Below are 115,343 nucleotides of genomic sequence, written 5' to 3'. Positions count from 1 at the left end.
ACCATGCCGGACATCGGCGGTGGCGATCTTGATGGCCTGGACCTCGAAGCCGGCGACGACGAGGCCGAAGCCACCGGCATCGACGCCAACGCGAACGACGACGCGCCGGTGGTGAAATTCGTCAACAAGATTCTGGTGGACGCGATCCGCCGTGGTGCTTCGGACATCCATTTCGAGCCGTTCGAAACCCAATATCGCGTACGTCTGCGCATGGACGGCATGCTGAAGGCCGTGGCCAGCCCGCCGATGAAGATGGCCAACCGCATCTCCTCGCGTATCAAGGTGATGGCGCAGCTGGACATCGCCGAAAAGCGCGTGCCGCAGGATGGCCGCATCAAGCTCAATCTTTCCAAGACCCGCGCCATCGATTTCCGCGTGAGCACGCTGCCGACATTGTTCGGCGAGAAGATCGTGCTGCGTATTCTTGATGGCTCCTCGGCCAAGATCGGCATCGAAAAGCTGGGCTACGAGCCCGACCAGCAGGCGCTGTACATCGACGCCATCCACAAGCCCTACGGCATGGTGCTGGTCACGGGTCCGACCGGTTCCGGCAAGACGGTATCGCTGTATACCGGCCTGAACATGCTCAACACCGCCGAGCGCAACATCTCGACGGTGGAAGACCCGGTGGAAATCCGCGTCGAGGGCATCAACCAGGTACAGCAGAACGTGAAGCGCGGCATGACGTTCGCCAGCGCGCTGCGTTCGTTCCTGCGCCAGGATCCGGACGTGATCATGGTCGGCGAAATCCGCGACCTTGAAACCGCCGAGATCGCGATCAAGGCAGCGCAGACCGGCCACATGGTGTTGTCCACCCTGCATACCAATGACGCGGCGCAGACCATCGCGCGCCTGATGAACATGGGCATCGCGCCGTACAACATCACCTCGTCGGTGACGCTGATCATCGCGCAACGCCTGGCGCGGAGACTGCACGAATGCAAGAAGCCCATGGATGTGGCGCCGAAGATTCTGCTGGCTGCCGGCTTCACCCAGGCGGATATCGATGAAGGCCTGACGATTTACGAAGCGGTGGGCTGCGACGCCTGCAATGAAGGCTACAAGGGTCGCGTGGGCATCTATCAGGTGATGCCGATGCTGGAAGATATCCAGCGCATCATTCTTCAGGGCGGCAACGCATTGCAGATTTCCGACGTCGCCAAGGCTGCCGGCGTGAAGGACCTGCGGGCGTCCGCCTTGCTCAAGGTAAAAAACGGACTGACGAGCCTGGTCGAAATCGATCGCGTCACCAAGGACTAAGCGCCGGGCGTGGTTCGCAACTTGCGGAAATCGCCACGGTTTGCGCTTGCGAAATGACATAAGCTGTAGCAAATGTTTGATGGCCGCTTCAGGGCGGATCTTGGAATCATTGGGGGAAGATGCGCATGGCCACGGCTACCGCAACCGCAAACAAGGCACGTGAAGCGCGCGAGCGCGGGGCGAAGCGTGCGGAAATCAGCAAGACAGCCGTTTACGACTGGGTAGCGCTGGACAAGCGCGGCAAGCGCATGAAAGGTGACATGCCTGCGAAAAATGCTGCGCTGGTCAAGGCCGAGCTGCGTCGTCAGGGCATGAACCCCCAGACTGTCAGGGAGCGTTCGAAGCCGCTGTTTGGCGCTTCCGGAAAGAAAGTCACGCCCGGTGACGTGGCGATTTTCAGCCGTCAGATCGCCACCATGATGGCCTCCGGCGTGCCCATGGTGCAGTCGTTCGACATCATCGCCGACGGCCAGAAAAACGTCCGCTTCAAGAACATCCTCAACGACGTCAAGCAAAGCATCGAAGGCGGCGCCGCGCTGCATGAAGCACTGCGCCAGTACCCGGTGCAGTTCGACGAGCTCTATTGCAACCTGGTACATGCGGGCGAAACCTCGGGCGTGCTTGACACCGTGCTCGACACCGTGGCCACGTACAAGGAGCGCACCGAAGGCATCAAGAAGAAAATCAAGAAAGCGCTGTTCTATCCGATGATGGTGCTGGCGGTGGTCTTTCTCGTGTGCATGATCATGCTGCTGTACGTGGTTCCGGTATTTGCAAAGACGTTCAAGGATGCGGGCGCGGAATTGCCCGCGCCGACCCAGTTCCTGGTGTCGGCCTCGGAATTCATGCAGAGCTATTGGTGGCTGGTGATCGGTATCGTGGGCGGCAGCATTGCCGCCTTGATATTTGCAAAGAAGCGCTCGCTGAAATTTGCCCATTTCCTGGATCGCGTAGCCTTGAAGATGCCAGTGATGGGCAACATCGTGCGCAACTCCGCGATCGCGCGTTTTGCCCGCACGCTGGGCGTAACATTCCGCGCCGGCGTGCCGCTGGTGGAGGCACTGGATTCCGTGGCAGGTGCGACCGGCAGCGTGGTCTACGGCGATGCCGTGAAACAGATGCGCGACGACATCGCGGTCGGTCACCAGTTGCAACTGGCGATGAAGCAAACCGGCCTGTTTCCGAACATGGTCGTGCAGATGACCGCCATCGGCGAGGAATCCGGTTCGCTCGACAACATGCTGTTCAAGGTGGCGGAGTTCTACGAGGAAGAAGTGAACAACGCCGTCGATACGCTGTCGACGTTGCTCGAGCCGCTCATCATGGTGGTGCTCGGCACGCTGGTCGGTGGCATGGTGATCGCGCTGTATCTGCCGATCTTCAAGATCGCCGGTACGGTCTGAGTTTTCTCGTGCCATCTGACGCGCCTTTTCATGGAGACCGAGCGACTACGAGTTGCCCGGTCTTTGAAGAAAAATGCTGGTGAATATCCTGCAGTTCCTTTCAGGACGTTGGACCATGGCGACAAGTGGCGGCGTCCTGCGTTAGATCAGGCGTGAAACACACACGATCGCTGCAGCCAGCCAAGGCTCCGTTCACCAACTCCTGAAGTAACGACCCGACACGCGCAAGGTCCGACATGCTTGAACTTCCAACGGCGGCATGGGTAGCAATCGCCGGAATACTCGGCCTGCTGGTGGGTAGTTTTCTCAATGTGGTGATACTGCGGCTGCCCGAGCGCATGGCCGCTGCATGGCGGCAGGAAGCGCACGACGTTCTGGAAATGGAAGCAGACACCACGCCACTGCCTCCGGGCATCGTGCGCGAACCATCGCACTGCCCGCATTGCAAACACCCGCTGTCGGCACGCGACAACATTCCGCTGTTTGGCTGGCTTTTGTTGCGCGGACGGTGTCGCTATTGCGGGACAAAGATCTCCATCCAGTACCCGCTGGTGGAACTGTTGAGCGGCGTGCTGAGCGCCGTCATCGTGCTGCGGTTCGGCCCGTCGTGGTCCGCGCTGGCAGGACTGGCGCTGACGTGGACGTTGATTGCCTTGGCGGGTATCGACTTCCGCACACAGCTGCTGCCTGACCAGTTGACGTTGCCGCTGCTCTGGCTGGGTCTTTTGCTTTCGCTGCTGCCGATGTTCGTTGCTGCGCCTTCGTCGATCATCGGCGCCGCTATCGGTTATCTCAGCTTGTGGAGCGTGTACTGGATTTTCAAATTGCTCACCGGCAAGGAAGGCATGGGTCACGGCGATTTCAAATTGCTAGCGGCGCTCGGTGCGTGGATGGGGCCGATGGCCTTGCTGCCGATGATTCTTTTGTCCTCGTTGATCGGCGCGTTGATCGGTGGCGCACTGATCGCGATGCGTCGGCACGAACGCGAGATACCGATACCCTTCGGCCCGTTCATTGCCGCCGCCGGATGGGTATGGTTTGTCGCGGGTCCTGATCTATTGAACGGCTACATGCAGCTCACCGGCTTGCGATGAATGGTGCATCGAATGTGATGGTCGTTGCGCTCACCGGCGGCGTGGCCTCCGGCAAGAGCGCGGTCACGCGTCGCTTCGAGACACTGGGCGTGCCCGTACACGACGCTGACGTGGCCGCGCGGGAAGTGGTCGAACCGGGCACACCGGGGCTTGTGGAAATCATCCGTGACTTCGGCAGTGATGTACTTGGCGACGATGGTCGGCTGAATCGGCCGGCGATGCGACAACGCGTGTTCGCCGATCCCGCTGCTCGACTAAAGCTCGAAGCGATTGTCCATCCGCGCATACGTCAATGGCTGCGTGATCGCGCACTGGCAGAACGTGCGCGGTATTGCGTGCTGGCCATACCCCTGCTCGCAGAAAACGTGGCGCATTACGACTGGGTGGATCGCGTATTGCTGGTCGATGCGCCCGAAGCGCTGCAGATCGAACGGCTCGTGCGCCGTGATGGCATCGACGAATCGCTGGCTCGGCTCATGCTCGCGAATCAGGCGAGCCGTGCGAAGCGGCTGGCGCTTGCCGATGACGTGATCGAAAACCACGGCGACGAGGCCGATCTCGATCACGCCGTGTCCGAGCTTCATCGCCGATATCTTGCAATGGCAGCGACGCGATTGCGGCCTTAGATCATCCAGCGAACGCGTGGACCATGCCGGAAACGGACTAGGCTGAAATCCGCAACAATGCTTCGAGAATCGGCCGGTCGGCTGGTGCCAGATCAAGTGGATCGATCGTTGCCGGTTTGACCCAGCGGAGCGCCTGCCCTTCCATCGATTGCGGCTCGCCTTCCCACTGTTCGATCAGCCACGCATCCAGCAGAAGTTCGCGCTCGGCATATCGCCATGGCAAGTGGACAAGAGGACTGGCGTGCTTGACCGTCACGGCGAGTTCTTCATGCCATTCGCGTATCAACGCCGCCAGCGGTGCTTCGTCCGGTTCGCGCTTGCCACCGGGAAATTCCCATGCACCGGCCAGGTGCTTGCCTGGTGGGCGTTGGGCCAGCAGTACACGCCCAAGATCATCAATCAAAACGCCTGCCATCACATGCATGATGGCCGGCGTCGATCGGTTGCTCGAAGACATCAGTTGTTGCGCAGGTACTCGACCATGTCGAAGTCGTGCGCATGCTCGGCGTCCGCCGCGTGGTGCACACGCGATACCTCGGTCCAGTCGCTGAAATGCACGCCCGGAAAAAAGGTGTCGGCGCCATCGACAGCCGCACTCACCCAGGTGAGATACATGCGACGTGCACGCGGCAAGGCATCGGCAAAAACCTGGCCGCCACCGATGATCATGAGGCCGGTGTCGCCGCAGCGCGCTTGCGCTTCCTCGATCGAGCGCACGGTAATCTGGCCTTCGAACGGTGCTTCGTGCCGACGCGACAACACAAGATTGACGCGGTCAGGCAATGCGCGGCCGATCGAAACGGCGGTGTTGTAGCCCATGACCACGTTTTTGCCGGTGGTCAGTTGCTTGAACCAGCGCAAATCATCCGGCAGATGCCAGGGCAAATGGCCCTTGCGGCCAATGGCGGAGTTTTCATCAAGCGCAGCGATCAGCGAAATAGCCATTGGAATCCTGAAAAGAACTGAAAAATGCAGTCGACAATCGCCCTGCGGCATTGCCTATTGCATCGAATATTAGCAGGCCTCGGCGATGTCGCGGTGGTCGTGGCGTGACGGTGCGACCGGGTGTCCGCTGGCCATTCGTCGCGAAATCGCGAGGCAAGACAAACGCATCTAGACGGCTACAGGCGCCTTGATTGCCGGATGCGAATCGTATCCTTCGACCGCAATATCTTCATAGCGAAAATCGAAAATCGACTTCACGTCGGGGTTGAGCCGAAGCCGGGGCAAGGGCCTGGACTCCCGGGTCAGTTGCAGCTGCGCCTGCTCCACGTGGTTGTTGTAGAGATGCGCGTCGCCGAGCGTGTGGACGAAATCACCCACGTCCAGTCCGCACACCTGGGCCATCATGTGGGTGAGCAACGCGTAGCTGGCGATGTTGAAAGGCACGCCCAGAAAAATGTCGCCCGAGCGCTGGTACAACTGGCAACTGAGCTTGCCGTCGGCCACATAGAACTGGAACATCGTGTGGCACGGCATCAACGCCATCTTCGAAAGCTCGCCCACGTTCCATGTGTTGACGATCAGCCGACGCGAATCGGGGTTGCGCTTGATCTCTTCGATGACCCATGAAATCTGGTCGACCACGCCGCCATCGGCTTTCGGCCACGCGCGCCATTGCTGGCCATAGACGGGACCGAGATTGCCCTGCGCATCGGCCCACTCATCCCAGATGCGTACGCCGTTTTCCTTGAGGTACGCGATATTCGTGTCGCCGCTGAGAAACCAGATCAGCTCGTGCACGATCGATTTCAGATGCAGCTTCTTGGTAGTGACGAGTGGAAAACCTTCAGCCAGATCGAAGCGCATCTGCCAACCAAAAGTGCTGCGCGTGCCGGTGCCGGTTCGGTCGTTTTTCTCCACGCCTTTTTCCATGACGTGACGCAGTAAATCGAGATATGCGCGCATGCCCTACTCCTCGTCCGTGCCTTTATCCGGCAACGCGGCCGTATACAAGCGCAATGTCGGCGCGTTTCGCGACAGGGCCAGCAGCCACACGCCGATCACGATCAGCGGCAGCGACTGCATCTGCCCCATCGTTACCCAGTGCGTGCCGAACAGATAACCCAGCTGCGGATCCGGCACACGCACGAACTCCACCGCAAAACGGAAGACGCCGTACATCAGCGCGAACAAGCCACTGACGAGATACCGTGGCCGAGGCCTGGAGGAGACCAGCCAGATGACGATGAACATCGCCAGACCTTCCAGTGCAAGTTCGTAGAGTTCCGACGGATGCCGGATCAACCCGCCATAGCTCTGCAACTGCTGCAGCAGCGCCGGATCACTGCCGGCATAGGCAACATCATCGGCGTGCGCGCTCGGAAAAATCATGCCCCACGAAAGCGATGTCGGCTTACCCCACAGTTCGCCATTGATGAAGTTGCCGAGTCGTCCGAGTCCGAGGCCCAGCGGCACCAGCGGCGCAACGAAATCCATCGTGTCGAAAAAATGCAGCCGATGTCGCCGCGACCACCACAGCGCCGCCGCCAGCACGCCAAGCAGGCCACCATGGAAACTCATGCCGCCATCCCACACCTTGAACAACGCCAGCGGCTGGGTCCATATCCAGTGGATGCCGCCCTCGTAGTAAAAAAGCATGTACCAAAGACGCCCGCCGATGATCACGCCGAGCATGCCGTAGAAGAAAAGATCGCCGAGCGCTTCACGGCTGACCGGCAGACGCCCTTTCTGGCGCCGGTACTCGCCCAGCAAGGCCACGAAGAAAAATCCCAGCAAGTACATCAGCCCGTACCAGTGCACCTGGACGGGGCCGAGGCTGAAAGCCACCGGATTGATATGAACGACGAACGGTTGGGACATGGCGACTGCGCGAGCGGGAAAAGCCAAGTGTAGCCGGGCCGCTTGCAGGATGATCCGATGCCCTTCCGAGAAGCCGGCGACGCAAGCTAGAATCCTCGCCGGACGCTGCCTCTGCGAGTTGGCGGCAACTGTGAGCTGGTTGCAGGAAGCGTCCGAATCAGCCAGATCGTCGCGCTCCAGACGACCCCGGCTCACCACACGGAGCGTGACAGGGGAAAACTCAATGTCTCACCGTATCGCGCAGGCCGTGCTGTCTGCCGTTTGCCTGTTGGCGCCTGCCGTCTTGATGGCGACCGATCTCATTCCCGTGGAGGATTTCGCGCGGCGCGCACAGTTGTCGATGCCTCGGCTGTCCCCGGACGGTCAATACCTCGCACTGCGAATGGATGACGAGACTGGAAACTCTCATTCGCTGGTCGTCTACAAAGTCTCCGACATGAGCCATCCGGCAAGTGTCCTGCACATGCCCAAATATGAATTGCCTGGCGGCATCGTGTGGGTCAGTTCGACGCGTCTGCTGGTTGAATACGGCAAGCAGTTCGGCTCGGTCGACAAACCCGAGCTCACGGGGGAAATCCTGGCCACCGACGTCAATGGCAAACATCAGGATTACCTTTTCGGATATCAGGACCTCTACGGCAGCCGATCCGATACCAGAGCCGCGGACCGCGGATGGGGATTTGTGGCGGAGTTGCCCGAATCGCCCAACAACCACTTCTACATGAGCGCCGAGCTCTGGGAGAACAAGGACCACAGCTGGCTGTACGACGTCGATGCCGTCAAAAACACCCGCCATCTGGTGGGTGATCTTGATGTCGGCAACATGGAATTCATGGTGGGCTCTGACGGACAGGCGCACTACGCCTACGGGACAAATTCCAACTACAACTACGTGGTGTATCACCACGAGGCCAATGGTTGGGCGCCCATGTCTCCCAGCCAGGTGGGCCACAATTTCGTGCCGATTTACACCGCGCAGGATCATCAGCATATCTACGCCTACTACAGCGCCAAGGGCGGTCCGTATTCTCTGGTCGAGCAGGACGAAATGGGCGGCGATCGACGCGTGCTGGCCGCCGACGCTTTCGGTCGCGTCGGCGACATCATGTGGACGGCGCCGCCGCGCCAGCCATTCGCAACCAGCGTCGAAACAGGCGTGCCGAAGGCGATCTACACGGACCCCAACTTGCCGGCCGCCAAACTGCACCTGGCGATCAGCCAGAAATTTCCAGGCGAGTTCGTCAACTTCATCAACTACAGCGAGAACGGCGGCGAGCTTCTGTTCTCCGTCTCGAGCGATCGCGATCCCGGCACTTATTACCTGATCGATACCACGCATTACAAAGTGATCAAGCTGTTCTCGTCGGCCGACTGGATCGATCCGGATAAGATGGCCGAACGACGCCCAATGCGATTCACCGCGAGCGATGGCATGCCGCTCGAAGCCATTCTCACCATTCCTCGCGGCCAGGATCTGAAAAAACTGCCGATGATCCTGCTTCCTCACGGAGGGCCGCACGGCATCAGCGACGACTGGTACTTCGATGACGACGCGCAGTTCCTCGCCAGTCGTGGCTACCTCGTGCTGCAGGTCAACTATCGCGGCTCAGGTGGCCGTGGACATAATTTCGAGGAAGCCGGCTATCGCAACTGGGGCACGCGAATCCAGCAGGATCTGATCGACGGCGTGAAGTGGGCTGAAGGCGAGCACTACGCCGATCCCGAACGCGTGTGCGTCTACGGCGCCAGCTTCGGCGGCTATTCCGCCATGATGACCGCGATTCGCGCACCGGATCTGTTCAAGTGTGCGGTCGGCTACGCGGGCATCTACGACCTCAGGATGATGTACGACAAGGGCGACATCCAGGAGGACAAATCCGGACGCAGCTATTTGCAGACGGTGATCGGCAAGGACGATGCCGATCTGGATGCGAATTCTCCCGACAAGCTGGCCGACAAGATCAACGTGCCGGTGTTGCTGGTTCATGGCGAAAATGATCAACGCGCGCCGTTCGCTCAGGCAAAAGCGATGCGTGCGGCATTGGACGCGGCGCACAAGCCTTATGAATGGCTGAGCAAGTCCGGCGAAGGACATGGCTTCTACGAAGAAAAAAACAACATCGAGTTTTACACGTTACTTCAGACGTTCATCGCCAAGCACATCGGAGCTGGCAACGTCGCGCACTGAGTGAAGAAGCAAATGGGATGGCGCCGACGTGCCGTCCCTTTTTCTCGGTATCCGCACCCGCCACTCGCGAAACATTCCGCGAATGTCGGCCAGCGCAATTAGAGAAGCACGGGCCGATCCGGCAGTTCATCCCGACGATCCGTGCCATCGTCGGGAAAATGCCTCAGCAGCAATGCATGCGTGGCGGCGATGCCGTCGAGGCTGCCTTCGCGCCATTGCCCTCGCGCATAGCAGTCGAGCATGCGGCGGCTGATGGCGTTCCACTCGTCCGGTTGCACACGCGAGGCGATGCCTCTATCAGCAACGATCTCGATGCGGCGTTCGGCCATCAACACGTAAAACAGCACGCCGCTGTTGTGTTCGGTATTCCAAACGCGCAGTTGGGCAAAAACCTGATGCGCGCGTTTGCTTGCGTCGATGCCGTCAAGCACGGCCAGTGGCGCAAGCCTCGATTCGACGGCAAAACAGACTTCGCCCAGATGCGCGCGTTCGCCCGCGGCGATCGCCGCGGCCATGTCATCAAGCAGCGCGGGGGGGAAGCGTCGGCGCAACTGAAACCAGCCACCCAACAGATTCGCCAGCAGCCGTTGCATGCGTGCCATCACCAACTCCCCGACGAACCGCCGCCGCCGAAACTGCCACCGCCGCCGCTGAAGCCACCACCGCTTCCACCACCGCCGAAACCGCCGCCACCCCAGCCGCCACCGCCAAAACCGCCCCATCCTCCGCCGCCGATCGATCGCCCGCCACCGCCGGGCAACAGCATCAATACGCCACCGACGATCGCACCAAGAATGCCGGCGCCCATCGATATCAGCAGCCACAGCAAGCCACCGACGAAAATGGCGCCCAACGGTGCGCGGACAAACGCGCTGGCACGTCCGAGAAAGTTGCGCAGGAACAGCGCAACGAACACGCCGATCATCAAACCGTTCTGCAACCCGGGCCCATGGCGTTCTGTTTCGGGCGAACCCTGCACGGGTGGCGGCAGCGCTTCGCCGTTGATCAGCTGCGTCACTGCGCCGACCGCGTCGCTGATGCCGCCGAAATAGTCGTTGTTGCGGAATTTCGGTGCAATGTACTCACGGGTGATCCGCGCGGTGGCGGCATCGGGAACCGCACCTTCGAGGCCGTAACCCACCTCGAAGCGCACGTGCCGGTCGTTTTTCGCGATCAGCAGCAGCACGCCATCGTCGGTGCCCTTGCGACCGACCTTGTTGGCCTCGGCCACAGCCAGCGAATAGCTCTCGATGTCCTGATCGCCCGTGCTGCCGATCATCAACACGACGAGTTGTGCACCTTTGGCTTTTTCCAGCGCGACGAGTTGCGCATCCAGCTGATCGATTTGCTGCGCACTGAGCGTCCCTGTGAGATCGGTGACATGCCGCGCAAGCTTCGGCACGGCATCGGCCGCGTGCAGCATGGCTGGCGACAGCAACGCCATCGCCAGCCAGAGCCACAGGCGCGGAAAGCGCCGGGACATCATCAGTGCGTCGAAGCGGCGGGCGCGGGTGTGCCGGTACCGAAATCGACCGTCGGCGCAGTGGAAATGGCCTTCTCGTTATCCACGCTGAAATTCGGTTTCACCTTATAGCCGAACATCTTCGCCGTGAGGTTGTTCGGGAACGTGCGGATCATTTCGTTGTACTGCTGTACTGCCTGCACGTAACGATTGCGCGCGACCGTCACGCGATTCTCCGTGCCTTCCAGCTGTGCCTGCAGGTTCTGGAAAAGACCGTCCGCCTTGAGCTGCGGATAATTCTCGCTGACTACCATCAGCCTCGACAACGCGCTACCCAGCTCGCCCTGTGCCGCCTGAAACTGCTGCAGCTTCTGAGGATCGTTCAACGAATCGGAATTGACCTGCAGACTGCCCACCTTGGCCCGCGCATTGGTGACTTCGACGAAAACTTTTTCTTCGTGCTGCGCGTAACCCTTGACCGTATTGACCAGGTTCGGCACCAGATCGGCACGACGCTGGTACTGGTTGAGCACCTCGGACCAGGACGCCTTGACCGCTTCGTCCTGTCGTTGCATGGCGTTGTAGCCGCAGCCGGACAGAACACCCACGACCAGCAGCAGGATCAATGCGCGCAAAAGTTTCATGGGATGTCTCCGGTGTTTGTGCTTACGAGGTGTCCCATTGCAACACTCGTGGACGTCTGAATGCAATTGAACACGATTAAAATCTTTCGAGACCGCTCACGCACCACGTCATATCGTCCATACCTGTCAGAACAGCCCCGGGAGTAGCATGTCCTTTGACGACAGGAGAGCCTTGCCATGGCTCACGGATCGAAAGAAGCAGAGGTCGGTATGAATCAGCGGCTCCCCTTGTATGTGACGTGTTTTTTTCTGGCCAATTTCGTTTGCTCAGCCAGCGCGTATCAATCAGAAACCGAGGCGAAAGATCCCCAAAGAGTGTTGAGAGCGATGGACAACACTCCTGCCGAGGGGCATCCGGATGAGTACAACGAGTTTGCCGGCATGCGCGCATATTTCGCGGGCAGGTATCCGGAGGCGATGAAGTCGTTTCTTGAAGCGGCACGTTACGCCGACAAACTATCCCAATTGAGCATCGGCTTGATGTATCTCAATGGACAAGGTGTGCAGAAGGATCCGGTCACTGCATTCGCTTGGGTGGCCATCGCGGCCGAGCGCAAATATCCGCAATTTCTGGTCACCCGCAATGAAATCTGGTCTCGGCTAGACGCGCAACAGCGCGATAAGGCCAAGGCGTTGGTCGAAAAGCTGTACGCGGAATATGGTGACATGACGGCGAAGCCGCGCATGGCCATGGTGTTGCGGCGTGAACGCACGCACCAGACCGGTTCGTACCTTGGCTTCGGCTCGGATTCGGTAGCCAGCCTGACCCCGACGCAGTTCTTCGGCGTGGGTGGAGGAATTGGCGGATATCCCAAATGTGGCAGCGAAACTATCGACGGCGCCACCATGACGGGCTGCGGCAATATCTACACGTCGTGGCGATGGGATCCCAAGCAATATTTCGCTGTGCGCGACGGTGCCTGGACCGGAACGGTCACTGTGGGAACATTGCAAAATGGCCAAACGCCCTCACCGCCCGACAAGCGATCAGACAAGCAGAAAGATATCCAGTAGAACAGGTGGAAGCGCGATGAGTGGCCGCTTGGCTCACTCTGCAAACCTGTTGAACCGGGACTTGTCTAATTGATAAATCGTGGTCCCAGGATCAACGCCCAGCTCAGCCCCATCAGTACCAGCAGCACGAACACGGCGGCCGAGCCCATGTCCTTGGCGCGGCCGGCAAGTTCATGGAACTCGGGGCTCACCTTGTCGACCACCGCTTCGATGGCCGAGTTGAGAAGTTCGGCGGACAGCACCAGCATGGGCGCCAGGATCAAAGCGAGTTTCTCCAGACCGCCATGGCCTAGCCACAGACCGAGCGGCACCAGCACGATGGCGAGGCATGCTTCCAATCGGAATGAAGCCTCATGACGCCAGCCCGCGCGCAGGCCTTTCATCGACCACTGAAAGGCGCTCCAGAGTTGCTTGGGACCGCGAAAACCCTCCGCTGCCATATCGTGTGACCTCAGACCGTTGCCGGCGACGGCAGACGGCTGTTTGCCGTACGGGAACCGGCCAGGGAAATCGAAGAAGTCGGCGCGCACGCGGACTCGATGAAGGCGATTGTCGGCATGAAGCGCGGACCCGTGCAGTGGCGAAAACAGGCGGTCATGATGCCACAAGGGTCGCAGTGGGAAGCCGGGTGTTTGTTGGCAACCGGCGCATGACATACCCAGGCCGTGCAACCGGGACAGCGAGTCACACAGACCAGGCGAATCGGTTACGCTGCATCGGTTGTGGTTCATTTGGGACCCATGCATGGTCGACGCCAGGCGTCACCACGGTTTGACTCCAGCACGGAAAAGTTAGATGGCCATCCAGAACCCGCCTGTTTCGCAAACCCGCTCGTTCGTCACGGTGTTCGTCATCGAACTGTGGGAGCGCTTCGGCTTCTACGGCATGCAGGTGCTGATGGTGACGTTCCTGATGAAGAAGCTCGGGTTCATCGACACCAAGGCCAACCTCGTCTGGGGTGCGGCCGCCGCATTGATCTACGCCACGCCGGCCATCGGCGGCTGGATCGGCGACAAGCTGCTGGGTACGCGACGCACCATGCTGATCGGTGCGAGCGTGCTGGCGGTCGGCTACGGCATCCTGTGGATTCCACCGGAGGCGCTCGGGCTCGTCGATGGCCGCGCCGGCATCATGGCGCTGTTGACGCCGGCCAACCTCACCTATTTCGCACTCGGCGTGATCGTGATCGGCAACGGTTTCTTCAAGCCGAACGCCGGCAACCTGGTGCGCAAAATCTACGAAGGCGACGACGCCAAGATCGACAGCGCGTTCACCATCTACTACATGTCGGTGAACATCGGCTCGATGATCTCGATGACGCTGACGCCATGGATTCGCGATCACTTGACCGCACGCTACGGCGATTCAATCGGCTGGCATACCGCGTTCGGTTGCTGCGCGGTGGGCCTGGTCGTGGGCTTGATCATCTACTTTTTTATGCGGCGCGCCTTGCGGCATATCGGATCGCCCGCGGACGACCTCCCGATGAACATGCGCCGGGCGTTGCCGGTGTTCGGTGCAGCCTTTCTAATGGTGTTCGTGGTCGCCTTCATCCTGCAGAACGAACTGGTCGCGAAGATCTGCGTCTATGCCGCCGCCGTGGTGATTCTGGGTGTATTCACGCATCTGATCCGCAGTAGCCAGCCGAGCGAACGGGCTGGCCTGATCGCGGCGTTGGTGCTGACCGTGCAAACCATCTTCTTCTTCATCTTCTATTCGCAGATGGCGACGTCGCTGAACCTGTTCGCGCAGCGCAACGTGGACCTTTCCTTCAACTTGCTTGGCTGGCACCTGACCTGGATTCCGGAGCAGTACCAGAACCTCAATGCGATCTGGATCGTGATCCTGAGCCCCGTGCTTGTATTCATCTACAACACAATGGGGCGCAGCGGAAAAAATCCTTCGATCGCGCTGAAGTTCGCGTTCGGTTTTGCCGCGGTGGCCATCGGCTTCTTCATGTATGGCCTCGGCGCACACGCGGCGGTGAACGGCCAGGTGTCGTCGTGGACCATGGTGTGGGGCTACGGCTGGTACTCGCTGGGCGAAATGCTGGTCAGCGGCCTGGGCCTGGCGATGATCGCGCGCTACGTGCCCGAACGCATGGGCGGTTTCATGATGGGCGCGTACTACGTGGCCGTGGGCCTGTCGCAATACCTCGGCAGCATCGTCGCCAACATCGCGCACATTCCGGACAACATCACCGATCCGGTGCAGTCGTTGACGATCTATGTGAGTCTGTTCAACAAGCTCGGTTTCGTCGGCATCGCCTGCGTGGTGATCGCGTTGGTCATGCTGCCGCTGATGAACAAGCTGTCGGCCAGCCATTCCGATCAGGCCAATAACCACACCCCCCTGCCTGCTGTACGCAGCGAAGAATTCGACAGCTCGCCATGATCGCGTTACCGCCGCATTCGTGCAGCGGTTGACGTAGCGTCTGATGCAGCCATGAAAGCGATGTCGCCCCGAAGTGTCGCCCGCATCGGCCCGTTCGCACTCATGCGAACGCTGGCCTGGTTGCGGCTTTGCGCCATCGCCGGACAGAGCGTCGCGGTACTCGTTTGCGCATGGTGGATGCAGCTTCGGATTCCGTTGTTGCCGTTGCTGCTGGGCATCGGATTGCTCGCAGTTTTTTCTGTGTTCGCCGCTTGGCGATTGCGCCAGCCGTGGCCGGTGCGCGAGTGGGAAACCATCGGCCATATCGCCGCCGACACGCTGGTGCTCGGCTATCTCCTCTACTTCACCGGCGGCGCCAGCAATCCGTTCATCACGCTGCTGCTGGTGCCGATCGCGCTCTGCGCCGCGGCGCTGTCGGTGCGCGCAATCCTCGCGGTGGCGGCGCTCACCGGCGCGGCATATCTGATGTTGTTGCGCTGGCATGTCGCGTTGCCGGTTCCGATGCACGACGAGATGCACGGCGGTTTTACGCTGCATGTGGCCGGCATGGGCGTGAACTTCGTGATCAGCGCGGTGCTGCTGGGGTTCTTCATCAACCGGCTCGCCAACGAACTGCGCCTGCAGCAGATGGAAGTGCAGCGTGTGCGCGAACGCGCACTGCGCGACGAGGGCATCCTAGCCATCGCCACGCAGGCCGCCGGAGCCGCGCACGAACTCAACACGCCGCTGTCGACGATGCGCACGTTGCTGCCGGAACTGCGACGCGACCACGCGGATGATGCGATGCTCGCCGAAGATCTCTCGCTGCTCGAAGGCCAGGTCGATCGTTGCCGAACCATCCTGCGCGAGATGGTGGCATTCGGCAAAGCGCAGCTGTCGCAGGAACCCGAAAGGCTAAGCGTGGCGGCGTTCGTGCGCGGCTGCAGCGAGCGATTTCAGCTGCTTCGACCCGAAGCGGAACTGGCAGTTGAGCTGGACCAACAAACCTCACTCATCATCCTTCGCACGCCACCGGGGTTGCGCCACGCGCTACTCAACCTGCTCAACAATGCCGCAGACGCATCGGCGTTGCGCGGATCACAGGCAGTCGCGCTGCGAGTATCCAGTGATAGCCAATGGCTGCAACTCGGTGTCATCGATCACGGCCCCGGTTTCGACGCCGACAATGGCCCGGCATTGCTCGGCCAGTCGCGGAAACAGGGCGGCCTGGGTATCGGGCTGGCGCTGGCGGAAGCCACCGCCGAACGGCTGGATGGCGAGCTCGTTGTACGCAGCAGCGCAGCAGGTGCGGAGGTTCGCCTGCGCCTGCCGCTAGCGGTGATCGCGGCAGCATGATCCACGCATTCATACGCCACTGTCGGCGACAATAAGCAAGTCGCCAGACCCGGAAGAGCAAGCCATGACCGAATCGCCCGCCATCGCCACGCGCCCGCTGCTGCTGGTCGACGACGACGCCACCTTCGTCCGCGTGCTCGCTCGTGCGCTCGGCTCGCGTGGCTTCGAGGTCATCACGGCCACGCATTTCGATGAGGCACGCGCGCTCGCACGTCGGCATCATCCACGCTATTGCGTGCTCGATCTCAAGCTCGGTGAGGAAAACGGGTTGCGATTGATTCCGGAGCTGCATGCACTCGTGCCGGACATGCGTGTGCTGCTGCTGACCGGCTACGCGTCGATCGCCACCGCAGTGGAAGCGATCAAGCGCGGCGCTCACGATTATTTATCCAAGCCGGTCGACGCCGATGCCGTGGTTCGAGCTCTGCTCGATGGCGACGCGGACGCCGACGACAACGAGCCGCCGGACGCGCCGGACGCGCCACTTGCCTTGCGTCGGCTGGAGTGGGAACACATCCAGCGCGTGCTGACCGAATGCGATGGCAATATCTCGGAAACTGCGCGACGCCTCGGCATGCATCGCCGCACGTTGCAGCGCAAGCTGAGCAAGCATCCGGTGCGTGAACGGCCCGAACGGGACGACTGAGCCACGCGTCATGGGTAGGAGCGCACCCTGTGCGCGATGTTTTTCGTGACGTGGCGAAGAGCCATCGCGCACAGGGTGCGCTCCTACGGTTCAATGTGCGGCATCTTTCGCTGCGACAACATGCCCAGCGGTGGCAGGTGGCATTGCACTCTATCCTTACGACCCTAGACCCACATCCAGAGTCGCTCCTTGAAAGCCTTCGTCATCGGCCTCTGTGCGCTCCTCATCCTGCTGCCCATCGGGCGGACGATGGCGACCGACCCCGCGCCGGCCACCACCACGCTCGCCCCGGTATCGGTGCACGCCAGCGATACGATGGTGACCGAGACGCCCGCCGTGCGAGTGCAGGTGACGCGTGCACAGTTGCATCGGCAGAATGTGACCGAGAGTGCCGACGCGCTGAAATACGCGCCGAACATGATGGTGCGCAAGCGCTACATCGGCGATCCCAACGCGGTGATTAGCGGTCGCAACGCGGGCACGCTGCAGAGCGCGCGCAGTCTCGTCTACGCCGACGGCCTGCTGCTCTCCAACCTGATGACCAACGGGTACGACGGCGCACCGCGCTGGGGCATGGTGGCGCCGGAGGAAATCGGCGCCGTCGATATTCTTTATGGTCCCTATTCCGCGCTGTATCCCGGCAATTCACTGGGCACCACGGTGCTGATCCACACCACGCTTCCGCAGCGCCTGACGGCCAGCGTGAGTTCGCAATTCTTCAGTCAGGATTTCCACGATGCGTACGGCAGCAGCGGTCATTACAACGGCAGGCAAATCGCTGCGACGCTGGGCGACAAACAAGGTCGCTGGAGCTGGCTGCTCGAAGTCAATCGCCTCGACAACGATGGTCAGCCGTTGCAATACGCGACCGCGCAAGCGGGAGGCAACGCAGCCACGGCCGTGCCCGTTACCGGCGCCACGCTCGATCGCAATCCCAACGGTTCGCCGCGGCTGGTTTATGGCGCCAACAGCATCGAGCACACCGTGCAGACGCAGGCCAAGTTCAAGCTCGGCGTGGACATCACCGACAACATCGCCGCGCTTTTCACCCTCGGCTGGTGGCACGACCGCGCGCAGGACCGCACGCGCAGTTTGATCCGCAATGCCGATGGCCAACTTGTAAGCAGCGGCGTAATCGATGCGGCGGGCACGACCTGGACGCTGCCGGCGAGCGGCCTCGCGCCATCGTCCGGCGTGGACACACACATGCTCTACGGCGCCGAGTTGAACGGCCATTTCGACAACGGCTGGCGCTGGACCAGTGTCGTCAGCCACTACGATTTCCTGCATTCAAAAGCGGCCACCGCGAACCTTGCCGAACCCGGCGTGCCGATCGGCGGCCCGGGCACCGTCGCCGACAAAGGTGGTTCCGGCTGGGACACGTTCGACCTTCGCAGCTCCGGCCCGCTGGGCGATCAGCACATGCTTTACGCAGGCATCCATGGCGATCGCTACGTGCTCGACACGCGCGTGCGCAACGCCAGCGACTGGCTCGGCGATGCCGATGGCACGCAGGTCAGCGCGTTCGCAGGACGCACGCAGACGCGCGCCGCATATCTGCAGGATGTCTGGAGTTTCGCGCCGGCCTGGGCACTGACCATCGGCGGACGACTGGAACAATGGCGCGCTTACGGCGGACTCCTGGCGAACGCCAGCAGCAGCCTGCGCTACACCGATCGCCAGCGTACCGACTTCTCGCCCAAGGCCGCCTTGAGCTGGGATTTCTCCGACGACTGGCAGCTACGACTCGCACACGGAAAAGCCGTGCGCTACCCGACCGTGGCCGAACTTTTCCAGGGCACGATTTCGGCCAACGCCATTGTCAACAACAATCCAGACCTGCAGCCCGAGATCGACGAGTCCACCGACCTCACCTTGAATCGCTCGCTGACGAACGGCCACTGGCGCGTCTCGCTGTTCCAGGATCGCATCGCCCATTCGCTCTATTCGCAAACCGACATCACCGTCACGCCGACCGTCACCAGTGTGCAGAACATCGATCGATCGCGCGTGCGCGGCATCGAAGGCGAGTTCGGCCTTACGGACGTCTGGACGTCCGGACTCGACCTGCAGGCCAGCGTCGCTTTCACTCATTCGAGGACGCTGGAAGATCGTCAATACCCACTCGCCGATGGCAAATGGTTCCCGCGCATTCCGAAGATGCGCGCCAGCGTATTCGCTGACTACCGTTTCGCCGCGCAGTGGGACATGTCACTCGGTCTTCGTCATTCCGGTCGTCAGTACGGCAGCCTCGACAACAGCGATTTCGTCGACAGCTACGGCGCCGTCACCGCGTTCACCGTCGCCGACGCCAAATTGCGCTGGCACCTCGCGCGTGGCTGGACCGCATCGCTCGGCGTCGACAACCTCACCAACGAACACTACTGGGTCTACCATCCCTACGCCGGCCGCACCTGGTTCGGCGAATTGCGCTGGGATCTTTGAACGGGAACCACGATGCGCCGACTGCTGATCGCCCTGCTCTGCCTGTGTTCGCCTGCGCTGTTCGCGTACGACGACATGCACATGGACATGCCGAAGGAGCCGCCGCTGGGCGCCAGTGCCGCCTTCGACAGTCACGGTCGCCTGTGGATCGTCGACGCTGCGGATGGCCACGTGCGCCTGCGTCACTCCGACGATGATGGCCGCACGCTGAGTGCTCCCGCGATCGTGAATTCCATCGCCGAACCGATTTATGCCGAAGGCGAAAACCGACCCAAGCTCGTGCTCGGCCTCCACGACGACATCGACATCAGCTGGTCGCAACCGAGGGCCAAACCGTGGACCGGTTTCGTGCGCTTCGCGCGCTCGCGCGATCACGGCGCCACGTTCAGCGCACCACTGAGCGTGCATCGCGACCGGGCCGAAATCACCCATCGCTTCGACGCGCTGGCCGTCGACGGAAAAGGCCGTGTCGTGATCGCATGGATCGACAAGCGCGATCAGGAAGCTGCCAGCCAGCAGAAAAAACCATACCTGGGTGCGGCCGTCTACTTCAGCTGGTCCAACAACGGCGGTGCGAGTTTCGTGCCGGAGAGAAAGCTGATCGATCAAAGCTGCGAGTGCTGCAGGATTGCGCTGTCGCTGACGCCGAACGGTGAAGTCGCCGCGTTCTTCCGCAGCATCTACGGCGACAACATCCGCGACCACGCCTATGCCGTACTGCACGTCGATGGCCGCGCCAGCCACGCTGATCGCGCCACGTTTACCAACTGGAAGATCGAAGGCTGCCCGCATCATGGTCCGGGACTCGCCATTGGCAGCGATGGCACGCGCCACGCAGTGTGGTACGAGGCCAAAGACAAACCAACCATCTGGTACGGGCAGCTCCAACCCGGTCATGCGCCGACGCACCTGCTCACCGTTGCGAACGCCGGCGCCAGCCACGCCGACATTGCGGTGCATGGACGCACGGTGTGGATCGTGTGGAATCAGGTCAGCGCGAGCGGATATGCACTGATGCTGCGCAGCTCGACCGATGGTGGCGTGCATTTCAGCGCTGCGCGTGAAATCGCGCACAGCACCGATGCCGTCGCTTCGCCACAACTGCTGCAGAAAAGGAATCAGCCCTTTGTGGCATGGAACACGGCGGGCGGCTTTCAACTGGTTCCGATTCGAGCTGCGCGATGAAACGAGCACTTTTCGCGCTGGTCAGTCTGCTTCCCTGCGCGGCTTTGGCCGCATCGTTGCAGCCGTTGTCCGCAGGCGATGTTGCCGCGCTGGTAAAGCCACCGACGCATGGCGAACGCATCATCGCGCTATGGGCACTGGACTGCGCCTATTGCGAAGGCAATCTCTCAGCGCTGGCAACGTTGCAGCGGGCGCATCCGAACGATATCGAACTGATCACTGTCGCCACGGACAGCTACGAGCAGCACGACATGCTGCAGATGCATCTGAAGATGGCGCAGGTAGATAACTATCCTGCCCGCGCCTACACCGAGGCATCACCCGATCGGCTGAACTTTCTCATTGATCCGAGTTGGGGTGGCGAAACGCCGCGGGTGCTGGTGATCCGTGCGAATGGAAGCCGGATGGGGATCAGTGGCGAATTGGGTCCGGCGCAACTGCAGCGCCTTCACTAGTTCAGGGCTTGTGTCCTCAGCTATGTGTCGCATCTTCAACGACCGCAGCCACTCGGGCCGGACATCCCGCGAGCGGCGTCACTTCCATCACATAGCGCGATTTGCCGTCCGCGCTCTTACCGTCAACATGCACGATCTGTTTCATCGAGCCGTGCAGACTGGCCTGTGCGAGGTCTTGATGGTTGGCATCCAAAACCACCAGATCGATATGCAGACGATTGGCAGCATCGGATATTGCGGTGGCGCGCAGCAGCCAGCCGTGAACTTTGAACGTCGTCGTCTTGCCATTCGCCGTACACAGCGAGAGTGTTGCGCGTCGCACATTTTCTCTGCAGGCGGATGCCATCGCCCGCTCGATCGATGTAGTGAGCTGATGTTCGACGATCGCTGATGCAGGACACGAAGGGTCGAGCATGGGTCACTTTGTCGAATTCACGCCGGGCGCGGTCGATGAATCCTGACACCCTGGCGATGGTGTCATCGCGATCTTGATCGTGTTGTCCTCAAGTTTTTCCAGATGCTTGCCGTCAACTATTTGACCGAACACGACCGTCGCCTCCTGCCCGGGCATGGTACGAACGACCGGATTTGCCCTCTGTTCCCGCACCCGGCCAGCACCACGGTCGAAGCGTGTGTAGACCTGCGAACGTATCTCGATCTGGCCTGCGGCCACGGGAGTGACTGAGAATTTTCCCTTCCACGAAAGCTTGTCGCCCTCGCCTCCGTCGACGTCCACGTATTCATTGGGGCTCACGCAATAACTGGAGGTCCTCGAACCAAACCTTCCGCCCATCGCGACGTTGATCTTCAACGTGTAGTGATCAGCCACGATGGATGCAGCCCTTGGCTGGGTTGATGGTGTCGCCGCGTACACCGCACAGGTAAACCCCAAGGCGGACATAGTCATCAGTACGCCGCCGATACGCCGGCGCTTGAGGTCGGGTTGCTTTAATTTCAGCATGGCAATGCGCTCCGTAATGGGGTGACGTGACCAAGGACAACCCACCGGCAGCGCCAACGCTGCGCACTGGGTTTTCAACATCGCGTTGGCGTAACGGCGTGGGCTTATTCCAAGCTCGCGCAATACCACCGCGTCGCATGCCAGTTCCTGGTCACGACGCAGGGCCAACATGGCCAGCCATGCCAGCGGGTGAAACCAGAGAACCGCAGAAATGATTCTCGCAACGAGGCACCACCAGCCATCGCGACGACGCGCATGCACCGCTTCGTGAGCAAGAATCAGTGATTGCTCGTTGATGTCGTAGCGGGATTCGAAATCGATCGGCAGCACGATGTGGGCGCGCCAGGCACCCATCAGTGCGGGTCCGATGTCGGGGCTCGCTGCCCGCAGAACCGGCCAACGCAGCTGCGCTCCCTTCACTAGCGTTGCGCCACGCAAATGGCGTCGGTAGCGCCACTGTCCGAGCATGGCCAGTACAAGACTGACCAGACTGCCCGAGATCCAAAGCCAAGCGGCCCACACACGCCACTCCGTAACGCCTGATTCCGTAGCCCGTGCCGGCAGCGCAGCAACGATTGAAGTCATCTTGAGGACAGTGGGAAAAAATGTGATAGCCGATACATTCGCGGCATGCGTCCACTGGCTAGCAAGCATGGCCAGCGGCGGCAACCACCACAGCTGGAAGGCCAGCTCGGTACCGAACAGATGTCGGAAGGGCTTGCGCAGAACGAATACCAGCGCGGCTGCCACAGTAAAAGCCAGTATCAGCAGCCAGCCGCGGCCGATCCATTCGAGGCTCATCAGCTCAGCGTTCATCGTCGAGTTCCTGCAGTAGTTTGCGCAGCTCGGCAATATCCTTCTTCGACAGTTTGCGATGTTCGGAAAAGTGCGCGACCAGCGGTGCGACGCGTCCACCGAACAGGCGATCGAGCAATCCTTTGCTTTCCTGAAGCACGTACTGTTGGCGCGTCAACAGAGGGGTATAGAGATAACGGCGGCCGTCGCGTTCGGCGCGTACGGCGTTCTTTCGCAGCAGGCGATTGAGCAGGGACTTGACCGTACCTTCCTGCCAGTTCTGCGCAGGCCCTACCTCCGAGAGTATGTCCTCAGCGCTACGCGGCGCTTCGCGCCAGAGAACATCCATTACTACCGATTCCGCTTCACTGATTGCCATGGCGTCACCGATTACATGTGTAATTGAATTTATGTTTACACGTGTAATTTCTCTCGTCAATAGCTCGTCATATCGTCCGCATCACGGCGCTGCGGTCGGCCGCAATGATTCCGTCGTATCCTTGGCAGCTGATTCTCCACGCATGAAGGCATGGCAATGGACAAGGTGTATCCCGGTGCGGCGCAGGCGCTCGATGGTTTGCTGTTCGACGACATGACCATCGCTGCGGGTGGTTTCGGGCTGTGCGGCATTCCCGAGAACCTGATCGGCGCACTGCTCGACGCGGGCACCAAGGGCCTGACCATCGTGGGCAACAACGCCGGCGTGGATGACTTCGGCATGGGTCCGCTGCTGAAGACGCATCAGGTCAAACGCGTCATCGCGTCGTATGTCGGCGAGAACAAGGAATTCGAGCGGCAGGTGCTCGCCGGCGAACTCGAGCTGCAGTTGACGCCGCAAGGCACACTCGCCGAAAAACTGCGCGCGGGCGGCGCCGGCATTCCCGGTTTCTACACACGCACGGCGTTCGGCACATTGCTGGCGGAAGGCAAGGAAACCAAGGTGTTCGATGGCAAGGAATACGTGCTGGAAGATGCGATCCACGCGGACGTGTCGATCGTCAAGGCATGGAAGGGCGACGCGCACGGCAACCTCGTGTTCCGCGAGACGGCGCGCAATTTCAATCCGATGATCGCGACCTGCGGCAAGATCTGCGTGGCGGAAGTCGAACAACTGGTGGACGTTGGCGAACTCGATCCGGACAACGTCCATGTGCCGGGCATTTACATTGATCGCATCATCCAGGGCGCGAACTACGAAAAGCGTATCGAATTCCGCACCACCGCTGGCGCAACCGGCGCAAAGGAAAGCCCGATGCGCGTGGCGATGGCCAAACGCGCCGCGAAAGAATTGCAGGACGGCTTCTACGTGAACCTCGGCATCGGCATTCCGACCATGGTTGCCAACTACATTCCTGAAGGCATCAACGTCACGCTGCAATCGGAGAACGGCCTGCTCGGCATCGGCCCGTTCCCGACCGAAGAGCAGATCGATCCTGACCTGATCAATGCCGGCAAACAGACCATCACCACCCTGCCCGGCTCCAGTTTCTTCTCCAGCGCGGATTCGTTCGCGATGATCCGCGGCGGTCACATCGACCTGTCGATTCTGGGCGGTCTCGAGGTATCCGCGCAGGGCGATCTGGCCAACTGGATGGTGCCGGGCAAGATGGTCAAGGGTCCGGGCGGTGCGATGGATCTGGTCAGCGGCGTCAAGCGCGTGGTGGTGCTGATGGAGCACAACGCGAAAGACGGCTCGCCGAAGATCCGTACCGAGTGCGAATTGCCGCTGACCGGCAAGCAGGTCGTCGATCTGATCATCACCGACCTGTGCGTGTTCGAAGTGCGCAAGGGCGAGGGGCTCGTGCTGATCGAACTCAACGAAGGCGTCGGCGTCGACGACGTGAAAGCCCGAACCGGTTGCGAGTTCGCCGTATCGCCTGCACTGAAAAGCTGAAGCCGTGCGTCCCGCCGGGTCCCCGCCTAGGCGGGAAGCGGATGCGGAAAGTGGATGCGCGCGATGTTTTCGTAGCCTGGTCGAGTCTGCAGTTCCAGCGGCCAGGCGAAACGATCGCTGATGCGTTGCGCGATCGCCAGTTCAAAGCCGTGACGGTCAGCACCATGAAGCATCAGCGGCCCACCGTTGTCGGCTGCCTGCGGCGATGCGTGGTTGCTCACACTCACCACGCCGGGTAGCACGGTGATCAGTACGCGTCCCTGGTCGGTCTGCTGGCACGCATTGCGGATCACCTGCCAGCACAACACCGAAAACGCGCGTGACGAACCCTCAAGGGCGAAGCGTGCGGGTTCTTCCAGTTGGAGTTCAATCGGCCGTCCACTCAAAAGTTCACGCGCGGCCGCCAGTTCGCGCACCAGCACATCATTGACGACAAACCGTTCGGTGTCGGCACCGGGATCGGATTCACGCGCAAGAATCAGCAAGGCTTCGACCAGCGCTTCCATCTCCAGGCTTGCGCGCTTGATCCGGCGTACCGAGCGCGCGCCGAATTCGCTGATGTCACGCTCCTCGCTCAGCATGTCGACCGACATCTTGATCACGGTCAGCGGGCTGCGCAATTCATGGCTGGCGTCGCGCGTGAAATTGCGCTCGCGCTGATTGAACACGGCAATGCGCGAAGCAAATCCATGCAGCCCGCGCGCAAGCGAAGCAAGATCGGCATCGGTGCGTGGCGAAAGGTTCGACGTGCTCAACGCATACAGGTCGGGCTTTTCGTCCCAGCCATTGATGAGCTTTGCCAATGTGCTGACCGGCAACCATTCGCGACGCGTCGCCATCCACGCGAGCGTGCTGGTGATGACGATCACCGCGATCACCGCAGCCCATGGCGCCACGTCATAAATGCCCATCGTGCACACGATGACCATGGCGACCAATTGCAGCCCGAACACCCACGCAATGCGCTGGTGGAACGCACCTGCGTGAAATGTCTCCTGTGACTTTTTGCTGCTTTCCATCGCCTCGCCGTGCTACGCGTTCATGCAGTCTGGGCTGTGGTTGGCACTTCCGACTCGAGATCTGCGAGGCGATACCCCGCCGAGTGAATCGTGTGTAGCAGAGGTCGCGCGAAGGGTTTGTCGATGACGCGCCGAAGGTTGTACAGATGCGAGCGCAAGGTGTCGGAGTCCGGCAGGGTATCGCCCCAGATTTCGCGCTCGATGTCGCGGCGACTCACCACGCGCGGCGATTCGCGCATCAGGATCGCGAGCAGCTTCAGGCCGATCGGCGAGACCGTGAGTTCCTGGCCTTCGCGGGTGAGGCGCAGCGTCGCCGTGTCGAGCGTCATGTCGCCCACATTGAGCACCTCGGTCGACACTTGGCGACGATCGCGGCGGATCAGTGCACGCAGGCGCGCCTCGAGTTCGCGCACTTCGAATGGCTTCACGAGGTAGTCGTCGGCACCGGCTTCGAGGCCGATGAGCTTGTCCTCCAGCGTGTCGCGCGCGGTCAGCATCAGCACTGGCGTGGATTTCTTGGCTTCCTTTCTCAGCTTGCGGCACAGCTCAAGTCCATCCAGACCCGGCAACATCAGATCCAGCACGATCACGTCGTAACTGTTCGATACCGCCAGATGCAGGCCGCTCACGCCGTCGGCGGCATAGTCAACCGAATAGCCGCGGCGTTCGAGAAACTCACCCACCATCTCGGCGATCTGGCGGTTGTCCTCGACCAGGAGAATCAGGCCTGCTTGCTCGTCATGTACGGTCATATCGTCCTCGCTCGATGCGGTTTCACATATGTGAAGACGATAACCGGCGGCGGGGTGATGGGGTCGTGAAAAGGATGCAACTGATCCGTCAAATGTTCAGCTGTCAATGAAGCAAGGGCTGCAGCTGTTTCCATACCGTATCGAGCACTTTCGGCTCACCCGCCGCGAGCGGATGCAGACCGTCCTCCTGCATCAATGAAGGATCAAGCGCCACGCCATCCAGCAGAAATGGAACCAGTGCCGTATGCCTGGACCGGGACAAGTCCGTGTAGACCGCGCGCAAACCATCGCGATACTGCGGGCCATAATTCACCGGCATCTCGATGCCGAGCAACAGCACACGCGCCTTGGCGTGTTGTGCGAGATCGATCATCGCTGCAAGGTTGTCGCGCAACGAGGGAAGCGACAAACCCTGCAGCCCATCGTTCGCTCCCAGTTCGATCACGACGACGGCCGGATGATATGTCTGCAGCAGCGCGGGCAGACGGTTGCGTCCGCTCAACGACGTTTCGCCGCTGATGCTGGCATTGACCGCGGTCCACTTCGGCACCATGTTTCCCAGACGCAAGTCCAGCAGGTATACCCACCCGGACTCCACCGATATGTTGTGCGCCGCCGAAAGCGAATCGCCCAGCACCAGCACGGTTTTCGGCGCCGCCGCCTGGGCCGTGCCGATGCCGCATAGAAATACCAACAACCAAAGGCATCGACGCATGAGCGATTCGTCCCATCCCATTCTTGAAGCCCGCGATGTTAGCAAGTCGGTCAGCGGTCCCGAGGGAAAGCTGGACATCCTGTGCGATGTGAGCCTGCGCATCATGCCGGGCGAAAGCTTTGCCATCGTCGGCGCTTCGGGTTCGGGCAAGACCACCCTGCTCGGCCTGCTCGCCGGGCTGGACACGCCCGACTCTGGCGACATACAGCTCGATGGTCACCGCTTGCAGCAACTGGACGAGGAAGCGCGTGCCGATGTGCGGCGGCGACTGGTCGGCTTCGTGTTCCAGTCGTTCCACTTGCTGCCCGCACTGACCGCCGAGGAAAACGTGATGCTGCCGCTGGAACTGGAAGGCAGCCCATCGGCGCGCGTGCGTGCGCGCGAAGCGCTCGAAGCAGTCGGTTTGACTGCGCGCCGCCGACACTATCCGGCGCAACTTTCTGGCGGCGAGCAGCAACGCGTGGCGATCGCGCGCGCGTTCGTGCATGCGCCGCGGGTCCTGTTCGCCGACGAGCCCACCGGCAATCTCGACCAGCGCACCGGCCACCATGTCTGCGATTTGCTGTTCGGCCTCAACCGCGATCACCACACCACACTGGTGCTGGTGACACACGATGCAACGCTCGCCGCGCGCTGTGACCGCGGCATCGAATTGCATGAAGGTCGCGTGCTTACGCCCGTGCAGGGAAACAACGCATGAGGCTGATGTTGCTGGCGCTGCGCAGCCTGCGTCGTGAATGGCATTTGCCGGAGCTGCGCACGCTGGCTGCGTCGCTGGTGCTGGCGGTGGTGGCGCTCGGTGTGGTCGCGACCCTGGCGACGCGGATCGAACGCGGCATGCTGGCGAGCGCAGCCGAATTGATCGGCGGAGACATCGGCATCTCTTCGCCGCAGGCATTGCCGCCCCCATTCGTCGATCAAGGTCGGCGACGCGGATTGAGCAGCACCGCCACCGCGAGTTTCCCCAGCGTCGCGTTCGCCCATCAGCAGAGCCAGCTGCTCGACGTGCAGGCGACCGACGCGAACTACCCGTTGCGTGGCACGCTGGAACTCGCCGATGCAGCCGGTCATTCCGTTGCTGCGCGCGCACCCGGCGTGGGCCACGTGTATCTCGATCACCGCGCGCTGGTCGCGTTGAATCTCAAAGTAGGCCAGCCGCTGCAACTGGGTGGACGTCCGCTGATCATCGCCGCCGAACTCGTGCGCGAACCCGATGGCGGCGAGCTGTTTGCACTCGCGCCGCGCGCGTTGATGAGCCTGGCCGATGCCGAACAGGCCGGCCTGCTCGGCACCGGCAGCCGCGCGCGTCATCGCCTGTTGCTGGCAGGCGAACCCACCGCTGTGCAGGGCTGGCGCAATTGGGCGCAAGCCACCACGTTGCCGCAAGGCGCAGAACTGATCACGCCGGAACAGACGCAGGAGCGCATGCGCACGGCGTTCGATCGCGCGAGCGCCTTTCTCCGACTCACTGCGTTGTTGTCGGCACTGCTCGCCGGTGTCGCGATTGCGCTCGCGGCGCAACGCTATGCGCGGCGCAAGACATCCGAAGTGGCCTTGCTGCGCGCGCTCGGTACATCGCGTCGCCGCGTGCTCGGTTTGTTGCTCGGCACGCTGGCTGCGCTCGCGATTCCTGCGGCTGGGCTTGGGCTGCTGATCGCGCTTGGCCTGTCGCAACTCGCGTGGATGTTCGCCAGCCAGTTGTTCGGCGGCGTGCCGACGGTGTTGCCGCTGGGTCCGTCGTTCGCGGCTGCGGCGATGGGCATTGCGGTGCTGGTCGGTTTCGCCCTGCCGCCGCTGGCGCGCCTTGCCGAGGTGCCGCCGGTCGCGGTGTTTCGCCAGAGCGTAACGCGCCGCGCGCGACGTTTCGATGTGCTGTACCTGATTCCGCTGCTGGTTGCGCTGGCGCTGATCTGGAGCCAGAGCAGTTCGCTCACGCTGGCCGGTATTCTTGCCGCGAGTCTTTTCGGCGTCGCGGTCATCGCCGCACTGCTCGCGGCATTGCTGCTGTGGTTGGCGCGTCGCGTCGCACCCGGCGCACACCCCGCATTGCGTCTTGGCCTTGCTGCGCTCGCGCGTCGGCGCACGTTGAGTTTGGTGCAGGCCACGGCGTTGAGCCTCGGCCTGTGCGCGCTGTTGCTTCTGGCGGTGGTCGCGCCATCGCTGTTGCAGGGTTGGCGACAGGAGTTGCCGGCAGATACGCCGAACTGGTTTGCGCTGAATCTGCAGGACGATCAACGCGCCGGCTTCGAGCACACGCTCGCGGCCATCGGCGGCAGCAAGCTCAACATGCTGCCGCTCGCGGTGGGCAAGCTCACTGCGATCAATGGGCAATCGATCGATCGCATGAAGTTCCAGGATGAGCGCGGCAAGGAATGGGCGGATCGTCAGTTGCGATTGTCGTGGGCCAGCGAACTGCCGCCGAGCAACCAGATCGTCGGCGGTCAATGGCAAGCTGCGCATCCGGCGCGCGCGGAAGTTTCGATCGACACGATGTGGCGCGACATCTTCGGCTTGAAGATCGGCGACACACTGCGTTTCGATGTCGGTGAAGGCAGCATCGATGCGCGCGTCGCCAGCATCCGCAAAGTCGACTGGAGTTCGTTCCGCGTCAACTTTTTCCTGCTGCTCGATCCCGATCACGCAAACGGTTTGCCGCACACCTGGCTGGCCAGTTTCTACGTGCCGCGCGGACATGCCGAACAGCTGGCGCAGTTGTCGCGTGGCTACAGCAACCTGAGTCTGGTCGACGTGGATTCGTTGCTCGATCGCGTGCGCGAAATCGTCGATCGCGTCGGCAATGCGGTGCGCTGGATTCTCGGTTTCAGTTTGCTCGCGGGTGCGCTGGTGCTTGCCGCCGCGCTGGCGGCCAGCGCCGCCGAACGACGACACGAAGCGGCGTTGCTGCGCACGCTGGGTGCGCGTCGATCACAGCTACGCGTGGCTGCCGCGTGCGAGTTCGCGCTGCTCGGACTGGTCGCCGGCCTGACCGCTGCAATCGGTGCGGCCGGCGCAGGTCTGTGGCTCGGCCACGCGGTGTTTCACATCGAAGGTTTCGTGCCGCCGCTGTTGCCGCTCGGGTTGGGCGCGCTGATCGCGGCAGCCGTCGTGATGTTGCTCGGCCTGGCGGGCACGCGCAGAATCATCCGCACACCGCCGATGCGCCTGCTGCGGGAAGAATGACGATGCCGCAACGCCACGGACTTGCTGCCCCGACGATGCACGATGCCATGGCGCCTGCCGATGCATAGCTTGTGGCCTCGCCTGAAGGCGGAATGGCTGCTCGTTCTGTTCGCGTTGCTCGCCATCGCGCTTGCGTTGTTCGACCCGCGACCGCTCACCGATTACCAGCGCTGGCTGCAACTGCCGACGCTCGCCGGCCTGACCGGATTGCTCATCGCAATCCAGGGCATTCGCGACAGCGGCATGGTGCAACATGCGGCGGCAGTCGTCGTTGCACGCGCGCATTCCGTGCGCAGCCTTGGACTTCTGTTGGTGGCGGCGACCGCGCTGCTGTCGATGGTGCTGACCAATGACGTGAGCCTGTTCCTGATCGTGCCGCTGACGCTGGCGATCGGTGCGATGTCGAACCTGCCAATCCTGCGCATGGTCGTGCTCGAACCGCTCGCGGTGAACGCCGGTTCCACGCTGAGTCCGATCGGCAATCCGCAAAACCTGCTGCTCTGGCAACACTCGGGACTGCCGCTGTTGCGTTTTGCGCTGGCCATGTTGCCAACGTCCGCGATCATGCTGGCGATGCTGGTGGTATTCACCTGGTGCTGGCTGCCGCGCGAGCGGATCACGCTGAGCCCGGAGGGCATCGACGGCAACGTGCATTCGCATCGGCTCGGCGTGGGCTCGATGCTCGCGCTGGTGGCGATGGTGCTGCTGATGGAATACGGCCACGCTGCGCTGGGCGCCATCGTCTTGCTCGCGTTCTTTGCGCTGCTCGCGCGCCAGAGTCTGATGCGAATCGACTGGCTGCTGTTGCTGACCTTCGCCGCGATCTTCCTCGGGCTCGGCCACTTCGCGGATCTGTCGCAGGTGCGACACGCGCTCGATCATTTCGATTTCAACCGGCCGCTGACGCTCTACCTTGCCGGCATCTTCGCCTCGCAAGTGATCAGCAATGTTCCGGCTACCGTGCTGTTGCTCGATCGTGCGCCCGATGCCGTTGCGCTGGCGATCGCGGTGAACGTCGGCGGTTTCGGCGTGGCGATCGGTTCACTCGCGAACCTGATCGCCTTGCGCCTGGCCGGGCAACCGCGCGGCATGCGATTGCTGCATCTGGTGTCGATACCGTTCCTGCTGATCTGCGCGCCACTGGTGTATCTGGTTTCCTGCTTTTTGTAGGAGCGCGCCATGCGCGCGATGGACTTCCAAAAGCATCGCGCACAAGGTGCGCTCCTACAAAGCGCGATCAGTCGTCGTCTTTGGGCAGGTTCACCTTGCCCTTGATGTTGGAGTGGTCGACGTCGCCGCTGCCCTTGGCGCCGAGGCTGAGATCGCCACCGACATCGCTCACGTTGAGATCGCCCGAGCCCAGCGTTTCGGCATGCACGCTGCCGCCCACCTGGCGCAACGTAACGTCACCCGAGCCGATGCTGCCAATGCGCGCGTCGCCGCGAACGCCGTTGCCCTTGAAGTCGCCCGAACCCACCGAGCCGACATTCAGGCTGCCGATATCGTTTGCGTCGATGTCGCCGGAACCCACGCTCACGTCGACCTTGCCCGGTATTTGCCGAACATGCAGATCGCCCGAGCCGACTGTGCCGGTCAATTGCTGCACGCCGCTGGCTTCCGCGTCACCGGAACCCACGTCCAGCGTCACCGGAAGATTCGCGGGAATCTGCATGTTGATGTCGAGATATGCGTACGAGTCACCACCGAAAAGGTGCCACGAGAAATGATTGTCGCCACCGATATCGATCAGCAGTTGATCGCCTTCACGACGCTGCGTGACCTGCAGGCTGTCCAACGCGGACTGATCGGAGGCGCACGCCTTGCCATTCAACGTGGCGCTGCTCGCGCTGCCGCCGATGAGATGAAGGTTGTGGCTGTGGACATCGACCTGCACGGCGCGCACGCCCGACAAATTGAGTTGCAGGTTGCGTGGCGCCTCGAATTTGCAGTGGTCGGCGGCAAAGGCAGCAGCGGGAGCGCACAGCAGTGCGGCGATGAGAAGACGGCGCATGGCGCATTTCCTGAAAGGTCGGTGCATCTAGGATGCCACCCGCGCCAAAAAGGTTGCATGGCCGCAGGAGCGGCGTCGCTCAGGGTTTGCGTTCGAGCGCCTTGACCCGCTGCCACAGCGCTTCCTGCTCGGCCAGCGTGTGTGCGGCAAACGGCTTGCCGTCATCGGCTGCCAGATTTTCCATCGCGCGAAAACGCCGCTCGAATTTGCGGTTCGCATGACGCAGGGACTGCGAAAAATCCACACCGGCATGCCGCGTGAGATTGACCAGCACGAACAGCATGTCGCCTATCTCGTCTTCCAGTCGTGCCGCATCGACGCCATCAGCGAACTCTGCCCGCACCTCGTCGAGTTCTTCGGCGAGCTTGGCCAGCACTGGCTGCGGATCAGTCCAGTCGAAACCGGTGACGGCCGCGCGCTGCTGCAATTTCAGTGCACGCTTCCACTCCGGCAAGCCTGTCGATACGCCAGCCAGCGCACTGTGATCGGGCACATGGCCTTTGGCATCGCGTTCGACGCGCTTGATGTCTTCCCACGCCTGCTTCTGCGCCGCCGCGTCGGCATAGCGAACGTCGGCGAAGACATGCGGATGGCGTCGGCGCATCTTGTCACCGATGCCTTGTGCCACATCGGCGAAGTCGAACAACCCTGCCTCTTTCGCCATCTGCGCATGAAACACGACCTGCAGCAGCAGATCGCCGAGTTCGTCCTGCAGATCGGTCCAGTCCTGGCGATCGATGGCGTCGGCCACCTCGTACGCTTCCTCGATGGTGTACGGCGCGATGGATGCGAAGTTCTGCTGCGCATCCCACGGGCATCCGCCATCGCGGTCGCGCAGTCGCGCCATGATCGCAAGCAGTTCGTCGAGTGGATGGCGAGCCGGGTCTGTCATGTTTCGTCGCGTTGCCGCGCTCAGAAACCGGCGGCTTTCAAACGCGATTTCCAGTCGATCGCGCGATCGCCAATGGCGATGAATTCCGGATTGAGCAACGATTCACCACGGTTGTAGCGAAACGGTTGTCCCTGCAAATCGAGCACGGCGCCGCCGGCTTCTTCCAACACGCACTGCGCGGCGGCAGTGTCCCATTCGCTGGTCGGGCCCAGCCGCAAGTAGACGTCCGCGCCACCACGCGCGATCAGGCAGAACTTCAGCGACGAACCCAATGGGACGCGTTCGTAACCTGTGCCGAGCAACGCTTCCAATGCGGTTTCCTGCGCAGTGCCGTGCGACCTGCTGCCGGCCAGCACTGGCGGCTGCGCGATCGATCGCGTGCGAACGGTTTGCCAGTCGGCGCCCGCTTCGCTTTGCAACCACGTGCCCTCGCCGAGCGCGGCCACATACAACTCGCCGGTGACCGGCGCCAGCACCACGCCGAGCACCGAACGCTGGGTGTCGATCAGCGCGATGTTCACGGTGAACTCGCCGTTGCGCTTGACGAACTCGCGCGTGCCGTCGAGTGGATCGACCAGCCAGTAACGCGACCATTGCCTGCGCTCGGACCACGCCAGCGCCTTGGCTTCTTCCGAGACGATCGGCAGCAGTGGATCGAGCTCGGAGAGGCCGGCCATGATCACGCGCTGCGCCGCAAGATCGGCCGCGGTCAAAGGCGAGGCGTCTTCCTTGGTCTGCACCGCGAAGTCGCCGCGATAGATGTCGAGGATCGCTTCGCCGGCCAAGCGCGCGATGTCACCGATGCGCTGCACGAATTTCGAAGGTGCACTCATGCGTTGAAACGTCCGGCGAGATATTCGCGCGCCATGAACAACGCCGCGATCGAGCGGCCTTCGGTCACGTCGTCGCGGCCGAGCAGCGTATGCAGTTCGGACATTTTCCACGGCACCACTTCGAGTTCTTCCGGCTCGTCGCCTTGCAGTCGTTCGGGATAGAGATCCCGCGCGATCACCACGTGTGCCATGTGCGTCATGTACGACGGCGACAGCGAAAGGTGATGCAGGATTTTCAATCGATGCGCGCCGTAGCCGATCTCTTCTTTCAGCTCGCGCTCGGCGCCCTGCTCCACCGTTTCGTCCTGATCGAGCCGACCTTTCGGCAGGCCCAGTTCGTAGCGGCCGACGCCGGCGCCGTATTCGCGGATCAGCAGCACGGTGTCGTCATCCAGCATCGGCACGATGATCACCGCGCCGAGCCCGCTGCCTTTCAGTCGCTCGTACGTGCGGCGTTCGCCGTTGGAAAATTCGAGATCGAGCTGCTCGACTTTCAGGAATCCGCTGTCGTGAACGTCGCGCGTCGCATGGATGATCGGAAGCTTTGGCATCCGTCGATTGTAGCTCAGCCTCGCGACACGACCGGCGCCGACCCCAGTTGCACACCCCGACCGGTCGCGATTGCCCAGATCAGCAGGCCGTAGACAATCGCGTGCAGGAACCCAAGCACGAGTCCCGATATGGCCACCATGTGCGCCATGTCGATGGCCCCTTCGTGATGCGGCAGGAAGGCCACGTAGAACCAGCTCGCGATGATCATCAGTACCAACTGCAGGATGGAGGCGATCAACAGAAGCATCGCCGCGCGCGACGCACGCGACCACAGCACGCACGCCACTACGATGCCGGCGATGGAAGCCAGAATGCCGAAAACATTGTTGGCCAGCCAGATCAGTGCTTGCGGGAAATCGCTCATGTCACGGTTGCTCCGGATTTTTGGAAAGGCGCAAACGCGAGAGCGCCTGCGCGTGGATGGATGGTGAACCGGCAAGCACGCTGCGCGTGTCGAGCGTCAGTGGCGCACCTTCGATATCGGTGAACACGCCGCCGGCTTCGCGCACGATCACCGCGAGCGCTGCGATGTCAAGGATGTTCACGTCCGACTCGATCACCAGATCGAGCGAGCCGCGCGCGAGCAGGTGGTAGTGGCAGAAATCGCCGTAGCCGCGAATGCGATTGCTGTCGCGGATCAGCGCGCCCAGCGCATCCCAGCGCGCATCGCCGGTCAGCGTCTTGATGTTGCCGGTGGAGATCGACGCGTCGCTCATCGCGGTGATGTCCGCGACCTGCACGCGCTCGCCGTCCATCCACGCACCTTCGCCGGCGCTTGCCCACATCGTCTCGCCGTAGATCGGCGCACTGGAAACGCCGAGCACGAGTTCGTCGCCATCCATCAATGCGATCTGGGTGGAGAAGAACGGCGTGCGCCGCACGAAACTCTTGGTGCCATCGAGCGGATCGACCAGCCACATCAACCCGCCACGTTCGCCTTCGAGGCCGAACTCCTCGCCGTAGATCGACGCCTGTGGCAAGGCCGTGCGCAGGATGTCGCGGATCGCCTGTTCGGCTTCGCGATCGGCCACGGTCACCGGCGTCGCGTCGGGTTTCAATTCGGTCACTACGCCGCGTTGCCAGTAATGGCGAATGATATCGGCCGCGGCCGAAGCGGCGTCGCGTGCGGCAGCGAGTGCACGTGATGAAATATCGGGTGTCATGGTTGTCCTTTGACGCGACGGCCGCTGGAAGTTGAAGCGCCATCGGCAAGACCACCGTTGCGCTGAATGTGGATGCGGCCTTCGCTGTCTGGATGGCCGAACTGCGCCAGCCATCGATGCAACGCTGCATCGGGCCGTCGCTCGCGTAGTGTGGCGTCCAGTCGCCAGCCGAGTGGAATCACCTGCAGATTACCTTTCGCTTCCAGCGGACCGGTTCCGTCGTCATGCAATTGCACCTGAACGATGCCGCCTTGCGCGGTGGCTTGACCGTCAAGCACACCCAGCGGCACGAGCCCATCGCTGGTCAGCAACGCTGCATCATGCCAGTGCATCGCGGCCTGCAATTCCAGCGGCCAGCCGCCTTGCAGCAAGGCATGATCGAGCGTGATTTGCATCGCGCCACGCGGTTCGCCAAAGCTCGACGGCTTGCGCTGATCCGCGTTGTCGAGCGTGGCATGCAGGCTCGCCGCATCGAGTTGGATCTGGTCCGCCGAAACCCGCTGCATCGTCGCGGAAAAACCCAAGCGCGGTCCTTCGAGTTTCATCTGTCCGCGCACTTTCCCAAGCAAAGCGAGCCGCGAGAGTTGCCAATCCAGCCGGCCCATGGATCGGCCGTCCGCCTGCACCACGTTCGCCACGCTGCCGTTCCACACCGAACCCTGCACCTGTTCGAGACGCACGCCTTGCAGACGCGACTCGATGCTCGGCACCAGCCATCGCGCCGGCAAAAACCATACGAGCAGCAAGGCGGCCAGCACGAGCACGCCGAATCCGATCAGGGCTTTTCGAAAGTAGCTCAATCGCGTATCTCTTTCCGGTGATCGACGGGCTTGAGCGCCCATCGCGCAACGCCGATGATAGCCGGATGACTCACACCGCAAGCGGCAACGCCGCACTCGCCGCGCGCGACCTGAAACATCTCTGGCATCCGTGCACGCAGATGCACGATCACGATCCCGCTGGCGCAATGCAGGTGCCGATGGTGCCGATCGTACGCGGCGAGGGCGTCTGGCTGATCGATGCGGATGGAAAGCGCTATCTCGACGGCATCAGTTCGTGGTGGACCAATCTGTTCGGGCACGCCAACCCGCGCATTGCCGCCGCGCTTGCCGATCAGGCGCAGCAACTTGAGCACGTCATCTTTGCCGGCTTCACGCACGAACCCGCCGTCGCGCTGGCCGAGGAACTCGTGCGTGTCACGCCTGCCGGGCTCGATCGCGTGTTCTATGCGGACAACGGATCTGCGGCGATCGAAGTCGCGCTGAAAATGAGCTTCCATTACTGGCTCAACCAGGGCCACGGCGAAAAAACACGCTTCATCGCCTTGACCGGCAGCTATCACGGCGAAACGCTCGGCGCGCTGTCAGTCAGCGACGTGGCGCTGTATCGCAAGACGTATGCGCCGCTGCTGCTCACGCCCTTCCTCGCGCCATCGCCGGATGCCTACGAAGGCGAATCCGGCGAGTCGCCCGAACAGACGGCCAAACGCCGGCTCGTCGACATGCGGCGATTGCTCGAGAAACACGCGCACGAAACCTGCGCGGTGATCGTCGAGCCGCTGGTGCAATGCGCCGGCGGCATGCGCATGTACGACCCGATCTATCTGCGCGGACTGCGTGCGCTGTGCGACGAATTCGCGGTGCATTTCATCGCCGACGAAATAGCGGTCGGGTTCGGTCGCACCGGTACGTTGTTTGGCTGCCAACAGGCTGACGTGTCGCCTGATTTCATGTGCCTTTCGAAAGGCCTCACCGGCGGTTTTCTGCCGTTGTCCGCGGTGCTCACCACGCAGGCCATCTACGAAGCGTTCTATGCCGAATACAGCGCGGGCAAGGCGTTCCTGCATTCACACAGCTACACCGGCAATCCACTCGCCTGCCGCGTGGCGCTGGAAACGCTGGCGATCTTCCGCGACGAGCCGGTGCTCGAACGCAACCGCGAATTGAGCGCATATCTCGCGCGAAGGCTGGCACCACTGCGCGATCATCCGAACGTTGCCGATGTGCGGCAAACCGGCATGATTGCCGCCGTCGAACTGGTGGCGGACAAGGCAAGCCGGCGCAACTTTCCGCCATCGGACCGGCGTGGCATGCGCGTCTATCTGCATGGCCTGAAACTCGGTGTGCTGCTTCGCCCGCTGGGCGACGTGATTTATTTTATGCCGCCGTATGTCGTGACCGCGCGGGAAATCGACTTGCTGGTCGAGACCGCCATCGCAGGCATCGAACTCGCAGTCGCTGGATGAAACTCACTGAGTGCCTCGAGTGAAGTCACTCGGTTATGCTGACTTTTTGATTGACGAAAACTCATGCGACAGATACGTATCCACGTCGAATCCGCGCTCGAGCCAGGCACCGAATGTGCGCTGCCGACGCAGGCCGCGGAACACGTCGGCCGCGTATTGCGGCTGGTTGCCGGCGATCCGCTTACGCTGTTCAACGGCGATGGTCATGATTACGCAGCGACCATCCTCACGATCGATAAACGCAAGGTCGTCGTGCAGGTACAATCGAAACAGCGAATCGAAAACGAATCGCCGTTGCGGCTCACGCTGGTGCAGGGCATCGCTCGCGGCGAGAAGATGGACCTGATTGTGCAGAAGGCGACCGAACTCGGCGTAACGCGCATCGTGCCGCTGCTGACCGAACGCTCCGAGGTAAGGCTGGATGCTGCGCGCGCCGAGAAACGTCTGGCTCACTGGCGTGCCGTGGCAGCCAGCGCATGCGAACAAAGCGGCCGCGCGCGAATGCCCGAGATTCTTGCGACGCAGACGTTGTCGAACTGGGTGGCGGGGCTCGCAGAAGACGGCGCATTACGCCTGGCGTTGCTGCCGGATGCCGCGCACTCGTCGCGCGACCTGCGATTCACGCAAGCGGGTGGGCTGCTGGTGGTGGGGCCCGAAGGCGGGCTCGGCGAACGCGATATCGAGTTGCTGGAAAATGCGGGCTTCGAAGGCTTGCGCCTGGGTCCGCGCATTCTGCGCACGGAAACCGCGGGGCTCGCCGCGCTCGCATCGTTGCAGGCGTTGCACGGCGACGGCTAGATATCGAATGCGACTGATGCCGCTGAATCGACCGCAGCGCGACATGCACCGATCGCAAACGATCAGTCCGAACTGTCGGTCGGCTCCGATGACTCATCGGTCTCTGCGGTTTCCTTCTCCGCATCCGCATCGCCGAGTAAATCGAGCAACTCGGTTTCAATCCATTCCAGATCCGGAATCATCGCCACGTCGTCGCGCACCAGCACCTGCGCGCGCACACCTGCAGGCAACGGCGTGCCGTCGTGGGTCGGAATGATCAGCTCGGCATTCAATGTCGCCAGGCGCGGAAAGCCCTGCGTGAGCACGGCAATGAAAGGCATCGCAGGATTGCCGCCCAGCGCCTTGAGCACGGCAACGCGCACGCTCAGGTCAGTATCGCCGGCTTCGGTGCCGGCCAGCTGCGTGAATGACACGAGCGGCACGCGCCAGCCACGCCAGGAGATGCGGCCGAGCAACCAGTCGGGTGCATTCGCAACAGGTTCGGGCGTGCTTTGCGTGACGACTTCGGCGATGGTCGCGTTGGGTAGCAGCAGACGCAGGTTGCCGACGGGCACGAGCACGCAACGGATTTCACGCGGCAGCGGATGGTCACTCATGGAAACACCTCGAGCAGGTGCGCCGCGAGTTCGCGCGGCGTACCGGAATAACTGACAAGTCGTTCGGCGAAAATGCCACTGACCATATCGGCGAAATGCTCGCCGGACGACGACTCCACCCAGACCTGTCCACCACGGTCGTGAATGGCTTGCGACCCGGCCACTGCGTCGTTGGCGCGACCGGCAAACACAATGGCCAGAGCGTCGCGACCGAACGCGTTTGCCGCCATCGAAAAACTCGCATCGATGGACGGCCCGGCATCGCCGGCCTGCACTTCGATGCTGCCATCACGGCGCAACAGCACCTGACCGGAGTCGGGCGCCAACAGCACTTCACCGGCGCGAGCGCGGCCGGCGTGTTCTGCCACGCGAACCGGCAAGGCGCTGCGCGCGGAAAGTTTGGCCATCTGTTCGAACAACGGTTCTGTCGACAGACGTTGCGTGTGCAGGAATGTCAGCCGGCTGTTATTCGGCACGGCAGCCAGGAACTCGCACACCGAATCGATGCCATCGACCGTGGCGCCCAGCACGACGATCCGAGTCAGCGCACTGCTGCCGCTGTCGTCCAGATGCATCTCGCTGACGTGCTCGTATGCCTTTGGCGCAATGGCTTCTTCCATGGAGACGAGCTCGAAGCTCATCAACGGCTCGAAGCCTTTCGCCATCGGCTCGCTTTCGGGCGCAAGGAAATCGGCCGCGCTCACCTTTTCGATGCCGAACGTCGCTGCGTTGGAATTTTCAGTCGTGGCGGCCGGTTGGGCAGCGTCATCGAAAAGTGCCCAGCTGTCCGGTGCCTTGACCGGAGCAGCAGCTGCGGCATCGGCGACCAAAGGAGCTGCAACGGTCGTCGGCTGCGTGGCCTGACCTTCGTCGATCGGCGCGAGGTGCAGATGATCGAGTTCGAAGACCGGCGGCGTCACGCTGGCCTGCACGGCTGTCGGCTCGATGGTTGTCGAGTGGCTGAAATCATCGGATGCATCCAGCGGCAACGCATCGAGCGCAGTCGCGGGCGCGCCAAAATTTCCGTCGTGCAGCGGCGGCGGCGCTTCGTCTTCGCTGAAACGCAAACCGGAGCCCGTGGTTTCTTCGTCTGCGTCGGCGAGATCGCCCGACGCGAGCAGCGCTTCCAGTTCCGCCGCCAGATTTTCGGATTCGGCCGCGGCTTGTTGTTCGTGTAGTTCGTCGGTTGGGTGCGGTGAAAGATCGGCCTCGAATGCCGGCGGCACGGATTCCGGATTCACGTGCACAACCGTTACGTCCGCTGGATACGCAGCATCGACGACTTTTTCGGTTGGCTCCGACACGTCGAGCATCGGCGCGTTTTCCGGTCGCGGTGGATCGACATCGCCAGCCTCCAGCACCTTGACCGCAAGATGTCGTGCCCAGCGCGCGTGATCCCAGCCGATCAATTTGCGGCTGGCCTGCGCATCGTTGAAAACGACACGCGGACGATCGCCGTCGATCACGTCGTAGAGTTGGTCGAGCGCGTCGTCCGCGGCATCGTCCAGGTTCACTACCAACACATCCGCGCCGCACTGCTGCAACAGCTCGCGGCTCAGACTGGAGACGCCGCCTTCGTGCACGATGCGTGCGCCGCGCTCAAGCAGCGCTTCGCGAAGTTGCCCGGCCAGCTCGGTATCGTCGAACAACAGCGCGACCGCCGGTGCCGCGTGGGTCATGGTTCGGCTCCGACGCGCTGCTCGAGCACCTCGCTGATCTGCACCAGCAGTTCCGCTTCCTGATAGGGCTTGCCGAGATAACGATCGACACCGATGTTGAACGCGCGCTGGCGATGTTTGTCGCCGCTGCGAGAGGTGATCATGATGATCGGCACATCGCGCAATCGCGGATCGGCTTTCATGTGCGTCGCCAGTTCGTAGCCGTCCATGCGCGGCATCTCGATATCCAGCAGCATCAGATCCGGCACGCGCTCATGCAATTTCTCGATCGCGTCGATACCGTCTTTCGCCGTGCTGACTTCGTACTCGTGACGTTCCAGCACGCGGCTGGTGACCTTGCGCATGGTGATCGAATCATCCACCACCATGACCAGCGGCCGGATGCGGACTTCCTCGATGATCGGCGCCTGCACTGCGCTGAGTCCGTCGACCAGACGCTGCTGGCGACGCGTGATGCCGTGGCGAACCAGCGGCGCGAGGTCGAGAATGATCAGCACCGAACCGTCGCCCATGATCGTCGCGCCGAGCAGGCCGGGCACCGAGCTGATCTGCGGGCCCACCGACTTGACCACGATTTCGCGCGAGCCGAGCACCGCGTCGATGCGGATCGCCGCACGAAGATCACCGGCGCGCGTCAGCAACAGCGGCTGCTGTTCGCCTTCCGCCGGAAGCCCGGGCGGCAGACCCAGCAACTCGGCCAGATCGTGGATGCCGAAGTCCTCGCTGCCGTAGACAAACGACGGTTCGTCCTCGGCCATCATCGTGGCGAGGTCATCCGGATTGACGCGGGCGACGCCCTGCACCGAGGTCATCGGAATCGCGAAGGTCGCTTCGCCGATACGCACCAGGATGGCTTGCGTCACGGCGAGGGTGAATGGCAGGCGCAACACGAACGTGCTGCCCTTGCCTTCGTCCGATTCGATCGACAGCGAACCGCCGAGCTGCTTGATCTCGTTGGCGACCACGTCCATGCCGACGCCACGGCCGGCCAGCTGGGTAATCTTGCCGGCGGTGGAGAAGCCCGGCTGGGTGATCAGCGACAGCAGCTGGTTGTCGGTCGGCTTGATGTCGGCGCGCAGCAGGCCGCGTTCGATGCCGCGCTTGCGAATCGCCGCGCGATCAAGACCGCGACCATCGTCGCTGACCCGGATCACCACCTCGGTGGCTTCGCGGGCCACGCGGATGTGCACCGAACCTTCCGCCGGCTTGCCCGCCTTGCGGCGTTCCGCCGGGCTTTCGATGCCGTGCGCGATCGCATTGCGCAGCATGTGTTCGAACGGCGCCTTGATGCGGTCGAGCAGGTTGCGATCCATTTCGCCGTGCGCACCGTCCACGTACAACTGCGCGCTCTTGCCTTGCTCCTGCGCTGCCTGACGCAAGGTGCGGCGAAGGTTCGGCACCATCGTGTCGAACGGCAGCATGCGCGTTCGCAGCAGGCCGTCCTGCAGTTCGGTACTGACCCGCGACTGCTGGATCAGCAGCGTTTCCGCCTGACGGGTGAGTTCGTCGAGCATGTTCTGGATCGACACCAGATCGGATACCGACTCGGCCAGCGCGCGCGAATACTGTTGCAGCTGCGAGTAACGATCGAGCTCGAGCGGATCGAACGTGGTGAGGCCCGCTTCGCGATGCTCGCGCTGGAAGCGCGCGATGATCTGCGCCTCGGTTTCGATTTCCAGCATGCGCAACTGGCTGCGCAGACGGGCGACGGTCTGTTCGAGTTCGACCAGGTTGAAACGATAGCCGGCCACCTGTTGTTCGAGGCGCGAACGGTAGATCGCCACTTCGCCGGCGTGGTTGACCAGGCTGTCGAGCAGGTCGGCGCGAACGCGGATCTGTTCCTGCGACGAGCGGACTTCTTCTTCCGCTTCGGGCAGCAATTCGGGCAACTCGAGTCCCGCAGTCGATGCCGGTGCGGCCGGGATCGGCGCCGGCTTGGAGGCCTTGAGCTCGGGCATGGCGACGGCCGCCAGCATCGCATCGTCGGCCAGGTTTTTTTCGCCCGCGAGCGCGAGCAGGTGATCGATCGTGGCCTGCGGATATTCCGTGGCCTGGCCTTGCGACACCTTCAGCACCAGCGAATGCAGTTGATCGAAGCTGCCTTCCAGCGCGGTGATCAGAGCGCCCGCCCTGCCTTCGTCGCGTATGGGTTTTTCGAGCAGGGTTTCGATCGCGTGGGTGAGATCGCCCACCGGCGCCAGGCCGGCAATGCGTGCGCCACCCTTGAGCGTATGCAGGTCGCGCTGCAGCTCGGCCACATAGGCGAGATGCATCGGTTCGGCATGCCACTGCGCCACCACGCCATCGGCGTGATCGAGGATTTCGCGTGCCTCGTCGATGAAGACTTCCAGCAGATCGGCATCGATGTGGCCCGCGCCGGCGAATGCACCGGCGTGTTCTTCCACAACTTCCGTCTCGGTGTTGGTATCGGCGTCATCGTTGTTGTCGACATCGCGCGAGTCGGACTGGGCGACGGCGTCCGCAGCTTCTTTTTCGGCGGCCGCCTGTGCCAAGGCGATCTTTTCGGCGGCGTCCTGCTCTGCCGCAGCTCGTTCCGCTTCGACCTGCTGCTGCGCTGCATGTTCTGCTGCAACACGTTCTGCTTCTGCCTGTTCCTCGGCTGCACGCTCGACCGCGGCTTTCTCCGCCGCAGCTTTTTCAGCGGCTGCCTGTTCCGCGGCGAGTTGCTCCGCGGCCTCTTTCTCGGCAGCCGCTTGTGCGGCTTGCGCCGCGGACTGTTCGGCAGCGAGGCGTTCGGCGGCAGCGAGTTCTTCGGATTCCTTGAGCGCAGCGGCCTCGACAAGTGCCGCGCGTTCCGCAGCCTGCTCGACGGCGAGCTTTTCGGCGGCTGCCTTTTCGGTTGCTTCTCTTTCGGCGGCTGCCACGCCGGGTTCGAATGCGTCCAGCGCCGCCACGAGTTCGGCAGCGACGGCATCGTGACGCGCTTCGTCGGGATGCGCGGGCTTTGAGGGTTGCTGATCTTCGGCGTGCGTGGAAGCGTGTGCATCCGCGTCGTCCGAATGCGCGACACCCGCTTCGGCGATGCTGGCATCCAGCAACGCGCCGATGTCGGCATCATGCGTTTCTGCATGATCCGCAGCGGCGTCGGATTCCGGCATTTCGTCGTCCGCGTGCGGTTCGAATACCACGTGCGCGACCTGCGATTCGGGGTAACGATCGCGCATCTCGACGATGTGAGCGGTCAGTTCGTCCGCGTTCGGTAGTTGCGGCGTAGCGACATCGAACTGGCCCATCACGTGATCGACCATGTCCGCCGCCTGACCCAGCAGGCGAACACCCTCGGACGGCAACGCCAGGTTCGACGCACGCAGGCGCTTGAACAAACCTTCGAGCGGCGAGAGCAGTTGCGTGAGCAGCGGGATGTCGACCATCGCGATGGCGCCATGCAAGGTGTGCACCGCGCGCAGCAGGTCTTCTCCGATCGGCAGCTCCGCATCGCTGCGCTGGATGGCAGCGCGGATGGTCTGCAGATACTGCGCCACTTCGCTGCGCAGGATTTCCAGCAACACCGGATCGACCGACGGCATGACCGCAATCATCTCGTGTGCAGCGGCCGGCTCGTGTTCGGCGGATACCGCGCTGGCGTCGGTGAGTGTGGCTTCCGGCACCGCTTCTGCCAGTGGATTCGTGCGCGGAATGCGGCGACGCACGACACGACGCACCATTTCGGTAGCGGACGACATGTGTTCTTCCACACGCGCCGGCTGGCCGGCGCTGACCTGTTCGGCCGTGCGCATGATCGCGCTGAGCGGCGCGGTCGGCGCGCCCTCGCCCTTGAGCGCGGCGAGCAATTGCGGCAACACATCGATGGCGTGACGCACAACGGCCTGGACGTTTTCGTCCGGCTGGATCGAATTGTCCAGCACACGGTTGAGCATGTCCTCGACTTTCCAAGCGAATTCGCCGAGCACGCCGGCGCCAACCAGACGGCCGGAACCTTTCAGCGTGTGGAACGAGCGGCGGATGCTGATCAGCGACGAATGCTGCGCAGGGTCGGCCAGCCAGATGCCTTCGGCATTGCGCAGGTTATCGATTTCTTCCTGCATTTCTTCCAGGAAGATTTCGCGGATGTCGTCATCGATGCCTTCGGCGTCGGCGTTGAAACCGGTGTTGCCCGACAGCGCATCGCGCGCCGGCATTTCCTCGAAGACTTCTTCCTCGATCTCGATCCAGTCGTCCTGATCGTTGGACGCGCTGCCTTCGAACATCGACGGCGCGATGGTTTCGGTCTGCGCGAGGCGCATGCCGTCCAGGTTGTGCACGTGTTCCGCAGGCGACTTTGCTTCGCCGATGAACAAGCTGCCGAGGTCGTCGCCGGGCAACATGCTGACCGACTCGGAGAGTTCGGGATGCTGCTCGTGTTCCAGATCGCCGGGCACCGACACGGCTTCCGTCACCGGCGCTTCCGGCAGTACGCGTTCCGGCGGCAGCGGCCAGTAACCGAGCAGACCGAGGCTGTGTTCGGCCACGTCGAGAATGTGTTCGAGTCCGCCGCGATGTTCACGCGCGGCTTCGAGGTAATACTCCAGCGCCGCAAGTGCGTCGGCCAGATGATCCATCTGCACGCCGGTCGGCACGCGGTGGTCGCCAAGCAATTCGTTGTTGATGAAGCGACCGACGCCTTCGGCCAGTTCGGCCGGGCGCGGCGAAGACATCATGCGCAGCGCGCCAGATACTTCGTTCATCAGAGTTGGCGCACCGGCGAGACGCCGATGCTCCCAGCCCGATTCCATGAACGCCACGATGGCGTCCTTGACCTTGCCGGTGTTGCCGATCGCTTCGTGCATCAGCGTGGTGACCACACCGAGCGCTTCGCTGCGCGGCAGGCCGTGCATCGAATCGTCCGCGACCTGATCGCCTTCGGATCCGAGGCTTTCGATGTGATCGTCCAGCGATGCTTCGACGTAGAGCAGCGCGCCGGCGACATCCAGCAGCGTGTCCTCATCGGCCGGACGCATGCGGCTGGCAATTTCATCGAGCACGCGACGCTGTTCGTTGACCACGCGGCGCGGCACGTTGAGCGCCAGCATACCGAGCGTATCTCCGACGCGTTCGAGCACTTCACCTTGCGTGGCGAGTTGCGCGGGGTTGCCGTCCTGCTGACGCAGGAACAGATCGAGTGCTTCCTTGACGCGCAACAGGTCGTCTTTCAACGCGCGCGATACCGAATCCAGCAGCGCACGGTTGTGGCCGGCCATCGAGCCGCGGGCGTGTTCCAGCTCGCCGGCGTCGGGAAGAAGCGTGTCCAGAAGATAGGTTGTGCGCAGCAGTTCCATCTGCGGGCTGCGCTGTTTGGCTTCGGCCACGATATAGAGAAGTTTGGAAGCCACTTCACTGGCTTCGCCGCCTCGCAGGCTGTCTTCGCCCTGCTCGATCAACAGGCGGATATGCCGATCGACCTTGCCGACGAGCTGACGCACTTCACCGGCCTGGCCTTTGAGCATGCCCTGCTCGAGACCTTCAAGCACACCGGCGGTGATCCACCACAGGCGACGACCGTGCACGTGATAGCAGCGCGCGCAGATGGCGAGCAACGTCTTGCGCATGCCGACGAGTTGCTGCGAAGGATTCTGGCCACGGAACCACGCCAGCAACTGTTGCTGGAAATGCAGGCGCAGGTCGAGCAACTCACCGCGATGCGCTTCGGCATACGCTTCGCTCATCGCCGCAGGCGCCTGCTCGGGCAGGAAGGCGTCGAGGTTGGGATGGAACATTGCCGATTCGGGCAGCGGCGGCTGCTCGCGACTCGCGCGCAGATCGTTGAGCAATGGCAGCAATACCACCGGCACGTCGCGATGGCCGCTGGACAGACGCTCGAGGTAATCGGGCAGTTGCATAAGCCCGCGCATCAAGGCCGCGTAGGCCTCTTCGCGGTAAGTGATCTGCTCGTCGAGCAATGCCGTGGAAAGTGTCTCCATCTCGGCGGTGACCATGGCTGCGCCATACAGCTCGACCATCCGCAAGGTGCCATGCACTTGATGCAGGCGCGTCGCGCACTCCTTCATGGCCGTGCGGTTGCCGGGATTTTCGACGTAGGACTCCAACGCCTCGCGGGCAATCGACAGTGTTTCGTCGAGCTCCGGCTTGACCCATTGCAGCGTGGTGAAATCGATGTGGTCTTGAAGTCTCATGCGCCTCTCTCAGTGGCTGCCCAACGTTCCATTACGCAACCAGCGAGACTGCCCCCCGTCAAAAATGCCTATGCCAGCCGGACTGATGTCAGCCCGGCAGCTTGAAGTGCGCCACCGAACGCCGCAGGTCGCTCGCCAATTGCGCCAGCGTACCGATCGAGTCGGCCGTCTGGCTCGCGCCCTGCGAGGTCTGCGAAGTGATTTCCTGAATCGCGTTCATCGAATGCGAAACATCCGTTGCCGCGGCGGACTGCTCGCGTGCGGCGGTGGAGATGTTCTGAATCAATGCGGACAGATCGTGCGAAACGCGCTCGATATCGCCCAGTGCGCTGCCGGCGTCTTCCGCCAAGCGTGCGCCGGCCACCACTTCGGCGGTGGTCTGCTCCATCGAGTTCACCGCTTCGTTGGTATCGGACTGAATCGTCTGCACCAGTGTTTCGATACGTTTCGTGGCGCTGGTCGAGCGTTCGGCCAGTCGCTGCACTTCGTCCGCGACGACCGCGAAACCGCGACCCGCTTCACCGGCCGAGGCCGCCTGGATCGCCGCGTTCAACGCGAGGATGTTGGTCTGTTCGGCAATGTCGTTGATCAGTTCCACGATCGAGCCGATCTCCTGCGAGGATTCACCGAGACGCTTGATGCGTTTCGACGTCTCTTGGATCTGATCACGGATCGAGTCCATGCCCGAGATGGTTTCACGCACCACTTCGGCGCCATGCGAGGCGATTTTCACCGAGCGCTCGGCCACGTCGGCCGACTCGGCCGAATCCTTCGAAACGATGTCCATCGAGCTCACGATCTGGTTGATCGCGGAGGTGGCCGAACTGATCTGCTGCGCCTGCTGCTCCGCCGCGTTCGCCAGATGGCGTGCGGTGGTCTGCGTTTCCTGCGCCGACGACGACACCTGCTCGGAGGTTTCGTTGATGGTGGTCACCAGAGAGCGAAGCTCGTCGATGGCGTAGTTCACCGAGTCGGCGATCGCGCCGGTGATGTCTTCGGACACCGTGGTTTTTACAGTCAGGTCGCCTTCGGCGAGCGAGCCCATTTCATCCAGCAGGCGCATGATCGCCTCCTGGTTGCGCTGGTTGAGCTCGGTACTGCTGGCGAACCGGCGGCGCTGATCGCCGACCAGGGTGATAACCAGCACCAGCGCGAAGAACACCGCGCCAATTGCGCCAAGCAGGCCCCACCACACGTTCGGAAACAACCGGCGCAGCGGCAGCTTGCCGATCTGCTCGGACAAATCATTTGCGCGCAACAGAACCGTTTGCGAATCCAGCGAGGCCTGATTGCCGGCGTGCTTCACATCGGCGATGTTGCCAGCGGCAGATACCAGTTTTGCGACTGGATCGGCCAGCGTGGCCCAGCTGGCGTCCATGTCCGTGAGGATCTTGTGCGCGTTGGCGTCGCTGATCGGCTTGACGCCGCTATCGGCGTTGCCGGTCAGGAGACCCTTCAGCACGTTGCCGTAAAGCTGCGCGTCGCGCGCCAGACCGTCGGCTGCGGACTGCGCGGAATCCCCACCCTGCAGCACCTCCTGCACCCGGCGGATGATTCGGTCAGCGGACAGCATCTGGCGGGACGTGCCGAGCATCTGTTCGGAACTGCCGCTGCGCTGCTGCAGGATGTTGACCACTTGCTCCATGCTCGAGTTGAGCAAGGGCATCTGCTGCGACAAGGTGTTCGCGCGTTGCCCGGAGTCGAGCACCACGGCCTTGTTGGAAAGGATCTTGCCGATGTCCGCGTCCAGTTGTTTCCACGATGCGTCCAGCGCGCTCACCGCGCGGCCCGCCGGCGTGGCTTTGCCGTCCGCGTACGGCTGCATGCCGCTGCTGACGTCGCCGCGATTGAGCTTTTGCACGGCGGCATCGATGGAGTTGCGTGTGCCTTCGAGTTCCTTGAAGGAATCCGTGTTGCCATCCGACGATTCCAGCGCGAACTTCGCGGTCTGCTGAGACAGCACCTGGATCTGCGTGGTCAGCGCGATCGCCTGGCGATCCTCACCGTTCTTCTGGTTGAGCAGGAAGAAATCCACCGCCGCAAAGCCGATCGCAATCAGCAGCAGGACAATGAGTACGGTGTAACCCCGTTCCCTGCTGACGCCCCCTGTAGTGCTCATGTTCACCTCACCCTTTCCAGATCTTGCCGATGCCGCGTCGTTGCGCGGGTAGCGGCGTGAAACGTGTCGCCCCAAGTTTCCGGCCCCGATGGGCGCCGGCCCTTCGATATCAAAACTGTGTCGCTATCAGGCAGCCGCCAGGCGGAAATCCGGCGCACGAACCAGTCGGCTCATGCTGAACACTGCCAACTGCTGCTCACCCACCCGACTGTCGACGAAACGCATCAGGCGCGGATCGTCTTCGTGCCCGGCTTCGCGTCGCTGTCCTTCGTCCACCGTGCGCTGTCCGAATACTTCATCCACCAGCAGCGCGACGTTGCCGCCGCCCTGACGCACGATCAGCAACCGCGTGCGATCCGAATGCTGTGTGCGCTCGCCGAACAGGAAGCGCGCGAAATCGATCACGGGCACCAGGTTGCCACGCACGTTGGCCACGCCGAGCAGCCATGGCTGCGTGCCGGGCACCGGCGTGAGCAGCGGCACTGCCAGCAGCTCGTTGATTTCGTCGATGCCGCTGACCAGCAGGCGCGAGCCGACGCGGAAACCGATGCCGCGCCACAGCCCCGGCGCCTCCAGCTTGTCCTGCGTATCGGAGGCGTGCGCCAGCGACAGGCGCTCGTAGCGGGCCAGGATTTCGAAGGGCGTGCGGTTGACGGACTGGTTCATGTGGCGCTCGGCAACAAATCGTTGATGCAAGCCAGCAACTCTTTCTCGTTCACCGGCTTGGTGATGAAGGCGCGCGCACCCTGGCGCAGTCCCCAGACGCGATCGGTTTCCATCGACTTCGTGGTGATCATCACGATCGGCACCGCGGAAGTCACCGGGTCGCGAGTCAGCGTGCGGGTTGCCTGAAAACCGTTCATGCCGGGCATGATCACGTCCATGATCACCAGCCCCGGCAGGTCGGCGCGTACGCGCTCGATCCCTTCCTCGGCGGTGCTGACAGCGACGACCTGATGACCGGCACGCTCCAGCAGCGTGGTGAACACGCGCACGTCGGTTGGCGAATCGTCGATGATTAAAATGTTGGCCACAGGTTCCCCCAAGAATCTGCAGTCAGCGGTTGACTACCGCAGTGACGTGGCGATGGATGGCACCCAGCAGCTCGTCGCGCGTGAATGGCTTGGTCAGATACTGCTCGGCGCCCACGATGCGTCCCCTCGCCTTGTCGAACAAACCATCCTTCGAACTGAGCATGATCACCGGCGTGGCGCGAAACTGCGGGTTGTTCTTGATCAGTGCGCAGGTCTGATATCCATCGAGTCGCGGCATCATGATGTCGACAAAAATGATCGCCGGCTTCTGGTCGGAGATCTTTGCCAGCGCCTCGAAACCATCGACCGCTGTCAGGACTTCGCATCCCTCCTTCTTCAGCAGCGTTTCCGCCGTCCGCCGGATGGTCTTCGAGTCATCGATCACCATGACCTTCAGGCCCGCCAAGTCATTTGCACTTACGTTCAAATTCACTACTCCCCCCTGTTGCCCGCCCGAGCTCAGGATAGCCACCAGATCATGCAACAGGCATGCCGACCGGTGTTGATGGAAAAAATGATGGCAGCAAAAAAGTCGGCAACCGCGTCGTGGCGGCGTCTCCGAAGCATTGTTGTTTACCGCCTGCCCGCCAAAACTGTCAAGCAATAATGACCCGCACGCCATGTGCAACTGTCGAACAGCGCACAAGGTGACCCATATTGGCACCATCACGCCACACGCGACAGCGAACGCACATGTCGCTTGTGGCAAGGCGATCGACTCGGCCACCATCCACCATTGATATGTCCGCCTGATGATGTGGAATACCCACGCCAAGGCTTCAACGGAGAATCACCATGACCCTCTCGGTCGCCGTGCTGATGGATCCCATCGGCGCCATCAAGATTGCCAAGGACAGCAGCTTCGCCATGCTGCTCGAAGCGCAACGTCGCGGCCATTCGCTGCACTACTTCGAACAGGGCGACCTCGCCTTGCGCGATGGGGCGCCGTGGGCGCGCATCGCCACGCTGGAAGTGCGCGAGGATGCGCAGCGCTGGTTCACGCTGAACACGCCTCGGTGGCGCGATCTGCGCGAGCTCGACGTGGTGCTGATGCGCAAGGATCCACCGGTCGACGCGCAGTTCATCTACGACACCATGGTGCTGGAAGTCGCGCAGCACGAAGGCGTGACGGTGGTGAACGACCCACGGTCGTTGCGCGACTGCAACGAAAAACTTTTCGCGCTGGCGTTTCCCCAGTGCATCGCGCCCACCATGGTGGCGCGCGATGCCGGCGAACTGCGTCGCTTCGCCGCGGAACACGGTGAGGTCGTGTTGAAGCCGCTCGACGGCATGGGCGGCCGCGGAATCTTTCGGGTCAAGGCGGGCGACAGCAATCTCAATTCGATGCTGGAAACCTTGCTCGCCGGCGACTCGCACGGACAAGGCCGCCAGCTGGCGATCGCGCAGAAATACATTCCGGAAATCACCGCCGGCGACAAACGCATCCTGGTGATCGATGGCGAGCCCGTGCCGTACGCGCTCGCGCGCATCCCGCAAGGCAACGAATTCCGCGGCAACCTGGCTGCCGGCGGACGTGGTGAAGGCGTGCCGCTGTCCGATCGCGACCGCTGGATCGTGGCTCAGGTTGCGCCCGAACTTCGCCGCCGCGGATTGCTCTTCGTCGGGCTCGACGTGATCGGCGACTACCTGACCGAGATCAACGTCACATCCCCGACATGCATCCGCGAACTCGATGCGCAGTTCGGGCTTAACATTGCCGGCCAGTTGTTCGACGTCATCGAACACGCCATCGGAAAACGCAACGCGTGAGCGCCACCGCTACTGCTCCACCCACGCCGGAACCGATCGGCGCGACGTTGCTGTTTTCGCTGTTGCTGCACGGCGTGTTGCTGCTCGGCATCACCTTCCATTTCGTGAAGCCCCGGCCCAGCCTGCCGACACTGGACGTGACGCTGGTGAACGTGGCCAACCAGGAAGCACCGGACAAGGCGGATTTCCTCGCGCAAGCCAACAACACCGGCGGCGGCCAGAGCGACCAGGTCGCGCGGCCATCGCAGGTGTTCTCCGGCGCGTTGCCACGGCCGGATCCAGGCACCGCGCCGCAGGTGGTGGAGGCGTCGACGCCTCAACCGCGCGACGCCACGCCCGCGCGCATGGTCACGACGAGCGGCAGCAGCAACCTCACGGTGGCCAGCGACACCGCACAAAGCCAGGTCGATCCGCAGGAGCAGCTGGCTACCGCCGAAGAACTGCACCAGCAGCAGGCCATCGCGCAACTGGCGGCGGAATTGCGCAATAAGAAAGAGAGCTACGCCAAGCGCCCGAAGGTGAAGTACCTCACCGCAAGTACGAAGGAATACGCCTTCGCCGCATACATGCGCGGCTGGACCGATCGCATCGAACGCGTGGGCAACCTCAACTATCCCGAGGAAGCACGCAGCCGCGGATTGCATGGCGACGTGCTGCTCACCGTCGTGCTCCGGCTGGATGGCAGCATCAAGAGCATCGAGGTGATCCAGAGTTCCGGCCAGCATGTGCTGGATGCCGCCGCCGAGCGCATCGTCCGCCTGGCCGCGCCTTTCCCCCCGGCGCCGCAAAGCGGCGAGCACGTGGACGAACTCAACATCACGCGCACCTGGCAGTTTCAACCCGACAACGTGTTGCAGACGCGCTGAACGACGCGGCTCGCACGCAGCGCTTACAATGCCCGCATGACTGTGATGCAACCATCGACGCTCACCGGGTATTTCCTGATCGCGATGCCGAATCAGGCGCAGCCGCCGTTTTCCCGCGGCGTCGCCCTGCTCTGCCAGCACGACGAAGACGGCGCGGTCGGCCTGCTGGTCAACCAGCTTTCCGAATATCGGTTTGGCGACGTGCTGGCGCAGATGAAGCTCGACTGCACCGACATCGAACTGGCCGATGCGCCCGTGCTGATTGGCGGCCCGGTGCAACAAGAACGCGGATTTGTGTTGCATCGCGAACCCGGTGCATGGGAATCGAGCTACCGGATAAACAGCGAGTGGTCGGTCACCACTTCGCGCGACATCCTCGTTGCCCTCGCCGCCGGCGACGGGCCAAGCCAATCCATCATGGTGCTTGGCTATGCCGGCTGGGATGCCGGGCAGCTGGAGCAGGAACTAATGAACAACGCCTGGCTGACCACCGAGGCATCCAGCCGGGTCGTTTTCGACACGCCGCTGGAAGATCGCTGGAGTGCCGCCGCGGGGCTGGTCGGCGTCGACCCGCGCCAATTGTCCGGCTACGCAGGTCACGCATGAGTTGCGTGCTGGGTTTCGATGTCGGCAGTCGCCTGACCGGCGTGGCCGTCGGCAATTCGTTCACCGCGAGTGCGCGCGGCCTCACGACGGTGACGGTGCGCGATGGCGAACCGGACTGGCAACGGCTGGATGGTTTGCGCAAGGAATGGTTGCCCGAAACCCTCGTGGTCGGCCTTCCGCTTGCGCTCGATGGCGGCGAGCAGCCCGCGAGCCGCCACGCGCGTCGCTTCGCCGAGCAACTGCGCCAACGCTACGATCTGCCGGTCGTGCTGGTCGACGAAAGGCATAGCTCGCAGGAAGCCGCGCAACGATTCGCGGCCGCGCGCGCAGCCGGACTCAAACGTCGCAGTGACGCCATCGCCATCGACGCGGAAGCTGCGGCCGTCATCGTCGAGCGATGGTTGAACGGCAAGGCGCCTGCCCCCGCCGACCTCTGAAATATTTCTTCCGGACTTGTCGCCATGAGCCCACGCCTGCGCCACCTCACGACTTTGGAAAATCTTCCGCGCGCCACTATCGAGCGACTGCTCGACCGCGCGGAATCGCTGCGCGACGCCTGCGCCCACGGCACCCGCAAACTCGACGTGCTTGCCGGGCGCACCGTGCTCAACCTGTTTTTCGAACCATCCACGCGAACGCGCACCTCGTTCGAGCTGGCCGCGCGACGCCTCGGTGCGGACGTGGTCAATTTCGACATTGGGTTTTCCTCCACCAGCAAGGGTGAGGAATTGTTCGACACGCTGCACACGCTCGAAGCCATGCACCTAGACGCGATCGTCGTGCGGCACAAGCAGTCCGGCACGCCGGACGAACTGGTGCGGCACGCGATGAGTGGCGTGTCGGTCATCAATGCTGGCGACGGCAATCGCGCGCATCCCACGCAAGGTCTGCTGGATGTGCTGACAATCCGCCAGCATCGGCCGGACTTCGAAAACCTCAGCGTGGTGATCTGCGGCGACATCAGGCATTCGCGCGTGGCGCGCTCGGACATCCAGGCGCTGACCGCGCTCGGCGCAGGGCAGATTCGCCTGTGCGGACCGGCCGCGTTGATGCCCGCATCCGACGAATTCCCTCACTGCGTCCGTTACGACGACTTCGACAAAGCGATCGCCGGCGTCGATGCCGTGATCACGCTGCGCCTTCAGAAAGAGCGCATGGCGTCGACCGACCTGCCTGACGAAGCGGCGTATTTCACCCATTTCGGCCTGGACCCGCGCCGCCTCGGTCTCGCGGCCAAAGGCTGCCTGGTGATGCACCCGGGGCCGATCAACCGCGGCATCGAGATCGCTTCGGCCGTGGCCGATGGCGCGCAATCGCGCATCCTCGAACAGGTAGGCAATGGCGTGTTCGTGCGCATGGCTGTGCTGAACGAGGTGCTGGCCCGCTGAAATGCGCGCTCGCTACTGGTTATAGAACTTCTGGCGCAATGCAGCACAGGCCAAAACGGGCATAATGCGCCGGTAACACTCACATTTATCGGGGATCATCATGCGATCGACAACGCGGTATTTCGCGCTGGGCTTCGCCGGCGTCATGCTGGTGGCTTGCGGGCACAAGGACAAGGATGCACCACTGGCTTTCGTACCGGCCGACACGCCGTACGTCATCGCCAATCTCGACATACTGGACGACGACACCCGCAAGGCCATGCTGGATCAGGCCAATTCGCAGTTGCCCTCCGAAGTCGCGCAGATCAATGCAGCGGCCGATCAGCTGGCCAAGAAAGATGCCGATGGCGCACGCCTGCTGCATGCCCTGGCCGCCGAATTCAACGGCAAGACGGTCGAAGCTTTCGCACAGAATGCCGGACTCGATCTCAAGGGTTATTCCGCGTTCTACGGTATGGGCCTGTCGCCGGTGGTCCGTTTCCAGCTGAGCGATCCGACAGCCTTCGAAGGCTTCATTGGTCGCCTCGAAACCGCCTACGGCAAGAAGCTCGACATCGCAAAGGTCGGCGATCAGAGCTACCGCAAATTTGTTTCCGCCGCGTCCGGTACGCAGGTGATTCTTGCCACGGTCGGCAAGCAGGCTGTTGCCACGCTGCTCCCTGCCGATGCGTCCGAGTCGCTGCTTCGTCAGGCGCTGGGACTGGATCGTCCCGAGAAGAATCTCCAGGACGATGGTCGTCTGGCAACGCTGGCCACGGCCAAGGGTTATCAGAAATGGGTGGTTGGCGATGTCGAGTTGAATCGCATTCTTCCACTCGCACTGAGCGGCAATGATCCGTTGCTGAGCGCCTTGCACAAGGCTCGCGCACAGGCCGAATCGGCAAAGACCGGCGAGCCGGTGGCTAACCAGTTGCAGACCTCGCCCAGCTGCGCCGCCGAAGCCGCGCGCATTGCGGCACGCGTGCCCTCGATGAGCTTTGGCTACACCAAGCTGGACGCGAAACATCAGGACGGGCGCTTCGATATCGCGCTTGCCGATGACATCGCCAAGGCGTTCTCGGGCCTGAAAGTCGATCTGCCCGGACTCGGCAGCACAAACTCGTCGCCGTTCGATCTGAGCATCGCGTTGCCGGTAGCCCAGCTGCGCACGTTCTGGTCTGCGCAGGCCGATGCGGTGGCTGCCAAGCCATTCACCTGCCCCGCGCTGACCGATCTCAACGACGGCTTCGCCAAGCTGGGTCCGGCGACGCAAAAAGCGGCCATTCCTCCGTTCGGCGATCTGCTGGGCGTACGCATTGCACTGGATACATTGGCTTCTGCGCCCGGCAGCACGTTGCCGACATTCAGCGGTCGCATCGTGCTCGCCACCAACAACCCGACCGGCCTGCTGGCGATGGGTCAGATGATGGTGCCGGCGCTGGCACAACTGAAAATCTCCAACGATGGCAAGCCGCTCGCACTGCCACAGGACATGACCGCGATGCTCGGCCAGCCGGCTTGGGTAGCGATGGGTGCCAAGGCCCTCGCGTTGGGCGTGGGCGCGGGCGAAGACGCGAAAATCGGCGACACGCTCAAGGAGGCCGGTGGTGATGCTGGTCACATGACCCGCATGCATCTCAGCGGCGCCATGTATCTCAACTGGCTGCAATTGATGGAGCAGAAAGTCGACAGTCTCGCCGCCGCCAGCGCAGCGATGAGCAAGAGCGACGAGCCTTCCATCGATGGCGACAGCACGGACGACGCCGGCCAGACCGCAGCCGCCAATGCCGCGCGCTCCAAGGCGCAATTCGCAGCCATGAAAACGCAGGCCGAACGCGTCGACAGCATCGATGTTGAAATGCATGTGGGCGACGATGGCATGGTCGTTACCAGCCAGACCGTTCTGAAATAAGTCGTGATGAAAACGAAGCCGGGGTGCCCACGGCGCCCCGGCTTTTTCATGGCCTCAGAAAAGTCATTCAACGCCTTACCAACATTGCAATGACGGCTTCTTCGCATGCGTGATCGGTGTCTGAATCGAAGTCGCAATCGCCACGCCATATTCACGGAGCGACTGGTGCTATGGCGCCACGGAAACCGGCAACCACGGTAACCGGCTGCCTTCTGGGGCAGACCTTTATCCATGAGGAGAATGCTATGCGTAACCATTCGATGATCCGCAACAGTTTGTTCGCCGCCGGCCTAATGGTCGCCTTTGCTGCAGCGCCGATCGCCCAGGTCGCCGCACAGGATGCCGGCGGCTCCATGCAGAAGTCGTCGGATAATAAAACGGTGCCGGACAAGGCTGCCGATGCCTGGATCACCACCAAGGTGAAATCCGAATTCACCACCACCAAAGGCATCAAGGCCACCGACATTTCGGTGACTACCGATGGTGGCGTCGTGTCGTTGTCAGGCACAGTGGCGACGGGCAAGGAAAAGATGCGTGCGGAACGCGTTGCCAAGCGCGTGAAGGGCGTGACGAGTGTCGACGCCAGCGGCCTGACGGTCAGCCCCGCTCAGTAAGCTTTCGAAAACGCCGTAACGAAAAAGGAGCCCGTCGGGCTCCTTTTTCTTGATGTCCGACGGGTACTCAACGGTGGAGCATGTTGCCGCCGAAGTGGCTCGCGTCGCGGGTTTCTTCCAGCTCCACGCCATCCAGTCCCTGCGACAAGGTGTGTGCATCGCCGCCTTGCGCGAGCTTGATGCGCAGGCGCACTTCGTTGGAACTGTCGGCGTGGCGCAGCGCGTCCTCGTAGCTTATTTCACCGGCGTGATACAGCTCGACCAACGCCTGATCGAAGGTCTTCATGCCGAGCAGCGTCGACTCCTTCATCACTTCCTTGAGCTTGTGGATTTCACCCTGACGGATGTAGTCCTGCACCAGCGGCGTACCCAGCAGCACTTCCACCGCCACCCGACGCGCCTTGCCGTCCGGTGTCGGGATGAGCATCTGCGCCACGATGCCTTTCAGGTTCAGGGAAAGATCCATCAGCAGTTGCATGCGACGGTCTTCCGGGAAGAAATGCAGGATGCGGTCCATCGCCTGGTTGGCGTTGTTCGCGTGCAGCGTACACAGCACAAGATGGCCGGTTTCGGCGAACGCGATGGCGTGATCCATCCCTTCGCGCGTACGCACTTCGCCGATCATGATCACATCCGGCGCCTGGCGCAGCGTGTTCTTCAGCGCGTTATCCCAGCTGTCGGTGTCGATGCCAACTTCGCGCTGCGTGATGATGCAGCCTTCGTGCTTGTGCACGTACTCGATCGGATCCTCGATCGTGATGATGTGCCCGGTCGAGTTCATGTTGCGGTAGCCGATCATGGCCGCCAGCGACGTGGATTTGCCCGAACCGGTCGCGCCCACGAACACGATAATGCCGCGCTTGGTCATCGCCAGTTGCTTGAGCACCGGCGGCAGGCTCAGTTCTTCCACCGTGGGAATCTTTGATTCGATCCGGCGCAGCACCATGCCGACGCAGTTGCGCTGGTAGAAGCACGACACGCGGAAACGGCCGACACCTTGCGCGGAAATCGCGAACTGGCACTCGTGGGTTTTTTCAAACTCCTCGCGCTGGCCCGGTGTCATCACGTTGAGCACCATGTCGCGCGCCTGCTGCACGCTGAGCGGACTCTGCGTGATCGGCACAATGCGCCCCTGCACTTTCATCGACGGCGCGACGCCGGCGGTGATGAAAAGGTCAGATGCCTTCTTGTGCACCATCAACTTGAGGAACGAGGTGAAGTCGAAATCGCTCATGGCGAATCTCTCCGGAAGACAGGAAACGGGAGTCGTGGAATGAGATGAGAGAAACGATGCGCCACATAGGTTGCGTCATCGTTTCCGCACGCCTCGTTCCTTACTTGAAGACATCCTTGTTCTTGGCATACGTCGACGCTTCCTGCCGCGTCACCAGTCCGCGCTTGACCAGATCCTGCAGGCACTGATCCAGTGTCTGCATGCCGAACTGCTGGCCGGTCTGGATCGACGAGTACATCTGCGCGACCTTGTCTTCGCGGATCAGGTTACGGATAGCCGGAATGCCGACCATGATCTCGTGTGCCGCCACGCGGCCGCCGCCCACTTTCTTGAGCAGCGACTGTGAAATGACCGCGCGCAGCGATTCGGAAAGCATCGAGCGCACCATCGGTTTTTCGCCGGCGGGGAACACGTCGATGATGCGATCGATCGTCTTCGCCGCCGAACTCGTGTGCACGGTGGCGAAAACAAGGTGGCCGGTTTCCGCCGCGGTCAGCGCCAGGCGAATCGTTTCGAGATCGCGCAACTCGCCGACCAGGATGTAGTCGGGATCCTCGCGCAGGGCCGATCGCAATGCTTCGTTGAAGCCGTGGGTGTCGCGATGGATTTCGCGCTGGTTGACCAGGCACTTCTGCGAGGTATGCACGAATTCGATCGGGTCCTCGATCGTGAGCATGTGCCCGTATTCGTTCTTGTTGATGTGGTCGACCATCGCCGCCAGCGTGGTGGATTTGCCCGAACCGGTCGGGCCGGTCACCAGGATCAAACCCTGCGGCTGCTCGATCAGCTCCTTGAAGATGCGCGGACAGGCCAGGTCTTCCAGCGTCAGCACTTCGGACGGAATGGTACGAAACACCGCGCCGGCACCGCGGTTCTGGTTGAACGCATTGACGCGGAAACGAGCCAGGCCGGGAATCTCGAACGAGAAGTCGGTTTCGTAGAATTCTTCGTAATCGCGGCGCTGCTTGTCCGACATGATGTCGTAGATCAGCGAGTGCACCTGCTTGTGTTCCAGCGCCGGGATGTTGATGCGACGTACGTCGCCATCGACGCGGATCATCGGCGGCAGGCCTGCGGACAGGTGCAAGTCCGACGCCTTGTTCTTTACCGAGAAGGCAAGCAGTTCGGCAATATCCATCTGTGGTTCCCCTAACCGATCGTCCGGATGACTTTTGTGGAAGACACGGCAGGCGGATGGTCTTCGCCCCGGCTCGTCGCTCCGCGCATGGCGCGATGGCGATGAAACCCGTGAAACGAATGACCCGAATCCCCCTGCGACCGGGTCGATACTACTCGCGCAACAGGCTGTGCGGCCAGTATTTTTCGCCCGCCTCGCGCAAACTCTCGCGCCGGTTTGCGAGGATGTGCGCCAAATCGTGAATCGGGCATCGTTCGCCGCTGGGCGCATGCCGATCTTGCCAACGTCTTCGCTCCCGCGGCGTCCACTCCAGTAAGGTATCGACCTGGATTGGCCGAGGAACTCTGCATGACACGACTTGCCTTCATCGGCGGCGGCAACATGGCACGAAGTCTGATCGGCGGCCTGCTCAAAACCGGTGTCGCTGCCGCCACCATCAGTGTCGCCGAACCACTGGCCGAAGCGCGCCACGCGCTCGGCCGCGAATTCGGCGTGGCCTGCTATGCCGAAAACCGGCTCGCCGTGGCCGAGGCGGAAATCCTGCTGCTGGCGGTGAAACCGCAGATCATGCCGGCGATCCACGCCGAGCTACGCGACATCCTGCAGCGCAACCGGCCGTTGCTTATCTCGATTGCCGCCGGCGTGCGCCTGGATCAACTCGAACGCTGGTTCGGCCCGCTGCCGATCGTGCGCTGCATGCCCAATACACCAGCGCTGATCGGCGAAGGCGCCACCGGGCTGTGTGCCAACAGCCGCGTCAGTCCTGCGCAGAAGGCGCAGGCGCAGCACATGCTCGACGCCGTCGGCATCACGCGCTGGGTCGATGACGAAAACCTGATGGACACGGTCACCGCGTTGTCCGGCTCCGGCCCCGCGTATTTCTTCGCGATGGTGGAAGCGCTCGAAGCTGCCGCCGTCGCACAAGGCCTGCCGCGCGATATCGCGCGCGCGCTTGCTGCGCAAACCTGCCTTGGTGCGGGTCGCATGCTGGTGGATAGCGGCGAAGATCCATCGATCCTTCGCCAGCGCGTTACTTCTCCCAACGGCACCACGCAGGCAGCGCTGGAAAGTTTCTCCGTCGACGCCCTGCCCCGCATCGTCGCCCGCGCGGTTGCTGCGGCCACCCAACGCGGTACCGAACTTGCCGCCAGCCTGGATGCTTTCTCGTGAGTTACCTGATCAACGCACTGTCGATGCTGATTGAACTGGCATTCGATGCCGTCGTCACACTGCTGCTCGTGCGTCTGCTCGCCGAAGCGTGCCGCGCGGATTTCAACAATCCGCTGAGCCAGTTCGTCTATCGCTATACCAACCCCGTGCTTGCGCCGATTCGTCGCGTGCTGCCGAACTGGCGACGCATCAACCTCACGGCGTTGCTGCTGGCGTGGCTGGCGGTGTTGCTCAAGCGGTTGCTGCTTTTTGCGTTGATCGGGATCATGCCGCACGTGCTCGGACTACTGGTGCTGTCGCTGGCCGAATTGCTCGACTTCATCCTGCTGTTTTACCTGGTGCTGATTTTCGGATGGTCGCTGCTGAGCATGCTGCAGACCGACTCGCGACAGCCGTTGCTTCGTCTTGCGAATGCGCTGGTTGCGCCTTTGATGCGGCCGTTGCGCGGTCGACTGGTGGCCGGACAGATCGACTTTGCGCCAATGGCCGTCATGATCGTCTTGCTGCTCGCGCGCCTGCTCATCGCCGCGCCGCTGCTCGACCTCGGCACACGGCTCGCCGTTCAAGGCTGAACCTGTCGGAAGTCACCGGTCAACGCTGACTTCGCGCCACTGTCTATCGATTAGCATGCTCGGGGTCTCCTTCGGAAAACCGACCATGAAACCCACGCCACGCCGCGTTCCGATTTGCCTCTTTGTCGCCGCGATCATCGCCGTCCTGGCCGGATGCGATCGCGGCACACCCGCGACTTCATCGACATCGACCGCCGCGCCCACCACGAGCGTTGCACCGGCTAGCGTGGCGAAGGCGACGACGCCCGACGTGGTCGCGGCAAACATCGACACCTCGGTAAAGCCCGGCGACGATTTCTTCAGCTACGCCAACGGCGCCTGGCTCAAGACACATCCCATCCCGGCCTCCGAAGCTTCATGGAGCATCGGCAAGCTGGTGCAGGACGATCTCTACGGCAAACTGCGCAAGATCAGCGAAGACGCCACCACGGCCACGAACGCGAGCGGCAGCGATGAGCAGAAGATCGGCGATTTCTGGAGCACAGCCATGGACAGCGCCTTGGCCGAACGCCAGGGATTGGCCCCGCTGAAATCCGAAATGGCGCGCATCGACGCGGTGACCGATGCGAAAAGTGCGCTCGATGCGGCCTTTGCGCTGCAACCGATCGGTGTCGATGTCTTCTTCGGTTTGGGCGTGCAACAGGACGAAAAACACAGCGACGTGATGGCCGTCTATCTCGAACAAGATGGCTTGGGTCTTCCCGATCGCGATTACTACTTCAACAACGAAGCCGGCGTCTCCAAGGCTCGCACCGCGTACGTCGTGCATCTGCATAAGATGTTTGCCCTGCTCGGCGAGGACGATGCCGCGGCCGGCGCAAGCGCCGACAAGGTCATGGCTTTCGAGACTGCGCTGGCGAAAGTATCGCGACCACTCGCCGAACTGCGCGACCCGCAGAAGAACTACAACAGGATGACGCCGGCTGAATTGACCGGCAACTACACCCCGGACATCGCATGGAACCAGCGACTGCAGGCATGGAAGCTGGATGCTCCCTACGTCATCGTCGGTCAGCCGGAATTTTTCGCCGGCCTGCAAAAACTTTTACGCGCGACGCCGGTTCCGGTGCTACGCGACTACTTGCGCGTGCATCTGGTCGACGCGTATGCGCCGACACTCGGCAAGGCGATCGACGATGAGCACTTCGATTTCTATGGTCGCGTGTTGACCGGCCAGAAGGAACAGCGTCCGCGCTGGAAGCGCGCGCTCGATGCGGAGAATCAGGCGATCGGCATGATCCTTGGCCGTATCTTCGTACAGGAGTATTTCCCGGCGCAGACCAAGCAGCGTTACAACAACCTGGTGGAAGCGATCCGCACTGCGTACGGCGAGCGCATCGACAAGCTGGACTGGATGAGCGCGACCACCAAGGCCAAGGCGCACGAGAAACTTGCAGCAGTCACCAAGAAGGTCGGCTACCCCGACAAGTGGAAGGATTACTCCGCCCTGAAGATCGGCCGCGACTCGTATGCGCAGAACGAAATGAATGCCGCTCGCTGGGCATTTCAGGATCAGGTGTCGAAATTCGGCAAGCCGGTCGACCGCAGCGAATGGGGCATGACGCCGCAGACATACAACGCCTACTACAACCCGTCGAACAACGAGATCGTGTTGCCCGCAGCGCAATTCGCCATCCCGGGCTTCAAGGATGACCAGGTGGACGACGCCGTCATCTACGGCTACGCCGCCGCTTCAACCATCGGTCATGAAATCACTCACGGCTTCGACGACGAAGGTCGCCAGTTCGATGCGAAGGGCAACCTCGCCGACTGGTGGACGAAGGACGATGCGAAAAAATTCGGCGAACGCGCAAACGTGCTGGTGAAGCAGTTCGATGCGTACGAGCCGTTGCCCGGCCTGCACATCAACGGACGCGCGAGCCTCGGCGAAAACATGGCCGATTTTGGCGGCGTGCTGATCGGCCTGGATGCGTTCAAGAAAACCGAGCAATACAAAAAGGGCGAGAAAATCGCGGGCTATACGCCGCTACAACGCTTCTTTCTCGGTTACGCGTTGTCGTGGATTTTCCAGGAGCAGGATGCACTGCTGCGCCGCGGCCTGTTGAGCGATGTGCACGCGCCCGCCAAGTGGCGCGTCAACGGACCGCTGTCCAACATTCCGGATTTCTACCAGGCGTTCGACATCAAGCCGGGCCAACCGATGTGGCGCGACGAAAAGAATCGCGCGCATATCTGGTAATCCATCTCGACGCGCTGATCGTTCACGCCTTGAACGATCAGCGCTGACGCGTCGACCATGCCATGACAATGCGATGGATCGCGTCGAGCCCGTCGAACAGCGCCGCAGGGCCGGGCTGCAGGATGATCGGCGACTTGATCTCGTGCAGCTCGCCGTGGCGTACCGCGGGGATCGCATGCCAACCGGGGCGTGCCGCGACTTTCTCGGGGCGGAATCGCTTGCCGCACCATGAGCCGAGGATGATGTCCGGCGCGCGCCGGATCACCTCGTCGCCATCGGCAAGGATGCGTCGCTTCGCCAGCGGCTCGCACGACAATTCGGGAAAACAATCGTCGCCGCCGGCGATGCCGACGATCTCGGCGACCCATCGGATGCCGGTGATGATCGGCTCGTCCCATTCCTCGAAATACACTTTAGGGCGTCGCGGCAACTTCGCCGCGGCTGCGCGAATATCCGCGATGTGCTGTTCCGCGCGCCTGGCAAATGCTTCGGCTTTTTCGTGCGCGCCGACCATGGCGCCGAGTCGGCGAATGTACGCGAGGATGCCGTCGACGCTGCGGTGATTGCTGATCCACACTTCGACGCCACACTTGATCAACTCGCGTGCGATATCGGCCTGGATGTCCGAAAAACCGATCGCCAGATCCGGTTCGAGCTTGAGGATCTCGCCGATCTTCGCGCTGGTGAAAGCGGAAACTTTCGGCTTCTCCTTGCGCGCACGCGGTGGCCGAACCGTGAACCCGGAGATGCCGACGATGCGACGCTCTTCACCGAGCGCGTACAGCACTTCGGTCGGCTCTTCGGTCAGGCAGACGATCCGTTGCGGATAATGATCCGGCACGTCTTCAGCGGTCACGCTCTCAATGTCCCACAACCGTCACCGTGACTTTGCGCTGGTGCGGATCGATGCGGTGTTCCCACAGATAAATGCCCTGCCAGGTTCCCAGCAACAACCTGCCACCTTGCACCGGCACGGCAAGGCTGACGCCGGTGAGAATCGAGCGGATATGCGCCGGCATGTCGTCCGGACCTTCCGCGTCGTGCTCGAATATTTTGTCTCCATCCGGCACGGCGCGGGCAAACCAGCGTTCCAGATCGTCGCGCACGGCGGGGTCGGCATTCTCGCTGATCAGCAGCGAGCAACTGGTGTGCGCCGTAAAGATGTTCGCAAGGCCCGTCTGCACGTGACTGACTGCGACCGCGTCGGCCACTTGTAACGTGATGTCGCTGAACCCGCGTCCGCGCGTGTGCACGGCGAAACCGTCCTGCGCGACATGCGTCACGGGCGCGGCGCGTGTCACGGATAAAGCAGCCGGCTGGTCCAGGTCTGGCCGTGTCGATTCCAGCGCACCCGCTCGTGCCAGCGGAATTCCGCGCCGTACCAGAATTCCAGCGTATCCGGCTCGACCACGTACCCGCCCCAGTGGGGCGGGCGCGTCACGTCGCGACCTTCGAATTCATGCTCGTAGCGCACGAGCCGCTGCTCGAACGTTTCGCGGTCGGGCAGTGTTTGCGATTGCAGCGATGCCCATGCACCAATCTGGCTGCCGCGGGCACGCGTGGCGAAATAGGCGTCCGATTCCTCGGCCTGCAGTTTGCGTGCCGCGCCTTCCGCGCGCACTTGCACGCCATCGCGCAACTGCTTCCAGTGCAGGCACAACGCCACCTGTGGATGGACGTCCAGCTGGCTGCCCTTGTCGCTTTGGTAATTGGTAAAGAAACGCAGCCCGCGCTCGTCCACGCCCTTGAGCAGCACGATGCGCGAAGCCACGCGGCCAGAACCATCGACCGTCGCCAGGTTCATTGCGGTGGGTTCGCGATCGCCGCTGGCCTTGGCCTCATCCAGCAACTTGCGAAACGTATCCAGGATTTCGGAACTGAGCATGGCGTCTGAAACTTTCCTTTTGCATCGTGGCCGAGTCGCGCCATCATGGCGCAGATGAATCCACGCGATGATAGTGCAATGGCCCATTCAACCCGAAGCGACCGTTCGCGCGGCACGCGCTTGCGTACAGCGCTTTCATGCTGCGCTCCTTCGCGTGAAGGGAACATGCGCCACTTGCCCATCTTTGCCAGCGAACGAGGCGTAGAAATGGAGGTCTGTGGTTGATGACAGCTCAGGCCAACATGCATAACGAAGCGCTCGCCGGCCATCTGCTGGATCAGTATGCCGGTCGCATCGCGCGGTCGCGTCGTCCTTACATCCTCGGCGTATCGGGTCTGCAGGGCAGTGGCAAGAGCACGCTCGCACGGGTGATGAAAGCGCAGGCCGAAGCGCGCGGCTGGCCGACCGAAATATTGTCGCTGGACGACTTCTACTACTCGCGCAGCGATCGCGAAGCGCTGGCGCATCAGGTGCACCCGCTGTTGCGCAGCCGCGGCGTACCCGGCACGCATGAAATCGAGCTGATGATGTCCGTTCTGGCCGCGCTGCCGCACGCGTCGGACAAATTGCCTGTCACACATCCGCGCTTCGACAAGGGACGCGACACGCGCATTCCGCCCTCGCGCTGGCCGCGCATCATCCATCCGCCAAAGCTGGTCATCGTCGAAGGCTGGGCACTTGGCATCCGTCCGCAGTCGCAAGCGGCGCTCGCGACGCCGGTCAACGAACTGGAACGCACCGAGGATGCCGATGGCAGCTGGCGTCACTGGGTCAACAAGCAACTGCGCAGTTATCAGCCGCTATGGCGCAAGTTCGACGCGCTCATCGTGCTGCAGGCGCCAAGCTGGAACATCGTGCAGCGCTGGCGCAGCGAGCAGGAAGAAGAACTGTTCGCGCGCCATGCGCCGCTCGCGATGGATGCGAAAGGCATGGAACGTTTTCTTGCGCATTTCGAGCGATTGAGCCGACATGCGCTCGCCACCCTGCCTGCACTCGCGGATACCTGTGTCGAATACGACGATGCAAGGCACGTGACCGGACTCAGTCACGGCTGAATCGCCTGTTCAAACAAACATGATCAGGCCGCTGGTTCGACCTGCACGGCCGTGCCGTACGCGAGCACTTCGGTGACACCTTCGGCGATCTCGTTCGCGTCATAACGCATGGCTACCACGGCGTTCGCGCCCAGCGCCGCCGCATGTTGCAGCATCAGGTCGAACGCATCCTCGCGAGATTTTTCGCATAGCTCCGCATAGATCGAAATGTTGCCACCCACCAGCGTCTGCAACGCCGCACCGATATTGCCGATCACGCTGCGCGAACGCACAGTGATGCCGCGCACCACGCCAAGCGATCGCGTGATGCGATAACCGACGAGTTCGTTGCCGGTGCTGACCTGGCTGTGGGGAATGTTGTTGGCCATGTGCTTTTCCTGAGTGTGGGTAGAAACAACCCGATCGATCAATCGTCGGATGAAAGCGCGTAGTCGCCGCGGCGGAATGCTTCGAGCACACCACGCGCCTGGACGACATCGGATTCGCTCACCATCACGCGGATACCGCCGAGCGCCTGGGTCCACACGGAGTTCACTCGAACGAGGTTCGCGTCCGCTGCGACAGCATGGATACCTTCGGACCCCAACAAGCCGCACAGAAGTTCCGCATGAACCGGCGAGTTCGTGCGCGTGAGGCATACCAAATCCCCTGTGGCCTCGTTATCCGAAACAACTTCTTCCGTCGCAGGCGACGCCGATGGCATTTCTGTGGAAAGGCCGCGTGTCGCAAGTTCGGCTGCAGCCACGTCCATGGCGACCGTTGTCATGTCGCCCGAGCGATAACGACGCAACAATTCATCGCCATCCATCTGCCCGAACCTCACCCTCAATTCCGTGCGCTCGCTATCCAACGCATACTCCTCGAAACAATTACCGCAGTGTCATAACAAAAACTTCATCCTGATCGCGCCACATCCTCCTGGCGGAAAAGAGCCGCGTAGCCATCGCGCGAATCCGGCCAACGCGGAACGAAACCGCTGTCGCGCAATCGTGCGTTGCTCAATCGTTTGCTGCCGACGCCGACTGGCGCAGGTCCATCGGCGAGGGAGGGCGCGCCGATCAATTCCGCAAGGTGATCGTAAAGGACGTCGAGCGGCAGCGGCGTGTTGTCCACGCCCAGATATAGCGGCAACGGATGCGCCAGGCCAAGCAGATGAACCACGGCCGCCGCCGCGTCGTCGATATGGATGCGATTGGCCCAGTGTTTCCGTTCGCGCGGTGCCGTGACAGCACGTTCTCGCAGGCGATCAAGAAGCTGCAGGCGACCGGGGCCATAAAGGCCGGCCAGTCGCAGAATGATCGACGGCACCGCTTGCGCATCCAGCCATTGTTCGGCCTCACGCAGCACGCGACCGTTGAATCCCGGCGGCGATGTTGGCGTCTCCTCGTCGACCCACGCATCGCCATGTTCGCCGTATACAGCGCTGGACGAAACGAAAAGCACGTGACTCAATTTACTCACATCCAGCGCGCGCAGAAGGCGTTGCAGGCCGTCGACAAAGAGCACGCGATATGCGTTTTCGTCGCGCCGATCCGGTGCAGGCGCATAGACGACCTGAGTGATGTCATGCGGCAAATCACACAGGCTTTGGGGCTCTGTCAGATCGCCACGTATCCAGCGAATTCCCGCTGGCGTCGCTGCCGGTAGTGTGCGCCGCATTGCCCAGACCTCATCGCCGCGTGCGATCAAACGCTCCGCCACACGCATGCCGAGGTCGCCGCAACCTGCAAGCAAAACCTGTTCGCTCATGCTGGCGTGATCCGCACAGCGGGCGGATTTTCCATGTTGGCAGTCATGCATGTCGCCAGCGTTGCCACGTCGCGATGTTCATCCTTCCACGCAGCCATCGAAGTCGCCCTGCTAGCATTCATGCAATGAACCCGTCGCAAAATCTTTTCATCATTGGCCCGACCGGCGCCGGCAAAACGTCGGTGGGGCGCCGCATTGCCGCGCATTATGGCCTGCCGTTCGTCGATCTGGATCAGGAAATCGAGCGGCATTGCGGCGTCGATGTAACCACGGTATTCGAGATCGAAGGCGAGGCCGGTTTTCGTCAGCGTGAGAGTTCGGTACTCGACGAATGCAGCCTGCATGGCGGCGTGGTGCTGGCGACGGGCGCCGGTGCGGTGCTGGCCGAGGGCAATCGTCAACTTCTGCGCGAACGCGGTTTCGTGGTGTGGCTGCAGGTCAACGTGGATCAGCAGCTCGAACGTCTCGAACGCGACCATCGCCGACCGTTGCTGGCGGTTCCCGATCGTCGCGAACGGCTGGAATCGATGGCACTCGTGCGCGAACCGTTGTATCGCGAACTTGCCGATCTCGCCGTACCGGGCGAGCACGGACAAGTACCTGCCGCGAGCGAACGCTGCATCGCGTTGCTCGACCAGCACTGGCGTCGCCAGCCTCCCATCTCCGCGCAGCAGACCGCATGAACACGCTTGCATTACAGACCATCGATGTCGCGCTGGGCGATCGCAGTTATCCGGTATGGATCGGTTCCGGCTTGCTCGCCGATCACGCGCGTTGGCGCGCGATGCTGCGCGGGCGACACGCGCTGGTGATAAGCAACAGCACGGTCGCGCCGTTGTATCTGGATCGCATCGCGCAAGGCCTGGACGGCCTGCGCTGGGCCTCGTTCCTGCTTGACGATGGCGAAGCGCACAAGAGTTTCGCCAACGTCGGGCGCGCGCTGGAAGCACTGGGCGAACTCGGTGCGACACGCGACGCCTGCATCATCGCGCTCGGTGGCGGCGTGGTCGGCGACCTCGCCGGTTTCAGCGCCGCGTGCTGGATGCGCGGCATCGATTTCATCCAGATGCCCACGACGTTGCTGGCGATGGTGGATTCGTCGGTGGGCGGCAAGACCGGCGTGAACCTTCCCGCCGGAAAGAATCTCGCCGGCGCCTTTCATCAGCCGCGCGCGGTGATCGCCGATATCGACACGCTGGCCACGCTCCCCGATCGCGAATTCCGCGCAGGTCTCGCCGAAGTGGTGAAAGGCGCAGCGATCGGCGACGAACCTTTTTTCGCCTGGCTGGAACAACACGCCGACGCATTGTCCGCGCGCGATCCCGGCAGCGTGATGAAAGCGATCGCGCGCAAGGTGCGCTACAAGGCTGGCGTCGTCGCCCGCGATGAAACCGAACAAGGCGACCGCGCCTTGCTCAACCTCGGCCACACCTTCGGCCACGCGCTCGAAACTGCCGGTCGTTACACTGCGCTGCTGCACGGCGAAGGCGTGGCTATCGGCATGCTGCTTGCCGCACGCTTGTCCGAGCGTCTCGGCATGAGCCAGGCCGCCGATACGCAACGCCTTCAACGCCTGCTCGAAAAACTCGGCCTGCCCGTCGCGATTCCCGCCGGCATGGATGCGCAGAAGCTGCTCGCGCTGATGCGGCTCGACAAGAAGAACACCGCCGGCACGCTGCGCTTGATCCTGTGGCGCGGCGTAGGGCTGGCCGAGATCGTGTCTGGCGTGGGTGAGGCCGACGTGCTCGCGGTGCTGCAAACCGCCGGATAACCGGATGGCAACCGCTCCTATAAACTGTTGCATCCGGCCTTGCACCGGATTCACGCCGGAACCACTGGAACCCATGCGCCTCTACCTGCAAACCGTGCCCGGCTCCGCCGAAGCGCCCCGTTATGTACAGATCACGCTGGAACAGGATCTGCTCGGCGGCTGGACGCTGTATCGCGAATCCGGCACGCAAGGCGGAAAGGCCAGCCTCAAACGCGAACAATTTCTGGAGCGCGACGCGGCGGTCAACGCTTTCGAAAAAGCGCGCGATGCGCAGATCAAGCGTGGCTTTCGCCTGATGTTTGCTCAAGGACAGGAAGGCCCGTACGGACGCTGATGAACATGCCCCATGAAATCAGGCACGACGAATTGAAAAATGACCGTTTCCTGCGCGCCCTGCGCCGCGAGCCCACCGACACCACGCCGATCTGGGTGATGCGCCAGGCCGGACGCTATCTGCCGGAATATCGCGCCACCCGCGGTCGCGCCGGCAGCTTCATGGCGCTGGCACAGAATCCCGAACTGGCTTGCGAAGTCACGCTGCAGCCGCTGGAACGTTTTGATCTCGACGCGGCGATTCTGTTTTCCGACATCCTCACCATTCCCGATGCGATGGGTCTGGGCCTCACGTTTGCGCAAGGCGAAGGTCCGCAGTTCGCGCACCCCGTACGCAGTGTCGCCGACATCGCGAAGCTCGCCGTCCCGGACATGGATGGCGAGCTGCGCTACGTCATGGATGCGGTGCGATTGATTCGCCGCGAACTGCACGGGCGCGTGCCGCTGATCGGTTTCTCCGGCAGCCCGTGGACGCTTGCGTGCTACATGGTCGAAGGTTCGGGCTCGAAGGACTTCGCCACGCTCAAGGCGATGTGCTGGAACGAGCCGAAACTTGCGCATCAGCTACTTGATACGCTGGCGCAGTCGGTCGCGCATTACCTGATCGCCCAGGCCGCTGCCGGCGCGCAAGTGCTGATGGTGTTCGACACCTGGGGCGGCCTGCTTGGCCCTGCTCCGTTCCGCGAATTCTCGCTGCGCTACATGACGCGCGTCGTGGATGCATTGAAAGCCGATGCACAAAGCCGTGAACTGCCGATCATTCTTTTTTCGAAAGGTGCGGGGCAGCACCTGGCGGAAATGGCCGATAGCGGTTGCGCAGCGCTCGGCGTCGACTGGACCATCAACCTCGACGACGCACGCCGCGCCGTGGCCGGCAAGGTCGCGCTGCAAGGCAACCTGGATCCGGCGATCCTGCGCGCGAATCCAGAAGTGATCCGCCGCGAGGCGCGCGCCGTGCTCGACAGCTACGGCAATCATCCCGGCCATGTGTTCAACCTCGGCCACGGCATCACGCCGCAAGTTGATCCCGAGCACGTGAAAGTGCTGGTGGACGAAGTGCATGCTTATGGGCGGGTGCTACGGGGTTAGGTTTTTCTTGTCCTATTGCGCGTCTTCGAAGCGAAGGATCCCGACATCTTCATTTGTCGTCGGGAACGCAGGGACACAAGCGCAATACTTCAACACTCTGTCAGTGCGCCTCGCTTGGACCCACCCGCGTCCACACCCCGACATAATCCACCACCATCGCGTGGCCGGGCTCGGTCGTCGACACCGGTGTGGAATGACCGCCTGCCATGGCGTACGAGAACCCGCCACCCATGGCCACGTTCAGCAGCAGGAAATAACCGCCCTGTCCGGTGACTTCTTTCCATGTGTCGGCGGGAAGTTGGTTCTGCGATACGTGGGCGTAGAGTTTGCGATCGACATACCAGCGCAGCTGGCCGGGCTTGGCGCGGCGATCCCACTCGAACGTGTACGTATGAAAGGCCGCCTGGCAGGTAGTGATCAGGCATGAGGCACGGCGTCCCAGGCCGTTGGTTTCGCGGCACGGTCCGCCCGGGCTGACGCCGCAATGCAGGATGCCCCAGACGGAATTGATGCCGTTGACGTTTTCCATGATGTCAAACTCGCCCGACTGCGGCCAGTTGCCAATGCGGCGATACGACTGGCCCAGCGCCCAGAACGCTGGCCAATAGCCGAGCGCTGTCTTGCCGGTAACGTCGGGCATCTGGATGCGCGTCTCGATGCGCATCACGCCGCCTTCAGGCGCGCGAAAAGTATCGGTCGCGGTTTCGATGCGTGCGGACGTCCAGTGTCCCTGCGGATCGCGGCGCGGCGTGATGCGCAGGTTGCCGCTGCCGTCCAGGCCGATGTTGGCGGGTGACTTGGTGTACGTCTGGCTTTCGTTGGTGCCCCAGTTCGGCGGGCCGCCTGGATAGTTCTGCCCGGTATCGAATCGCCAATGTGTCGCCGAGGGCAATTGCCCGGCGGGGCCATCAAAATCGTCTCCGAACTGCAGGTTCCAGCCCGCGTATTGCGGCATGGCGGCGCGCGCTACCGGCCCCGATGCGAGCGATGAAACGATGATGGCAAGGAACACCAGGAGCCTTGCTGCGAATCGCGATGACCGTCGATGCCTCATCGCGATTGCCCCGAAAAAATACCCGATGATCGCTCGCACCCAGACTCCCTGCTCGTTCGTGACTTCAGCAAGGGCCGTATTCTCGCATCATCACCGTCGTCACGCGGCGCGCCTGCTTTGGCAGCGTTCGCCCTCGCCCGTACAATGCCCTTCTGTTCCTCATGTCCCAACGCGTCCGCAACGGCGCGACATCGCGAGTCCCCATGGAAAAGAGTTTCGAGCCAGCCCAGATCGAGTCGAAGTGGTATGCGCGCTGGGAAGCCAGCGGCGCGTTCCAGCCCTCGGGCAAGGGCGACCCGTATTGCATCCTGCTGCCGCCGCCGAATGTCACCGGCACGCTGCACATGGGGCACGCGTTTCAACAGACGGTGATGGACATGCTGGTGCGCTATCAGCGCATGCGCGGCATGAACACGCTGTGGCAGGTCGGTACGGATCACGCCGGCATCGCCACGCAGAAGATCGTCGAGAACCAGCTCGCCACTGAAAACAAGACGCGGCACGACCTCGGCCGCGATGCCTTCATCGAGCGCGTGTGGACATGGAAAGAGGAATCAGGTTCCACGATCACCCACCAGATGCGCCGGCTCGGTGTGGCAGCGGACTGGTCGCGTGAGCGCTTCACCATGGACGAAGGTCTGTCGGCCGCGGTACGCAAGGTATTCGTGGAGTGGTATCGCGCCGGGCTTATCTATCGCGGCAATCGGCTGGTGAACTGGGATCCGGTGCTCGGCACAGCCGTGTCCGATCTGGAAGTGAACAACGTCGAGCGCGATGGTCACATGTGGTCGATCCGTTACATGACGGCGGACGGCACTGAGAACCTGGTGGTCGCCACCACGCGTCCGGAAACGATGCTCGGCGACGTGGCCGTGGCGGTGCATCCGGACGACGAACGCTACGCGCACCTGATCGGCACCCTGCTGCAGTTGCCACTGAGCGGCCGGCAGATTCCGGTGATCGCCGACGACTACGTCGACAAGGATTTCGGCACCGGCGCGGTGAAGATCACACCGGCGCATGATTTCAACGATTACGCAATTGGGCAGCGGCACAAGCTCGCGCCTATCGACATCTTTACGCTGGACGCTAAGGTCAACGACAACGCGCCGGAAAAATATCGAGGACTTGATCGCTACGACGCGCGCAGACGCGTGCTGGCTGATCTCGAAGCTGCTGGCCTGCTGGTCGAAACCAAGCCGCACAAACTGCAGGTGCCGGTGAGCCAGCGTTCGGATGCGGTGATCGAGCCGATGCTCACCGATCAATGGTTCGTCGATCTCACATCCGACACGCTGACGGATGGACGTCCAGGCGGCCGAAAGGCGATTACCGAACCGGCGCTCGATGCGGTGCGTTCCGGCGAGATCAAGTTCGTCCCGGAAAACTGGAGCACCACGTATACGCAGTGGCTCGACAATATCCAGGACTGGTGCATCAGCCGCCAGCTGTGGTGGGGTCATCGCATTCCGGCGTGGTACGACGAGGCCGGTAACATCTTCGTCGGCGAGGATGAAGCCGATGCGCGCGGCAGCGCAAAGACGGCGCCGGTCGGCGCGCTGCGCCAGGACAACGACGTGCTGGATACGTGGTTCTCCTCTGCGCTGTGGCCGTTCTCCACGCTTGGCTGGCCGGCCAACGGGCCGGTGAAGAACGAGCACGGCGACGTGGTGGCGAACTGGGAGCAGGACAAGATCTTCCTCCCCAGCGCCGTGCTGGTCACCGGCTTCGACATCATTTTCTTCTGGGTCGCGCGCATGGTGATGGCGACCAAGTACTTCACCGCACAAGTGCCGTTCCGCGAGGTCTACATCAACGCCATCGTGCGCGATGCGGAAGGCCAGAAGATGTCCAAGTCCAAGGGCAACACGCTGGATCCGCTGGATCTCATCGACGGCATCGAGCTCGAACCGCTGGTGGAAAAATCCACTAGGTCACTGCTGATTCCGCAGGTGCGCGAGAAAGTCGAAAAGCGCATCCGAAAGGATTATCCCGAAGGCATTCCGTCGATCGGCACCGACGCATTGCGCTTCACCTTCGCCGCACTCGCAAGCTACAGCCGCACCATCAACTTCGACATCAAGCGCGCCGAAGGCTACAAGGCATTCTGCAACAAGCTGTGGAACGCGGCGCGCTTCGTGCTGATGAATTTACCCGAAGGCGACATCGTCGCGCCAACTGGCGGGCCGGTCACCGAAGCCGAACGCTGGATTCTCACGCGCCTCAAGCAGACGCTGGCAGAAGTCGAACAACATTTCGTCAGCTATCGCTTCGATCACCTCGCGCAATCGCTCTACGAATTCGTTTGGAACGAGCTTTGCGACTGGTTCCTCGAACTTTCAAAGCCTGCACTCAGCGGCGATGACGCGGCCGCTGCGGCCTCCACGCGTCACACGCTGCTGGTGGTGCTGGACAGCGTGCTGCGCGCGCTGCATCCCGTGATCCCCTTCATCACCGAAGAAATCTGGCAATCGGTGGGTCCGAAACTCGGCCTCACCGAAGAGAGTTTGATGCAACGTCCGTGGCCGAACGCCTGCGAGATCGTTGCCGATGATGCCGCCACCGCCGAGATCGAATGGTTCAAGAACGTGCTCAGCGGCATCCGCAGGATTCGTTCGGAAATGAACATCTCGCCAGCCAAGGTTATTCCGCTTCTGCTTGCCGATGGCGATGCCGACGACCGCGCTCGCATCGAAAAATTCGCTGCACAGATCAGCTTCCTCGCGCGCGCCGAAACACCGCAGTGGATTAAAACCGGCAGCGATGAGCCAGCCGCTGCCGCTGCCGTGATCGGCGCGTTGCGCGTGATGATTCCATTGGCCGGACTCATCGATCTCGACGCGGAGAAAGCCCGACTCGCCAAGGAAATCGCCCGCATCGAAGTCGAAATAAAAAAGTGCGAAAGCAAACTCGGCAACGCCAACTTCGTCGCCAACGCCCCCGCCGAAGTCGTCACCCAGGAACGCCAACGCATCACTGACTGGAACGCCACTATCGTCGCCCTGCGCGAGCAGGCGCAGAAATTGGGGTAATACTGTTTAGACGTCCAGACGCGAGGCACGTTTTGCAGCCACGACGGCACGTGACTCCAGCTATTGATCCGGCTCTTGATTCGAGCTCTTGATCTCCATCCCCTGTGCGGCGGTGAGACGTGGACGACAGGCCGCGCAGCGGGAGTCGACCTGGAAGTCGACTCCTTTTCGCCAGTACACGGCGACGGCATGGATGCCAGAGTTGAGGCAACGCAGGAGCGGTTGCCCGATGTGCTTTCGAAAAGCTCGGCCACGGCTCACGGACTTGCCGGGCGCAGCTCGGCAAGCGCCAAGTGGGATGGCCTTTCTCTTTGGTTATCTTTTTCTTTGGCCACGCAAAGAGAAAGTAACTCGCGTTCCGAAGGAGCACGAAAGCTCTGCTTCAAAAACACGTCACGACAACAGCGTTTCCCGCTTTTGCCGGAATGACGGATGACGAAATAATGCGCTGCTGGATTCCGGCCTTCGCCGGAATGACGAAATAGCGCCGGCTACGACCCCAACAAATCCAGCACCATCACAATCGCATCCTCCCGCCCATGCGTCGCCGGGTAATAACGCGGTCGACGCCCGATCTCGGTGAACCCCACCGAGTCATATAGCGATTTCGCCAGCGGATTCGACGGACGCACTTCGAGAAAGGCACGCTCGGCACCGTTCCAACGCGAAATATCGAGCAAGCGTCCCAGCAACAAACGTCCAAGACCCTGGCCGCGATAGACAGGGTCCACGCAGATGTTGAGTACGTGCGCTTCGCCCGCGCCCATCGAGAGGATGCCGTAGCCGCAGATCGTCGCATCCATGCAGAGCACCCAGCACGGATGTCCTGCCTTGAGGCAGTCACCGAAAATGCCGAGCGACCAGGGAAATTCGTAGGAAGCGTTTTCCATCGCGCTGACTGCGGCCAGATCTTCCGGTCGCATGGCGCGAACCTGGGCGACAGGACGCACGACCGCGGCCATCGTTCAGCGCTCCACCGTCGCCAGTGCACGGCGCACGTTGCGCAGTGCGTTCCACAACCGTCGTTTGGCGGCGGCACTCGTCAGCACCAACGCGGGCTCGTCGGCCAATACGATTTGTGCGCGATGCATCGCGGCGGCGGACAACGCCCGACCGAGCGCATGCGCCTGCGGTTCGCCGAAAACCAGATACGCGCGCGCCTCGGGCACATCCGCCAGCGGCTTTCCGGCCTGCACCATGACGCGGCCGGCACGCGCCAGCGCGGCGCCGCAGGCATTGAGCGCGCGTCCCAGCAGATCGAGTTCGCGAGTGCTGCAACCTTGCGGCAGCACGATGACGCAGGCAACACCGGAAGCGGTGTCCGCCATGGAACCCCTTTCTGGCGAAGCGTCTCCCTGTGCCTCTCGCCGCACCCATGGCGTGACACCGAGTGCGCGCAGCACGCGTGCGCGACGATCATCTGAAGTCCGCGTCGAAACGTTCATGCCACACGCCTCGCGCGGCGACGATGCGCCAGCCCCCACAACGTACCGATCGGACCCGAAAGCAGGTACATGGTGAACCCGACGAACAGCACGCGTGGCGTGTCCAGGATCAGCAGCGCGAGCAGCAATACGGCGCCGACCATCCAGGCGAACGGCACGCGCTGACGGTCGCCGGTCGGCAACGACTTGAAGCTGGTGTAACGAAACCGGCTGACCATCAGCAGGCCGACCACGATCGCCAGCACCGGCGTGATAAAGCAGAACGCGCTACCCGGCAGGCCGAACTTGTCCACGCTCCAGACGAACGACATGCACACCGCCGCTGCCGCCGGACTGGCCAGACCCTGAAAATAGCGCTTGTCGGCCACGCCGACCTGCGTGTTGAAACGGGCCAGACGAAGCGCCGCGCAGGCGGCGTAGATGAAGGCCGCTGCCCAGCCCAACTTGCCCCACAACGGGCCGAATTCCCTCAACGTGGACAGCGACCAGGTGTACATCACCAGGGCGGGTGCCAACCCGAAACTGACCAGGTCGGATAGGGAGTCGTATTGCACGCCGAATTCTGACTGGGTACCAGTCATGCGCGCGACGCGGCCGTCCATGCCGTCGAGCACGGCGGCGATGAACACGGCGACGGCGGCTTCGGAAAATCGCCCTTCGATGCTGGCGATAATCGCGTAGAACCCCGCAAACATCGCGCCGGTGGTGAACAGGTTCGGCAGCAGGTAAATGCCCCGATGTCGCGGCGGGCGTTGGGGTATCGGGTCGCTCATGAATCAATCCGTGACAGGATGCGCGCAGTGTAAACCATCGACCGCTTGAGTCCGGCCCGTGGTGGTGATAACAAGGGACACCCGATTTTGCCGCCGATTTTCACGTTCTGGAGAACACCATGCATCGTTCGCTGATTGCCCTGGCGCTTCTGTCGCTGGCTACGCTGGCCACGGCCCAGGTCTACAAATGGACCGATGCCCACGGCACCATTCACTATTCCGAAGCGCCACCGACCGAAGGCACCAACTTCAAGAAGGTCAGGGCCAATGGCAGCGCCGAGCCGTTGGCACCGCCCGCTGCGCCCGCCGCCGCCAACAGCGCGCCGACAGCCGCGTCCTCCGGCCTGCCGGTCATGGACACACCGGAAAATCGCGGCAAGCTTTGCACCATGTTGAAGGCCAACCTCACCGTGCTGCAGGCACATGGGCCAGTCGTGCAGCAGCAAGGTGACAAATCCGTTGCACTCGACGACGCGCAGCGCAAGCAGCAGGTCGACTCGACGCAGGGACAGATCCAGCAGTACTGCCAGTCGAAGTAACCGTCCATCGCGCCGGAGCATCGCACCCGGTGTCGCATCGCCACCGGCGTTGCGGGCGGGCCGCTACAATCGGCGTCTTTCATCACGCCGGAACACCCGCATGCGCCTCAGCCAATTCCACCTGGCCACCGTCAAGGAAGTACCCGCCGACGCGGAAATCGCCAGCCATCGGCTGATGTTGCGTGCAGGCATGATCCGTCGCCTGGCTTCGGGCCTTTACACATGGTCGCCGCTGGGCCTGCGCGTGATGCGCAAGGTCGAGGGCATCGTGCGCGAGGAAATGGATCGCGCCGGTGCAATCGAGTTGCTGATGCCGTCGATCCAGCCCCGCGAGCTGTGGGAAGAAACCGGCCGCTGGCAGAAATTCGGCGGACAACTTCTGAAGATCAAGGATCGCAAGCAGCAGGAGTTCTGCTATGGGCCGACGCATGAGGAAGTCATCACCGATTTCGCGCGCAACGAGCTGAAAAGTTACAAGCAGTTGCCGATCAATTTCTACCAGATCCAGACCAAGTTCCGCGACGAGATTCGCCCGCGCTTCGGCGTGATGCGCGCGCGCGAATTTCTGATGAAAGATGCTTACTCGTTCCATCTCACACAGGAATCGCTGGCCGAAACATATGCCGCGATGTATCAGGCGTACACGCGGATCTTCACGCGGCTCGGCCTCACCTTCCGTGCCGTGCAGGCGGACACCGGCGCCATCGGCGGCAACGCCAGCCACGAGTTCCAGGTGCTCGCCGATTCCGGGGAAGACGCCATCGCGTTTTCCGATGGCTCCGATTACGCCGCGAATCTCGAGAAGGCCGAAGCACTCGTGCCTGTCGGCGAACGCGAAACTCCGACAGAGACACTGGCGCGCGTCGACACGCCACGCGTGCGCACAGTCGAGGATGTCACGCGCTATTTCAACGTCGCCGCCCATCGCGTCATCAAGACTCTGCTGGTGCGCGGCCATGATGGATTGGTGGCTTTATGCCTGCGCGGCGATCACGAACTCAACGAAGTGAAGGCCGGCAAGCTGGCCGAGTTGTCGGGCGAATCGGTGCTGGCCAGCGAAGAGGAAATCCTCGCCGCCATCGGTGCGCGCCCCGGTTTCATCGGGCCGGTCGGGCTTCCGCAAAATATTCCGGTGATCGTTGATCGCGATGCGGCGCAGCTTGCTGATTTCATCTGCGGCGGCAATACCAACGACGTGCATTGCTCCGGCGCAAACTGGTTACGCGACGCGCGCATCAGCCGCATTGCGGACCTGCGCAACGTGGTCGAAGGCGACCTGTCGCCCGACGGCAAGGGCGTGTTGCACATCGCTCGCGGCATCGAAGTCGGCCACGTGTTCCAGCTCGGCCAGAAATACGCCGAAGCACTCGGCGCCACCGTGATCGACGACCAGGGCAAGCCGCAGCTGATGACCATGGGCTGCTACGGCATCGGCGTCAGCCGGATCGTCGCCGCGGCGATCGAGCAGCGTCATGATGACGCCGGCATTGTCTGGCCGGAGGCGATGGCGCCTTGGAGAGTGGTGGTGTGCGTGATCAATCCGAAGAAAGACCCTGCCGTCGCCGAGGCCGCCGAAGCGCTGTACCAATCGTTGAGCCAGCGGGGCATCGAGACAGCGCTGGACGATCGCGGCCTGCGCCCCGGCGGCATGTTCGCAGACATGGAGCTGATCGGCATTCCCCACCGCATTGTTGTCAGCGAACGCGGCCTGGCCGCCGGAACGCTGGAATATCGCGGCCGCCAGGACGCCGATAGCCGGGCGATCACCGAGCAGGATTTGTTTGCGTTGCTGGGTTGAACGGTTTGCGGATTAATGAAACCGTCGCACCTGCGGAACTTTTTACTGACCGCACTACCGGTCAATAAAACTTTCGACGATTAACTCCATTGCCCGGAACGGATTAACGGCGACCATTTGAAAATGCCCGCCCATTCGTCTGCGCGCTTTACAAGCGCGCGAGCGATCAGCGAGAATCATTGATGCAACAACCTCTCTGCTGGTCGGGTGCCCCTTCCATTCCCGACTTTTAAATACCAATACTCACCCCCGGGAGTCATTCAATGGCCGTCGATATCAAGAATCTCAATCACACCCAGCTTAATGACCTCATCAGCAAGGCCCAGGTGCGCCAGACGGAATTGCGCAAGGAAAAGGTCGTCAAGCTGCGCGACAAAGTGCACGCCCTGATCAAGGCCGAGGGTTATACCTTCGAGGATATTTTCGGCGGCGCCCGCAAGGCGAAGCGCACCGGATCGGTCGCACCGAAATACCGCAACCCGGCCAACCCGGCACAGACCTGGTCCGGCCGCGGCAAGCGTCCGCACTGGTTCAACGACGCTTTGAAGGCCGGCAAGAAGGAAAAAGATCTGACGATCTGATCCAACGCCATACGCGATAAAAAGAAAGCCGGCTTCGTGCCGGCTTTCTTTCTTTCGACGTAACTTCAATAAATACCGGCTCGTTATGTCAACGTTTGGTCAGAGTGATCGACGCGGCGCCACCAGCAGGTCGCCGAACATCAATCCTGCCACCAGCGATATCAACAGCGTGATCAGCAACAGGCCGGTTTCCATGCCCAGCGATGTATTGCGCTCGAGCAGAAACGACACACTGCGAAAACCGACGCTGCCCGGCACCAGCAGCAAAACACCCGGTTCGCGAACCACTGCGCCCGGTCGATGCGCGAATCGCGCATAGAGGTTGGAAAGCGAACCAAGCAACAATCCACCCAGGAAAACCCCGACGGGCGCTTTCGGCAACGAGCCGGATATTTCCCCTCCCCAACGCGTGGCAAGATAACCCACGGCGACCGCAAGAATGACCACCGGCCAATCGCGTCGTGCCGCGCGGAACAGGATGGCGAAGGCAATCGCGGCGATCAGCAATGCCGGGTAATCGATCCAGTTCGGCAAGGCGGCCACGGTGGAATCACGTGCCTCGATGCCAAAGGCGGCGCACAGCTGCGTCGCCGCGATCGTGCCGAAAGTCAGCTTCAGCAGGGTCGACATCGCGCCGCCCATGCGCGCCATACCCGACACCAGGTGCTGGCTGGAAATTTCGCGTACCGCGGTGGTCAGCGACATGCCGGGTATCAGCACGATCAAACTCGCCAGCACCACCGCCTTGATCGCCAGCGGCGCAAAGAATGCGCTGACGGAGATGGCGATGACCGTGGCCACCAGCGCGCAGATCGCATCGCTGGCCACCGCCAGCCGCGGCCGGCGACTGGCCAGCACGGTGATGCAGCCGATGATCACGCCGGTGATGGCGGCCACCACCAGATCCAGCCACGAGCTGTGCAGGAACAACGCCGCGATGGCCGCGGCGGAAAGGCCATAACTGGCGATGGAACCCAACTGCTCGCGCCGTGTATCAGGAAGGCCCAGCACGCGCAGCAGATGAAAGCCTTCGTGCAGATCCATTTCACCGGCGATCACGCGGTCGGCGATCTCGTCGGCGCGGCACAGGCGCTCCAGATTCACTTCGCCTGGCGACAGCCGCACGACCTGCGTCACCTGCGCGAGACCCTCTTCGCCCTGCGCCAGATCGGCGAAGGAAATGATGATCGCCGTCGGACTGGACCAGACATCGGCGCCCAGGCCGAGTCGCTGCGCCGAGCCGGCAATCGCCATTTCCAGACGCGGCGCGGATGTGCCGTACTGATGCAGTCGACGCGCCAGTTCCAGCAGAAAGGCCATGCGCGTGGTGATCGCCGTGCCGGCGAAACCCTGCGCCACGCTGCCGGTCGCACTCATGTCGCGGCGCGCACCTTCAGCGTAGTGCCGTCGACCGACAACACTTCCACCGTCGCGCCAACCGGCAGGTCCGGTCCGCTGACCAGCCATTGGCCGTCGCCCACGCGAGCCTTGCCGCGACCGTTGACGATCGGTTCGACCAGGTCGTAGCGCTGCCCGATCATCTGCTCCGCGCGACGGTTCAGTCGCTCGCTGCCGGGCGCGCGCCGCTCGATCCGCGGCCGCAGCAGGCGCGCATAGACAAGACACGCGGCACTCGCCAGCAACGCGAACAGCACGGCCTGCGCCAGCAGGCTCAACGTTGGCACGACCCACAGCACTACGCCCATCGCCGCCGCGGCCACACCGATCCACAGCAGGAAATAACCGGGCAGCAGAAGCTCGCCGGCGATCAACACCAGCGCAAGGATCCACCACAGGTAATGCATGGAAAACTCCCACATGATGCGTTCCCCCTCAGCGCGGCGGCGCCTGCGCGATCGACTTCTGCTGCTGGGCCAGCGAATCCTTTGCGAGCTCGGCGATACCGGCCAGCGAACCGAGAATGCCGGTGGCTTCAATCGGCAGCAGCAGCATTTTCTGGTTCGGCGACTTGGCCATTTCCTTCAGCGCATCGACGTAGTTATTGGCGACGAAGTAATTCAGCGCGTTGACGTTGCCGTTGGAAATCGCCTCGGAAACCATCGTGGTCGCCTTCGCTTCGGCTTCGGCCGATCGCTCGCGCGCCTCGGCCGCGCGGAACGCAGCTTCCTTCTCGCCTTCGGCCGCGAGGATCACCGACTGCTTCTCGCCTTCGGCCTTGAGGATCGCCGCCTGACGAAAACCTTCCGCGTCGAGAATGTTCGCGCGCTTCTCACGCTCGGCTTTCATCTGCCGCGCCATGGCGTCGATCAGGTCGCGCGGCGGCGCGATGTCCTTGATCTCGATGCGGTTGACCTTGACGCCCCACGGATGGGTTGCTTCATCCACCACGCGCAGCAACTTCGCGTTGATGCCGTCGCGCTGGCTCAGCGATTCGTCCAGGTCCATCGAACCGAGCACGGTACGGATGTTGGTCATGATCAACGCGAGCGACGCCTGCTCGAGATTCGAAACTTCGTACGCGGCCTTGGATGCGTCGAGCACTTGGTAGAACACCACCCCGTCGACGCGCACGACCGCGTTGTCCTTGGTGATCACGTCCTGCGACGGCACGTCGAGCACCTGCTCCATCATGTTGATCTTGCGTCCGACCGACTGGTAGAACGGCATCAAAAAGTGCAGGCCGGGGCTAAGTGTGCGGGTGTACTTGCCGAAGGTTTCCACCGTCCATTCGAAACCCTGCGGCACGATGCGCACGAGTTTGAATATGCCGACGATCACCAGAACGAAGATCACCAACGCGAGCATCTGTCCGATTCCCATTGCCTTCTCCCTGCTTGACGAAGGCGTGAGTATAGGCGAGCTCGCGTTACGCCAGACCCTGCCGGCCGACCTGCGGCAGCACCAGGCTCACCTGCAAGCCGCCGCCTTCACGGTTGGCTAGCAGCACGCGGCCGCCGTGCGCTTCGGCGATTTCGCGCGCCAGCGCGAGCCCGAGGCCTGTGCCTGAGCGCTTGGTCGAATAAAACGGCAGCAACGCTTGTGCCAACACGGTTTCGGTCATACCCGGGCCACGGTCGGCGACCGCGATCCGCAACTCGCGACCGGTGTCGCTGATCGACAGCGTGACGTCTTCGTCCGCGCTGCCGGATTCGTGCGCGTTCTTGATGAGGTTGATCAGCACCTGCTCGATCTGCGCGGCATCGAATCGGCTGGCGCGTTCCGGCGCCGGATTGGCCAGCTTGAACTGACAATGCAGCGCCAGCCCTTCGAGGAACGGCATCCACTCGATCGATATGGGTTGCGGCGACGGCAGCTTGGCGAAGCTGGCATAGCCAGCGATGAATCCGTGCAGGTGTCGTGCGCGTTCGCCGATGGTGGCGAACACGCCGGGCAACCTGTCGGTGTCGCCGCGCCGCGCCAGCTCGGCGCCGGAATGCGCGAGCGACGAAATCGGCGCGAGCGAATTGTTGAGCTCGTGGCTGATCACGCGGATCACCCGCTTCCACGTCGCCACTTCCTGACGCGACAGTTCGCGCGTCATGCGACGGAATAACTGAAGCCGATGCGGACGGCCCTGCAAACGAAACGCGCGCTGCGAAAGATGGAAGGTTTCCTCGCTGCCGTCCATCTCCACGCTGAGCAGCGCATCCTCGCCACTTTCCACCGCGCGACGCAGTGCTTCGGGCGCATCGGAAAGCAAGGCGGCGAAATCCAGACCGTGCACGCTGCTGCCTTCGTTGAACAGATGCCGCGCGGCAATGTTGGCGTAAGCGACGCGACCGGACGAATCGGTGAGCACCAGCGCGACGGGCGTGTTCTGCACCACCGTATCGAGCAGCAGTTCGCGCTGCACGAGATGCTGTCGCTGGTCGCGCAGAGTTTGTCCCAGCGCGTTGTGCATGCGGATCAGTTCACCCAGTTCGTCGCGCCGATCGATCGCGATGGACAGGCTGAAATCGCCGTCGCGATAACTCGCCACTGCGCCTTCGAGCGCGCGCAGCAGACGACTGATCGGCGACATCGCGCGGCTGGCCAGCCAGAACGCCACCGGCATCATCACGATCAAGGTTGCCAGCAGCCCGCCGTAGAAACTCATCCGTGCCGGCAGATCCAGCGACCGCAAGACATCCTTGTTCATCCATTTCATCAACTGCGTCAGCGGACCTTGCGTGACACCGGCATAGATCAGCGCGCCGGCCAGGCCACCCACGATCAGCAACAGCGTCAGCCGTCCCTGCAGCGAATTCAGTCGACGCCACATCAGCGATGAACCGTGGCGCGGACGCGATGCCTCAATGGCATTTGGGATCCTGCGGTGTCTGCGCGCAATCCAGCGGCGGACGGCCATCCTGCCAGGCACGATCGCTGCCCATCACGGACGACTTGTCGTTGGCACTTGGCGGTGGTGCACTCGACGGACCGGTGTCGCCGCGATCCTTGAACTTGAAATGTTCCTTCGGTTGCGAAGGCTTCATCGACGGATGCGCCGAATAAGTGGACGCGCTGGCCGCAGGATGCGACGACCAGTTGTCGTTCCCGTTGGTCGTGGGCGGCGGCGCCGACTGCGACATCGCAGCGGAGGCGATCAGCAACATCGACAGTCCTGCACAAATCCGATAACGCACGGCATCACTCCTGCTGGTTGGGTGCATCATCTTTCTACGCCGTTGCCGCAACGACAACCATGACGGACGACGTGGTATCAGGCCGGTGTCGCCAACCCGTAACGTTCCATGCGCCGATACAACGCCTGTCGCGACAAGCCGAGATTCTGCGCAGCGCGGCTGACCACACCATCAGCCTTGCTCAACGCGGCTTCCACCGCCTCGCGACTCGGTTCATCCAGGCTGCGCGATGTGCTCGACACGTGCTGCGGCAGGTTCAGCAACTCCGGCGTGATCGGGTTGCTGCCGGTCAGCAGCGCCGCGCGCTCGATTGCGTTTTTGAGTTCGCGCACATTGCCCGGCCACGGATAACCCAGCATCGCCTCGCGCGCCGCATCGCCGAGTTCCGCGCGCCCAGCGAGAAAGAATTCAGCCAGCGGAAGAATGTCGTCGCTGCGATCGGTAAGCGGTGGAAGATTCACTTCAATGACGTTGAGTCGGTAGTAAAGATCTTCGCGGAACGTGCCGGCGCGAATCATCGCTTTCAGGTCGGCATTGGTCGCCGACAGCACGCGCACCTTTACCTGGCGCGTGCGCCCGGAGCCGAGTCGTTCGAACTGGCCGGTTTCCAGCACGCGCAGCAATTTCATCTGTCCCGGCAACGGCAGGTTGCCGATTTCATCGAGAAACAGCGTGCCGCCATCGGCCATCTCGAAGCGACCTTCGCGCGCTTTGTTGGCGCCGGTGTACGCGCCGGCATCGGCACCGAACAACTCCGCCTCGATCAGTTCGCCCGGCAGCGCACCGCAGTTCACCGCGACGAACGCGCCGCGCTTCACCGCGGAGTTTGCATGCACGATCGCGGCGATGCGCTCCTTGCCGGTGCCGTTCGGTCCGGTGATCAACACCGGCACATCCGAGCGCGCGATCTGGCACGCGAGGTCCAGCGTGCGTGCCATCGCCTCGGAAGCAAACACGATGTTGTCGAGGTCGTACTTGCCTTGCAGTTGCTCACGCCGCTGACGACGTTCGCGCCGGGTGCGCGTCATCTCGCGGGTGGATTCGGAAAGCTCCAGCAGGTTTTCCACCGTCGCGAGAAGTTTGTTGTCGTCCCACGGCTTGGCCAGGTAATCCGCAGCGCCGGCTTTGACCAGTTCGACTGCGGTTTCCAGATGTGTCCATGCGGTGAGCAGGATGACCGGCAAATCCGGATGCTGCTCGCGGATCGCGCGGAACAACGCCACACCTTCTTCGCCCGACGTGGTGTCGGCGGTGAAGTTCATGTCCTGGATCACCACGTCGACCATGTCGCGCCGCAAAGCCGCGAGGCCTTCGTCCGGCGTGAGCGCGGTGAGCGCACGGATATCGTGCAACGACAGCGCCAGCGAGAGCGCCTCGCCCACGGACGGGTTGTCGTCGATGATCAGTACGGTTCGCATCTTTCTTCTGCACATGCGGACATGGATGCCGCTCGGACCACAAAGGTTGCCATGACTAACGGCATGCGTATACACGCGAGCGCTTTTTCATGCGGTTTCGCGCACGTTTTCCGCTTATTTGTCACGGGTGATTTCTGCGGGCGCCACATCGCCCGCTTGTCGGGCGAAAGGCAGCGCATCGTTCACCAGATGAATCAGAAACCGGCCGGGTTGCTCCTGCATCACCATGTGCGCCGAATCGGCGAATAGCACGAGGTGCTTCGATGGCGCCTGGATCTTCGCGAACCACTGCTCGGCCAGTTCGTGCGCGGTGGTGAAATCGTGCTGGCCGGCGAACACGATCACCGGACAATTGAAATGCGTCACGTTGTCGAAGTTCACATCGAGCAACGGCTGCAGTAGATGCGTCAGCGTGAACAGGCTGCCTTTGCCGATAGCATCGAGCTCGGCTTCGCTGTAATCGGGTGAGAGTTCTTCCGCATCGACTTCATAATTCAAGCTGTCGCGCCCATAAGTAAGTCCGCCGAAATACGTCTCCCAAGTGGTGCGCGTTCCGATACGATCCAGCGTCAACGGTTTCGTGCCGGGATACGGCGCGATCGCCTCCAGCTCTTTCACTGCCTTGGCGTTGCCATGCGCCTTCGCTTCGCGCAGCGCGAACGCATAACCGATCTCTTCGTTCCTGCGCACGTTCACCATCTGGCCAACGCCGATATATGCGTAGAACCATTCCGGATGCAGCTGCGCGAGCCGCACGCCAAGCACCGTGCCCCACGAATGCCCGAGGATGAAAATCTTCCGTTTTGCATAGCGCGTGCGCAGGTATTGCACGACCTGTACCGCGTCGCCGGTCATGCCCGCGATGGTCATTCCCGGCGCCATCTGTTGCTCGGTGTTCGCCGCATAGGTCTTGCCGCTGCCACGCTGATCCCACTGCACGACGGTGAAGTAATCCTCCCACGCCGATTGGTACGTGAAGTCGGCGGGCATCGCCGGCGACGCCGGGCCGCCATGCAAATAGAGCAGGACGGGATTGCGTCGATCGTGCCCGCGAATCGACAGCCACTGATCGATGCCGCCGATGCGCACCTTGATGCGCTCGTCCACGCCATTCGGCGAAACGATCTTGCGCGCATTGTCGACGATCGCCGTGACCTCATCGCGGGACATCATGTGCGGCTTTTCGGCAGCCGCAGCGGCGGGCGCCTTAGCCAACGCGACGTCGTTCGCAGCAACACTCGTCATGCCAACCAGCGTCGTCGTGAAAAAGAAAACCGTGCAAAAAGGAATCTTCATCGTGAATGTTCCGCGGAAAGAGAATTGGAAAGTTCCGCATCCTTGCCCTTGTCAACAGCAGCCGTACTGCCAAGTCGTCACAAGGATCGCGTCGCCACTATCGGCGGTACGCGTGCCGCGCGCATCGCGGGGCTCAGCACGGCCAGCTGACCCAGCAACAGCATCAGCACCCCGCCGATCGGCAGATAACTCCACGGCAGACGTGGCAATTCGTAGTAATGCATCAGCAACAGGTTACAGCCGAATGCGAGCAGCATGCCGACGGCCACACCCATCACAACGATCAACAAATTTTCGACCAGGAAAAGTCGAATGATGTCCCCGCGCCGCGCACCCAATGCACGGCGTATCCCGATCTGCCGCGTACGTTTCTGCACCCAGAAACCGGTGAGGCCCATGATGCCGATCACGGTGACGATCACCACCGACAACGACACACCGGCGAACAGCCAAAGCGCGGCGCGTTGACTCTTGAAGGCGGCATCCCGACGCTCGTCGTAAAAACTGATGCGTGCAGGTGAATGGCTGTCCATCGTCGAATCGAACTGCCGATGGATGAAACTGCGCACTTCTCCCAATGCTGCTTCGCGCATGGAAGGGTCGACGCGCACCGCAAAGCTCAGTCCGTCGGCCTTGCCGATTTTCTGCGCAGTGAGAACCGTGTAGTCGGCTTTCCCATCGGTGGCCATTCCGAGTTGATTGCGCAAAAGATGCCGCACCACTCCGACGACTCGATAACCCGGATCGGTGGATTCATTCGGATCCGACAGCAACTTTCCGACGGGCTGACCGTCGGGAATCAGCTGGTTCGCCATCGCCTGCGTGATGATGACCGGTAACGGCGCACCGGCGTTGGTATCCCCGTATTCGCGATATTCCGCAGGCAGAAAGTCCCGTCCGGCAACCAGCTGGAGGCCCAGCGTCTTGACCAGTCCGTCGCCGATATAGCCATTCACACCGATCTTGACGCCGCTCGGCCCCTTGAACTCGAAGATCATCAGCGTCGTCAGCACCATCGGCAAACCCGTTGCCGCGCTGGCGGCGCGAACACCCGGCAATCGGCGCAGCCCCTCTTCGGCAGTCTGCACTTCCGCTGCGCTCCATGAGCGCGTCGTTGACGAGATCTGATCGACGAGAATCAGCTCGTGACCCGCCACGCCACTGGGTGCCAGCATCGGCTGCATTTTCTGCCACACCAGAAACAGCACGTTGCACAGAATGGCGCACGCCAGCGCGACCTGCAGCAAAACCAGCAGCGGCATCAGGCTGTGCCGGTACAACGTCGAAAACATCGCTCGCCACGACATGGGTAATTTCCTCAGGCGCTCTTGACTTGCAGGCCGGGCTCCACCGCAGAAGCGCGCCAGGCAGGCAGCAAGCCCACCAGCACACCGACGGCAAGAGCAAGCACGAACAGTCCGGTGAACATCAAAGGATCGAGTTTCGCCAGATCGGTAAAACCATCGTCCTGCAGGCGCAGAATCTTCAGCCCCAACATGGTCAGGGGCAGCGCCAGTACGCCGCCAATCACGCAAACCACGCTGGCTTCGATCACGTGCTGCGTAAAAATCGAACCTCGCGTGGCACCCAGCGCGCGGCGAATGCCGATCTCGCCACTGCGACGCATGAACTTGGCCGCAAGCAGACCCGCCACATTGACCATGCACAACAACAGGAACGATCCGGCCATCCAGACGTTCAGACGCACGTTGTCGGGAATCACATTCTGTTTCTCCAGCCATTGACTCACACCAAGCAGCTCCACCTTGGCGATTTTTTTTCCGAATCCGGCAAGCGACTTCTGCTGTTCGACGTAGTGCGTCAGGTATTCGCGGTAACTGGCCACCTGTGCCGGTGTATCCAGTTGCACCCAGTAAGAAAGCCAGGCGCAATGCTGAGGATCAGGCGCCGCTCCGGGCTTTTGCGTCACGCTGTCATCGCAACCGTCCGGGCCGTATGCCGACATTCCCGCATCGAGCGCCGCGCCATAAGGAACAAACACGCTCTCATGCTCGCTGCCGCTAAACGACCAGCTTGCCAACTCATAAAAGTGGGGTTGCGGCGCGTACGCCGCGCTGACACCGATGACCTGGAACGGCTTGTTGTTGATGCGCACCACGCGATCCACCGCATGGGTCGTGCCGAACAATTGCTGCGCCAGGTTTTCATCAATCACCGCGACAGGTCGCCGATCGGCATCTTCCGTTGCGCTCCACGACCGCCCGTAGCGTAGAGCGACACCGAACATCGGCACGAAATCGCTGGTGGTTGCCAGCAGGTTCTGATCCTTCTGCCGGTGAGCTCCGTTGCCATCCTCGACATCGGCACTCATGTCCGCCAGAGCCGTCTGCCGCATAGCACGATGGGCGCCGAGCAACGCCTCGGCATCCGGCATCCTGATGCGGTCATAGCTGGATATCGTGATGCCGGCCATCTTGAACACTTCAGTATTGAAGGGCTTGGCCTGCACCGTATCGACCCACGCCAGATACAGGTGATCGCTGCGACCCGGCAGCGGATCGGCCGACAACATGTGCAACAGCGCCAGCGTAGTCATGCTGGCCGCCAAACCGAGCGCCACCGTGAGCACCGCCAACGTCGTGCTTTTCGGAAAACGTCGAAGCCCATGCAGCGCCAGCTTGAAGTTGTAACGAAACATGGGTCGATCCTTCCTTGGGCAGGTAGCTTTTATATCGTCACGCCGCCCTGGTCGCCACCACCGGCGGCACGCGCGCGGCGCGCATCGCGGGGCCGAGCACGGCGAGTTGTCCGAGCAGCCACAATACCGCGGCGCTGATCGGCAAATAGAACAGCGGCAGCCGCGGCAGTTCGTAGTGCGCCATCAGGATCAGGTTGAGCAGCACCGCCAGCAGCAATCCGATCACGATGCCGGCGCTGACGATCAGGAAATTCTCACCCTGGAAATAACGCAAGATGTCCGTGCGCGTCGCGCCGATCGCACGACGGATGCCGATCTGCCGCGTGCGCTGCTGCACCCAGAAATTCGCCAGACCGGTGATGCCCAGTGCAGTGACGAACAGCAGCCCGAGCGCGGAGGTGAGCAACAGACCGATCATGGTGGTATCGCGCTGGAAGTAGTCGCCGCGCATCTGCTCGAACGTGCGCATGTTCTCCGCTGGAATGATGCGATCGGGATTGACCTGAAAAAGCCTGGCTGCGGCAGCGCGCAGAACTCGCTGCCGATCGTCCGGCTTGCTGCGCAACAGATAGGTCACCTGCGCATTGTTCGGCAACATTGGATAGATCATCGCGAGCTGGTTGCTGGTCGATTCGCGCAGATGCGGACGCAGCAGCGTACCGACGACACCGACCACTCTTATCGGCTTGTCTGCACCGCTGTAGATGCTCTGACCGAGCGGGTCCTTGCCCGGATACAGACGATCCGCCAGCGCCTTGCTGATGATGGCCGTTGGCACCTCCGTCCCCGTCATGTATTCGTCTTGATGAAAATCGCGCCCCTCCACCAGGTGCAGGCCAAGCGCGCCTATCTCGCCGGGCGAACCGCCGAAGACCGCTGGCTGCATGCACAGGCCGCTTTGCATCATCGAGTGTGCGGCGATGGCCTTCGCCATGTCCTCGGCGCTCGCACACGCGCCATAGGACGATTCTCCGTCGCCCAACGGCAACGAATCGACTGCCACCGCAGCGGTGACTCCGGGCAGCGCGCGCAACGCCGCCAGATCAGCAGCGTGCTGCGCTTGCGGATTGCCGCCTTTCCGGATCATCTCGCTATCGAGCATCGACAGCGCGGCTTCGTCGACCCCGCTGGACAACGTCACTTGTCCAACGCGCTCGCTGATCATGAATGCGACATTGCAGACGATGGCGCAGGTCACTGCCACCTGAAGCATCAACAGCAGTGCGGTCAACTTGTGATGGCGCAGGCTGGAAAGTATCGGACGCAATGGCATGGCACCACTCCTCATAGCGTCTTCAGTTGCAACGCGGGCGTGATCCGGCACGCACGCCACGCGGGCAACAGGCCGGCCAGCATGCTGGCGAACACCGCCAACAAGAGCGTGCCGATCAGCATCGATGGGTCCATCTGCGCGAGGTGCGCGTAGTCGTCCGGTCGCCGTCGCACGCTCCACAGGCCGACCTGCGCGATCACCAGCCCGAGCACGCCGCCAGCCAACCCGATCACCATCGACTCCACGCCCATCTGCTGAAAAATGTCTCGCCGTCGTGCACCCAATGCGCGCCGCACGCTGACCTCGCCACTGCGGCGCAGAAACTTCGCCAGCAGCAACGCCACGATGTTGACCATGCACACCAGCAGAAATCCGAGTGCGAGCCACAGTTGCAGGCGCACATCGGCAGGCACCAGCTTCTGATGGTCGAGCCATTCCATCAGGCCATACAGATGCGCATTTCCTGGCGCGCGCTCGAATCGCCCCAGGCGTTTCTGGTTCGTCGAGTAATCGATCAGAAACTGTCGATACGCAGCGACCTGCGTCGAATCCTTCAACTGCACCCACACCTGCAGCCACGTCACCGTCGGCGATTTCATGTCGCCGTCGAACGAGGACCACGCGGACACGTTGCCGCTGGTATCGAATTTCAGGTCCAGGGCGGCAGACAGCGGCACAAAAAATTGATCGGCGGCACTGAACACCCTCGCCGATGCATCCGCATAGAACAACGGCTGTGGCCGCCAGTCGGCAGCCACGCCGACCACGCGGAAATCGGTATCGTTGAGACGGACCATTCGCCCGGTGGCATCTGCCGAACCGAACAGTTTGCGGCCGAGCGTTTCGCTCAACACCACGACGTGTTCGCGTGCACCGTCTGCCGATGCAGCCCAACCCTGACCGTGCACGAATGGCACGCCGAACATCGCGAAGAAATCTGCCGTCGTGTAATGACCATCGACATAGAAGGGCCGCAGGTCCGTGCGCTCCGGTTTCACCAGCAGATGCCCGCCGGCCATCGCAGCCTGTCGCTCGGCCCGATGCGCGGAGACCAACGCCATCGCATCGGGCCAGCTGAAGTTGACGCCCGGGTCCGGCCCGTATTCGCTCTTGTGATAATCCAGTGGCAACGGATCGAGATGCGGGTAGTAGATTTCACCGCTACGTCCCGGCAGCGGATCGCCCGACATCACATGCAACACGGTAACCATCGTCATGCTCGCGCCGATGCCCAGCCCGATCGCCAGCACCATCAACGCGGTGAGCACCTTGTTGCGCTTCAAGCTGCGCAGTGCGAGGTCCAGATAATAACCAAACATGCTTTGCACCCTCGTTGTATACGACCACCGCCTAAAGGAACGGATCCATCACACCGAACGCGTGGCCACCGCCGGCGGCACCGCCGCCGCGCGCAACGCAGGCCCGAGCACGGCGAGCTGGCCGAGCAGCCACAACGCCACCACGCCCAACGGCAAGTAACGAAGCGGCATCCTGGGCAGTTCGAAGTGCTTCATCAGCAGGAGGTTCAATGCCACCGCCATCAACATGCCGATGGCGATGCCCACACTGACGATGATGAAATTCTCGATCTGGATATAGGCGAGGATGTTGCCGCGCGTGGCGCCGATCGCGCGCCGTATGCCGATCTGGTGCGTGCGCTGCTGCACCCAGAAACTCGAAAGCCCGCTTGAGACTGCGCAGCGCGAGATCGATGTAGTAGCCGAGCATTCCGTGTCTCCCCATTTGCAACGTCGATCACACCGATCGGGTCGCCACCACCGGTGGCACGGCGGCCGCACGCATCGCCGGGCCCAGCACCGCGAGCTGGCCGAGTCCCCACAGAATCAATGCGCCGATCGGCAGGTAGTAAAGCGGCAACCGCGGCAATTCGTATTGCGTCATCAGCAACAGGTTCAGCGCATAGGCGAGCACCATGCCGAGCACGATGCCGAAGGTGACGATGAGAAAATTTTCGATCTGGAAGTAATGCAGGATGTCGCCGCGTGTGGCACCGATCGCGCGGCGGATGCCGATCTGCCGACGTCGCTGCGCTACCCAGAAACTGGCGAGGCCGACGATGCCGAGTGCGGTGACCAGCAACAGCGCGACGATGACGCCGATGAGCATGCCGGCCATCACGCGATCCTGGCGGAAATGACGCTCGCGCAGATCGGTAATGGTCTGGCTTTGCAATTGATCGACTACCGCATCCGGCGCGACCGTGGCAATGGCCGCACGCGCATCGCGCAGCACGCGCCACAACTGCGACGGATCCGCGCGCAGCAGATAGCGACCGGAAAGATTCGGGCCCGGTTGCGCCGGCGTAAACACCGACCACTGGATGGTCGAAGGGCCACCTTCGCTGCCTTCAGCCTTCGCCAAGTTCGCTACCACGCCGACGACGCGAAAGTGAAATTTGTCGCACCAGAATTCCTTGCCCAGTGCATCAACACCCGGCCAAAGATGATCGGCCAGTGTGCGCGTCACCAGAACGTTGGCGTTCGACGGAACAAATTGCTGAAGCGGCTGGTACTCGTCCGATGACGGTGCGCGACCTTCCACCACTTGCAACCCGAGTGCCTTGAAACTTTCAGGCCCTGCCACGTAGAAATCGACGACGCCGCCGAACTGTTTCCCGGCACTGTCCAGCGTGATCCCCGCCGTGCCGGCGTGTTCCCCGAATGGCACCTGGTTGATGACGCTGACCGACTGCACGCCGGGAATCGCGCGCAGCCCGGATGTGACGCGCGCATTGAGATCGGTCGACTTGGCGTCGTCGTAACCGGTAAGGCTGATGGTGGCGAGCGAGCGTTCGTCCACGCCGCTGTCGACGTGCATCAGCCCGACGCGGTTGGCGATGAGGAAACACGCGTTGCACAACACGGCACACGCGAGCGCGATTTCGAGGGCGATCAGCAACGTGGCAAGCCGATGTCGACGCAGTGCGGAAAGGACAGGTTGAATCTGCATGTGCGTTTCCTCAGAGCGTCTTCAGTTGCAGGCCGAGCGCCACGCGGCTGGCGCGCCACGCGGGCACTGCGCCGGCCAGCAAGCTGGCGACGATCGCCATGACGAAGGTGGTCAGGAACATCATCGAATCCAGGTGCAGCAGATCGGCGTATTCCACCGGTTGCTGACGGATCAGTGCGAGGCCGAGCAAGGTCAGCAGCCACCCGCCGATGCCGCCGATCAGGCCGATCAGACCGGCCTCGACCAGGCACTGCGCGAGCACCGCTCCCTGGGTCGCGCCCAGTGCGCGGCGTACGCCGATTTCACCCGAGCGACGCAGGAATTTTGCCAGCAGCAAACCGACCGTGTTGAACAGGCAGATCAATAAAAACGCGAAAGCCAGCCATGTTTGCAATCGCACATCGCTGGGCACCACCTGATTGAAATCGAGCCATTGCATCAGGCTGCGCAACGTCGTGTTGTCGGCATGCGTCAGGCGACCCAGCGCTTTCTGCTGCGCGGCATAGTCGGCGATGAAACGTCGGTAGTTGCTGGCCTTGGCCGCGCTGTCGAGTTGCACCCACAGCGCGACCCACACGCAGGGCTTGTCCTCGATCTTCGTGTCGGCGTCGGGGACGTGCCAACAGGTAAAGATGTTGGTGCCGCTGGCATTGATGTCCAGCGAGCTGGAGAACGGCATGAAGACGTCTTCCGGCTTGTTGTAGAAACTCGCGGTCTTGCCGTTGCTGAAGCGCCCTCCCGCGACGTCATAGAACTGCGGCGAAGGACGCCACGGTGCGAGCACGCCGATAATGCGCACGTCATTGTCTTTCAGCCGCAAGGTGCGGCCCACGCTGTTGGCTCCGCCGAACAGCTTGATGTTGAGGTCGGACGAAATCACCGCGACACGCGAACGACTCTGATCATCCTGCGGCTGCCAACCCCCACCGTATTGAAACGGAACGTCGAACATCGGAAAGAAATCCGACGTGGTCGAAAGCATCTGGGCCATCAACGGCGGCTGGTTGACCTCCGGTGCTGTCAATCGAAGTGAGCCGCTGGCCACCATGGCCTGGCGATCCGCCCTATGCGCGGCCCACAGGTCCATCGCCGAACGGTAATCCATCATGTCCCAGGCTTCGTGCGTGTGCCCGGGATCCGGATCTGGCGAAGGGTCGACCTGCGGATAAAACAACGTGGCGCTGCGGGTTGGAATGGGATCGCCCGACAACAGATGCATCACCGTCAGCGTGGTCATGCTCGCGCCGATACCGACGGCGATCGCGATCACCATCAGCGCGGTAAGCACCTTGTTGCGCTTGAGGCTGCGCAAGGCGAGGTCGAGGTAGTAGCCGAACATATCCATTACTCCACGAAAGTCATTCAACGTCGCGACGGTAGGAGCGCACCCTGTGCGCGATGCTTTTCACGATGAGCGCAATCGCGCACGACCGAACAAAGTCTCTCGCGCACGGAGTGCGCTCCTACGCGCATCGCGTTCACGCCGATCTAGTCGCCACCACCGGCGGCACGGCGGCTGCACGACGTGCCGGGCCGAATACGGATAGCTGGCCGATCACCCACAGCGCGATCGCGCCGCACGGCAGGTAGTACCAGGGCATGCGGTTCAATTCGTAGTGCTGCATGAGGTAAGCGTTGATGCCGAACGCGAGCGCCATGCCGAACACCACGCCTGCCGTGCTGAGCAGGAAATTCTCGGTCTGGAAGTACCGCATGATGTGTCCGCGCGTGGCGCCGACGGCACGGCGCACACCGATCTGCCGGCGACGCTGGTTCACCCAGAAACTGGTGAGGCCGACGATGCCGAACGCGGTGACCGCGAGCATCACCACGCACACCAGCACCAGCATCCACGCCATGCTGCTCATGTTCGCGAAGTACTTGGTGCGGATCTCGCTGTAGGTCTGCCCCTTGGCCACGGCACCGGGATTGATGGTGGCGAGTTTCAGCTCGGCCTCGCGCACGATGCGATCACGGTCCTGCGGATCGCAATGCATGACGTAGTACGCCTGCACGCCTTTGGATCCAGCGGCACCGAGGGGGAAAAATGCCGTGCTGTAATTCTGCCCGCCGATGTTGGGACGCAGGACATCAGCCATCACGCCGACCACGGTGTAGTAGTGCCCGGTGGTGTACATGGTCTTGCCCAGCGCCGGCTGCCCGGGCCACATCTTCTCCACCAGACTTTTCGTGAGCACCACCGCATGGGTTTCCGGCAACGGCGCGCTGCCGAGGCTGCTGTTGGCGTAGTCGTCGTCGTTGAAGAAACGACCCTGCACCACACGCAATCCCAACGTCTTGTCGATGCCCGGACCGACGAAGAACAACGAGACGTTGGTGGTGCTCTGGTCGGTAATCGTCGATTCCGGCTTGGTGCCGAAACTCCAGCCCCAGTTGTTGGTGCTCAGCGGGAGCGTGCTGATCACCGCCGCCGATTGCACGCCGGCAATGCCGCGCAGGGCCGCGAGGTTGCGTGGCACATCGCTGCCGGCGAGTTTGTCGTCGGTGCCGCGCAAGGTCACGGTCACCAGGCTCTGTTCGTCGATCGCATTGGGCAGATGGATGTCGGACACGCGCTGGCTGATCATGAACACGGCGTTGCACAGCACCGCACACGCCAGCGCGATCTCCAGCACGATCAGCGTCGCCGGAATCATGTGCTTGCGCATGCTGGCGAAAATCGGTCGGATTTCCATGATCATCTCAGGCGGCCTTCAGTTGCGGAGCGGGAGCCAGCACGCAGGCGCGCCACGCAGGCAGGATGCCGGCGATCAGGCTTGCCACGAGTGCCACGACAAACGTGAAAAGAAACATCGCCAGATCCAGATGCGCGAGCGATGCGTATTCGGCCGGCTGATGACGAATGCCCAGCAGGCCGAGTTCGGCAAACACGAGGCCAAGCACGCCACCGGCCATGCCGACGATCGCGGCCTCGACCATGAACTGCGCGAAGATCGCACTGCGCGTAGCGCCAAGCGCGCGACGCACACCGATCTCGCGCGAGCGACGCAAACATTTTGCCAGCAACAAGCCAACCGTGTTGACCACGCAGATCAACAGAAAACCGAACGCGAGGCCCGCCTGCAATCGCACATCGTCCGGCACCACCTGCTGATCGCGCAGCCAGCCCATGAGATCGAGCAGGCTGGTTTCCGATCGCTGGAATCGGCTCAGCGATACCTGTTGTTTCGCATAGTTGGCGAGATATTCCTTGAAGCTTGCGATGGAGGCGGCATCACCGAGCTCCACCCATACGCCGACCCACATGCAAGGCGCGGCCTCGAGGTGATCCATGTCGCTGACTGCGGCGTAGCACTCGATGTCGCCCGGGCCCATCTTGATCGCGCGGCCGGATTTCAGCGGCAGGAACACCGCGTCGCCATCGCCGTAACTGCGTCCGCCCAGATCCTGCGAATAGAAACGTGGCTGCGGCGCCCACGGCTTGAGTACGCCGGTGATGCGGAAGTCATGGTCGTTGATGCGGATGACTTTGCCGACGCTGTTGGTGCCGCCAAAAAGTTTGTCGTTGAGGAAACTCGCGATCACCACTTCCTGCGCGGCGCCCTCATCGTCGTTCGCATTCCAGCCACCGCCGAACTGAAACGGCGCGTCGAACATCGCGAAGAAATCCGCCGTGGTCATCACGGTGTCGCTGAAAAACGGATGGCTGTTCGCCTGCAGCGGCATTACCTTGGCCTGGCTCAACACGATCGCCGCCTGGCGCGTGGCGCGACGTGCGTGCAGCAGATTCATCGCGTCGGGATACGTCATCGTCGGTGCCGGCTTGGTCTCGCCCGCCACGTAACCGTCTTTCGGATTCGGATCGATCTGCGGATAGAAAAGTTGCGCGCTTTTTTGCGGCAGCGGATCGCCAGACAGCAATCGCAACACCGTGAGCGTGGTGATCGTCGCGCCGATACCCAGCGCGAGCGCGAGGATCATCAGCGTGGTGAGCACCTTGTTGCGCTTGAGACTGCGCAGCGCGAGATCGAGGTAGTAGGCGAACATCAGTCATGTACTCGCGTTGAGATGAGGGTGATGAAAAGCAGGGACGAGAGAGGGGTGGCAAGAACGAAAGCTGGAGCATGCAGCGGCGTGCAGGAGACGAACCGGTTCGCGCGAAATGCGCGGTCCCGACTCTCCTCTCGCGACTCTTTCCTGATCTTCATCACACCGACCTCGTCGCGACCACCGGCGGCACCGCCGATGCACGCAAGGCCGGACCAAGCACGGCGAGTTGTCCGATGATCCACAGCGCGATCGCGCCGATCGGAAAATATTCCGCGGGCAGACGCGGCAATTCATACTTCGTCATCAGGAACAGATTGATGGCGTAAGCCAGCGCCATGCCGAGCGCGATACCGATGGTGGCGAGCAGAAAATTTTCGGTCTGGAAGTAATGCAGGATGTTGGCGCGGGTCGCGCCCAGCGCGCGTCGCACACCGATCGTGCGCCGCCGCTGCGACACCCAGAAGCTCGCGAGCCCGACAATGCCCAGCGCGGTGACGATCAGCAGCGCGATGATCACCCCGGCCAGCATGCCGGCCATCGCCCGGTCGTCCTGGAAGTACCGGTTGCGTATGTCGTCGAAGCTGCGCTGGGTGGTAACCACGCGCAGCGGATCGATCTTCTTCAGCGCCGCCAGCGCGGCGGTCATCACCGCATCGCGATCCTGCGCCCGCGTGCGGATCACGTAGCTCTCATCCTTGCTGGCACCCATGCGGATGGGCACCACCATGGTGTATTGCGCGGAGGACGTGTCGTAGGCGTTCGGTCGCACCAGGCTGTCGAGTACGCCGACCACGCGCAGCGCGACCGTCGGTGTCAGCCACACCTCGCGACCGAGCGGATTCTGTCCGGGCCACAGGCGTTCACCCAGCGTGCGGGTGATCAGCGTCACCGATGGAATGTTCTTGCTGTCACCGGTACCCAGCGCTTTCAGCACGACATCGACGTTCATGAAGTCATCGGGTTGCAGATCGCGTCCCGAGATCAAGCGCGCACCCATGGTTTTGGCGATGTCTTCGCCGAAATACGTGGTCGCGTTGAGCGTGCGCTCCGGCTGGTTCGGGTCGAGCCTGAGGTTGCCGTTGGAAGACGAATTGCCGAAGGGGACCTCGTTGGTCGACGCCACCGAGATCACGCCCGGCACCTGACGCAACGCGGCGACATCCTCGCTGATGCGCGCATAGGGATTGGGCGGTACCACCGCGTCAGCCACCTGGATCTGCAGCAGTTCGTGCTCGGCCACGCCGCTGGGCATATCCATGCGCTGCAAACGCTGGCCGATCAGGAACACCGCGTTGCACACGATCGCGCAGGTGAGCGCGATCTCCAGAATCAGCAGCCAGGAAGTGAGCTTGTGCCGGCGCAGCGTGGAAAGAATCGGAAGGATGTCCATGGCAGCCTCAGTTGCTCTTCAGTTGCAGGGCGGGAGCAATCTGGCAGGCGCGCCACGCTGGCAGCAGACCGGCCAGCAACGTGGCGCACAGCGACAGCACGAACGTCGCGTACAACATGGCGGGATCCAGATGTGCCAGCGCCGCATAGTCGGAGGGACGTTGGCGCACCAGCCACAGGCCGAACATCGCCAGCAGCAGACCGCCGACACCGCCGACCAGACCGACCACGCCGGCCTCCATCAGCAGTTGCGCGAACAAGGCGCGTCGCGATGCACCGAGCGCACGTCGCACACCCAGCTCGCCGGCGCGACGCATGAACTTGGCGAGCATCAAACCGACCGTATTGACCAGACACACCAGCAGAAAGCCGAACGCAAGACCGGTCTGCAGGCGCACGTCATCGGGCACCACCATGTTGTAGTCGAGCCACTGCATCACGTTGCGGAGACGCACGTTCGGTGCGCGCTGGAAGCGGCCGGCGGTTTTCTGATCCTGCGAATAGCGCAACAGGAAATCCTTGTATGCGGCAGCCTTGGCAGGCGTATCCAATTCAACCCAGAACTGCAGCCACACACAGCCGTCCATCGGCAGGATGCCGGCCGCACCGCCCCCGCTGTTGCCCCAGCAATCGGAAGAGCCATTGCGGTCCAGCCGCAGCTCCAGCATGGTCTGCAGTGGCAGGAACACCTGCTCGGCGTAAGCGAACGAACCGGTGTTGAGATCGTAGAAGTGGGGATTCGGCTGCCACTTGTCGAGCACGCCGACGATGCGCCAGGAAACACCTGCCAGCCGCACCGAGCGGCCCACGCTGTTGGCTCCCTGGAACAGCTTGTCGTTGAGCGATCGCGCGATCACCACATCACGTGCGTGCGCATCGTCATCGGCGGCAGTCCAGCCGGTGCCGTAGAGAAACGGCGCTTCGAACATCGGAAAGAAATCCGCCGAGGTGTAGCGCGCTTCCACGTAGAACGGATCGAGCATCGATTGCTCGGGCATCAGCGGTACCGAACCGCCGGTCATCAATGCCTGCCGATCGGCACGTTTCGCGCGCAGCAGATTCTGGCCATCGATCAGGGTGACCTGATCCGGCGGCTCCTTGCTCGAGGTCATGCCCTTGAGGTCCTGCGGATCGAGCTGCGGGTAATACAGCTGCGCGCTGCGACCCGGGATGGGATCGCCCGACAGCACATGCAGCACGGTGAGCATGGTCATGCTCGCACCGATGCCCAGCGCGATCGCCAGCACCATCAAGCCGGTGAGCATGCGATGGCGCTTGAGGCTGCGCAAGGCCAGATCCAGATAGTAGCCAAACATGCGCTCAGGCTCCGCTCGGAAATGAAGCATCGGAAAACGAGCGACGGATGGCGGCAGCGCCCGTGATCGGCATCGCGTGACTTCCCCAAGCCGCGATACTAGCGCTCCCGCCATCCACCACCCGACTCTTTCTGTTCGTTGTCATCACACCGACCTCGTCGCCACGACCGGTGGCACCATCGACGCCCGCATCGCCGGACCGAGCACCGCCAGCTGGCCGATGATCCACAGCGCGATCGCGCCGATCGGGAAATACGTCGCCGGCAGACGCGGCAATTCGTACTTCGTCATCAGGAACAGGTTGATGCCATACGCCAGCACCATGCCGAGCGCGATGCCGATGGTGGCGAGCAGGAAATTCTCGGTCTGGAAGTAATGCAGGATGTCGTGCCGCGTGGCACCCAACGCACGGCGCACGCCGATCATCCGCCGCCGCTGCGCGACCCAGAAACTGCCGAGGCCGACGATGCCCAACGCGGTCACCAGCAGCAGCGCCACGCAGACACCGATCAGCAGTCCGGTCATCGAGCGATCGTTCTGGAAGAAATTCCCGCGAATCTCATCCCATGTCCGCTTTTGCACCACGATGCGATGCGGATTGTTCTGCTTCAGTTTTTCCAGCGCGATTTTCAGCACGCGTTCTCGGTCACCCGGCGCGGTGCGAATGACGTATTGACCCTGCGCAAGCTTGATCGGAATCACCGCGCTGTAGTTGGCCGTCGAATCGTCCTCGATGGAAGGGCGCACGAGGTTTTCGAGAATGCCGACCACCTGCAGCGGAATCTTGCCGATGTAGATCGACTTGCCCAAGGCATCCTGGTCAGGCCACAAACGCTTGGCCATCGATTGCGTGATGATTGCCGTGGCGGGAAACAGCTTGGTGTCGCCGCTGCGAACGCCCTCCATCACCGCATCCATGCTGCGATAGTCATCTGCTCGCAGATTGCGTCCGGCGATCAGCCGCGCGCCGTACGTCTCGATCAGGTTCTCGCCGTAGTAGGTGCTGGCATCGATCATCGACTTGGGCTGGTTGGGATCGATGCGGATGCCGGCGTTGTTGGAAGAACTGCCGAACGGTACCTGCGCGACAGAGGCCACTTGCGTCACGCCCGGAATCTGCCGGATCGCGGCGAGGTCTTCCTGCGCACGCGCGAACTCGTCGGCCTTCGCGCCAATGCTGGCCAGTTCGATCTGAATCAGTTCGTGCTCGGCCACGCCGCTGGGCATGTGGATGCGTTCGATGCGCTGGCTGATCAGAAACACCGCGTTGCAGATGATCGCGCAGGTCAGCGCGATCTCCAGGATCACCAGGAACGCGGTGATTTTGTGTCGGCGCAGCGTGGTGAGAATCGGCAGGATATCCATGGCGTTCCTCACTGGCTTTTCAGCTGCAGGGCGGGCGTGATCTGGCAGGCGCGCCACGCCGGCAGCAGTCCGGCGAACAACGTGGATACCACTGCCGCCACGACCGTGGCTGCGAGCATGGCCACGTCCATGTGCGCGAGTTCGGCGTAATCGGAAGGCTGGCGTCGCACCAGCCACAGGCCGACGAACGCCAGCAGCAAACCGCCCGCGCCGCCCGCAAGTCCGATCACGGCCGACTCCATCAGCAACTGACCGAACACCGCCCGCCTGGATGCGCCAAGTGCGCGACGCACGCCGAGTTCGCCTGAGCGGCGCAGGAATTTCGCCAGCATCAGGCCAACCGTGTTGACCAGACACACGAGCAGAAATCCAAGTGCGAGCCACGTCTGCAATCGCACGTCGCTGGGTACGACCTTGTTGATGTCGAGCCATTCCATGAGGCTTGGCAAACGCACGTTGGCGGGCCGCTGGAAACGGCCCAGCGTTTTCTGTTCCTGCGAATAGTGCTCAAGAAAATCGCGATAGCCGGCAACCTTTGCCGGGTCGTTGATCTGCGCCCAGAACTGCAACCACACGCACGAAGCGTTCTCGAAATGCGCTTCGTCCGCGCCGCCCCTGCCCCAGCAATTCCTGGAACCGTTGAGCGGCAAATGCAGATCGCGCGACGTCGACAGCGGCATGAACACGCTCTCGACGCCCGAATAATCCCCCATGTTCAGATCGTAGAAATGCGGGTTGGGCCGCCAGTCGCCAAGCACGCCAATGATGCGGAATGCGGTGTCCTTCATGCGCAGCGTCTGACCGGTGCTGTCCTTCCCGCTGTACAGCTTGTTGTTGAGTTCGTTGGTGATCACCACGACGCGCGCGCGCGCCTCATCGTCCGCCGCGGTCCAGCCGTGGCCGAAGCGAAACGGCGTGTCGAACATCGGGAAGAACTCCGCCGTGGTATAGCGCGCGTCGCTGAAGAATGGATCCAGTGCCGATTGCGTCGGTTGCACGGGCACGGCGCCGCCCGTCATCAGTGCCTGTCGATCCGCGCGCTTTTCGCGCAGCAGATTCATGCCGTCGATCCAGGTGACCTGACGCGGTGGTTCTTCGCCGGCTTCGTAATCCGCCATGTCGCGCGGGTCGATCTGCGGATAGAACAAGGTCTGGCTCTTGCCCGGCAGCGGGTTGCCGGTCAGCACGTGCAGCACGGTGAGCATGGTCATGCTGGCGCCGATGCCGAGCGCGATCGCCACGATCATCAGGGCAGTGAGCACGCGGTTGCGTTTCAGGCTGCGCAATGCGAGATCGAAGTAGTAGGAAAACATGCGTCAGACTCCGATCGTCGGGTCAAGGGACAAGGGCCGAGCCGCAAGGGGCGTGCAGGCACCGCCGATGTCGGTGCTTTCGAACTCGTCCCGCGCAACTCGTCTCTCGCCCCTGTTTTTCATCACACCGACCTCGTCGCGACAACTGGCGGTACGCGTGACGCACGCAATGCCGGCGCGAGCACCGCGCCCTGCCCGAGCAGCAGCAGGATCACCGCGCCGATACACACGAAGATCAGCGGCAGGTGATCCTGCGCGTAGCTGGCGACCATCCACAGATTCAGCGCGAGCGCGAACACCGTACCGAGCACCACGCCGGCGATGCTGATCAGGAAATTCTCAGTGAGAAAGTACGTGAGGATGTCCGACTGTTTCGCGCCGAGTGCGCGACGCACACCGATCTGCCGACGTCGCTGACCAACCCAGAAACTGGTGAGTCCGACGATGCCTGCGGCGGTTACCGCCAGCAGCACGACGCAGATCGACGCCATCAACTCGACCATGCCTCGGTCGCGCGCGTAAGCCGTCGCGCGCAACGTGCCGTAGTCGATCACGCCGGTTTCCGGATCGATCACGCGCGCATTGTTGAGCGCAAACAGGCTGTTTCTTGCGGCCTTCATGGCGTCGGAAAGCTGGCCGGGTTTTGCGCGCACGACGTAGTCGCTGTGATTGGCAAGCAGGCGCAACGGCATCAATGCCGACTGATCCGAAAACGAATCCGACGACGCGATCGTGTATGGCGTATGCAGATGATCGAGGATGCCGATCACCGTGCTCGGTTTTGTGCCGGGACCGAAATAGATCGTCTTGCCCAACGCATGGCCGTCGGGAAACATGCGCAGCGCAAGCGCACGCGTGATGATCGTCACCGGCGGCTCGGTGGGACTTTGCGGATCGAGCGGCACGACTTCGTCGGAGCGGAAGTTGCGCCCGGCGATCAGGTGCAGGCCGAGCACACCGATCGTGTGATCGTCATCGAAATACTGCGCGGCATGACTGGTTTCGCGACGCTGGTCGGCACTGTGCAGAATGCCGCTGTCCCAGCCGTTGCCGCCCAGTGGCTCGGAGTCCGTGGCATACGCATCGACCACTTGCGGCAATTGCCGCAGCGCCGCGATATCCGCACGCATCAGCGCGTCGATGTCGTGCGGCTGACCGACCCATTCGTTCTTCACCACGAACAGATCGCGTGTGTCGATGCCAACCGGTTCGGACAGTTTCGCCGCACGCTGGCGAATCATGAAAAGCGCGTTGCACACGATCGCCAGCGTCAACGCGATCTGCAACGCGATCAGCACGGTGCCGGCCTTGTGGCGTCGAAGCGCAGCGATGATGGGCCTGATCTGCATGCGTCCCTCAGTTCGACTTCAACTGCCAGGCTGGCTGCACCTGTGCAGCGCGCCAGGCGGGATAGAACGCGGCGATCAGCGTCGCCACTATCGCCGTTAAAACGGTTAGCGTGATGAGCCACAGATCGAAGTGCGCGAGCCGGGCGATCGCCGCTTCGAACACCACGCCGATGGCCAGGATGCCCAGTGCGGTGAATGCCAGACCGACCAGCCCGCCGGCCAGCCCGACCATCGTGGCCTCGGCGAGAAACTGCGCATAGATCGCCTGACGCGTTGCACCCAATGCGCGACGCACGCCGATCTCCGGCGCACGACGCATGAATTTCGCCAGCATCAAACCCACTGCATTGACGAGGCACACCAGCAGAAAACCCGCCGACACTGCCAGTGACACCGGCGTTTCGGACGGCACGACGCGGGTGTAGTCGAGCCAGTCCTGCAGGTTGTGCATCTGCGCCTGCGGCGGCCAGTTGAAGCGTCCGCTCTGTTGCTGTTTTGCGCCGTAACCTTCGAGAAAACTGCGGAAGCGCGACTGCGCCGCGGCGTCGGGCAACTCCGCCCAGAACGCGATCCACACGCACTCCGAATGCAGCCAGCCTTCGAATCCCGGTGCGGAATTTTCATGGCATGCATTGTTGCCGTTGGTCTGCGTGTGCAAATCGATCGCACGATTGAACGGCACGAAGATGTCCGGCTGATCACCAAACGCCGAATGGTTGGAGACGTCGTAGAAACGTGGCTGCGGATTCCAGTTGTCCAGAACGCCGGTGATACGAAAATCGTGATCGCCCAGATGGATGCTTCGCCCAACGCTGTTGGCGCCGCCGAACACGCGGTCGTTGAGCTGGCGGCTGATCACCACCGCACCCGCGTGCGCGTCATCATCGGCACGGCTCCAGCCGGCGCCGAAACGAAACGGCAATTCGAACATCGGAAAGAAATCCGCGAACACCGCATGACCCTGCACGCGGAACGGCTCGGCACCCGTGCGCTCCGGCGTCACTGCGTAACGGACCGGATACAGCGCGGTCTGCCTTTCCGCTTCATGCGCCTGCATGAAGGCCATCGCATCGCGATACGTCACCGCATTCGGCGGCTGACCATTTTTCACGATGTCATTCGGTCCCCAGTTGTCCAGCTGCGGGACGAACAACTGCGAGGATTTGTCGGGCAACGGATTGCCCGACACCACGCGGAACACCGACCACGTCGTCATCGACGCGGCCACGCCCAAGCCGATCGACATGACCATCAGCAGCGTCAGCACCGGATTGCGGCGCAAGCTGTAGAAGCCGAGTTGAACGTAGTGGATGAACATGGATGTTCCCGGCGTGCGCTCAGGCCGCCCGCGTCGCCACGACCGGCGGCACGTTGGATGCGCGCCGCGCCGGCACGAACACCGCGAGTTGACCGAGCGCAAGCATCGCCAGCACGCCGACCCCGACGTACAGCACCGGGATGCGTGCCATCTCGTACTGGGTCATCAGCCACATGTTGAGGCCGACGGCCATGGCGATGCCGATTACTACGCCCGCACCGGCGATCATCAGGTTCTCCATCTGGAAGTAATGCAGGATGTCGATCTTTCGCGCACCCAGCGCGCGACGCACGCCGATCTGCCGATGCCGCTGGCCCACCCAGAAACTGGTGAGCCCGACGATGCCCGCCGCGGTGACGCACAACAACACCAGCGCCACCACGGCCATCAGGATCGCCATGCCGCGGTCGGCTTCGTAGGCGTCATGACGAATATCCGCAAATGATTTCACGCTGTTGTCGTCGAGCACGCGCATCGGGTTCACCGCATACAACGCTGGCGTGACGGCGCGCATCGCCGCTTCCAGCCGACCGGGCTTGGCGCGTATCGCATAGCGCGCGAAGTTTGCGTCCAGCCGCACCGGCGCCAGCGTCGAGTTGTACGTAGTGTCGTCGCTGTTGAAGAGTCCCGGCGCTTGCAACTTCTCGACCACGCCGACGACGGTTACCGGCTTGCCGCTGCCGTTGAGATAGGCGGCCTTGCCGACCGCGTCGCCTTTCGGAAACAGCTTGTCGGCAAGCACTTTGGTGAGTATCACGATGTCCGGATCTTTCTGATCGCGAAAGCCCTGGTTGTGCACGTCGCCCGCATTGAACGCGCGCCCGGCGATGAGATGCATGCCCAGTGTGGGAAACATCTGGTCGTCACCGAAGTAGTAGGTCGTGCGACCGAAAGCCTTCTTTGAATCCGGCTTGATATCGATCGCGCCATTCCACGATGAGCCGAGCAGCGGCAACGAATTGATGGAGCTCACCGATTGCACGTCCGGCAGCGCTCGCAATGCGGCGAGATCCTCGCGCTGCATCGCGTCGAGTTTTGCAATGCTGTCTGCATCGTCGCCGGACGGTGCGCCGACCCACTGCTGACTGAGCAGGAACAAATTGCTTTCGTCGATGCCCGTGGTGCGCCCGACCCGCTCGATGCGCTGGCCGATGATGAAGACGGCGTTGCACACGATCGCCAGCGTCAGCGCGATCTGCATCGCGATGAGGATTACGCCGGCCTTGTGCTTGCTCAGTGCGGCAATAAGCGGATGCAGGGTCATGGGGATGTACCTTTTACTGTCCAGTGAAGCCGGCTCTTGTCGAGGAGTGCGGCCACGTAAGGCCGCTTTTTGCGCAGGAAAAACACGTCAATTGCTTTTGAGCTGCCACGCGGGTTGCACGCGGGAGGCACGGAACGTGGGATAGAGACCGGCAAGCATCGTGGCCACCACCGCGACCAGCAGCGTAATCACCAGCAGCGAGACATCCAGCCTGGCGAGGTCCGAAATGCTCTTCGGCAGCACGAAGCCGACACTCGCGACACCGGCGCCGGTCAGCAGGAGGCCGAGCACGCCACCGGCCAAACCGACCACGCCCGCCTCGGTGAGGAACTGCGCGTAGATCGCATTGCGTGGCGCACCCAATGCACGGCGCACGCCGATCTCGCCGCTGCGACGCAGGAACTTTGCCAGCAACAAGCCGATCGTGTTGACCAGGCACACCAGCAGCAGGCCGACGGCCACCAGCAATGAAACCTTGGTGTCGCTCGGCACGACATGCTCGTGTTCGAGGAATGCCGGCACATCACGCAGGCGGATATTCGGCGCCCAGCCGAAGCGGCCGGCTTTCTGCTGATCACGCGCATAGGCGGTCAGGTAATCGCGGTAGGTGCTGACCGCGGATGAATCATCCAGTTCGGCCATGAACGCGATCCACACGCAGCTCGAATGCTGCAGGCCGACGAAACCCGATTCCTTCGGCGTCTCGTTGCAGTTGGTGTTGCCGTCGTTGGGAATGCCCACGTCGATCGCGCGCTGGAACGGCACGAACACATCCTCGACGCCTTCACTGAAACCACCGCTGTTGACCACGTCGTAATAGCGCGGCTGCGGATTCCACTTGTCGAGCACGCCGACGATCCGATAGTCCTTGCCTTCGATGTTGAGCGACTTGCCCACGCTGTTGGTGTCGCCGAAAAGTTTTTCGTTGAGCTTGGCGCTGATCACGGCCACCGCGGCACGTTGCGCGTCGTCGTTCGCGCTCCAGCCGCTGCCGTATTTGAACGGCGCATCGACCATCGGAAAAAATTCGCCGTACACCGCGTGGCCGCTGACGTTCATCGGATGCCTGCCCGCCTGGGCCGGCACCACCGACGGTGCGATCTGATACAGCGCCGATTGCAGCTTGGCGCGATGCTCGCGCATCAGCGTGGTGGCGTCGGTGTAATTCATCGCGTCACTGGGTTCGCCATCGTCCTTGTCGCTGCGTCCGCTCGGACCCCACGCATCGATCTGCGGCACGAACAGCTTCGACGACTTCCATGGAATCGGATCGCCCGATACCGCACGAAATACGGACCAGCTGGTCATCGACGCGGCCACGCCGAAGCCGATCGCCAGCACCATCAGAGCGGTGAGCCCGGGGCTGCGCTTGAGGCTGCGCAAGGCCAGTTCGAGGTAGTAGCTGAACATTCCACGTGCTCCTGGAGTTGTCTCCTCCCCTGCGAAGCAGGCGAGGGGTAAAAATCAAACCGACCGCGTCGCTTCCACCGGGGGCACCTTCGACGCACGCAACGCCGGCGCCAACACCGCGCACTGTCCGAGTACCAGCAGCACGGCCGTACCGACGATCACGTAGCCCAGTGACAGGCGCGCCATTTCGAATTGTGTGACCACCCACAGATTGACGGTCACCGCCATCACGATGCCGATCAGCACGCCGCCGATGCCGATCAGCAGATTCTCGGTAAGGAAATAACGGAGGATGTCGCCGCGCGTGGCGCCGAGTGCGCGACGCACGCCAATCTGCTTGCGTCGCTGGCCGACCCAGAAACTGGTGAGCCCGACGATGCCCGCGGCGGTGATCGCCAGCAGCATCACGCTGATCACGCTCATCAGGATCGCCATGCCGCGGTCGCTCTTGTAGGCATCCGCGCGTATGTCGGCATACGTCTGCACACCGTTGTCGCGATTGATCACACGCATGGGATTGGCGGCAAGCAATGCCTTGGGTGCGGCGCGAACGACGTCGTCACGCTGGCCGGGCACTGCGCGCACCATGTAGTTCGCACCTGCCGAATCCATCAACTGGTAAGGCACCAGGGTCGCGTAGTCGGCCCACTTGGCGGCAAAGTTGTCCACCCATGGCGCCTGCATGCGCTCGACCACGCCGACGATGACGCTGGGCTTGGCCGAAACGTAGACCATCTTGCCGAGTGCCGATCCGTCAGGAAACATTCTTTCGGCCAGCGCGCGGGTGACGATGACTTCCGCCGGCGCCACGTGGTCCGGCCCGGTGGCGCTGATTTCGTCGGCGTGGAAATTTCGCCCTGCCACCAGTTTCAAACCCAACGTGGCAAGCGCGTGGTCGTCGACGAAATAGACGGCCGTACTCGTGACCAGGGCGAGTTTGTCGGGTGTGTGTCCGATGCCGTAGACGGTGCCGCCCTCGGCCAACGGCCACGCATTGGTCGCGTAGACATCGACAACACCGGGCACCTTGCGCAGCGTGGCGAGATCCGCGGCAAGCATGGATGCATTTTCGCCAGCCGCCGGCTTGCCTACCCAACCGTTCTGGATCACCAGCAGGTTCGCTTCGTCGACGCCACTGGTCTGCGCCATGTGCGCCATGCGCAGATGGATGATGAACAGCGCATTGCAGACGATCGCCAGCGTCAGCGCGATCTGCAGAGCGATCAGCAGGGTGCCGGCCTTGTGGTGCCTGAGCGCGGCGATGATGGGCTTGATCTGCATCGTCGTCGTCCTAGTTCGACTTCAGCTGCCAGGCCGGCTGCACATGCGCCGCACGCCAAGTCGGATAAAGCGCTGCTACAACCGTCGCTGCCATCGATACCAGCAGGGTCAGCCCGACCAGGGTCAGGTTGACTTGGGCCAGCCGCGCGATCGCCGGCTCGAACACCAGGCCGATGCCGAACACGCCCACACCCGTCAGAAGCAGTCCGAGTAGTCCTCCAGCAACGCCGATCGCCCACGCCTCGATCAGAAACTGCACGTAGATCTGGCGGCGCGACGCGCCAAGTGCGCGACGCACGCCGATCTCTCCCGCGCGGCGCATGAACTTGGCCAGCAGCAACCCGACCGTGTTGACCAGACAGACGAGCAGAAAACCCAGCGCAACCATCATCGACACGCGGGTCTCCGGTGGCACGACCTGTTCGTGGTCAAGCCAACCGACAAGGTCGAACAACTGTGCGCCACCCGTCCAGCGGAAGCGGCCGCCGCGCGTTTGTTCGGCGACGTAACCTTCGAGGTAGCTCTTGTAGTGCGTCACCGCGGCGGCGTTCGGCAACTCCAGCCACAGCGAAACCCAATCGCATTCGGAATGCAGCCAGCTATCCCATCCCGGCGCGCGACCCGTGCTGCCGAAACAGTTGTTGTTGCCGGTGGTGGCGCTTTGCATGTCCACTGCCCGCGTGAATGGCAGATAGAAATCCGGCGCATCGGCGAACGAGCGATTGTTGTTGACGTCGTAGAAACGCGGTTGCGGATTCCAGTCGGCCGTGACGCCGACCACGAGGTAGTCGTGGCCATCGAGATTCAACGTGTGGCCGACGCTGTTCGTGCCGCCGAAGAGGGACTGGTTGAGCTGGCTGCTGATGACAATAACGTTCGCGCGCTGCGTGTCATGTTCCGATGCCCAGCCGTTTCCGTAGCGGAATGGCACGTCGAACATCGGAAAGAAATCGGTGTACGTCGCATAGCCATTCACCGTGAACGGCTGGCTGCCCGCGCCTGGTACCACGGTGTAGCTGACCGGATAAATCGCCGTCTGACGCTTTGCTTGATGTGCGCGCATCAAAGCCATGGCGTCCGTGTAGCTCAGCGAGTCGGGGATGTCGCCACCGCTCTTGCGGCTTGCCGGACCCCAGTTGTCGATCTGCGGCACAAACAGTTGCGCCGATTTGTCCGGCAACGGATTGCCGGAAACCGCACGAAACACCGCGTAGGTCGTCATGGATGCGGCCACGCCAAAGCCGATTGCCAGCACCATCAGCGCCGTGAGCAACGGATTGCGCCGAAGGCTGCGCAATGCCAAACGAAAGTAATAGCCAGTCATGCCACGCATGGCCGCTCCGTGCGCTTCGCGTTGTCAACGATTTGGCCGTTTGAGTGCAGGGTCTTCATACGGATCGCGTTGCCTCCACCGGAGACACTTTCGATGCGCGTATCGCCGGCGCCAGCACGGCGCCCTGCCCCAACGCGAGCAGCGCGATCACGCCGATGCCGACGTAGATCAGCGAGAGCCGCGCCATTTCGAATTGCGTGACCATCCACAAGTTGATCGCGATCGCCAGCACCACGCCGACCGCCACGCCGCCGATGCCGATCAACAGATTTTCAGTGAGGAAATAACTCAGGATGTCGCCGCGCGTGGCGCCAAGCGCGCGACGCACGCCGATCTGCTTGCGACGCTGGCCGACCCAGAAACTGGTGAGCCCGACGATACCCGCGGCAGTGATTGCGAGCAGCACCGCGCTGATGATGGCCAGCAGAATCGCCATGCCGCGATCGCTGTCGTAGATGCGCTTGCGGATCTGCACGTAGCTGCCGCCATCGTCAGGATCGATGATGCGCAGGCGATTCTGCGCGTAGAGTGCACGCGGCACTTCGCGCATCGCATCGGCAAGCTGGCCCGGTTTGGCGTGCACGATGTAGTACACGCCCGTCGCGTCCTGACGCGCCGGCCAAAGCAGCGATTCGTAGGCGTAAGCCTTGTTCCACTGCGACACGCCCTGCCGTTGCAGGCGCTCGACGATGCCGACGATGACGGTCGGCGTAGTGGACATCGCATAGATCGGTTTGCCCAGCGCCGAACCATCGGGATACAGATGGTCGGCCAGCGCTTTGGTCACGATCACCACGGAAGGAATGACCACCTGTCGCGGCGCCATGTAGACGACTTCGGCGGCGTTGAAATTGCGGCCGGCGATCAGCTTCACGCCCAGCGTGTCGAGCATGTGCTCGTCGCCCAGGTAGATCGATGCATCCGTGGTCGGTGTGAGCTGCTCGGGCTTGCGCATGATGAAGTTGTCCCAGCCGCCACCGCTCAGCGGATAGGCGTCGCTGGGCGATGCATCGCTGACGCTGGGCAATTGACGCAACGCGACGAGGTCGGTGCGCACTTGTGCGTCGGCCTGCTCCGGCGACATGTGCCCCGCCCACTGGTTGGGGATTACCAACAGGTTGGCTTCGTCGACGCCGGTGGGTTCGGAAAGATGCGCAAGTCGCTGCTGGATGATGAACATCGCGTTGCACACGATCGCCAGCGTCAGCGCGATCTGCAGCGCGATCAGCACGGTGCCGGCCTTGTGGCGGCGCAGCGCGGCGAGGATGGGCTGGATGTGCATGCTCATGGAATCCGCCTCAATTCGACTTCAGCTGCCAGGCGGGTTGCACCTGTGCTGCGCGCCATGCCGGATAGAACGCCGCCGCCATCGTGGCGAACACGGCCACGAGCAGAGTCAGCGCGATCAGCGAAAGATCCAGATGCGCGAGGCGCGCGATCTCCGGCGTGAACAGCAGTCCGACGCCTGAAACGCCCGCCGCCGTGAGCAACAGTCCAAGCACACCGCCCGCGAGTCCGACGGTGCCGGCTTCCATCAGGTACTGCACGTAGACCTGCCGACGCGACGCGCCGAGCGCACGGCGCACCCCGATCTCCGAAGCACGGCGCAGAAACTTCGCCAGCAGCAAACCGATCGTGTTGACCAGGCAGATCACGAAAAATCCCAGCGCCAACAGCAGCGAGATGCGGCTTTCCGGCGGCACCACCTGCTGGAAATCCAGCCACTGCATCACGTCGCGCAGGCGCACGTTGGGCGCCCATGCAAAGCGACCGGCGTGCTGCTGATCCGCGGCATAGGCTTCGAGAAATTTCTGGTAACTCGTCACATCCGTCGCGTTATCCAGTTCGACCCAAGGCGTGACCCACACGCAGATGCTGTGCATCCAGTCGTCCCAGCCGGAAAAATTCAGATGGCCGCGACAGCTGCTGCCATTCGGGCTGACCTGCATGTCTACCGCGCGATTGAACGGCAGGTAGAAGTCGGTGGGCTGTTGAAAAGGACTGCCGTTGAAGAGTGCAAAGAAGCGTGGCTTGGGATCCCAGTGACGGGTGACACCGACGACGCGATATCCATGGCCGTCCAAGGTGACTTCGCGGCCCACGCTGTTGGCGCCGCCGAATATTTTCCGGTTGAACTCTTCGCTCAGCACCACGGTTGCCGCACGCCCATCGTCCGCGCCCGAATCCCAACCATCGCCGTAGAGAAACGGCACCTCGAACATCGAAAAGAAATCACCGGTGACTGCATAACCGTTCGCGGCGAATGGAAGGCTGTTGCTGCTTTCCGGCACCACCGACATGCTCATGCCGTACAGCAGCGTCAGCCGCTTCGCCTTGTGCGCGCGCTGCAAAGCCATCGCATCGGTATAGCTCAGCGCGGCCGGCGGCTCGCCCTTGATGTTCTGCTGCGGACCCCAGCCATCGACCTGCGGCGTGAACAGCTGCGCGGATTTGTCCGGAATCGGATTGCCCGACACCGCGCGGAAGATCGAATACGTCGTCATCGACGCGGCCACGCCGAAACCGATCGCCATGACCATCAACCCGGTGAGTACCGGATTGCGCCGAAGGCTGCGCAGACCCAAGTGCAAGTAATAACTCAACATGCACTTCTCCAGGAAAAGACGGGGCAGCGCGAGTGGCGAGCGGACGTTTTCATACCGATCGCGTTGCCTCCACCGGAGACACTTTCGATGCGCGTATCGCCGGCGCCAGCACGGCGCTCTGCCCCAACGCGAGCAGCGCGATCACGCCGATGCCGACGTAGATCAGCGACAGCCGCGCCATTTCGAATTGCGTGACCATCCACAAGTTGATCGCGATCGCCAGCACCACGCCGACCGCCACGCCGCCGATGCCGATCAACAGATTTTCG

General features: G+C 62.3%; 104 protein-coding genes and 3 pseudogenes (1 of these 107 only partly in view). 38 read left to right on the top strand and 69 right to left on the bottom strand.

Translation table 11 applies throughout. The features are described 5' to 3' along the window. The 4 genes from pilB to coaE form a co-directional block, all read left to right on the top strand. A protein-coding gene (pilB, locus tag GSQ73_RS16610; RefSeq protein WP_158885963.1) for a type IV-A pilus assembly ATPase PilB crosses the window boundary here: on the top strand, positions 1-1,260 show its 3' portion. The gene continues 465 nt to the left of window position 1, outside the view; 1,260 of the gene's 1,725 nt are visible here — the last part of the coding sequence; its start codon lies beyond the left edge, outside the window; it ends in the stop codon at positions 1,258-1,260. Positions 1,261-1,385: 125 nt separating this feature from the next. Beyond that, positions 1,386-2,663 (top strand): type II secretion system F family protein, encoded by a 1,278-nt coding sequence (locus GSQ73_RS16605; protein WP_158885961.1) that lies wholly within the window; start codon positions 1,386-1,388, stop codon positions 2,661-2,663. 236 nt (positions 2,664-2,899) lie between these two features. Continuing rightward, positions 2,900-3,757 carry an A24 family peptidase gene (locus GSQ73_RS16600; RefSeq protein WP_158885959.1) on the top strand — a complete coding sequence of 286 codons (858 nt, stop codon included), beginning with the start codon at positions 2,900-2,902 and terminating at the stop codon, positions 3,755-3,757. Next, positions 3,754-4,383: a dephospho-CoA kinase gene (coaE, locus tag GSQ73_RS16595; protein WP_158885957.1), complete on the top strand. Its 630-nt coding sequence runs from the start codon at positions 3,754-3,756 to the stop codon at positions 4,381-4,383. The genes GSQ73_RS16600 and coaE overlap by 4 nt, the downstream gene beginning before the upstream one ends. Positions 4,384-4,420: 37 nt before the next feature. Here coaE and mutT read toward each other — a convergent pair whose 3' ends face one another. The 4 genes from mutT to lgt form a co-directional block, all read right to left on the bottom strand. Next, positions 4,421-4,840 (bottom strand): 8-oxo-dGTP diphosphatase MutT, encoded by a 420-nt coding sequence (gene mutT, locus GSQ73_RS16590; RefSeq protein WP_254063434.1) that lies wholly within the window; start codon positions 4,838-4,840, stop codon positions 4,421-4,423. Continuing rightward, on the bottom strand, positions 4,840-5,328 hold the full coding sequence (locus GSQ73_RS16585) for a dihydrofolate reductase (RefSeq protein WP_158885955.1): 489 nt from the start codon (positions 5,326-5,328) through the stop codon (positions 4,840-4,842). The genes mutT and GSQ73_RS16585 overlap by 1 nt, the downstream gene beginning before the upstream one ends. A 168-nt stretch (positions 5,329-5,496) precedes the next feature. Further along, the gene (locus GSQ73_RS16580; protein ID WP_158885953.1) at positions 5,497-6,291 is read right to left on the bottom strand and encodes a thymidylate synthase; all 795 of its coding nucleotides are present in this window, start codon (positions 6,289-6,291) and stop codon (positions 5,497-5,499) included. A gap of 3 nt (positions 6,292-6,294) precedes the next feature. Beyond that, the gene (gene lgt, locus GSQ73_RS16575; RefSeq protein WP_158885951.1) at positions 6,295-7,206 is read right to left on the bottom strand and encodes a prolipoprotein diacylglyceryl transferase; all 912 of its coding nucleotides are present in this window, start codon (positions 7,204-7,206) and stop codon (positions 6,295-6,297) included. 223 nt (positions 7,207-7,429) lie between these two features. On the opposite strand from lgt, the gene GSQ73_RS16570 reads away from it, so the two are divergent. Further along, positions 7,430-9,394 (top strand): prolyl oligopeptidase family serine peptidase, encoded by a 1,965-nt coding sequence (locus GSQ73_RS16570; protein ID WP_158885949.1) that lies wholly within the window; start codon positions 7,430-7,432, stop codon positions 9,392-9,394. A gap of 98 nt (positions 9,395-9,492) precedes the next feature. Here the strand turns inward: GSQ73_RS16570 and GSQ73_RS16565 are convergent, their stop codons facing one another. From GSQ73_RS16565 to GSQ73_RS16555, 3 genes are read right to left on the bottom strand one after another with little or no spacing between them, the layout of a single operon-like run. Further along, positions 9,493-9,996 (bottom strand): TPM domain-containing protein, encoded by a 504-nt coding sequence (locus GSQ73_RS16565; RefSeq protein ID WP_158885947.1) that lies wholly within the window; start codon positions 9,994-9,996, stop codon positions 9,493-9,495. Then, a complete protein-coding gene (locus GSQ73_RS16560) occupies positions 9,996-10,880 on the bottom strand; it encodes a TPM domain-containing protein (RefSeq protein WP_158885945.1) in 885 nt (294 codons plus the stop codon). Before GSQ73_RS16560 ends, GSQ73_RS16565 begins: the two co-directional genes overlap by 1 nt. Further along, positions 10,880-11,500 (bottom strand): LemA family protein, encoded by a 621-nt coding sequence (locus GSQ73_RS16555; protein ID WP_158885943.1) that lies wholly within the window; start codon positions 11,498-11,500, stop codon positions 10,880-10,882. The genes GSQ73_RS16560 and GSQ73_RS16555 overlap by 1 nt, the downstream gene beginning before the upstream one ends. A 177-nt stretch (positions 11,501-11,677) precedes the next feature. Between GSQ73_RS16555 and GSQ73_RS16550 the strand changes: the two genes are divergently transcribed. Then, complete coding sequence (locus GSQ73_RS16550; RefSeq protein WP_158885941.1) at positions 11,678-12,514, top strand: sel1 repeat family protein; 837 nt, start codon at positions 11,678-11,680, stop codon at positions 12,512-12,514. Positions 12,515-12,579: 65 nt separating this feature from the next. Here GSQ73_RS16550 and GSQ73_RS16545 read toward each other — a convergent pair whose 3' ends face one another. After that, positions 12,580-12,954 (bottom strand): diacylglycerol kinase, encoded by a 375-nt coding sequence (locus GSQ73_RS16545; RefSeq protein WP_158886578.1) that lies wholly within the window; start codon positions 12,952-12,954, stop codon positions 12,580-12,582. A 355-nt stretch (positions 12,955-13,309) separates the two neighbouring features. On the opposite strand from GSQ73_RS16545, the gene GSQ73_RS16540 reads away from it, so the two are divergent. The 6 genes from GSQ73_RS16540 (at position 13,310) to GSQ73_RS16515 (ending at position 20,974) form a co-directional block, all read left to right on the top strand. After that, a complete protein-coding gene (locus GSQ73_RS16540) occupies positions 13,310-14,908 on the top strand; it encodes an oligopeptide:H+ symporter (RefSeq protein WP_158885939.1) in 1,599 nt (532 codons plus the stop codon). 51 nt (positions 14,909-14,959) lie between these two features. After that, the gene (locus tag GSQ73_RS16535) at positions 14,960-16,243 is read left to right on the top strand and encodes an ATP-binding protein (RefSeq protein WP_174236112.1); all 1,284 of its coding nucleotides are present in this window, start codon (positions 14,960-14,962) and stop codon (positions 16,241-16,243) included. Positions 16,244-16,307: 64 nt separating this feature from the next. After that, complete coding sequence (locus GSQ73_RS16530; RefSeq protein WP_158885936.1) at positions 16,308-16,889, top strand: response regulator transcription factor; 582 nt, start codon at positions 16,308-16,310, stop codon at positions 16,887-16,889. 249 nt (positions 16,890-17,138) lie between these two features. Then, entirely contained in the window at positions 17,139-19,334 is a 2,196-nt protein-coding gene (locus GSQ73_RS16525) for a TonB-dependent receptor (RefSeq protein ID WP_158885934.1), read from the top strand. 12 nt (positions 19,335-19,346) lie between these two features. Further along, complete coding sequence (locus GSQ73_RS16520) at positions 19,347-20,519, top strand: sialidase family protein (protein ID WP_158885932.1); 1,173 nt, start codon at positions 19,347-19,349, stop codon at positions 20,517-20,519. Continuing rightward, on the top strand, positions 20,516-20,974 hold the full coding sequence (locus tag GSQ73_RS16515) for a hypothetical protein (RefSeq protein ID WP_158885930.1): 459 nt from the start codon (positions 20,516-20,518) through the stop codon (positions 20,972-20,974). The genes GSQ73_RS16520 and GSQ73_RS16515 overlap by 4 nt, the downstream gene beginning before the upstream one ends. A gap of 16 nt (positions 20,975-20,990) precedes the next feature. Here GSQ73_RS16515 and GSQ73_RS16510 read toward each other — a convergent pair whose 3' ends face one another. Genes GSQ73_RS16510 through GSQ73_RS16500 form a run of 3 tightly spaced genes read right to left on the bottom strand, consistent with a single transcriptional unit; the run spans position 20,991 to position 23,109 of the window. Then, positions 20,991-21,389 carry a hypothetical protein gene (locus GSQ73_RS16510; RefSeq protein ID WP_158885928.1) on the bottom strand — a complete coding sequence of 133 codons (399 nt, stop codon included), beginning with the start codon at positions 21,387-21,389 and terminating at the stop codon, positions 20,991-20,993. Positions 21,390-21,392: 3 nt separating this feature from the next. Further along, positions 21,393-22,751, bottom strand: coding sequence for a M56 family metallopeptidase (locus GSQ73_RS16505; RefSeq protein WP_158885926.1), 1,359 nt, complete (start codon positions 22,749-22,751; stop codon positions 21,393-21,395). Further along, entirely contained in the window at positions 22,741-23,109 is a 369-nt protein-coding gene (locus tag GSQ73_RS16500; protein ID WP_158885924.1) for a BlaI/MecI/CopY family transcriptional regulator, read from the bottom strand. The genes GSQ73_RS16505 and GSQ73_RS16500 overlap by 11 nt, the downstream gene beginning before the upstream one ends. Positions 23,110-23,259: 150 nt before the next feature. Here GSQ73_RS16500 and GSQ73_RS18090 point away from each other — a divergent pair. Next, positions 23,260-23,901 (top strand): annotated as a pseudogene (locus tag GSQ73_RS18090) (CoA transferase subunit A); the annotation flags it as partial. Between the two features lie 81 nt (positions 23,902-23,982). Continuing rightward, positions 23,983-24,624, top strand: a complete 642-nt coding sequence (locus GSQ73_RS18085; protein ID WP_254063465.1) for a 3-oxoacid CoA-transferase subunit B — start codon at positions 23,983-23,985, stop codon at positions 24,622-24,624. A gap of 26 nt (positions 24,625-24,650) precedes the next feature. Here the strand turns inward: GSQ73_RS18085 and GSQ73_RS16490 are convergent, their stop codons facing one another. The 3 genes from GSQ73_RS16490 to GSQ73_RS16480 form a co-directional block, all read right to left on the bottom strand. Beyond that, positions 24,651-25,643 carry a HAMP domain-containing sensor histidine kinase gene (locus GSQ73_RS16490; RefSeq protein ID WP_158885922.1) on the bottom strand — a complete coding sequence of 331 codons (993 nt, stop codon included), beginning with the start codon at positions 25,641-25,643 and terminating at the stop codon, positions 24,651-24,653. A 20-nt stretch (positions 25,644-25,663) separates the two neighbouring features. Next, positions 25,664-26,395: a response regulator transcription factor gene (locus GSQ73_RS16485; RefSeq protein WP_158885920.1), complete on the bottom strand. Its 732-nt coding sequence runs from the start codon at positions 26,393-26,395 to the stop codon at positions 25,664-25,666. A 103-nt stretch (positions 26,396-26,498) separates the two neighbouring features. Next, positions 26,499-27,110 carry an arylesterase gene (locus tag GSQ73_RS16480; protein WP_158885918.1) on the bottom strand — a complete coding sequence of 204 codons (612 nt, stop codon included), beginning with the start codon at positions 27,108-27,110 and terminating at the stop codon, positions 26,499-26,501. Between GSQ73_RS16480 and GSQ73_RS16475 the strand changes: the two genes are divergently transcribed. The 3 genes from GSQ73_RS16475 to GSQ73_RS16465 are packed head-to-tail and all read left to right on the top strand — an operon-like array spanning position 27,109 to position 31,460. After that, the gene (locus tag GSQ73_RS16475) at positions 27,109-27,810 is read left to right on the top strand and encodes an ATP-binding cassette domain-containing protein (RefSeq protein WP_158885915.1); all 702 of its coding nucleotides are present in this window, start codon (positions 27,109-27,111) and stop codon (positions 27,808-27,810) included. The genes GSQ73_RS16480 and GSQ73_RS16475 overlap by 2 nt on opposite strands. Then, positions 27,807-30,290, top strand: a complete 2,484-nt coding sequence (locus GSQ73_RS16470; RefSeq protein WP_158885913.1) for an FtsX-like permease family protein — start codon at positions 27,807-27,809, stop codon at positions 30,288-30,290. The genes GSQ73_RS16475 and GSQ73_RS16470 overlap by 4 nt, the downstream gene beginning before the upstream one ends. Positions 30,291-30,350: 60 nt before the next feature. Continuing rightward, positions 30,351-31,460 carry an SLC13 family permease gene (locus GSQ73_RS16465; protein ID WP_158885911.1) on the top strand — a complete coding sequence of 370 codons (1,110 nt, stop codon included), beginning with the start codon at positions 30,351-30,353 and terminating at the stop codon, positions 31,458-31,460. Positions 31,461-31,527: 67 nt separating this feature from the next. Here the strand turns inward: GSQ73_RS16465 and GSQ73_RS16460 are convergent, their stop codons facing one another. From GSQ73_RS16460 to GSQ73_RS16430, 7 genes are all read right to left on the bottom strand, one after another. Further along, positions 31,528-32,301 (bottom strand): hypothetical protein, encoded by a 774-nt coding sequence (locus GSQ73_RS16460; protein ID WP_158885909.1) that lies wholly within the window; start codon positions 32,299-32,301, stop codon positions 31,528-31,530. Between the two features lie 79 nt (positions 32,302-32,380). Beyond that, entirely contained in the window at positions 32,381-33,193 is an 813-nt protein-coding gene (gene mazG, locus GSQ73_RS16455) for a nucleoside triphosphate pyrophosphohydrolase (protein ID WP_158885907.1), read from the bottom strand. 20 nt (positions 33,194-33,213) lie between these two features. Then, positions 33,214-34,026 carry a 3'(2'),5'-bisphosphate nucleotidase CysQ gene (gene cysQ / locus GSQ73_RS16450; RefSeq protein WP_158885905.1) on the bottom strand — a complete coding sequence of 271 codons (813 nt, stop codon included), beginning with the start codon at positions 34,024-34,026 and terminating at the stop codon, positions 33,214-33,216. Further along, complete coding sequence (gene nudE, locus GSQ73_RS16445) at positions 34,023-34,577, bottom strand: ADP compounds hydrolase NudE (RefSeq protein WP_158885903.1); 555 nt, start codon at positions 34,575-34,577, stop codon at positions 34,023-34,025. Before nudE ends, cysQ begins: the two co-directional genes overlap by 4 nt. 14 nt (positions 34,578-34,591) lie before the next feature. Beyond that, positions 34,592-34,942 carry a hypothetical protein gene (locus GSQ73_RS16440; protein WP_158885901.1) on the bottom strand — a complete coding sequence of 117 codons (351 nt, stop codon included), beginning with the start codon at positions 34,940-34,942 and terminating at the stop codon, positions 34,592-34,594. Between the two features lies 1 nt (position 34,943). Next, positions 34,944-35,741: an inositol monophosphatase family protein gene (locus tag GSQ73_RS16435; RefSeq protein ID WP_158885899.1), complete on the bottom strand. Its 798-nt coding sequence runs from the start codon at positions 35,739-35,741 to the stop codon at positions 34,944-34,946. After that, a complete protein-coding gene (locus tag GSQ73_RS16430; RefSeq protein ID WP_158885897.1) occupies positions 35,738-36,541 on the bottom strand; it encodes a type II secretion system protein N in 804 nt (267 codons plus the stop codon). The genes GSQ73_RS16435 and GSQ73_RS16430 overlap by 4 nt, the downstream gene beginning before the upstream one ends. Before the next feature lie 65 nt (positions 36,542-36,606). On the opposite strand from GSQ73_RS16430, the gene GSQ73_RS16425 reads away from it, so the two are divergent. Both GSQ73_RS16425 and GSQ73_RS16420 read left to right on the top strand, forming a co-directional pair. Continuing rightward, positions 36,607-37,986 (top strand): adenosylmethionine--8-amino-7-oxononanoate transaminase, encoded by a 1,380-nt coding sequence (locus GSQ73_RS16425; protein ID WP_158885895.1) that lies wholly within the window; start codon positions 36,607-36,609, stop codon positions 37,984-37,986. 63 nt (positions 37,987-38,049) lie between these two features. Continuing rightward, on the top strand, positions 38,050-38,784 hold the full coding sequence (locus GSQ73_RS16420) for a 16S rRNA (uracil(1498)-N(3))-methyltransferase (RefSeq protein ID WP_158885893.1): 735 nt from the start codon (positions 38,050-38,052) through the stop codon (positions 38,782-38,784). A 62-nt stretch (positions 38,785-38,846) separates the two neighbouring features. Here GSQ73_RS16420 and GSQ73_RS16415 read toward each other — a convergent pair whose 3' ends face one another. The 7 genes from GSQ73_RS16415 to pilG form a co-directional block, all read right to left on the bottom strand. Next, positions 38,847-39,380: a chemotaxis protein CheW gene (locus tag GSQ73_RS16415; RefSeq protein WP_158885891.1), complete on the bottom strand. Its 534-nt coding sequence runs from the start codon at positions 39,378-39,380 to the stop codon at positions 38,847-38,849. Next, complete coding sequence (locus tag GSQ73_RS16410; protein WP_158885889.1) at positions 39,377-41,059, bottom strand: chemotaxis protein CheB; 1,683 nt, start codon at positions 41,057-41,059, stop codon at positions 39,377-39,379. The genes GSQ73_RS16415 and GSQ73_RS16410 overlap by 4 nt, the downstream gene beginning before the upstream one ends. Then, complete coding sequence (locus GSQ73_RS16405; protein ID WP_158885887.1) at positions 41,056-47,211, bottom strand: Hpt domain-containing protein; 6,156 nt, start codon at positions 47,209-47,211, stop codon at positions 41,056-41,058. Before GSQ73_RS16405 ends, GSQ73_RS16410 begins: the two co-directional genes overlap by 4 nt. A gap of 88 nt (positions 47,212-47,299) precedes the next feature. After that, complete coding sequence (locus GSQ73_RS16400; RefSeq protein WP_158885885.1) at positions 47,300-49,330, bottom strand: methyl-accepting chemotaxis protein; 2,031 nt, start codon at positions 49,328-49,330, stop codon at positions 47,300-47,302. A 126-nt stretch (positions 49,331-49,456) separates the two neighbouring features. After that, entirely contained in the window at positions 49,457-49,996 is a 540-nt protein-coding gene (locus tag GSQ73_RS16395; RefSeq protein WP_158885883.1) for a chemotaxis protein CheW, read from the bottom strand. Continuing rightward, positions 49,993-50,364: a response regulator gene (locus GSQ73_RS16390; protein WP_158885881.1), complete on the bottom strand. Its 372-nt coding sequence runs from the start codon at positions 50,362-50,364 to the stop codon at positions 49,993-49,995. The genes GSQ73_RS16395 and GSQ73_RS16390 overlap by 4 nt, the downstream gene beginning before the upstream one ends. Positions 50,365-50,386: 22 nt before the next feature. Next, entirely contained in the window at positions 50,387-50,797 is a 411-nt protein-coding gene (gene pilG / locus GSQ73_RS16385) for a twitching motility response regulator PilG (protein ID WP_305793798.1), read from the bottom strand. Between the two features lie 362 nt (positions 50,798-51,159). Here pilG and gshB point away from each other — a divergent pair, with 362 nt between their 5' ends. The 7 genes from gshB to GSQ73_RS16350 all read left to right on the top strand — a co-directional run bounded on the left by gshB (position 51,160) and on the right by GSQ73_RS16350 (position 57,499). Further along, on the top strand, positions 51,160-52,134 hold the full coding sequence (gshB, locus tag GSQ73_RS16380) for a glutathione synthase (protein WP_158885879.1): 975 nt from the start codon (positions 51,160-51,162) through the stop codon (positions 52,132-52,134). After that, a complete protein-coding gene (locus GSQ73_RS16375; RefSeq protein ID WP_158885877.1) occupies positions 52,131-53,000 on the top strand; it encodes an energy transducer TonB in 870 nt (289 codons plus the stop codon). Before gshB ends, GSQ73_RS16375 begins: the two co-directional genes overlap by 4 nt. 36 nt (positions 53,001-53,036) lie before the next feature. Beyond that, entirely contained in the window at positions 53,037-53,606 is a 570-nt protein-coding gene (locus GSQ73_RS16370) for a YqgE/AlgH family protein (protein ID WP_158885875.1), read from the top strand. After that, a complete protein-coding gene (gene ruvX / locus GSQ73_RS16365) occupies positions 53,603-54,043 on the top strand; it encodes a Holliday junction resolvase RuvX (RefSeq protein ID WP_158885873.1) in 441 nt (146 codons plus the stop codon). The genes GSQ73_RS16370 and ruvX overlap by 4 nt, the downstream gene beginning before the upstream one ends. Positions 54,044-54,067: 24 nt before the next feature. Continuing rightward, entirely contained in the window at positions 54,068-54,994 is a 927-nt protein-coding gene (locus tag GSQ73_RS16360) for an aspartate carbamoyltransferase catalytic subunit (protein WP_158885871.1), read from the top strand. Positions 54,995-55,094: 100 nt separating this feature from the next. Then, a complete protein-coding gene (locus tag GSQ73_RS16355; RefSeq protein WP_158885869.1) occupies positions 55,095-56,885 on the top strand; it encodes a hypothetical protein in 1,791 nt (596 codons plus the stop codon). A gap of 245 nt (positions 56,886-57,130) precedes the next feature. Then, complete coding sequence (locus tag GSQ73_RS16350) at positions 57,131-57,499, top strand: BON domain-containing protein (protein ID WP_158886572.1); 369 nt, start codon at positions 57,131-57,133, stop codon at positions 57,497-57,499. A 67-nt stretch (positions 57,500-57,566) separates the two neighbouring features. On the opposite strand, the gene GSQ73_RS16345 is transcribed toward GSQ73_RS16350, so the two are convergent. Both GSQ73_RS16345 and GSQ73_RS16340 read right to left on the bottom strand, forming a co-directional pair. Continuing rightward, positions 57,567-58,733, bottom strand: a complete 1,167-nt coding sequence (locus GSQ73_RS16345; protein WP_158885867.1) for a PilT/PilU family type 4a pilus ATPase — start codon at positions 58,731-58,733, stop codon at positions 57,567-57,569. Between the two features lie 100 nt (positions 58,734-58,833). After that, positions 58,834-59,871: a type IV pilus twitching motility protein PilT gene (locus tag GSQ73_RS16340; protein WP_158885865.1), complete on the bottom strand. Its 1,038-nt coding sequence runs from the start codon at positions 59,869-59,871 to the stop codon at positions 58,834-58,836. Between the two features lie 348 nt (positions 59,872-60,219). On the opposite strand from GSQ73_RS16340, the gene proC reads away from it, so the two are divergent. From proC to GSQ73_RS16325, 3 genes are all read left to right on the top strand, one after another. After that, entirely contained in the window at positions 60,220-61,041 is an 822-nt protein-coding gene (proC, locus tag GSQ73_RS16335) for a pyrroline-5-carboxylate reductase (RefSeq protein WP_158885863.1), read from the top strand. Next, positions 61,038-61,613, top strand: a complete 576-nt coding sequence (locus GSQ73_RS16330; RefSeq protein ID WP_158885861.1) for a YggT family protein — start codon at positions 61,038-61,040, stop codon at positions 61,611-61,613. Before proC ends, GSQ73_RS16330 begins: the two co-directional genes overlap by 4 nt. Before the next feature lie 85 nt (positions 61,614-61,698). After that, complete coding sequence (locus tag GSQ73_RS16325; RefSeq protein ID WP_158885859.1) at positions 61,699-63,813, top strand: M13 family metallopeptidase; 2,115 nt, start codon at positions 61,699-61,701, stop codon at positions 63,811-63,813. 37 nt (positions 63,814-63,850) lie between these two features. Here the strand turns inward: GSQ73_RS16325 and GSQ73_RS16320 are convergent, their stop codons facing one another. The 3 genes from GSQ73_RS16320 to pdxH are packed head-to-tail and all read right to left on the bottom strand — an operon-like array spanning position 63,851 to position 65,698. Continuing rightward, positions 63,851-64,654 (bottom strand): cobalamin-binding protein, encoded by an 804-nt coding sequence (locus GSQ73_RS16320; protein WP_158886570.1) that lies wholly within the window; start codon positions 64,652-64,654, stop codon positions 63,851-63,853. Between the two features lie 19 nt (positions 64,655-64,673). Continuing rightward, positions 64,674-65,114 (bottom strand): secondary thiamine-phosphate synthase enzyme YjbQ, encoded by a 441-nt coding sequence (locus GSQ73_RS16315; RefSeq protein WP_158885857.1) that lies wholly within the window; start codon positions 65,112-65,114, stop codon positions 64,674-64,676. After that, positions 65,111-65,698: a pyridoxamine 5'-phosphate oxidase gene (gene pdxH / locus GSQ73_RS16310; protein ID WP_254063433.1), complete on the bottom strand. Its 588-nt coding sequence runs from the start codon at positions 65,696-65,698 to the stop codon at positions 65,111-65,113. Before pdxH ends, GSQ73_RS16315 begins: the two co-directional genes overlap by 4 nt. Positions 65,699-65,922: 224 nt before the next feature. Here pdxH and GSQ73_RS16305 point away from each other — a divergent pair, with 224 nt between their 5' ends. Continuing rightward, the gene (locus GSQ73_RS16305) at positions 65,923-66,753 is read left to right on the top strand and encodes a kinase (protein ID WP_158885853.1); all 831 of its coding nucleotides are present in this window, start codon (positions 65,923-65,925) and stop codon (positions 66,751-66,753) included. Positions 66,754-66,776: 23 nt separating this feature from the next. On the opposite strand, the gene GSQ73_RS16300 is transcribed toward GSQ73_RS16305, so the two are convergent. The 3 genes from GSQ73_RS16300 to GSQ73_RS16290 all read right to left on the bottom strand — a co-directional run bounded on the left by GSQ73_RS16300 (position 66,777) and on the right by GSQ73_RS16290 (position 68,502). Continuing rightward, entirely contained in the window at positions 66,777-67,121 is a 345-nt protein-coding gene (locus GSQ73_RS16300) for a YbjQ family protein (RefSeq protein ID WP_158885851.1), read from the bottom strand. A gap of 38 nt (positions 67,122-67,159) precedes the next feature. Further along, entirely contained in the window at positions 67,160-67,576 is a 417-nt protein-coding gene (locus tag GSQ73_RS16295; RefSeq protein ID WP_158885850.1) for a DUF2007 domain-containing protein, read from the bottom strand. Between the two features lie 71 nt (positions 67,577-67,647). Then, entirely contained in the window at positions 67,648-68,502 is an 855-nt protein-coding gene (locus GSQ73_RS16290; RefSeq protein ID WP_158885849.1) for an NAD-dependent epimerase/dehydratase family protein, read from the bottom strand. Between the two features lie 125 nt (positions 68,503-68,627). Between GSQ73_RS16290 and GSQ73_RS16285 the strand changes: the two genes are divergently transcribed. The 4 genes from GSQ73_RS16285 (at position 68,628) to hemE (ending at position 71,695) form a co-directional block, all read left to right on the top strand. Then, entirely contained in the window at positions 68,628-69,185 is a 558-nt protein-coding gene (locus tag GSQ73_RS16285) for a shikimate kinase (RefSeq protein WP_158885847.1), read from the top strand. Then, the gene (gene aroB / locus GSQ73_RS16280; protein ID WP_158885845.1) at positions 69,182-70,273 is read left to right on the top strand and encodes a 3-dehydroquinate synthase; all 1,092 of its coding nucleotides are present in this window, start codon (positions 69,182-69,184) and stop codon (positions 70,271-70,273) included. Before GSQ73_RS16285 ends, aroB begins: the two co-directional genes overlap by 4 nt. A 73-nt stretch (positions 70,274-70,346) precedes the next feature. Beyond that, complete coding sequence (locus GSQ73_RS16275; protein ID WP_158885843.1) at positions 70,347-70,607, top strand: WGR domain-containing protein; 261 nt, start codon at positions 70,347-70,349, stop codon at positions 70,605-70,607. Positions 70,608-70,612: 5 nt separating this feature from the next. Continuing rightward, positions 70,613-71,695, top strand: coding sequence for a uroporphyrinogen decarboxylase (hemE, locus tag GSQ73_RS16270; RefSeq protein WP_158886568.1), 1,083 nt, complete (start codon positions 70,613-70,615; stop codon positions 71,693-71,695). A 100-nt stretch (positions 71,696-71,795) separates the two neighbouring features. Here the strand turns inward: hemE and GSQ73_RS16265 are convergent, their stop codons facing one another. Then, the gene (locus GSQ73_RS16265) at positions 71,796-72,707 is read right to left on the bottom strand and encodes a glycoside hydrolase family 16 protein (protein ID WP_254063432.1); all 912 of its coding nucleotides are present in this window, start codon (positions 72,705-72,707) and stop codon (positions 71,796-71,798) included. A 245-nt stretch (positions 72,708-72,952) separates the two neighbouring features. On the opposite strand from GSQ73_RS16265, the gene GSQ73_RS16260 reads away from it, so the two are divergent. Beyond that, complete coding sequence (locus tag GSQ73_RS16260) at positions 72,953-75,781, top strand: valine--tRNA ligase (protein WP_158885841.1); 2,829 nt, start codon at positions 72,953-72,955, stop codon at positions 75,779-75,781. A 491-nt stretch (positions 75,782-76,272) separates the two neighbouring features. Here GSQ73_RS16260 and rimI read toward each other — a convergent pair whose 3' ends face one another. The 3 genes from rimI to pssA form a co-directional block, all read right to left on the bottom strand. After that, entirely contained in the window at positions 76,273-76,743 is a 471-nt protein-coding gene (gene rimI / locus GSQ73_RS16255) for a ribosomal protein S18-alanine N-acetyltransferase (protein WP_158885839.1), read from the bottom strand. A gap of 3 nt (positions 76,744-76,746) precedes the next feature. Then, positions 76,747-77,109, bottom strand: coding sequence for a hypothetical protein (locus tag GSQ73_RS16250; protein WP_343160854.1), 363 nt, complete (start codon positions 77,107-77,109; stop codon positions 76,747-76,749). 113 nt (positions 77,110-77,222) lie between these two features. Next, positions 77,223-77,999, bottom strand: a complete 777-nt coding sequence (gene pssA, locus GSQ73_RS16245) for a CDP-diacylglycerol--serine O-phosphatidyltransferase (RefSeq protein WP_158885835.1) — start codon at positions 77,997-77,999, stop codon at positions 77,223-77,225. Between the two features lie 119 nt (positions 78,000-78,118). On the opposite strand from pssA, the gene GSQ73_RS16240 reads away from it, so the two are divergent. The 3 genes from GSQ73_RS16240 to GSQ73_RS16230 all read left to right on the top strand — a co-directional run bounded on the left by GSQ73_RS16240 (position 78,119) and on the right by GSQ73_RS16230 (position 80,917). Continuing rightward, complete coding sequence (locus GSQ73_RS16240) at positions 78,119-78,538, top strand: DUF4124 domain-containing protein (protein ID WP_174236111.1); 420 nt, start codon at positions 78,119-78,121, stop codon at positions 78,536-78,538. Positions 78,539-78,638: 100 nt separating this feature from the next. Beyond that, entirely contained in the window at positions 78,639-80,336 is a 1,698-nt protein-coding gene (locus GSQ73_RS16235) for a proline--tRNA ligase (protein WP_158885833.1), read from the top strand. A 263-nt stretch (positions 80,337-80,599) separates the two neighbouring features. Continuing rightward, entirely contained in the window at positions 80,600-80,917 is a 318-nt protein-coding gene (locus tag GSQ73_RS16230; protein ID WP_158885831.1) for an H-NS histone family protein, read from the top strand. A gap of 99 nt (positions 80,918-81,016) precedes the next feature. Here the strand turns inward: GSQ73_RS16230 and GSQ73_RS16225 are convergent, their stop codons facing one another. From GSQ73_RS16225 to GSQ73_RS17935, 29 genes and pseudogenes are all read right to left on the bottom strand, one after another. Then, positions 81,017-82,294, bottom strand: coding sequence for a threonine/serine exporter family protein (locus tag GSQ73_RS16225; RefSeq protein WP_158885830.1), 1,278 nt, complete (start codon positions 82,292-82,294; stop codon positions 81,017-81,019). Continuing rightward, positions 82,291-82,737, bottom strand: coding sequence for an NfeD family protein (locus GSQ73_RS16220; protein ID WP_158885828.1), 447 nt, complete (start codon positions 82,735-82,737; stop codon positions 82,291-82,293). Before GSQ73_RS16220 ends, GSQ73_RS16225 begins: the two co-directional genes overlap by 4 nt. Before the next feature lie 13 nt (positions 82,738-82,750). Then, positions 82,751-83,698, bottom strand: a complete 948-nt coding sequence (locus GSQ73_RS16215; RefSeq protein WP_174236110.1) for an SPFH domain-containing protein — start codon at positions 83,696-83,698, stop codon at positions 82,751-82,753. Positions 83,699-83,744: 46 nt separating this feature from the next. After that, the gene (locus GSQ73_RS16210; protein WP_158885826.1) at positions 83,745-85,139 is read right to left on the bottom strand and encodes an ATP-binding protein; all 1,395 of its coding nucleotides are present in this window, start codon (positions 85,137-85,139) and stop codon (positions 83,745-83,747) included. Between the two features lie 31 nt (positions 85,140-85,170). Then, positions 85,171-85,503, bottom strand: coding sequence for a hypothetical protein (locus GSQ73_RS16205; protein ID WP_158885823.1), 333 nt, complete (start codon positions 85,501-85,503; stop codon positions 85,171-85,173). 77 nt (positions 85,504-85,580) lie between these two features. Beyond that, a complete protein-coding gene (locus GSQ73_RS16200) occupies positions 85,581-86,921 on the bottom strand; it encodes a sigma-54 dependent transcriptional regulator (protein ID WP_158885821.1) in 1,341 nt (446 codons plus the stop codon). Between the two features lie 114 nt (positions 86,922-87,035). Beyond that, entirely contained in the window at positions 87,036-88,217 is a 1,182-nt protein-coding gene (locus GSQ73_RS16195; RefSeq protein ID WP_254063431.1) for an alpha/beta hydrolase, read from the bottom strand. 77 nt (positions 88,218-88,294) lie between these two features. After that, on the bottom strand, positions 88,295-89,524 hold the full coding sequence (locus GSQ73_RS16190; RefSeq protein ID WP_254063430.1) for an FtsX-like permease family protein: 1,230 nt from the start codon (positions 89,522-89,524) through the stop codon (positions 88,295-88,297). 11 nt (positions 89,525-89,535) lie between these two features. Beyond that, the gene (locus GSQ73_RS16185) at positions 89,536-90,876 is read right to left on the bottom strand and encodes an ABC transporter permease (RefSeq protein WP_158885819.1); all 1,341 of its coding nucleotides are present in this window, start codon (positions 90,874-90,876) and stop codon (positions 89,536-89,538) included. A 37-nt stretch (positions 90,877-90,913) separates the two neighbouring features. Further along, the gene (locus tag GSQ73_RS16180; RefSeq protein ID WP_158885817.1) at positions 90,914-92,149 is read right to left on the bottom strand and encodes an FtsX-like permease family protein; all 1,236 of its coding nucleotides are present in this window, start codon (positions 92,147-92,149) and stop codon (positions 90,914-90,916) included. Between the two features lie 11 nt (positions 92,150-92,160). Then, positions 92,161-93,468: an ABC transporter permease gene (locus GSQ73_RS16175; RefSeq protein ID WP_158885815.1), complete on the bottom strand. Its 1,308-nt coding sequence runs from the start codon at positions 93,466-93,468 to the stop codon at positions 92,161-92,163. Positions 93,469-93,516: 48 nt separating this feature from the next. Further along, positions 93,517-93,834 (bottom strand): annotated as a pseudogene (locus GSQ73_RS16170) (FtsX-like permease family protein); the annotation flags it as partial. A 70-nt stretch (positions 93,835-93,904) separates the two neighbouring features. After that, a complete protein-coding gene (locus tag GSQ73_RS16165) occupies positions 93,905-95,119 on the bottom strand; it encodes an FtsX-like permease family protein (RefSeq protein WP_158885811.1) in 1,215 nt (404 codons plus the stop codon). A gap of 10 nt (positions 95,120-95,129) precedes the next feature. Continuing rightward, positions 95,130-96,458 (bottom strand): ABC transporter permease, encoded by a 1,329-nt coding sequence (locus tag GSQ73_RS16160; RefSeq protein ID WP_158885809.1) that lies wholly within the window; start codon positions 96,456-96,458, stop codon positions 95,130-95,132. 139 nt (positions 96,459-96,597) lie between these two features. After that, complete coding sequence (locus tag GSQ73_RS16155) at positions 96,598-97,815, bottom strand: FtsX-like permease family protein (RefSeq protein WP_158885807.1); 1,218 nt, start codon at positions 97,813-97,815, stop codon at positions 96,598-96,600. Positions 97,816-97,822: 7 nt separating this feature from the next. Beyond that, positions 97,823-99,127, bottom strand: coding sequence for an ABC transporter permease (locus GSQ73_RS16150; protein ID WP_158885805.1), 1,305 nt, complete (start codon positions 99,125-99,127; stop codon positions 97,823-97,825). Between the two features lie 160 nt (positions 99,128-99,287). Then, positions 99,288-100,520 carry an FtsX-like permease family protein gene (locus GSQ73_RS16145; RefSeq protein ID WP_158885803.1) on the bottom strand — a complete coding sequence of 411 codons (1,233 nt, stop codon included), beginning with the start codon at positions 100,518-100,520 and terminating at the stop codon, positions 99,288-99,290. 7 nt (positions 100,521-100,527) lie between these two features. Next, positions 100,528-101,835 carry an ABC transporter permease gene (locus GSQ73_RS16140; RefSeq protein WP_158885801.1) on the bottom strand — a complete coding sequence of 436 codons (1,308 nt, stop codon included), beginning with the start codon at positions 101,833-101,835 and terminating at the stop codon, positions 100,528-100,530. Between the two features lie 144 nt (positions 101,836-101,979). Beyond that, entirely contained in the window at positions 101,980-103,200 is a 1,221-nt protein-coding gene (locus GSQ73_RS16135; protein WP_158885799.1) for an FtsX-like permease family protein, read from the bottom strand. An 8-nt stretch (positions 103,201-103,208) separates the two neighbouring features. Further along, positions 103,209-104,513 carry an FtsX-like permease family protein gene (locus tag GSQ73_RS16130; protein WP_158885797.1) on the bottom strand — a complete coding sequence of 435 codons (1,305 nt, stop codon included), beginning with the start codon at positions 104,511-104,513 and terminating at the stop codon, positions 103,209-103,211. Positions 104,514-104,635: 122 nt separating this feature from the next. Further along, on the bottom strand, positions 104,636-105,862 hold the full coding sequence (locus tag GSQ73_RS16125) for an FtsX-like permease family protein (RefSeq protein ID WP_158885795.1): 1,227 nt from the start codon (positions 105,860-105,862) through the stop codon (positions 104,636-104,638). A 7-nt stretch (positions 105,863-105,869) separates the two neighbouring features. Then, positions 105,870-107,180 (bottom strand): ABC transporter permease, encoded by a 1,311-nt coding sequence (locus GSQ73_RS16120; protein WP_158885793.1) that lies wholly within the window; start codon positions 107,178-107,180, stop codon positions 105,870-105,872. Positions 107,181-107,199: 19 nt separating this feature from the next. Beyond that, positions 107,200-108,444 carry an FtsX-like permease family protein gene (locus GSQ73_RS16115; protein WP_158885791.1) on the bottom strand — a complete coding sequence of 415 codons (1,245 nt, stop codon included), beginning with the start codon at positions 108,442-108,444 and terminating at the stop codon, positions 107,200-107,202. Positions 108,445-108,531: 87 nt separating this feature from the next. Beyond that, positions 108,532-109,854 carry an ABC transporter permease gene (locus GSQ73_RS16110; protein WP_158885789.1) on the bottom strand — a complete coding sequence of 441 codons (1,323 nt, stop codon included), beginning with the start codon at positions 109,852-109,854 and terminating at the stop codon, positions 108,532-108,534. Between the two features lie 54 nt (positions 109,855-109,908). After that, a complete protein-coding gene (locus GSQ73_RS16105; protein WP_158885787.1) occupies positions 109,909-111,135 on the bottom strand; it encodes an FtsX-like permease family protein in 1,227 nt (408 codons plus the stop codon). A gap of 10 nt (positions 111,136-111,145) precedes the next feature. Then, positions 111,146-112,459 (bottom strand): ABC transporter permease, encoded by a 1,314-nt coding sequence (locus GSQ73_RS16100; RefSeq protein WP_158886556.1) that lies wholly within the window; start codon positions 112,457-112,459, stop codon positions 111,146-111,148. A gap of 64 nt (positions 112,460-112,523) precedes the next feature. Next, positions 112,524-113,756, bottom strand: a complete 1,233-nt coding sequence (locus GSQ73_RS16095) for an FtsX-like permease family protein (RefSeq protein ID WP_158885785.1) — start codon at positions 113,754-113,756, stop codon at positions 112,524-112,526. 10 nt (positions 113,757-113,766) lie between these two features. After that, on the bottom strand, positions 113,767-115,074 hold the full coding sequence (locus tag GSQ73_RS16090) for an ABC transporter permease (protein ID WP_158885783.1): 1,308 nt from the start codon (positions 115,072-115,074) through the stop codon (positions 113,767-113,769). A gap of 49 nt (positions 115,075-115,123) precedes the next feature. Beyond that, positions 115,124-115,343, bottom strand: a pseudogene (locus GSQ73_RS17935) (peptide ABC transporter permease); the annotation flags it as partial.

The sequence above is a fragment of the Rhodanobacter sp. L36 genome, assembly GCF_009765755.1.
Classification (GTDB): domain Bacteria; phylum Pseudomonadota; class Gammaproteobacteria; order Xanthomonadales; family Rhodanobacteraceae; genus Rhodanobacter.
The sequence above is the reverse complement of the archived record's forward strand: the minus strand, read 5'-3'. Positions and strand labels throughout refer to the sequence as shown.

Bases quoted from the DNA above. Each gene is read 5' to 3' on its own strand.
- GSQ73_RS16540 (WP_158885939.1), top strand. From the start codon at position 13,310: ATGGCCATCCAGAACCCGCCTGTTTCGCAAACCCGCTCGTTCGTCACG.
- GSQ73_RS16490 (WP_158885922.1), bottom strand. From the start codon at position 25,643: ATGGAAAGCAGCAAAAAGTCACAGGAGACATTTCACGCAGGTGCGTTC.
- GSQ73_RS16115 (WP_158885791.1), bottom strand. From the start codon at position 108,444: ATGACCCTGCATCCGCTTATTGCCGCACTGAGCAAGCACAAGGCCGGC.
- GSQ73_RS16250 (WP_343160854.1), bottom strand. From the start codon at position 77,109: ATGGCGGACACCGCTTCCGGTGTTGCCTGCGTCATCGTGCTGCCGCAA.
- GSQ73_RS16125 (WP_158885795.1), bottom strand. From the start codon at position 105,862: ATGCAGATCAGGCCCATCATCGCTGCGCTTCGACGCCACAAGGCCGGC.
- GSQ73_RS16140 (WP_158885801.1), bottom strand. From the start codon at position 101,835: ATGTTTGGCTACTATCTGGATCTGGCCTTGCGCAGCCTCAAGCGCCAT.
- coaE (WP_158885957.1), top strand. From the start codon at position 3,754: ATGAATGGTGCATCGAATGTGATGGTCGTTGCGCTCACCGGCGGCGTG.
- GSQ73_RS16530 (WP_158885936.1), top strand. From the start codon at position 16,308: ATGACCGAATCGCCCGCCATCGCCACGCGCCCGCTGCTGCTGGTCGAC.
- GSQ73_RS18085 (WP_254063465.1), top strand. From the start codon at position 23,983: ATGCGCGTGGCGATGGCCAAACGCGCCGCGAAAGAATTGCAGGACGGC.
- GSQ73_RS16090 (WP_158885783.1), bottom strand. From the start codon at position 115,074: ATGTTGAGTTATTACTTGCACTTGGGTCTGCGCAGCCTTCGGCGCAAT.
- GSQ73_RS16135 (WP_158885799.1), bottom strand. From the start codon at position 103,200: ATGGATATCCTGCCGATTCTCACCACGCTGCGCCGACACAAAATCACC.
- GSQ73_RS16165 (WP_158885811.1), bottom strand. From the start codon at position 95,119: ATGCAGATTCAACCTGTCCTTTCCGCACTGCGTCGACATCGGCTTGCC.
- GSQ73_RS16235 (WP_158885833.1), top strand. From the start codon at position 78,639: ATGCGCCTCAGCCAATTCCACCTGGCCACCGTCAAGGAAGTACCCGCC.
- mutT (WP_254063434.1), bottom strand. From the start codon at position 4,840: ATGTCTTCGAGCAACCGATCGACGCCGGCCATCATGCATGTGATGGCA.
- hemE (WP_158886568.1), top strand. From the start codon at position 70,613: ATGCCCCATGAAATCAGGCACGACGAATTGAAAAATGACCGTTTCCTG.
- cysQ (WP_158885905.1), bottom strand. From the start codon at position 34,026: ATGAGTGCACCTTCGAAATTCGTGCAGCGCATCGGTGACATCGCGCGC.
- GSQ73_RS16220 (WP_158885828.1), bottom strand. From the start codon at position 82,737: ATGTGGGAGTTTTCCATGCATTACCTGTGGTGGATCCTTGCGCTGGTG.
- GSQ73_RS16585 (WP_158885955.1), bottom strand. From the start codon at position 5,328: ATGGCTATTTCGCTGATCGCTGCGCTTGATGAAAACTCCGCCATTGGC.
- GSQ73_RS16525 (WP_158885934.1), top strand. From the start codon at position 17,139: ATGGCGACCGACCCCGCGCCGGCCACCACCACGCTCGCCCCGGTATCG.
- ruvX (WP_158885873.1), top strand. From the start codon at position 53,603: ATGAGTTGCGTGCTGGGTTTCGATGTCGGCAGTCGCCTGACCGGCGTG.
- GSQ73_RS16600 (WP_158885959.1), top strand. From the start codon at position 2,900: ATGCTTGAACTTCCAACGGCGGCATGGGTAGCAATCGCCGGAATACTC.
- nudE (WP_158885903.1), bottom strand. From the start codon at position 34,577: ATGCCAAAGCTTCCGATCATCCATGCGACGCGCGACGTTCACGACAGC.
- GSQ73_RS16230 (WP_158885831.1), top strand. From the start codon at position 80,600: ATGGCCGTCGATATCAAGAATCTCAATCACACCCAGCTTAATGACCTC.
- GSQ73_RS16435 (WP_158885899.1), bottom strand. From the start codon at position 35,741: ATGACACCCGATATTTCATCACGTGCACTCGCTGCCGCACGCGACGCC.
- GSQ73_RS16305 (WP_158885853.1), top strand. From the start codon at position 65,923: ATGACAGCTCAGGCCAACATGCATAACGAAGCGCTCGCCGGCCATCTG.
- GSQ73_RS16370 (WP_158885875.1), top strand. From the start codon at position 53,037: ATGACTGTGATGCAACCATCGACGCTCACCGGGTATTTCCTGATCGCG.
- GSQ73_RS16155 (WP_158885807.1), bottom strand. From the start codon at position 97,815: ATGGAAATCCGACCGATTTTCGCCAGCATGCGCAAGCACATGATTCCG.
- GSQ73_RS16175 (WP_158885815.1), bottom strand. From the start codon at position 93,468: ATGTTTGGTTATTATCTGGACCTCGCACTGCGCAGCTTGAAGCGCAAC.
- GSQ73_RS16325 (WP_158885859.1), top strand. From the start codon at position 61,699: ATGAAACCCACGCCACGCCGCGTTCCGATTTGCCTCTTTGTCGCCGCG.
- GSQ73_RS16555 (WP_158885943.1), bottom strand. From the start codon at position 11,500: ATGAAACTTTTGCGCGCATTGATCCTGCTGCTGGTCGTGGGTGTTCTG.
- GSQ73_RS16515 (WP_158885930.1), top strand. From the start codon at position 20,516: ATGAAACGAGCACTTTTCGCGCTGGTCAGTCTGCTTCCCTGCGCGGCT.
- GSQ73_RS16260 (WP_158885841.1), top strand. From the start codon at position 72,953: ATGGAAAAGAGTTTCGAGCCAGCCCAGATCGAGTCGAAGTGGTATGCG.
- GSQ73_RS16560 (WP_158885945.1), bottom strand. From the start codon at position 10,880: ATGATGTCCCGGCGCTTTCCGCGCCTGTGGCTCTGGCTGGCGATGGCG.
- GSQ73_RS16190 (WP_254063430.1), bottom strand. From the start codon at position 89,524: ATGTCGTGGCGAGCGATGTTTTCGACGTTGTACCGGCACAGCCTGATG.
- GSQ73_RS16180 (WP_158885817.1), bottom strand. From the start codon at position 92,149: ATGCCATTGCGTCCGATACTTTCCAGCCTGCGCCATCACAAGTTGACC.
- GSQ73_RS16210 (WP_158885826.1), bottom strand. From the start codon at position 85,139: ATGTGGCGTCGACTGAATTCGCTGCAGGGACGGCTGACGCTGTTGCTG.
- pdxH (WP_254063433.1), bottom strand. From the start codon at position 65,698: ATGCTCAGTTCCGAAATCCTGGATACGTTTCGCAAGTTGCTGGATGAG.
- GSQ73_RS16565 (WP_158885947.1), bottom strand. From the start codon at position 9,996: ATGGCACGCATGCAACGGCTGCTGGCGAATCTGTTGGGTGGCTGGTTT.
- GSQ73_RS16415 (WP_158885891.1), bottom strand. From the start codon at position 39,380: ATGAGTGACCATCCGCTGCCGCGTGAAATCCGTTGCGTGCTCGTGCCC.
- GSQ73_RS16550 (WP_158885941.1), top strand. From the start codon at position 11,678: ATGGCTCACGGATCGAAAGAAGCAGAGGTCGGTATGAATCAGCGGCTC.
- GSQ73_RS16500 (WP_158885924.1), bottom strand. From the start codon at position 23,109: ATGGCAATCAGTGAAGCGGAATCGGTAGTAATGGATGTTCTCTGGCGC.
- GSQ73_RS16300 (WP_158885851.1), bottom strand. From the start codon at position 67,121: ATGGCCAACAACATTCCCCACAGCCAGGTCAGCACCGGCAACGAACTC.
- GSQ73_RS16400 (WP_158885885.1), bottom strand. From the start codon at position 49,330: ATGAGCACTACAGGGGGCGTCAGCAGGGAACGGGGTTACACCGTACTC.
- GSQ73_RS16420 (WP_158885893.1), top strand. From the start codon at position 38,050: ATGCGACAGATACGTATCCACGTCGAATCCGCGCTCGAGCCAGGCACC.
- GSQ73_RS16605 (WP_158885961.1), top strand. From the start codon at position 1,386: ATGGCCACGGCTACCGCAACCGCAAACAAGGCACGTGAAGCGCGCGAG.
- proC (WP_158885863.1), top strand. From the start codon at position 60,220: ATGACACGACTTGCCTTCATCGGCGGCGGCAACATGGCACGAAGTCTG.
- GSQ73_RS16275 (WP_158885843.1), top strand. From the start codon at position 70,347: ATGCGCCTCTACCTGCAAACCGTGCCCGGCTCCGCCGAAGCGCCCCGT.
- GSQ73_RS16105 (WP_158885787.1), bottom strand. From the start codon at position 111,135: ATGCAGATCAAGCCCATCATCGCCGCGCTCAGGCACCACAAGGCCGGC.
- GSQ73_RS16195 (WP_254063431.1), bottom strand. From the start codon at position 88,217: ATGAAGATTCCTTTTTGCACGGTTTTCTTTTTCACGACGACGCTGGTT.
- GSQ73_RS16110 (WP_158885789.1), bottom strand. From the start codon at position 109,854: ATGTTCAGCTACTACCTCGAACTGGCCTTGCGCAGCCTCAAGCGCAGC.
- GSQ73_RS16345 (WP_158885867.1), bottom strand. From the start codon at position 58,733: ATGAGCGATTTCGACTTCACCTCGTTCCTCAAGTTGATGGTGCACAAG.
- gshB (WP_158885879.1), top strand. From the start codon at position 51,160: ATGACCCTCTCGGTCGCCGTGCTGATGGATCCCATCGGCGCCATCAAG.
- GSQ73_RS16350 (WP_158886572.1), top strand. From the start codon at position 57,131: ATGCGTAACCATTCGATGATCCGCAACAGTTTGTTCGCCGCCGGCCTA.
- GSQ73_RS16480 (WP_158885918.1), bottom strand. From the start codon at position 27,110: ATGCGTCGATGCCTTTGGTTGTTGGTATTTCTATGCGGCATCGGCACG.
- GSQ73_RS16160 (WP_158885809.1), bottom strand. From the start codon at position 96,458: ATGTTCGGCTACTACCTCGACCTCGCCTTGCGCAGCCTCAAGCGCAAC.
- GSQ73_RS16505 (WP_158885926.1), bottom strand. From the start codon at position 22,751: ATGAACGCTGAGCTGATGAGCCTCGAATGGATCGGCCGCGGCTGGCTG.
- GSQ73_RS16535 (WP_174236112.1), top strand. From the start codon at position 14,960: ATGAAAGCGATGTCGCCCCGAAGTGTCGCCCGCATCGGCCCGTTCGCA.
- GSQ73_RS16360 (WP_158885871.1), top strand. From the start codon at position 54,068: ATGAGCCCACGCCTGCGCCACCTCACGACTTTGGAAAATCTTCCGCGC.
- GSQ73_RS16510 (WP_158885928.1), bottom strand. From the start codon at position 21,389: ATGCTCGACCCTTCGTGTCCTGCATCAGCGATCGTCGAACATCAGCTC.
- GSQ73_RS16570 (WP_158885949.1), top strand. From the start codon at position 7,430: ATGTCTCACCGTATCGCGCAGGCCGTGCTGTCTGCCGTTTGCCTGTTG.
- GSQ73_RS16485 (WP_158885920.1), bottom strand. From the start codon at position 26,395: ATGACCGTACATGACGAGCAAGCAGGCCTGATTCTCCTGGTCGAGGAC.
- aroB (WP_158885845.1), top strand. From the start codon at position 69,182: ATGAACACGCTTGCATTACAGACCATCGATGTCGCGCTGGGCGATCGC.
- GSQ73_RS16465 (WP_158885911.1), top strand. From the start codon at position 30,351: ATGCATAGCTTGTGGCCTCGCCTGAAGGCGGAATGGCTGCTCGTTCTG.
- GSQ73_RS16520 (WP_158885932.1), top strand. From the start codon at position 19,347: ATGCGCCGACTGCTGATCGCCCTGCTCTGCCTGTGTTCGCCTGCGCTG.
- mazG (WP_158885907.1), bottom strand. From the start codon at position 33,193: ATGACAGACCCGGCTCGCCATCCACTCGACGAACTGCTTGCGATCATG.
- GSQ73_RS16145 (WP_158885803.1), bottom strand. From the start codon at position 100,520: ATGGACATCCTTCCGATTCTTTCCACGCTGCGCCGGCACAAGCTCACT.
- GSQ73_RS16225 (WP_158885830.1), bottom strand. From the start codon at position 82,294: ATGAGTGCGACCGGCAGCGTGGCGCAGGGTTTCGCCGGCACGGCGATC.
- GSQ73_RS16340 (WP_158885865.1), bottom strand. From the start codon at position 59,871: ATGGATATTGCCGAACTGCTTGCCTTCTCGGTAAAGAACAAGGCGTCG.
- GSQ73_RS16395 (WP_158885883.1), bottom strand. From the start codon at position 49,996: ATGAACCAGTCCGTCAACCGCACGCCCTTCGAAATCCTGGCCCGCTAC.
- lgt (WP_158885951.1), bottom strand. From the start codon at position 7,206: ATGTCCCAACCGTTCGTCGTTCATATCAATCCGGTGGCTTTCAGCCTC.
- GSQ73_RS16440 (WP_158885901.1), bottom strand. From the start codon at position 34,942: ATGAGCGATTTCCCGCAAGCACTGATCTGGCTGGCCAACAATGTTTTC.
- rimI (WP_158885839.1), bottom strand. From the start codon at position 76,743: ATGGCCGCGGTCGTGCGTCCTGTCGCCCAGGTTCGCGCCATGCGACCG.
- GSQ73_RS16100 (WP_158886556.1), bottom strand. From the start codon at position 112,459: ATGACTGGCTATTACTTTCGTTTGGCATTGCGCAGCCTTCGGCGCAAT.
- GSQ73_RS16130 (WP_158885797.1), bottom strand. From the start codon at position 104,513: ATGTTTTCCTACTACTTCGATCTCGCATTGCGCAGCCTGAAACGCAAC.
- GSQ73_RS16355 (WP_158885869.1), top strand. From the start codon at position 55,095: ATGCGATCGACAACGCGGTATTTCGCGCTGGGCTTCGCCGGCGTCATG.
- GSQ73_RS16545 (WP_158886578.1), bottom strand. From the start codon at position 12,954: ATGGCAGCGGAGGGTTTTCGCGGTCCCAAGCAACTCTGGAGCGCCTTT.
- GSQ73_RS16150 (WP_158885805.1), bottom strand. From the start codon at position 99,127: ATGTTCGCCTACTACCTCGATCTCGCGCTGCGCAGTCTCAAGCGCAAC.
- GSQ73_RS16460 (WP_158885909.1), bottom strand. From the start codon at position 32,301: ATGCGCCGTCTTCTCATCGCCGCACTGCTGTGCGCTCCCGCTGCTGCC.
- GSQ73_RS16475 (WP_158885915.1), top strand. From the start codon at position 27,109: ATGAGCGATTCGTCCCATCCCATTCTTGAAGCCCGCGATGTTAGCAAG.
- GSQ73_RS16285 (WP_158885847.1), top strand. From the start codon at position 68,628: ATGAACCCGTCGCAAAATCTTTTCATCATTGGCCCGACCGGCGCCGGC.
- GSQ73_RS16200 (WP_158885821.1), bottom strand. From the start codon at position 86,921: ATGCGAACCGTACTGATCATCGACGACAACCCGTCCGTGGGCGAGGCG.
- GSQ73_RS16120 (WP_158885793.1), bottom strand. From the start codon at position 107,180: ATGTTCATCCACTACGTTCAACTCGGCTTCTACAGCTTGCGCCGCAAT.
- GSQ73_RS16405 (WP_158885887.1), bottom strand. From the start codon at position 47,211: ATGAGACTTCAAGACCACATCGATTTCACCACGCTGCAATGGGTCAAG.
- GSQ73_RS16470 (WP_158885913.1), top strand. From the start codon at position 27,807: ATGAGGCTGATGTTGCTGGCGCTGCGCAGCCTGCGTCGTGAATGGCAT.
- GSQ73_RS16290 (WP_158885849.1), bottom strand. From the start codon at position 68,502: ATGAGCGAACAGGTTTTGCTTGCAGGTTGCGGCGACCTCGGCATGCGT.
- GSQ73_RS16095 (WP_158885785.1), bottom strand. From the start codon at position 113,756: ATGAGCATGCACATCCAGCCCATCCTCGCCGCGCTGCGCCGCCACAAG.
- pssA (WP_158885835.1), bottom strand. From the start codon at position 77,999: ATGAGCGACCCGATACCCCAACGCCCGCCGCGACATCGGGGCATTTAC.
- GSQ73_RS16410 (WP_158885889.1), bottom strand. From the start codon at position 41,059: ATGACCCACGCGGCACCGGCGGTCGCGCTGTTGTTCGACGATACCGAG.
- GSQ73_RS16240 (WP_174236111.1), top strand. From the start codon at position 78,119: ATGCATCGTTCGCTGATTGCCCTGGCGCTTCTGTCGCTGGCTACGCTG.
- GSQ73_RS16215 (WP_174236110.1), bottom strand. From the start codon at position 83,698: ATGGGAATCGGACAGATGCTCGCGTTGGTGATCTTCGTTCTGGTGATC.
- GSQ73_RS16185 (WP_158885819.1), bottom strand. From the start codon at position 90,876: ATGTTTCGTTACAACTTCAAGCTGGCGCTGCATGGGCTTCGACGTTTT.
- GSQ73_RS16580 (WP_158885953.1), bottom strand. From the start codon at position 6,291: ATGCGCGCATATCTCGATTTACTGCGTCACGTCATGGAAAAAGGCGTG.
- GSQ73_RS16425 (WP_158885895.1), top strand. From the start codon at position 36,607: ATGACTCACACCGCAAGCGGCAACGCCGCACTCGCCGCGCGCGACCTG.